The organism is Streptomyces camelliae (genome assembly GCF_027625935.1).
In the GTDB taxonomy this organism is placed as follows: Bacteria; Actinomycetota; Actinomycetes; order Streptomycetales; family Streptomycetaceae; genus Streptomyces; species Streptomyces camelliae.
Genome location: NZ_CP115300.1, coordinates 8,589,790 through 8,701,794, shown reverse-complemented (window position 1 = coordinate 8,701,794; position 112,005 = coordinate 8,589,790). Strand labels below are relative to the sequence as shown.

Here is a 112,005-nt window from a genome sequence, read left to right as displayed (position 1 = left end):
CGAAGTGCCTCCAGACTCGCTTCGCGCCGGTTAGGGCCCGTGCAACGGACGTACAGCACGGCCCCAGCAACCGTCCAAATCCGCGCTCGACGTCAGGATCCGGCGGCGGACACATGGCGGGCCAGCTCGGTGGCCAGCCGTTGCATGACCGTGCGGTTGGCGCGCCGCATCACGGACCGGACGACGGGTGCCAGCAGACGGTCGGCGAGGGGGGCGCGCACCCAGGTGTACGTGAACGACACACGGCTCCCACCGCTCGCCAGCGCTTCGACGGTGTAGGTGCCGTGCGCCAGGCGCCGGCCGGCCGCGCTGACGTTGCGTTCGACGATGCGCCGCGGCGCGTCGGCCTCGACCACCTCGATCGTGACGTCGGTCCTCGTGCCGCCCAGCGCGGCGGTGACCGTGGCGGACGATCCGATGCCGCGATCGGGCCCGTCGTATCGCCAGTTGCCGAGGTAGTGGTCGGTGAAGCGTTCGTGATGAGCCATGACATCCAGGAAGTCGTAGACCTGTTGGGGCGTCTGCGGTACGTCGATCGACACGGAGACAGGCTTCATGTACCACACGGTACATGCGGTGTGTACCCATGGGTACACTGCCGGCGTGGCGCGTGACGGGATCAACGACGGGGCGGACTCGGACGACTCGCACCCCGGGAGCGCCGCACATGGCACCACAGGGGACCGGCGTGCCCAGCTCGTGGCCGCCGCCGTCGACCACGTCACGGCACATGGCATCGCCGACCTGAGCCTGCGCCGCCTGGGCGCCGCGATCGGTGTCAGTCACCGCATGCTGATCCACTACTTCGGCTCCAAGGAACAGCTGCTCGTCGAGATCGTCCGGACGTCGGAGCGATGCCGGCGCGATCAGCTCTCCCGCCTGCGCACGGAGCCCGGCCTCTCCCCCGCCGATGTCGCACGACGCCTGTGGCGGCAGCTGACGGATCCCGCACTGGCCGGCCAAGAGCGGCTCTTCTTCGAGATCTGCGGGCACGCGCTGCGGGGGCGCCCCGAGGCCGTACCGGTCCTCGACGGACTCGTGACGGACTGGCTGGAGCCGCTCGTCGCCGCCGAGACGGCCGCGGGGGTGGACCCCGTCACGGCCCGAAGCCGCGCCAGGCTCGGACTCGCCACCGTCCGCGGCCTGTTGCTCGATCTGCTCGCCACCGGTGACCGCGCCGGCGTCGACGCAGCGATGGAGGAGTTCCTCCGGCTCTACTACGGCCCGAAGTGACGCCGTTCGCCGACCGGCACGGCTCCCGCCATTCCGTCAACAACCAAGTTCCGGCCACGCGTTCCCCTCGGGGCGCCCTGCTCTAGATAAATCTTCAACCAAAGGATCACCCGGTGCAGCAAAGGGGTCTACCCGCATAGATGAGCTGGTGATGTCATGCTCATGCTCGCCCGGAACGATGCCGGGCAACCACACCGGGAGACCCCCACATGTCCCGAATAGCGCGCCCCCTGGTGACCACGCTGTCCACCCTCGCCCTCGCCGCGGCGGGGCTCGCAGTGACCACCGGAACCGCGCACGCGCAGTCGTGCAGCCAGGCCTACCTCCCCCTCCCCGACCCCACCTGCCAGCCCGGCGACCTCAACCCGGACGTCACGCAGGACACCATCGACTCCACGATCTGTGTCTCCGGCTGGACCGCGACGGTGCGGCCCTCCAGTTCGTACACCACCGCGCTGAAGAAGAAGCAAATAGTGGAGTACGGCTACACGGACACCAGCACCGCCGACTACGAAGAGGACCACTTCGTCCCCCTCGAACTCGGCGGTAACCCGACGAGCGAGCAGAACCTCTGGCCCGAGCCCCGCTACGACACGGGCGGCTACACCTCCTCCGACAAGGACACCGTCGAGAACAAGCTCAAGAAGGCCGTCTGCGCGGGCACCGTCAGCCTCGCGGACGCCCAGAACGCGATCGAGACCGACTGGACGACAGCACTGTCGAGCCTCGGCCTCAGCTGAGCTCACACCCGCACCACAGGGGCCGGCGCCCCCCTCGGGGGCGGCCGGCCCCGCTTGCGCCGCCTGCCGCGTCCCGGCCCACCCGCGGCGGTCGTCGACGGCGCGGCGTGAAGTGCCTGGCGCGGCGGCCGTCGCGGGGCGGAGACTCGTGTCATGGCCGACATGGGGGCGTTCCGGGACGCGATCACCACGTGGGCGGGCGGCGGCCCCGGCGAGCCCGCGCGCGCGTTGGCCGCGCGGCTGTCCGTCCGGACGGCCGTCCTGCTCGAAGGGCCGAGCGACGTCGCCGCGGTCGGCGCGCTGGCGGCGCGGCGCGGCCGGGACCTCGCAGCCGAAGGGGTCTGCCTCCTGCCGATCGGCGGCGCCATGAGCGTCGGCCGTTACACCCGCCTTCTCGGGCCGACCGGCCTGGACCTCCGCCTCACCGGACTGTGCGACGAGCGGGAACGCCCCTATTACGCCCGCGGCTTCGAGCGCGCCGGTGCGGCACAGCGGGAGTTCTTCGTCTGCGCGGCGGATCTGGAGGACGAGCTCATCCGCGCGCTGGGCGTGACACACATGGCGGAGCTCATCGAGGCGGAGGGCGACCTGCGCGCCCTGCAGACCTTCCTGCGCCAGCCCGCACAGCAGCGCCGCACCGCCCAGCAGCAGTTGCGGCGCTTCCTCGGCACGAAGAAGGGGCGCAAGATCCACTACGGCCGCGTCCTCGTCGAGGCCCTCGACGCCGACCGCGTCCCGGCCCCACTCGACGCCCTGCTCGCCGGCGTCTGATCACCGGCCGTGACGCCTCACGGTCAGAGGGCGGACGGCCAGGGGACGGTGGTCCGGCTCGGGGCGCTGGAGTCGATCCCGGGCACGTCCCAGCACCTGGAAGACACCGCCCATCTTGTCGATGTCGTAAGGCAGGGGGTGCCCTCGGCACGGAGGGCCCGGGCGGCTCGTCGCCTGTGATCACGGGCATGTCTGCCCTCCACGAGCGTTCCGCCCTCAGTCAACTGGCCTCCGGTGAACGGCTCTTGGGGTACGGCAGCGTCGTTCCCGCCAACAGCGCCAAGGGCGTCAGCATCAATGTGGGCGGGGTCGTCGCGAACCAGCTGATGCACAACGTCGGCGCACAGTCCGGCGGAGCCGGCAGCATCGCCGCGGGGATGCCGGGCACCTCAGGGGCGCTGCTGCTGCGCGTGACCGACCAGCGGGTCGGCCTGGTCCGGTCTCTGGACGGCACCCCGGTGTGGGAGGTGCCGCGGGCCTGGGTGGCCCGGGTCGAACGCCGGCCCCGCACCCGGCTGATGGCCCGCTTCCGCCTGCACTACGCCGACGGTTCCTGGCTCGCGTTCCTCACGATGCGCCGCCGTACGATCGAGCAGTTCCGCTCGCTCATCGGCTGACCGCCCGCCAGCGTGGCGCCTCGTCGTCAGGGACGTCCGGGGAGCTGAAGTGGAAGGGCACGCCCAGGTGGTCGGCCAGGGCGCGACCGGCCTCGTCGGCGATCCTGCCCGGCGGCGGCCCTCCGGGACGGCGGTGGACGGTCGCCAGATGGCCTTCCCCTGACGGCTCCTCCAGGACGGCGACCAGGTCCACGAACCAGTCGTGGACGGTGTCACCGTCCCAGAGCGCCTCGACCACGACCACCCGACCCGGGTGGGCTGCGGCACGGGCGGCCAGCGAGGGGACGTCGAGCGGATCGGGTGCTTTGTGCCTCACCCGGTCGCCGAGAACCTCGTAGCGCGCGTGGACCACCTCTTCCGCCTCGCGCACACCCAGCCCCAGCGGCCGCAGCGCTTCCCACACGGCCTTCATCGCCGCAAGCGGGCGGTCGTCCAGCACCTGCGCGTCGACCTCCCGGCGGGTCCGGTCCTCCAGGTACGTCCACCACGTCATGGGCCGAACGTACCCCCGCGGCGCATCGAGCCGTATCGAGTTCCGGCCCTGGGGAACCCCGGCCGTTCAGCGGGACGTGAGGGCGACGAGCACGCCCAGGCCGATCAGTGCGGTGCCGCCCGCCGCGCCGATGGCCGACAGGCGACGGTCCGAGGCGGCGAACCAGGAGCGGGCGGCCGAGGCGCCCAGGCCCCACAAGGTGTCGCAGCACAGTCCTACGGCGGCGGGGACCAGGCCGAGGATCATCATCTGGGCCGGGATGCCGCCGGCGTCGTAGTGGACGAACTGCGGCAGGACCGCTGCGAAGAAGACCAGGCCCTTGGGGTTGGTGACGCCGACGAGGAGGCCGTCCAGGACGGTGCGCAGATCGCCCCGTTTCCGGCCCGCCGGGACCGCCATGTCCGCGCGCAGCCGGTCGCGGTGCCGGATCGCCTGGACGCCGAGGTGGCTGAGGTAGGCGGCGCCGGCGAGCTGTACGGCGGTGAGCACGTGGGCCGAGCCCTGGACCAGGGGGCCCAGCCCCAGGGCCACGATGACGACGAGCGCATAGCTGCCGAGGAGGTTGCCGAGCACGGTGGCGAGCGCCGCGCGGCGGCCGTGGGCGAGGGCGCGGCCGATGACGAACAGGACGCTCGGTCCCGGGATCGCGATCACCACGAAGCACATCGCCGCGAACGCCAGAAGGCTCGACGTGGACACCATGGGCCGGTCTTCTCCTCAGGGCTGGGGCGGTGCGTCGGTGCGCCGGGCTACTTGTCGGGCTACTTGTGCAGCAGGGCCACGTGCGCGCGCGGAAGCCGGGCGAGGACCGCGGGCCGCACCTCCAGGGTGCGGGCGGCCGATCCGGCACCGCAGAAGACCGGCCCGCGTGATGCGACGACGGCCGTGTCGATCCAGCAGGGCACGCCGGGCCGGGGGCTGATCGGCGGGATGCCTCCGGGGACCAGTCCCGCCGCGGTGAGCAGGTCGGTGTCGGCCGTACGCAGCTGTGCGCGGCCGATGCCGGCGGCGGCCGCGAGACGGGCGAAGTCGACCCGGTCGTCCGCGCGCAGGGCCACGAGCAGGAGCGGGAGCCGCGGGGTGGTGAAGGCGAGCGTCTTGACGGCCTGGGACCAGGGGAAGGGCAGTGCCTTGCGTTCGGCGACGCTGTGGGCGGCGGCGTGCTCGTGGACGGTGTACGCGCTGCCGTCCGTGTCGAGCAGGGCCTGCCAGGGTTCCTCATGGGTGCTCATGCGCGACCTGGGCTTTCGGCTGGTGGAGGCGATGGCTGCTCCGGTGAGCCTGGACGACGCGGCCGGATCCGATCAACTGATTGTGAAATCATGCAATCGTGATCACGATGCGCTTCAGCGAGACGGCCGAGGAGGATCTCGCCTTCTCCCTCTCCCCGCTGCTCGAAGCGGTCCATTCCTGGCACGCGCTCACCCGTCCCGGACACCACACCCTGCACGTGCCCTGGGTGCGGCGCTGCCGACGCCTGCCCGTCGCGCTGCGCCGGCACTTGCGCGAGCACAGCTTCGTGGTGGCGGACCACATTCCGGCCCTGTTCGAGAGCCTGGCGAACGATCACGAGGCGGACTTCGCCGAGCAGCTCGCGGCCGTGCGCGCCCTGCCGCCCGCGCAGGTGGCCGCGGAACTCTCCGAGACCCTCGTCGACACCACCCGCTACCGCGGAGCCGACCTCGTCGAGAACGCCGGCACCCGTGATGCCGCCCTCGCCGGGCTCCGGCGGAGCGACTCCGGCCGGGCCGCACGCCTGAGCGCCGTCCTCACCGATCCGCTCCCGGTCCTCGAAGGCGCGCTCACCGCGCTGGAGGACTACTGGAGTGCCGCCTTCGCGGCCGAGTGGGAACGCGTCGAGCCCGCCCTGCACCAGGCGATCGCCCAGGCCGGACAGCGGATCGCCCACCAGGGGGTCTTCCCCATGCTGCGCACCCTGGTGCCGCAGATCCGCATCGACCCGGGACAGCGCACGCTCCGCCTGGACCGTCCGCACGACCACGACATCGCGGTCACCCCGGCCCGCCCGGTGACCTTCACGCCCAGTCATTACGTCTGGCCCCACGTGCGCGTCACCTGCGACGCTCCCTGGCCGCTGCGGATCACCTATCCCGCCCTGCCCCTCGCGCCGGCCTCGGCCGCCCGCCCCACCAGCCAGGCGGAGACACTCACCGCGCTACGGGCCCTGGCCGCCGCCCCACGCCTGCAGATCATCTCCTGCCTCGCCGCGCAGAGCCGCAGCACCCAGGAACTCGCCACCCTCCTCGGCCTGTCCCCGTCCGTGATCTCCCGCCACCTCCAGCAGCTCAGCCAGGCGGGGCTCACCACCACCCGGCGCGAGGGCTACTACGTTCTCTACTCGCTCGACCACGCCCGCCTCGCCCAGATCGCCGCGGCCCTCACCGGCCTCGCCGCGCCCGGCGACTGACGCGGCGCTCGGGGCGACCGGCGATCATGTGTGTGTCAGCGGCAGGCGGGCCTCGTACTGTATCCGCGTGACCAGTCCCGTCCCCCGTCCCCAGTCCCTCCTGCTCAGCTTCCTCGGTGACGAGGTGCTGGGCCGCGGTGTGTGCGTGTACACGGGGAGTGTCATCGAGGTGTTCCGGCGCGCCGGCGTCGGGGAGCAGGCCACCCGGTCCACGCTCACCCGGATGGTCGGGCGCGGGCTGCTGAGCCGGCGGCGTGCGGGGCGGCGGACCTATGTCGGGCTCACCGGCCGTTCCGAGGCCATCCTGCGCGACGGTGAGCGGCGGATCTGGAAGACGGGCGCGGTCAACCGGGACTGGGACGGCACCTGGACGCTGCTCGGGTTCTCGCTGCCGGAGTCCTGGCAGCGCCAACGGCACGATCTGCGCTCGCAGTTGACCTGGGCGGGCTTCGGGGCGCTGTTCAGCGGGCTGTGGATCGCGCCGGGCGAGGTCGATGTCTCCGGGATCGTCGCCGAACTGGGTCTGACCACGCACGTGAAGGTCTTCCGTGCCCACGCGGACGCGGGCATGGACATCGCCGAGATGATCGACGACACCTGGGATCTGCCCGAACTCGCCGCCCTTTACCGGGACTTCGACGCGACCTGGCGGCCGTACGCGGCGGGCGGCGCGGGCCTCGCCGGCGAGGACGCCCTCGCGCTGCGCCTCCGGCTGACCGCCGAGTGGCTCCAGGTCATCCGCGCCGATCCCCGGCTGCCGGTGCAGCATCTGCCGGCGGACTGGCCGGCGGCCGGGGCGGAGCGGACGTTCCGCGCCGTGCACGCCCTGCTGGAGGCACCCGCCCGGGACGCGGCGCGCCGGCTGATCGAGACCCTTCCGGTGGCGTAGCACTCCGCCCGCGTCGGGACCTCCGCACGGACTCGCCCGCACCTAATGTTGTGCATCGCATTGACGGCCGTAAGAAATCAGCCCTACATTCCTCGCACCATCGTTCAGTGCACTGAGCATCTGCCCATGTCGTCGTCCCCGCTCCGCAGCCGCCCAGAAGGAGCCCACGTCATGCACGACAGCAGCCGTCCCGCTGCCCGTACCCGTCTGCGCATCGCCCTCGCCGCGCTGGCCACCCTCGCCTCCACGGCCCTCGCCACCTCCCCAGCGCCCGCGGCCGAGGCCGACGCGCCGGCCGCCTCCCACCTGACCGGCACCCTCTCCGACGGCGCCACCTGGATCGCGGACGTGCCCGCCCGCTGGAACGGCACCCTGCTGCTGTTCAGCCACGGCTTCGGGCCCACTGTCGCCAGGGACGCGCCCTCCGACGCCGTGCGCACCGAACTGCTCGCCGAGGGCTACGCGATGACCGGGTCGTCGTACGACCCCCATGGCTCGATGTGGGCCCTGAACAGCGCCGAACGCAACCAGTTCGCCACGCTCGGTGCCGTCACCGCCCGGATCGGCACTCCCCGGCGCACGCTGGCCGTCGGCCAGTCCATGGGCGGGCTCGTCAACGCGCAGATCGCCCGCGACGGCGCCGGTCGCGTCGACGGCGCGCTCGGGCTGTGCGGCCTGGTCGCGGGCGGCACCGACCTGGACAACTATCAGCTCGACGCCGAGTACACCCTCGCCCGGCTGCTGCTGCCGGGGCAGGACGTCGGCCTGGTCCGCTTCGGCTCCGCCGACGCCGCGGCCGCCACCGCGAAGCGGCTCACCGACGCCGTCACGGCCGCCCAGGCCACCCCGCAGGGCCGGGCCCGGATCGCGCTGGCCGCGGCCTTCCTCAACCTGCCCGCCTGGGCGCCCGGTGCGGACCGGCCCGGCCCGGCCGACTGGGCGGGCCAGGAGGAGCAGCAGTACGCGTGGTTCGCGCAGGGCATCCTGTCGTTCGTCGAGGGCGGCCGGTACGCCGTCGAGCAGTCCGCCGGTGGCAACAACTCCTGGAACCAGGGCGTCGACTATGCCCGTCTGCTCGCCGGATCCGTGCACGCCCCCCAGGTCCGCGCCCTGTATCAGGCGGCCGGGCTCGACCTGCGCGCCGACCTCGCGTCCCTGACCCGGGGCGCCTCGATCACCGCCGACCCCGCCGCGGTCCGTGCCGCGCAGCGCACGTCCTCCGCCGGTCAGGGGCTCGCCGTACCCCTCCTGGACGTGCACACAGTCGCCGACAACCTGGTCCCGGTCGAGCAGGAACGGCAGTTCGGCGACCGGGTGCGCGCGGCCGGGGACGGTGCGCTGCTGCGGCAGGCGTACGTCGAGCGGCAGGGCCACTGCACGTTCACCACCGCCGAGACCGTCGCCGCCCTGCACGCGCTCGAACACCGCGTCGCCGGCGGCCACTGGGACGACGCCGCGACCCCGGCCGCGCTCCAGAAGTCCGCCACCGCGCTCGGTCTGGACGGGGCGGCCTACGTCCCGTTCCGTCCGGCACGCCTGACGGTCGGCCGTGACCGCCCGGCGCACCCTGCCCACCACTGACGTTGGGACCCGCTCATGTCCGACGCATCCGCCGCCCCGCGCGGTTCGCTCCCCCTCGGCACGCTCGTCGCCGGGTGTCTCGCCGTCTGCCTCGCCCAGATCGGCCTCGCCATACCGGCCACCCTGAACGGCCTGTTCCAGGAGCACCTCCACCCGGTGGGCTCCCAACTCACCTGGATCTCCGACGCGTTCCTGCTGCCTGTCGCCGTCCTGGAACTCACCTTCGGCGTGCTGGGCGACCTCTTCGGCCGCAAGCGGCTCCTCGTCGGCGGCGCCGCGCTGCTGTGCGCGGGTGAGGTCGTCGCCGCGAGCGCCTCCGGCATCCATCAGCTGTGGGTGGGGCAGGCGCTGGCCGGTCTCGGTGCCGCAGCGCTCTTCCCGACCTCGCTCGCCATGATCGCGGCCGGCACGCACACCGGCGCCGAACGCGCCCGCGCCATCGCCGTATGGGCCTCCAGTCTGTCGGCGGGCGGCTTCCTCGCCCCGCTGCTCGGCGGGATCACCGGCACCTACGGCTCGTGGCGCTCGGCGTTCGTGGTGGTCGCCGTGCTGGCCGCGGTCAGCGCGCTGGTGAGCCTGTGGCTCGCCGGCAACTCCCGGGCGCCGGAAGGACGTTCGCTGGACCTGGGCGGCCAGATCACCATCGGCGTCGGCCTGTTCGCCCTGCTGTACGCCGTCATCCAGGGGCCGACGGACGGCTGGGGGTCGGCTCCGGTGGTCGTGGCGTTCGTGCTCGCCGCGGTGTTCGTGGGCCTGTTCGTGGCCGCCGAGCGCCGGGCCCGCTCCCCTCTGCTGCGCCTGGACCTCTTCCACAACCGTTCCTTCGCCATCGCGTCGGTGGTCGCCGTCGTGGGCATGTTCAGCTTCCTGGGCACGGCCTACGCGACGAGCATCCGGCTCGGCCCCATCCAGCACCAGAGCCCGATGCGCGCCGCCTTCGCGTTCCTGCTGCTCAACGGCATCACCCCGGTCCTCACCCCGCTGACCTCCCGGCTGCTGCACCGGCTGCCCGCGCGGGCGCTGCTCACCGCCGGTCTGGCGCTGATCGCCGCGGGTGACTTCCTGGCCGCCGGGCTCGACGTCGGTGACCGGAACCTGACCTCGCTGATCCTGCCGCTGGGGCTGGTCGGCATCGGCTTCGCCTTCACGGTGTCGTCGATCACCGCGACCGCCGTCAACACGGTGCCGCTGCCGCTCGCGGGCATGGCGAGCGCGGCGACCAACCTGCTGCGCGACTTCGGCTTCACGCTCGGCCCGGCGGTCATCGGCGCGGTCGCGCTGAGCCAGGCCGCGTCCCGGGTGACCTCCTCACTGGCCACCTCGTCGTCGCTGGACGCGGGGTCGAAGGCGGCGGCCCACGAGGTGCTGCGCGAGGGCGGCCCGCTCGCCCTGAACTCCGTACCCGCCGCCTCCCCGCCGGGCGCGGCCCGTGCGTACGCTCTCGACGCCCTCGGCCACGGCTACGCGATCGGCTTCGTGGTGTGCGGCTCGGCCGCGCTGTTCTCCGCGCTGCTGGTGGTGACGGCACTGCGCGGGCGGACGGCCGAGGAGGGCGCGTCGCGGGCGCAGGACGGTACGGAGCGGACCGCTCTCAGCATGGGATGAGACCGGGGCGGGGGGGGGGGGGGGGGGGGGGGGGCGGCGGGTGCCCCGGACTCGCCGGCCAGGATGCCCGCTGCGCGGAAGCGGGTCAGGGGCGGTCGAGCGATCCGGACTCCGGTACGGGAGCGTCAGGCCTGGGCGTCTCCCCGTGGCGCGTCAGCGGTGAAGGTGTCGCTCGCGCAGCGCGGCCGCGTACGCCTCCGCCGTCGCCGCCGCGGCCGTGTCCCAGCCGAAGCGCCGGGCGTGGCGGGCCGCGGCCGTGCCCATCTCCGCCGAGAGCGCGGGGACGTCGGCGAAGCGGCACAGTGCGCGGGCGTAGTCCACGGGGTCGTGCCCGGGGACGAGAACGCCGCTGACGCCGTCGCGTACGGCCACCGGCAGGCCGCCGACCTCGGCGGCGATCACCGGCGTCCCACAGGCCTGCGCCTCGACGGCCACCAGGCCGAAGGACTCGCTGTAGGAGGGCATGACGAGCACGGATGCCGCGCGGTACCAGTCGGCGAGCCGGTCCTGGGCGACCGGCGGCCGGAACAGCACGACGTCCGCGATGCCGAGCCGGGCCGCCAGCTTCTGCAGGCCCTCAGGCTCGGCCGGCCCGCTCCCGCTCGGCCCGCCCACGACCGGCACCAGGATCCGCTCACGCAGCCACGGCCGCTCGCGCAGCAGCCCGGCCACCGAGTGGAGCAGGACGTCCGGTGCCTTCAACGGCTGTATGCGGCCCGCGAACAGCACGACGAACGCGTCCTGCGGCAGCCCCAGACTCCTCCGGGCCACGGCACGCCCGGCCGGCACGCCCGACGGGTCGGGCCGGAAGCGCTCCAGGTCGACTCCGGGATGGACGACGGCGATCCGGCCGTCGTCGGCGTCGTAGTGGCGCAGGAGTTGGGCCGCTTCGGTGTCGGTGTTCGCGATCAACCGGTCGGCCGCCCGGACGACGTGCGTCTCGCCGCGCACGCGGAGCTCGGGCTCGGGGGTGTCGTCCCGGGCGAGGGAGGCGTTCTTGACCTTGGCCATGGTGTGCATGGTGTGCACCAGGGGGACGCCCCAGCGCTCGGCGGCGAGGCGGCCGACGTGGCCGGAGAGCCAGTAGTGGGAGTGGAGCAGGTCGTAGTGACCGGCGCGGTGACCGGCCCACGCCCGCGTCACGCCGTGGGTGAAAGCGCACAGCTGGGCGGGCAGGTCCTCCTTGGCCAGGCCCTCGTAGGGTCCGGCGGTCACGTGTCGGACCAGGACCCCGGGCGCGAGGGCGACGCTGGGCGGGAGACCGGCGGAGGTGGCCCGCGTGAAGATCTCCACCTCGATGCCGAGGGCGGCCAGGCGCTTGGCGAGCTCGACGATGTAGACGTTCATGCCGCCGGCGTCGCCGGTGCCCGGCTGGTGCAGCGGCGACGTGTGCACGCTGAGCATCGCGACCCGGCGGGGGCGGACCACTCCGGGCCTCAGGACATGCCAGCTCACCTCACGCGCCTCCTTCCGCCCACCCCACCCGCTTCCTCAGCACTCGATGACGTTGACGGCGAGTCCGCCGCGGGCGGTCTCCTTGTACTTGACCTTCATGTCGGCGCCGGTCTCCTTCATGGTCTTGATGACCTTGTCCAGGGAGACGTGGTGGCGGCCGTCGCCGCGCAGGGCCATCCGGGCGGCGGTCACGGCCTTGACCGCGGCCATGCCATTGCGCTCGATGCACGGGATCTGGACCAGGCCGCCGACCGGGTCGCAGGTCAGGCCGAGGTTGTGCTCCATGCCGATCTCGGCCGCGTTCTCCACCTGCTCCGGGCTGCCGCCCAGCACCTCGGCGAGGCCTCCGGCCGCCATCGAGCAGGCCGAGCCGACCTCGCCCTGGCAGCCGACCTCGGCGCCGGAGATCGACGCGTTCTCCTTGAAGAGCATGCCGATGGCGCCCGCCGCGAGCAGGAAGCGGACGACTCCGTCCTCGTCGGCGCCCGGCACGAAGTCGAGGTAGTAGTGCAGGACGGCGGGGATGATGCCGGCCGCGCCGTTGGTGGGGGCCGTCACCACGCGGCCGCCGGCCGCGTTCTCCTCGTTCACCGCCATCGCGTAGAGCGTCACCCACTCCATCGCGCGGCTCGCCGGGTCGCCCTCGCTGCGCAGCGCCCGGGCCGCCGCGGCGGCCCGCCGGCGGACCTTCAGGCCACCGGGGAGGATGCCTTCGCGGGACATGCCGCGCGAGACGCAGGCCCGCATCACCCGCCAGATCTTCAGCAGGCCCGCGCGGATCTCCTCCTCGGAGCGCCAGGCCTTCTCGTTCTCCAGCATCAGCGCGGAGATGGACAGGCCGGTCTCCTTCGTCAGACGCAGCAACTCGTCGCCCGTGCGGAAGGGATGGGCGAGCACCGTGTCGTCGGGCTTGATCCGGTCCTCGCCGACGGCGTCCTCGTCGACCACGAAGCCGCCGCCGACCGAGTAGTACGTCTTCTCCAGCAACGGCAGACCGTCGGCGTCATAGGCGAAGAGGGTCATGCCGTTGGCGTGGTACGGCAGCGATCGCCTGCGGTGCAGGACCAGTTGGGTCGAGACGTCGAAATCGATCTCGTGGGCCGGGCCGATCTCGGCGCCGAGCAGGCGGATGCGCCCGGTCGTGCGGATCCGCTCGACGTCCAGCTCGGCCTGGGCGATGTCGACCGTGTGCGGTTCGTTGCCCTCCAGGCCGAGCAGTACGGCCTTGGGGGTCCCGTGGCCGTGGCCGGTGGCGCCGAGGGAGCCGAACAGCTCGGCCCGCACCGCGGCGGTCTGGGCGAGCAGGCCGTCCTTCTTCAGCCGGGCGGTGAACATCCCGGCGGCGCGCATCGGGCCCACGGTGTGCGAACTGGACGGGCCGATGCCGATGGAGAACAGGTCGAAGACGCTGATTGCCACGCCACACTCCGTGGGGTCGGCGAAGCGTGCCGGGCAGGACCCGCGCACGCTCCTGCGGGAGGGTTGTGTCGGTCACCGGCCCGGACAGGGCGGGTGTTTCTCGGCCAGGGTCCGCTGGGGCGAGGTCATCGGCGGTCTCCCCGGGTGTCGCAATAGGCGGCGTACGCCTCGGCGGTCAGGGCGCCGGCGATGTTCTCGACCCGCAGCCGGAACAGCCAACCAGCCGTGTAGGGCGCGGAGTTGACGATGCCCGGATCGTCGGCCAGCGCGGGGTTGACCTCCAGGACCTCGCCCGAGGCGGGGGCGTACACGGCGCTGACGGCCGCCGCTGACCCGATCTCGCCGCAGGCCTCACCGGCCTCGACCCAGGCACCCGGCGCGGGCAGCCTCAGGTGGGCGACCTCGCCGAGGGCCTGTACGGCGAAAGCTGTCACGCCGACGGTGGCGTTGCCCCCGTCCACGATCAGCCACTCGTGGTCCCAGGTGTACCGCAGATGCCGCGGAACACTCAGGGCACCGGCGCGCGGGGAGGTCACGGGAGTCATGAGGTCAGGGCCACGGCGGCCGGGACGAGGGTGCGCCGCAGCCGGTTGAAGAGCTTCGGCTGGTTGAGGGAGAGCACGGCGACGGCGGAGCCCTCGCGCCGGTAGACGGCGGTGAAGGAGCGGCTGTCGAGGTCGCCGTCGACGATCTCGGGCTGGGCGCCGGGGGCGACGTGTCCGGCGAGCTGGATGCGCACCTGGTACTGGTCGGACCAGAAGTACGGGGCCGTGAGCGGGGCGGGGGCCGAGACCCCGGACAGCAGGGTGCGGGCGGCGGTGGTCGCCTGCTCGGTGGCGCTGGTCCAGTGCTCGACGCGGGCGTGCCGTCCGGTGAACGGGTGGGGGCAGCGGGCGACGTCACCGACGGCGACCACGCCCGGCACATTGGTCGAGCAGCCGGAGTCGCACACCACGCCGTCGTCCACCTGGACGCCGGAGCCGGCGAGCCAGTCGGTGGCGGGCCGCACGCCCACCCCGGTCACGACGACGTCGGCGGGCAGCACCCGCCCGTCCGCCAGCCGCACTCCGGTGACCCGCTCCTCGCCGGTGAATCCCGCCACGCCGATGCCGCAGATCAGGCCGACCCCGTGATCGCTGTGCAGCGAGGAGCACACCAGCCCCATCTCGCGGCCCAGTTGGCGCTCCAGCGGTACGTCGAGCGCCTCGACGACCGTGACGTGGAGGCCGAGCCGGTGGGCGGTGGAGGCCACCTCGGCGCCGATGAAGCCGGCGCCGATGACGACGACCCGGGGCAGGCCGCTGTGCAGATCGGCGCGCAGGGCCTGGGCGTCGTCGAGGGTACGCAGGGTGTGGATGCCGGCCAGGCCCTCCGTGCCCGGGAGCGTGCGGGGGCTCGCGCCGGTCGCGACGACGACGCCGTCGGTGCGCAGTTCCTGCCCTCCGGCCAGCGTCACGGAGCGCGCCGCGGTGTCCAGCCGGACCGCGCGTTCGCCGAGCAGCCATCGCGCCCCCAGCTCCTCGTACTCGTCCGCGTCGCCGAGCGCGAGCGCGTCGGTGTCGAGGTCGCCCTTGAGGAACTCCTTGGACAACGGGGGCCGGTCGTAGGGGGTGTGGCGCTCCTCGCCCACCACGACGATCTCGCCGTCATAGCCCTCCGCGCGCAGCGCGCGCACCGTGCTGAGACCGGCCAGTGACGCGCCGACGACGGTGATGCTCCTCATGCCGGTCCTCCGGGTGCCGAACACTGTGGCTCGCTGTCTCTAATAACACAACGCTCTTCGTTATACGCAACATGCTTTCCGCGGCGGCACGGGCTTGTCAAGGGAGATGCAGGCATTGGTTTGGCATGGTGCACCGAGATTCGCCATGCGCAACACTGCGGGGGTTACAGCGGGGGTACGTCCCCCAGCTCCAGCAGCAGGTCACCCAGATCACCGTCGGGCCCGGCGGCGGGGCCTTCCAGGGACTGCTCGCTCCAGATGACCTTGCCGCGGGCGATGTACCGCACGCCCCAGCGCCGGGCGAAGTGGGCGACCAGGAACAGCCCCCGGCCGCCCTCGTCGGTGGTGGCGGCGCGGCGCAGATGCGGTGAGGTGCTGCTGCCGTCGGCCACTTCGCAGATCAAGCTGTCCCCGTCGAGCAGCAGCCGGAGCCGGATGGGCTCGCCGCCGTAGCGGATGGCGTTGGTGACGAGCTCGCTGAGGATGAGTTCGGTCGTGAAGGAGATCTCGTCCAGGCCCCAGGCCGCCAGCCGGCGGGCGCACTCGGCGCGGAGGGGAGCGAGGGCGGCGGGGTCGGCGGGCACGTCCCAGTCGGCGACCCGGTCCGGGTCCGTGAGCCGGGTCCGGGCCACCAGCAGAGCGATGTCGTCACGGGGACGGTCGGGCAGCAGGGCGTCGAGGACCGCCCGGCAGGCTTGTTCGGGTGTCCGGTCGGGCTGTGCGAGGGCTCCTCGCAGGAGTTCGAGCCCGGTGTCCAGGTCGCGCTCGCGGTCTTCGACGAGCCCGTCCGTGTAGAGGGCGAGCAGGGAACCCTCGGCCGGCTCCAGTTCGGCGGTCTCGACGGGCAGACCGGCACCGAGGCCCAGCGGCGGCGCGACCGGAACATCAGGGAAGGTGACCGTGCCGTCGGGGCCGACGAGAGCCGGTCCCGGATGGCCGGCCCGGGCCACGGTGCACCGGCCGGAGACGGGATCGTAGATCGCGAACAGACAGCCGGCACCGGTGACGCCCGCGCCCTCACCCCGGGTGGCCTCACCGCCGTTCTCACCGCTGTCGTTGCTCTCGCTCTCGTCGATCCGGGCGACCAGCTCGTCCAGGTGGCTCAGCAGTTCGTCGGGGGACAGATCGAGGGCGCAGAAATTGTGGACCGCGGTGCGCAGCCGGCCCATGGTCGCGGCGGCGTGCAGTCCGTGGCCGACGACGTCGCCGACGACGAGGGCGACCCGGGCCCCGGGCAGCGGGATCACATCGAACCAGTCCCCGCTCACCCCGGCCTGGGCGGGCAGGTAGCGGTGGGCCACCTCCAGGGCCGACTGCTCGGGCAGGATGCGGGGCAGCAGGCTGCGCTGGAGGGTGACCGCCATGGCGTGCTCGCGGGTGTAGCGGCGGGCGTTGTCGATCGCGACCGCCGCACGGGCAGCCAGTTCCTCGGCGACCGCCAGGTCCTCCTCGGTGGAGGCGTCCTGCTCCGAGCGCCAGAAGTCGACCACCCCCAACGCCATGCCACGGGCCCGGAGCGGCACCGTGATCAGGGAACGCATCCCGAAGTCCAGGACGCGGCGCGCCCGTTCGGAATCCTGCGACCGCCAGCCGCGTGCCGCACGCAGATCGGACTCCAGCACGGCGCGGCCGCTGCGCAGCCCCTGTGCCTGGGGCGTCGTCGCCGGCCACGTGACCGCCTCGTCCACCGGGTTCAGCGGATGGTCGTCCCGGATGCCGTGCACGGCGGCCCGGTGCACGGTCGGGTTCGCCCCGTCCGGTTCCTCACCGCGCCGTACCGCGTCCAGCAGTTCGACGGTGGCGAAGTCCGCGAACCGGGGCACCGCGATCCGGGCCAGTTCCTCGGCCGTGCGGGCCACATCGAGGGTCGTGCCGATGCGCACCCCGGCGTCGTAGAGCAGTTGCAGCCGCTCCCGCGCGACCCGGGCACGGCCCGCGAGCGCGCGCAGCTCCGTGGTGTCCCGCAGGGTCGCCACGCTGCCGCCCGGCCCGCCGTGCGGGGCGGTGGGACGTACGTTGACCGCGAGCAGCCGCTCCCCCGCCAGGACCACCTCGTCGCTGACGGCCCGGCCCGAGGCCAGCAGCGCGGCGGCCGGCGAGGACAGGCCCAGTTCGGTGACGCGCCGGCCCGTCACGTCCCCGGGCAGGTCCAGCAGGCGGGCGGCCTCGTCGTTGGCCAGCAGCAGCCGTCCCTCGCCGTCGATGACGAGCACGCCCTCCCGGACCGAGTGCAGGACCGCGTCGTGGTGCTCGTACATCCGCGTCATCTCGGCCGGTTCCAGACCGTGCGTCTGCCGCCGCAGCCGCCGGCTCACCAGGGCCGAGCCGCCCGTGACCAGCGCCAGCCCGACGGCGGCGGAGCCGAACAGCAGCGGCATCTGTCCCATCACCCGCTGGTTCACGCTCTTGACGGTGATGCCCACGGACACCACGCCGACGACCTTGCCGGCTGGGTCCTTCACGGGGGCCATCGTGTCCACGGCGCGGCCGACGCCCGGTGTGTCGTACGTGTCCTGGTGCACCTTGCCGGCCAGCGAGTCCGCGTAGGTGCCGACGACGCGTTTGCCGATGAGGCGCGGGTCGGGGTGGGTCCAGCGGATGCCGGACGGGCTGAACGCGATGACGTAGGTGACCTTGGCCTGTTTCCGGGCCTGCTCCGCGCGCGGCTGGAGCAGGGCACTGGGGTCGGCCGATTTCATGGCGCTCAGGGTCCCTGGGGCGTTCGCGAACATCTCGGCGCCGACCAGCGAGCGCTCCCTGGCGTCCTGGAGGGTCGTGCTGCGGGCCTGGAGCACCAGGGCCACCACGGCGGCGACCACGAGCAACAGGACGACCCCCACCTGGAGGACGAGCACCTGACCGGCGACGCTGTGCACGCTCAGGAGAGAGCGCAGGCCTGCCCCTCGCCGCTGCGAGGCTCGCGGCCGGACCTCGGTCCCGGCCGGCCGCGCCGCACCCGGCGACCGGCCCGCACGCCGATGCATGGCCATACCTCCAGTATGGGTGGCCCCGGGCGGTGCGGGGCCGGGGCGTACGGCCGAATGGCCCGTCCACCCGCCGGAGGGGCCGTGCGGCAGGTGGACGGGCGGTACCGGGGCGGGCAGGGTCAGCCGAGGGGGCGTACGCCGAGCTTGTCCTGCAGCCAGGTGTGGAACTCGCCGATGTGGTGCTCGCTGGGCACCAGGACACCGCCCTTGGCGTAGAGCCGTGAGCTCATGCCCGGCTGGGTGCGCTCACAGGCGTCGAAGTCCTGCTGGTTGACGCGGTGGAAGAGTTCCACCGAGCGGTCCACGTCCTTGCCGCTCTCCACGACGTGCGGCAGGTACAGCCAGTCGCACTCCACGATGGTGTGGTCCGCCGCGAGGGGGTACATCCGGTGGAAGATCACGTGGTCGGGCACGAGGTTGATGAAGACCTGCGGCTTGACGGTGATGGCGTAGTAGCGGCGGTCCTGGTCCTCGGCGACCCCGGGAATGCGGTCCAGGCCCTCGGAGCCGTCCACGGTGAAGCCCTTGACCTCCTCACCGAACTCCGCGCCGTGGCCGACGTAGTACTGCGCCGCGTAGCCGTCGGCGAACTCCGGAAGGACCTCGGTGAGTTCGGGGTGGATCGTGGCGCAGTGGTAGCACTCCATGAAGTTCTCGATGATGAGCTTCCAGTTGGCCTTCACGTCGTAGGTGATCCGCCGGCCCACCGAGAGGTTCTCGATGCCGTAGCGCTCGATCGACTCGACGTCGCCGAGCCGCTCGACGACGGCCCCGATCACGTCCTCCTCGAAGGACGGCGGGTTGTCGGCCAGGCACACCCACACATAGCCCAGCCACTCCCGGACATGGACGTTGACCAGGCCGTACGCGGTGCGGTCGATGTCCGGCATCGAGGTCAGGTTGGGCGCGGCGACCAGCTTGCCGTCCAGGCCGTACGTCCAGGCGTGGTACGGGCACTGGAAGGCACGCTTGACCTCGCCGGACTCCTCGGTGCACAGCTTGGCGCCGCGGTGCCGGCAGATGTTCAGGAAGGCCTTGATCGAGCCGTCCCGGGAGCGGGAGACCAGCACGCTCTCACGGCCCACCTGGCAGGTGCGGAACTGGCCGGGCTCGGCCAGCTCCGAGGCACGGGCCACGCAGAACCACATGGTCTCGAAGACGCGCTCCTGCTCCAGGGCGAAGACGGCGGGGTCGGTGTAGTACTCGCCGGAGAGGGTGGCGATCAGGCTCGGGGGCAGATCGGTCGTGGTCATCGGTGTCACCTCGGAAGGGGGCGGACGCGCACGCGGCGCGGGTCGAAGAGGGCGATGGGGTGATCGGTGGTGCCGTCGATGGCCAGGTCGGCGATGATCTCGCCGATCACGGGCACGAACTTGAACCCGTGGCCGGAGAATCCGCAGGCCACCGTCACCTGCGGGTGCTCGGGGTGCCGGGCGAGGACGAAGTGCTCGTCCGGGGTGTTGCTGTACATGCAGGCCGCGGCCTTGAGGAAGCGGCCGGGCAGGGTGGGGATACGGGTGCGCAGATGCGCGGCCATGGCCTCGATCTCGTCCGGGTGGATCTGCCGGTCGAGGGTCTCGGGGTCGCTGGGGACGCCCTTGCGGAAGAAGGCGACCTTGGCGCCGCCGTCGGGGCCGTCGAGGGAGGGGAAGCCGTAGATCTGGGTGCCGTCGGGGTCCTCCCAGATGTAGACGGGGTGCCGGTCGGCGGCGAACGGGCCGGTGCCGCCCTCGGGCTGGAACCAGTACATGACCTGGCGTTCCACCGTCACCGTCACACCGAGGCCGGGCAGCAGCTTCGACGCCCAGGCCCCGGGGGCGAAGACGAGCCGGTCGGCGGTGTAGGCGCCGCGGTCGGTGACCACCCAGGCCTTGCCTCCCGGCCCGTCGGCCTCCCAGCCGAGGACCAGCTCGGCGAAGTGCAGTTCGGCGCCGTGGGCCCGGGCGAGATCCAGGTGCGCGGTGACCGTCGCCTCGGGCCGGGCGATGCCGGCCTTGCGCTCGTAGAAGGCGACGTCCTCGGCGGCCGGGTTGAAGGTGGGGAATCGGCGCCGGATGCCGGCGGCGTCGAGCACCTCGTGGTCCAGGCCCCACTGGCGGGCGCTGTTCAGGGTGCCGGCGAAGGCCGCGCTGTCCTCGCGGCCGATCATGAGACCGCCGGTCTCGGTGAAGACCTCGCGCCCGGAGTCGATGGCCAGCTTCTCCCACAGTTCGTGGGCGCGCAGCAGCAGGGGCACATAGGCCGGGTCCTCGAAGTAGGCCTGGCGGTAGATGCGGGAACCGCCGTGGCTGGAGCCGCGGTTGTGGGCCGGACCGAAGCGTTCCAGGCCGAGCACACGCAGGCCGCGGGCGGCGAGGTGACAGGCGGCCGCGCTGCCCATCCCGCCCAGGCCGACGACGATCACGTCGTACGAAGAGGCCATCTGTCCATCTCCTGGGAGTCGTGCCGGTGGTGGATCGGTGGGGGTGGTGGCCGTTTCAGCGCCGGATGCGCGTCATCTCGGGGTCGAACAGGGGCTCGGCCGCGGTGACGGCCGGCACCTTGGCGCCGAAGTACTCGATCTCCACCGGGGTTTCGGGGGCGGTGAGTTCGGCGGGGGCGTCGTCGTGGGCGGCGTCGACGGCCAGGACCTTCCGGTCGTCGCCGATCAGCCGGACGTTGTTGTCCGCCTGCCGGCTGCCGCCGTCCAGTTGGCAGGTGCCGGAGGTGACCAGGTGCTCGGTCCGTGCGGTCACAGGACCACCACCGAGCGCAGGACTTCACCGCGGTGCATCCGGTCGAACGCCGACTCCACCTCGTCCAGGGCGATGGTCTCGCTGACGAAGCCGTCGAGGTCGAAGCGGCCTTGCAGGTACAGGTCGATGAGGGCCGGGAAGTCGCGGGAGGGCAGGCAGTCGCCGTACCAGGACGACTTCAGCGCCCCGCCGCGGCCGAAGACGTCCAGCAGGGGCAGCTCGACGGTCAGCTCCGGAGTGGGCACGCCGACCAGGACGGCGGTGCCGGCGAGGTCCCGGGCGTAGAAGGCCTGCCGGTAGGTCTCGGGGCGGCCGACCGCGTCCACGACGACATCGGCGCCGAAGCCGCCTGTGAGGGAGCGGATGGCCTCGACGGCGTCGGTCCTGCCTGAGTGGACGGTGTCGGTGGCGCCGAACTCCTCGGCCCGCTTCAGCTTCCGCTCGTCGACGTCCACGGCGATGATCCGGCCGGCGCCGGCGACCTTGGCGCCCGCGATGGCGGCCATGCCGACGCCGCCGCAGCCGATGACCGCGATCGAGTCGCCGCGGCCGACGCCGCCGGTGTGGACCGCGGCGCCGAATCCGGCCATCACGCCGCAGCCGAGCAGCCCCGCCGCGGCGGCCGATGCGGTCGGGTCCACCTTGGTGCACTGGCCGGCCGCGACAAGGGTCTTCTCGGCGAAGGCTCCGATACCGAGGGCCGGGGTCAGCTCGCTGCCTCCCCCAGACTTCGTCCGGGAGGTGCCCCCAGTCAGGGTCATCGACTGGGTGGCGTTGTGCGTGGCGAAGCAGTACCACGGCTTGCCCTTGCGACAGGACCGGCAAGTGCCGCAGACGGCACGCCAGTTGAGGACGACGAAGTCGCCGGGCGCGACCTCGGTGACGCCCTCGCCGACCGACTCGACGACACCGGCCGCCTCATGGCCGAGCAGGAACGGGAACTCGTCGCCGATCCCGCCTTCGCGGTAGTGCAGATCGGTGTGGCAGACGCCGCAGGCCTGCACCTGCACCAGCGCCTCGCCCGGGCCGGGGTCCGGCACCAGGACTGTCTCCACCGACACCGGGGCGCCCTTCTTCCGGGCGACGACGGCGCGTACCTCGTGTGCCACGTGCTTCTCCTCGCTGAGGGGACTGCCGAAGGCGGCTTCGGCGCGATGTTCGGGACTGCGGGACGTCGATCGCTCCCCCGCAGTGATCGACGGAGGGAGAGGGTGGACTTCGCTGTGCGCGGCCGATCCGGCCAGTCGCTCGCTTGTTGCGCATTACGCACTGCGCATCGCTATAAGCAACGCTCAAACTGTCTGCTCCAGGGGCGACACCTGTCAAGAGGTCGGACACGCGGACTTCAGCGCCCCTGACCGGACGTCCCGGCACGACACGCGGCCGGCCGGCCCCCCGAGGGGCCGGCCGGCCGCGTGTGTCGTCAGGTTCGGTCGCGCGTGCCGTCAGCTGCGCTCGGCGCCGCTCTCCCGCAGGTCGTCGCGACGGTCCCCGCCGGCCGCCGCGGACCGGGACCGGCCGGGCATCGCACTGGCCTCGGCCAGCGTGAGCCCTCGCGTCTCCTCGGCCCATGCCACGGACACCAGCAACCCCACCAGGGTGATGCCGGCGCCGATCAGCATGGTCGGGCCGATGCCCAGCCTGTCCAGGGAGACCGGCAGCAGATAGGTGCCCGCCGCGGCCCCGATGCGGCTGATCGAGGTGGCCACACCACCCGCGGTGGCCCGGATACCGGTGGGGAACAGCTCGTTGGGATACGTCCACTCCAGCACCGTGGGACCGCCCGAGAAGAGGGCATAGGCGCAGAAGCACAGGATGACCACCGCCACGGGGAGGGCGTTGCCGCCACCGAGCACCGCGAGCGGAATCACCATCAGGGCGAACGACCACACCATGACGGGACGGCGTCCCACCCGGTCCACCATGCGCAGCGCGGGGATACAGCCCAGCACGAACACCACGCTGATCAGCGCCGAGCCCAGATTGCTGCCGTTGCCCTCACTGAGCCCGAAGGAGCCGAGGATGGTGGGGCCGAAGGTGTACAGGGCGAACATCGGCGTGATCTGACACATGTAGAACAGCCCGCAGAAGAGAGTCCGCCGCAGATAGACCCCCTGGAACAGATCGCGGAAGCGGCTCTGTTCCACCGCCTGCTCGGCCGCCGAGGCGGCGAGCAGGTCCTCGATCGACACCGTGCGTCCGATGGCCCGTTCGATCGCCTTCTGCGCGTCGGCGGTGCGGCCCTTGCTGACCAGCCACAGCGGCGACTCGGGCGTACCGATCCGCATCATCAGGATCAGAGCGCTCAGCACGGCGCCCGAGGCGAGCATCCACCGCCAGGTGCCATGGCCGCCGATCTCCGCCATCACGTAGCCGATCGTGTAGGCCGCGGCAGCGCCGACGTACCAGGCGAGGATGAGGATGCCGAGCAGTCGGCCCCGATGCCGGTTCGGCACCCATTCGGCCAGCAGGGACGTCGCGATCGGATAGTCGGCGCCGATGGCGATGCCGAGTACGAAGCGCAGCACGACCAGCTGCCAGGCCTCGGTGGCGAACACCGACAGCACCGATACGCCGACCAGGACCGCCAGGTCGATGGTGTACATCGCCTCGCGGCCGAGCTTGTCGGTGACGGCCCCGAAGAACAGGCCGCCCACGAAGATGCCGACCAGCGCGGCGGCACCGATGAGGCTCTCGTCCCCCGTGGTCAGGTGCAGCTCGCCGCTCATGCCGACCAGCGCGACGCCGATGATGCTGAGCAGATAGCCGTCCAGGAACGGGCCGCCCGCGCAGGCCCAGGTGAGTTTTCGATGGAACTTGTTCAGTGGCGCCTCGTCGACGGCACGAATGGACATCCGACCTCCCGGAGTGGGGGACTGTGGGGCCGTTTCAGCGGCTCACATCTCAACTCTCGGTTGCGCTTAGCAAAACGCATTTCTGCATACGCAACGGAACATCGATCGCGCGCCGCCGTCAAGGCACGGGACGGAAGTCCTTGACGACACTTCACGACATCCTCATCATGTTGCGTATTGTGAAACAAATTTCATATTGAGAGACGCAGGTTGCGTAATGAGCAACGAGAGCGACGGCCGCGGGCCGTCCGGGCACACGGACTCCTCCCACCGGCCGGAATCCCCGGTGCAGTCGGTCGACCGCGCCACGGCCATCCTTGAGTTACCGGGCCGCCAGGACGAGGCGGGCGTCACCGAGATCGCCGCCGAGCTGGGCGTGCACAAGTCGACGGCCTCCCGGCTCGCCACCGCACTGGAACTGCGCGGACTCATCGAACAGACGGAGGAGCGCGGCAAGTACCGCCTCGGCCTCGGTCTGATCCGCCTGGCCGGCGCCGCCACCGTACGGCTGGACCTCTCCCGGCAGAGCCGCCCGGTGCGCGAGCAGCTGGCGGCACAGGTCGCCGAGGCCATCAACATCGCCATCCTGCGGACACAGCCGAAGAGCGCCCGCACCGACGGCTGCGCCTACAGCGTCGGGGAACTCGAAACGGGCCTCAACGCCGTGGCCGCGCCGGTGTTCACCTTCACCGGGCAGGTGGTGGCCGCGCTCAGCGCCTCGGGACCGTCCTTCCGGCTGACCGAACAGAGACTGCCGGAGGTCGGCGCGACGGTACGGGCCGCGGCGGAGAAGATCTCCAGCCGGCTCGGCCACCTCGGCCGCCCTTGAGCCCACGAGCGAGTTGCAAATAACGCAACCTGATGCGCAATAAGAACGCCACCCTTGACCTGTCGGCCACCACACCCGACCATGTTGCGTATCACTCAAATAGTTGCGCAATGCGCACCCAGGGAGGATGTCATGTCCCCTCGACCGCAGCCCGGCCGCGAGTTCGTCCTCACCCTTTCCTGCCCTGACCGGGCCGGTCTCGTCCACGCCGTGAGCACCTATCTCGTCACGCACTCCGGCAACATCCTGGAGAGCCAGCAGTTCGACGACCGGCTTCAGGACCGCTTCTTCATGCGGGTGCATTTCGACGTCTCGGACCCCGGAGTGACCCTGGAGGATCTGCGCACCGGTTTCGGCCCGGTCGCCGAGGCGTACCGGATCACCTGGAAGCTGCACGACGCCTCGACCCCGACCCGCACGCTGATCATGGTGTCGAAGTTCGGCCACTGCCTGAACGACCTGCTCTTCCGCAAGTCCACGGGCGCGCTCAACATCGAGATCCCGGCGATCGTCTCCAACCACCGCGACTTCGAGGCGCTGGCGCAGAACTACGGCATCCCCTTCCACCACGTCCCGGTGACACCGCAGACCAAGGCGGAGGCAGAAGCCCGGCTGCTCCAGCTCGTCGACGAGCTGGACATCGACCTCGTGGTGCTCGCCCGGTACATGCAGATCCTCTCCGACGACCTGTGCAAGGAGCTCGACGGCAGGGCCATCAACATCCACCACTCCTTCCTGCCGAGCTTCAAGGGGGCGCGGCCGTACGTCCAGGCGCACCGGCGCGGCGTCAAGCTCGTCGGGGCCACGGCGCACTACGTCACACCCGACCTGGACGAGGGCCCGATCATCGAGCAGGACGTCGTCCGCGTGAACCACTCGCACGCCCCGGACGAGCTGGTCACCCTCGGCCGTGACGTCGAGGCACAGGTGCTCGCCCGCGCCGTGGAGTGGCACAGCGAGAACCGTGTGCTGGTCAACGGCAACTGCACGGTCGTCTTCCGCTGACGGGAGGGGCATGGCCGCGGTCCGGCCCCGAGCCTCCCGGCCCACGGTGACCCGCGACCGGGGTCTCCACGGGGGCGGCCACGCCGTGGTATACCGGCGTGACCGGGCCGCGGGACGGGGACGCCGCCCTGCCCCATCGCCTCCGCCGTATACCCGGGACACCGGGACCTCAGTGCGTATAGTTGCGCTATGAGCAACTACGTTGCAAATGGCGAAACAGCGGGTCCCGCTGTGAACGGGGTGCAGTCCGTCGACCGTGCGGTCAGCGTGCTGGAGATTCTCGCCCAGCGCGGCGAGGCGGGCGTCAGCGAGGTCGCCGCCGAGATCGACGTCCACAAGTCGACCGCGTTCCGTCTGCTCGGCGCGCTGGAGGCGCGCGGTCTGGTCGAGCAGGCGGCCGAGCGGGGAAAATACCGGCTGGGCTTCGGGATCGTGCGCCTCGCGGGCGCGGTCGCCGGCCGGCTCGACGTCACCCAGCAGGGCCGGGCGGTGTGCGAGCGGCTCATAGACGAGATCGGCGAGACCGTCAACATCGCGGTGCTCCAGGAGCACTACGCGGTCAACCTCTACCAGGTACGCGGGCCCGGCGCGGTCGGCACGCACAACTGGGTCGGACAGCTCACGCCGGTCCACGCCACGTCCAGCGGCAAGATCCTGCTGGCCCACCTGTCGGAGACGGCGCGCGCCCAGGTGCTGGCGGCCTCCGGGTTGCAGAAGCTGACGCCGCACACCCTGACCGCCAGGACGAAGCTGGAGAAGAACCTCGCCGAGGCGCGCGAGCGCGGCTACGCGGTGACGCTGGAGGAACTGGAGATCGGCCTGCACGCCATGGCGGCACCGATCCGCGCCCGCGACGGCGAGGTCATCGCGGCCCTCAGCGCGTCCGGGCCGGCCTACCGATTCACCGAGGAACGCCTCCACGAACTCGCCCCGGCGCTGCTCCATGGCGCGCGGGAGATCAGCCACCGGATGGGTTACCTGGGCTGAGTCACCCCTGACTCGCGAACCCGGGATGTGCAGGGCCTGCCGAGGAACAGCGAGGCGGGCCGGTGTCTTCACCGGCCCGCCTCGCTTCCTGCGTCGACCGGAACGGTCAGGCAGTTCCCTCGGTGTATTCCACGGCCGCGTCCAGCAGCCAGTCCGTCAGGTAACCCGCGAAGGACGAGCGCACCAGGATCCAGAACCCGGCCCTGGTCTCGTCGCGGGCGACGAGGACGACCTGGGTGCGGGCCAGGGTGGTCTGGGCGCAGCGGCCGGGGCCGAAGGCGCTCGGGTGGAGGTCCAGCGAGCAGCCGTGGGAGAGCAGGTCACGGGCGCGGGGGCCGGTGACCAGAAGGGTGGTGCGCTGCGCCGAGACGTCGGTCACCGAGACGTGCTCGTCGCCCGCCGCCGCACGGATGCGGCTCTCCAGCTCACGCTCCGCACCGGGCTGTCCCAGCACCAGCCATTCGTCCGGGCCCAGCCACACCACGGTCAGCTCGCCCGCACGGACGACGGCGTCGGGTTCCAGGGGCAGTTGGAGCCCCAGGGCGAGTCCCACGGCGTCCGCCGCCGGGCTCTTGGCGTCGAGGCGGACGTTCACCTGGGCCAGGAAGGGGACTTCGGCCAGCCGGACCGCGCCCCCGGAGGAGCGGGTCGCGGCGGCCAGGCGGTCGGCGGCATGCGCCAGCGGGCTGCGCTGCCGGGCGGTCAGGGCGGTGTCAGCCATCGCGGCGGGCTCCCTCGGGGTCGTAGAGGACGGGGCCGGCGACGGTCACCGGGAGCAACCGGTCGCCGACGGGTGCGTAGAGGCGGTCGCCGATGCGGTCCCGGCCGCCCTTGATCAGGGCGAGCGCGAAGGTCCGGCCGAGCGCCGCGCTGCGGTAGCTGGAGGTGACGTGGCCGAGCATCGGCACCGGCGGGGCCGGCAGTTCGCTGTCGGCGACCAGCTGGGTGCCCTCCGGGAGGAGGGCACCGGAGTCGTCCGGAAGCAGGGCGACCAGGTGCTTGCGGTCGGGGCGGACGGTGTCGGCGCGGGCGTAGGAGCGCTTGCCGATGAAGTCGGGCTTCTTCTTGGACACCGCCCAGCTCATGCCGAGATCCTGCGGGGTGACCGTGCCGTCGGTGTCCTGGCCGATGATCGGGTAGCCCTTCTCGGCGCGCAGGACGTGCATGGTCTCGGTGCCGTAGGGGGTGATGCCGTACGGGGCACCCGCCTCGTACACGGCTTCCCACAGGGCGAGGGCGTCCCACGGGGACACATTGATCTCATAGGCGAGTTCGCCGGAGAAGCTGATCCGGCAGACGCGCGCGTCGATGCCGGCGACGGTCGTCTCGCGCCAGGCCATGAACGGGAAGTCGTCGTTGGCGACGGCGAGTCGAGGCGCCAGTGCGCCGAGGACCGCGCGGGACTTCGGGCCGACCAGGGCGACGGTGGCCCACTGCTCGGTGACCGATGTGCAGTGCACCCGCAGATCGGGCCACTCGGTCTGCAGCCACTCCTCCATCCAGTCCAGGACGGCCGCCGCGTTGCCGGTCGTGGTGGTGACCAGGAAGCGGTCCTGGGCGAGCCGGATGACCGTGCCGTCGTCGAAGACCATCCCGTCCGGGCGGCACATCACGCCGTAGCGGATCATGCCGACCTTCAGGGTGCTCATCATGTTGGTGTAGAGCAGGTCGAGGAAGCGCCCGGCGTCCGCGCCCTGTACGTCGATCTTGCCGAGCGTGGAGGCGTCCATGAAGCCCACGCTGTCGCGGGCGGCACGGCACTCGCGCAGCACGGCGGTCTCCATGTCCTCGCCGGCCTGCGGGTAGTACCAGGGCCGCTTCCACTGCCCGACGTTCTCGAAGAGGGCGCCGTGCTCGACGTGCCAGCCGTGCAGGGCGGTCGTGCGGATCGGGTCGTGCAGCGCGCCGCGGTCCCGGCCCGCGAGGGCGGCGAAGGAGACGGGGGTGTACGGCGGCCGGAAGGTGGGCAGGCCGAGCGCCGAGATGTCCACGCCGAGGAGTTCGGCGACCACCCCGCTGGCCAGGACACCGCCCGTCTTGCCCTGGTCGTTGGCGGTACCGGCCGTGGTGTAGCGCTTGGTGTGCTCCACCGAGTGCAGACCCGCCCCGGTGGCCCGCGCCAGGTCGTCGACGGTGACGTCACGCTGGAGGTCGACGAACCGGGGGACGCCGGTGGCAGCCGGGACGGTGAAGACCTGCATGGGCGGGGTGTGCGGCTGGGCGGCCACGGCCGGAAGGGCGGGTGCCTCGGCGGTGTAGCCCTCCGCCTCGATCGCGCGGGCGCCGGCTGCCGCGCCCTGCGCGAGGACGGTGGCGAGGTCGAAGGCACCGTTCGCGCTGCCGGCGACCTCGACCGCCTGACGGCAGCTGTCGGGGACGAACGTGCCGAGGACGTCGTCGTGGCGGAGCTTGCCGCCCGCCTGGCTGAACAGGTGCGCGACCGGGTTCCAGCCGCCGGAGACCAGGAGCAGGTCGACGGCGAACTCCCGCTGTCCGGCGGACTCCCCGTACGGGGCGACCGTCACGGCGGTGAGGCGCTGCGCGCCTTGTGTTCCGGTGACCGCGTGGCCGGCCAGCACCTCGATCCCGGCGGACCGGGCGCGCTCGGCCCACTGACCCGGCTCGGGCCGGGCGTCGACGATCGCCGCGATGTCCACGCCGGCCGCCGCCAGGTCGAGCGCGGCGGCGTAGGCGCTGTCGTTGGTGGTGAACACCACCGCGTGCCGGCCCGGCACGACGGCGTGCCGGTGCAGGTACGTCCGCGCCGAGGCCGCCAGCATCACGCCGGGGCGGTCGTTGTCGCCGAACGCCAGCGACCGCTCGTGGGCACCGGTGGCGAGGACGACCCGCCGGGCACGGATGCGCCAGACCCGCTCACGGGAGACGTTCGCCGGGGCGTCGGCCCCGAGGTGGTTCGTACGGCGCTCGACGGCGAGGACGTGGTTGTCGTCGTAGTGGCCGAAGACGGTGGTGCGGCGCAGGACACGCACCTCGGGGGCGGCTTCGAGCCGGGCACGCGTCGCCGCCACCCAGTCCAGGTGTTCCCCGGCGCCGAGCAGGCTGCCGCCGGGTTCCGGCTGGTCGTCGGCGAGGATGACGCGGGCGCCGCTGTTCGCTGCCGCCGCCGCGGCCGCCAGGCCGGCCGGTCCGGCACCGACGACCAGCAGGTCGCAGTGCGCGTGTACGGCGTCGTAGCGGGCGGGGTCCGGTTCGGTGGCGAGGCGGCCCTGACCCGGGAGGCTGCTCGCGACCAGGCCGTCGTAGAGCTCGACGGTCGTGGCGGGGAGCATGGGCTCGGGGAAGGGGGCCTCGATCTGGACGACCGCGTTGGGTTCTTCGACGCCGGCGGAGAAGATCCCTCTGGGGCGGCCGAGTTTGATGCTGGTGCCGGCTTGGATGACGCCGTTGGCGAGGAGGGCGGAGGCGAGGGTGTCGCCTCGGTAGCCCTGGTATTCGGTGCCGTCGAAGGTGAAGGTGAGGGGGGTCTCGCGGTCGATCCTGCCGCCGGTGACGAGGCGGTGCGGTTGGCTCGCGAGCCGTGCCGGGGGCTCCGCCCCCTGGACCCGCGTCGGCCCCGCCGGTGGTGCCGGACTCGGCTCGGAGGTGACCGGATGCGGCTGAGACGTCACCGGACGCGGCTCCACCGTCTCCGGGCGCTCCTCCCCCGCCCGGTACACCGCCAGGATCTCGTTGGTCGAGGTGTCCCGCACCGCGTTGAACCACTTGCGGCAGCCCGCCGCGTGGCTCCAGCGTTCGGCGAAGGGACCCTTCGGGTTGTCGCGGAAGAAGAGATAGCGGGCCCACTCCTCGTCGGTGAGGGCGGCGGGGTCCTCCGGGTAGGGGACGTGGGCCTGGCCGCCGTAGTGGAACTCGGCCTCGTCGCGGGGCCCGCACCACGGGCAGGAGATCAGCAGCATGGTTCGGCTCCCTAGTGGGCCACCGCGGCCGCGCCGTGCTCGTCGACGAGCGCGCCGGTGGTGAAACGGTCGAGCGAGAAGGGGGCGTTGAGGGCATGCGGGGTGTCGTGCGCGATGGTGTGGGCGTACACCCAGCCGACGCCCGGCGTCGCCTTGAAACCGCCGGTTCCCCAGCCGCAGTTGAGGTAGAGGTTGTCGACCGGGGTGAGGCCGACGATGGGCGAGGCGTCGGGGCTGACGTCGACGATGCCGCCCCAGGTGCGCAGCACATGGGCGCGGGCGAACACCGGGAAGAGCTCCAGGGCGGCGGACATCTGCTCCTCGATGATGTGGAACGCGCCGCGCTGCGTGTACGAGTTGTACGCGTCGATGCCCGCGCCCATCACCAGCTCGCCCTTGTGCGCCTGGCTGACGTACACGTGGACGGCGTTCGACATGACCACCGTGGGGTGGACCGGCTCCAGCAGCTCGGAGACGAGGGCCTGCAACGGGTGGCTCTGGAGCGGGAGTTCGATGCCCGCCATGGCGGCGAGGACCGAGGTGTGGCCGGCCGAGCACAGGGCCACCTTGCCGGCGGCGATGGGACCGAGGCTCGTCTGTACGCCGACCACCCGGCCGTCGACCACGTCCAGCCCCGTGACCTCGCAGTTCTGGATGATGTCGATGCCGGCCGCGTCCGCGGAGCGGGCGAAGCCCCAGGCGACGTAGTCGTGCTTGGCGATGCCGGCGCGCGGCTGGTAGGTGCCGCCGAGGACCGGGTAGCGCACGTCGGGTGAGATGTTGACGATCGGGCAGACCTCTTTGACCGCTTGCGCGTCGAGCCACTCGGCGTCGACCCCGTTGAGCCGGTTGGCCTCGACCCGGCGCACGCTGTCGCGGACGTCCTGCAGGCTGTGGGCGAGGTTCAGCACACCGCGCTGGGAGAAGAGGATCGGGTAGTCGAGCTCCTCCTCCAGCCCCTCCCACAGCTTCAGCGCGTGCTCGTAGATGCCCGCGCTCTCGTCCCAGAGGTAGTTGGAGCGGATGATCGTGGTGTTGCGGGCCATGTTGCCGCCCGCGAGCCAGCCCTTCTCCAGGACGGCGACGTTGGTGATGCCGTGGTTCTTCGCCAGGTAGTGGGCGGTGGCCAGGCCGTGTCCGCCGCCGCCCACGATCACCACGTCGTACGACCGCTTCGGCTCGGGGGTGCGCCAGAGCCAGTCCGGGTGGTCGGGGAGGTCGGCGCCGGGGGTGCGGGGGCTCATCGGGCGTCTCCTGAGGTGCCGGAAAGGTGCGGATAGAGCGGGTGCTTCGCGGCCAGCGCCGCGGTGCGGGCGCGCAGCGCGGCCACGTCCGGCTCGGGCTGGAGGGCCAGCGCGATCACGTCGGCGACCTCGGCGAAGTCCGCCTCGGTGAAGCCCCGGGTGGCCAGCGCCGGCGTGCCGATGCGCAGGCCGGAGGTGACCATGGGCGGGCGCGGGTCGAAGGGGACGGCGTTGCGGTTGACGGTGATGCCGATCTCGTGCAGCAGGTCCTCGGCGTGCTTGCCGTCGAGTTCGGAGTCCCTCAGGTCCACGAGGACGAGGTGGACGTCCGTGCCGCCGGTCAGGACCTTCACGCCGGCCGCGGCCGCGTCGGGCCGGGTCAGGCGCTCGGCGAGGATGCGGGCGCCGGCGAGGGTCCGGGCCTGGCGCTCGGCGAACTCGGGCGATGCGGCGACCTTGAAGGAGACCGCCTTCGCGGCGATGACGTGCTCCAGCGGGCCGCCCTGCATCCCGGGGAACACCGCCGAGTTGATCTTCTTGGCGAGGTCGGCGTCGTTGGTGAGGATGACGCCGCCACGGGGACCGCCGAGGGTCTTGTGCGTGGTGGTGGTGACCACATGGGCGTGCGGGACGGGGCTGGGGTGCAGTCCGGCGGCGACCAGGCCCGCGAAGTGCGCCATGTCGACCATGAGGAGGGCGCCGACCTCGTCGGCGATCCGGCGGAAGGCCGCGAAGTCCAGCTGCCTCGGGTACGCCGACCAGCCCGCGATGATCATCTTGGGGCGGTGTTCCTTGGCGAGCCGCTCCACCTCGCCCATGTCGACGAGGTTGTCCGCCTCTGAGACGTGGTACGGCACGACATTGAGCATCTTGCCGCTGTAGTTGATGCGCATGCCGTGGGTGAGGTGACCGCCGTGCGCGAGGTCGAGCCCGAGGATGGTGTCGCCGGGCTTCAGCAGAGCGAAGAAGGCGGCGGTGTTGGCCTGGGCGCCCGAGTGCGGCTGGACGTTGGCGAAGCCCGCGCCGAACAGGGACTTGATGCGTTCGATCGCCAGCCGCTCGGTGACGTCGACGTGTTCGCAGCCGCCGTAGTAGCGGCGCCCGGGGTAGCCCTCGGCGTACTTGTTGGTCGCGACCGAGCCCTGCGCCTCCATCACGGCGGTGGGCGCGAAGTTCTCGGAGGCGATCATCTCCAGGGTGGACTGCTGGCGGTGCAGCTCGGCCCGGAGGGCTTCGTGGACCTCGGGGTCCAGCTCGGCAAGGGGCGTGTTCAGCGCGTTCATGCGGAGTTCGCGTTCCTCTCGGCGGCCTCGACGACGTTGGCGAGCAGCATCGCCCGGGTCATGGGTCCCACTCCCCCGGGCATCGGTGCGAGCCATCCGGCGACCTCGGCGGCCTCCGGGTGGATGTCGCCGACGAGTCCGTGCTCGGTGCGGGTGATGCCGACGTCCAGGACGGCCGCGCCGGGGCGCAGCATGTCCTTGGTGATCAGTGCGGGCGAGCCGGCCGCCGCGACGACGATGTCCGCCTCGCGTACGTGCCAGGCCAGGCCCTTGGTTCCGGTGTGGCAGAGGGTGACGGTGGCGTTCTCGGAGCGGCGGGTGAGCAGCAGTCCGATCGGCCGTCCGACGGTGATGCCCCGGCCGACGACGCACACGCGCGCTCCGGCGAGCGGCACGTCGTAGCGGCGCAGCAGTTCCACGATGCCGCGTGGGGTGCAGGGCAGCGGGGCGTCGACGCCGAGGACGAGCCGGCCCAGGTTGACCGGGTGCAGTCCGTCGGCGTCCTTGGCGGGGTCCATGCGGGCGAGGACGGCGTTGGTGTCCAGGTGGCGCGGGAGCGGGAGCTGGACGATGTAGCCGGTGCAGGCCGGGTCGGCGTTGAGTTCGTCGATGACGTCCTCGACCTGCTGCCGGCTTGCGTCGGCGGGCAGTTCGCGGCGCAGGGAGGCGATGCCCACCTGTGCGCAGTCGCGGTGCTTTCCGGCGACGTAGGCGCGGCTGCCGGGGTCGTCGCCGACCAGGACGGTGCCAAGGCCGGGCGGGCGGCCGGTGGTTGCGGTCAACTTGGCCACACGTTCGGCGAGTTCGCGCCGGATGTCGGCGGCAGTGGCCTTGCCGTCAAGCAGTTGTGCGGTCACCGGTGGTGTTCCTTCCCCTGGGCTAGCCACGGAGGCGGGACATGGTCGGGTCGAACAGCGGCTCCTCGGCCACGACCGCCTCGATGCGCTGGTCGAAGTAGCCGATGTGCACCGTGGTGCCGGGGGTGGCCAGCTCCGCCGGGAGCCAGGCGTAGGCGATGCCCTTGCCGACGGTGTAGCCGTAGGCGGCGCTGGTGACGTACCCGACGGCGCGGTCACCGTCGTACACCGGCTCCTTGCCCATGACGACGGCCTGCGGGTCGGCGATGGTGAGGCAGGACAGCCTGCGCCGTACGTCCGCCTTGCGGCGCTCCAGCGCGGCCTTGCCGACGAAGTCGCCCTTGTCGAGCTTGACGGCGAAGCCGACGCCGGCCTCGTAGGGGTCGTGCTCGTAGGTCATGTCGGTGCCGAAGGAGCGGTAGCCCTTCTCCAGGCGGAGGCTGTTGAAGGCGCCGCGGCCGGCGATGATGCCGCCGAGCGGCTGGGCGGCCGCCCAGAGGGTGTCCCACAGCTTCTGGCCCTGGTCGGCGGTGGTGTACAGCTCCCAGCCGAGCTCGCCGACGTACGACAGACGCATCGCCGTGACCGGGACGCTGCCGATGTAGGCGCGCTTGGCGCGGAAGTACTTCAGGCCGTCGCCCGAGAAGTCCTCGTCGGTCAGGGGCTGCAGCACCTCCCGGGCGAGCGGGCCCCACAGGCCGATGCAGCAGGTGCCGGCGGTGATGTCGCGGACCTGGACCGTGCCGTCGGCGGGCAGGTGGCGGGTGAACCAGTCGAGGTCGAGGTTGCCGTTGGCGCCGACCTGGAAGAGGTCGCGGGCGAGGCGGGCCACCGTGATGTCGCTGCGGATGCCGCCGTCCCGGTCCAGGAGCAGGGTGTACGTCACCGAGCCGACGGACTTGGCGACCTTGCCGGTGACCAGCCCTTCCAGGAAGTCGGCGGCACCGGGGCCGCTGACCTCCAGGCGCTTGAGGGCCGTCATGTCGTACATCGCGACCGTCTCGCGGGTGACCTGGGCCTCGGCGCCGACGATGGGCGACCAGTAGCGTGCGGCCCAGTCGTTGGGGGTGGGGATCGAACGGCCCTCGACCAGCCCGGCATTCGCCTCGTACCACTGCGGGCGCTCCCAGCCGTTCGCCTCCAGGAAGAACGCGCCGTGTTCCTGCTGGCGGGCGTAGAAGGGGCTGGTGCGGATCGGGCGGGGCTTCCCGGTCGGCTGGAGGGGGTGGAGGATGTCGTAGACCTCGACGAAGTTCTGGCAGTCGCGGGCCAGGACGTACTCCGGGGACAGCTGGTGCGGCTCGAAGCGGTTGACGTCGCACTCGTGCAGGTCGAAGGAGGAGCAGTGGCCGTCGACCAGCCACTCGGCGACGGCCCGGCCGACGCCCGCGGAGTGGGTGACCCACACGGCCTCGGCGACCCAGAAACCCTTGACGTCCGGGGACTCGCCGAGCAGCGGGTAGCCGTCGGTGGTGAAGGAGAACAGGCCGTTGATGCCCTCCTCGACCTTGGCCTCGCCTGTCGAAGGGAGCAGGGACTGCGTCTCGGTCCAGGCGTCCTCGAAGTCCTCCTCCGTGAACTTCAGGACGGAGGGCATCTGGTCGGCCTCGTCCACGGAGAGGATGTCGTCGGCGGAGACGGGCATGGGCCGGTGGCCGTAGTAGCCGATGCCGAGGCCGTCGTAGCGGTCGCGGTAGTAGAGGTCGGCGTCCTGGTGGCGCAGGATCGGGCGGACCGCCTCCTCGGTCTGGCCTGCGAGGGCGGGGACCGGCCCGGTCCAGGCGAGCTGGTGGGCGAGCGGGGTGAGGGGCAGGTTCATCCCGACCATACGGGCGATCTTCGGGCCCCAGATGCCGGCGCAGCACACGACGATGTCGGCGGGCAGCTCGCCCTGGTCGGTCACCACGCCGGTGACGCGGCCCTCGCTCTGCTGGATGCCGAGGACCTCGTGCCGGGCGAGGAAGCGCACACCGCGCTCGGTGGCCCGGCGGATCTGGGCCTCGACGGCGAGGACGGCCTTGGCGAGACCGTCGGTGGGGATGAACAGGCCGCCGAGGATCTTGTCCCGGTCGACCAACGGGTGCCGCTCCACGCATTCGTCGGGGCTCAGCAGCTGCGCCTCGATGCCCCAGGCGGTGATCCAGCCGTGCCGGCGGTGCAGCTCGGCGAGGCGCTCGGCGGTGGTCGCCACCTCCAGGCCGCCGACCTGCAGGAAACAGGGCTTGCCGTCGACGTCGAGGGAGCAGAACTTCTCGACGGTGTAGCGCGCCAGCTCCGTCATGGTCTTCGAGGGGTTCGTCTGGAAGACCAGGCCCGGAGCGTGCGAGCTGGATCCGCCCGTGGCCGGGAGGGGGCCCTGGTCGACCACGGTCACCTCGGTCCAGCCGCGTGCGGAGATCTCGTCCGCCAGGGCCGCTCCCACGACGCCCGCTCCGATGATCACCACTCGGGGTCCCGCCATCGCCCAACCTCCGAACTTGAAACCGGCCTAGTTGCTTTCTGCGCAACTCGATTCAGGTTGCGCAACTCAATGTGCCCGCCGCCAGGAGGGGTGTCAAGGGGGCGGTGACATCGGAGAACGGGCCGGAAGACGGCAACGCCCGGCAGGCGGTGCGCACAGGTGCACACCGCCTGCCGGGCGTCCTCAGCGGCCCTTTCCGACCTGTGCTACTTCAGCCAGGCATCGACCTTGTCGCGGTTCGCGTCGACCCACTTCTTGGCCGCCGCGTCGTCCGACATCTTGTCCACCGCGATGTACTTGGCGACGGTGTTCTGGTCGTCGTTGGTCCAGTGGAAGTTCTTCACCAGGTTGTATGCCGGACTGCCCGACTTGGCGAACTGCGCGCTGACGATCTTGTCCAGGTCGTACACGGGATAGTCGCAGGCCACCTTCGCCGCGTCGGCGTCGCAACCCGTCGTGTAGCTGGGCAGGTTGACCTTCACCAGGGGCACCTCGGACATGAACCACTGGGGCTCGTAGAAGTAGCCGATCACCCACTGCTTGTTCTTCTCGGCCGTCCGGTAGGCCTGGATGAGCGCGGTCTCGCTGCCCGCGTACACCACCTTGAAGTTCAGCTTCAGATTCTTGACCAGGGCCGCGTCATTGGTGACGTAGGAGGGGTCGCCGTCGAGCAGCTGGCCCTTGCCGCCCGACTCGGAGGTCTTGAAGTTGTCGGCGTACTTGTCGAGGTTCTTCCAGTCGGTGATGTCCGGGTGCGCCTTGGCCAGCCACGGCGGAACGAACCAGCCGATGACGCCCTTGTTGCCGGTCGAACCCGCCTCCACGGCCGTCTTCTGGCCGGTGATGTACTTCTTCTTCAGATCGTCGTGGCCCCAGTTCTCCAGGACGGCGTCGACCTCGCCGGTCCCGAAGCCCTGCCAGGCGATCTCCTCCTTCAGGTCCTTCTTCTGGACCGTACAGCCGAGGTCGTGCTGCGCCACGTACGCGACGACCGCCGCGTCCGCCTCGTAGCCCACCCACGGGTTGACGGCCAGGTTGAAGGTGCCGCACTTGCCGCCCGAGGACTTCGCGCCCGCGGAGGTGCTGTCGCCGACCTTCGCCCCCGAGCAGGCCGTGAGGGTGAGGCCGAGGACGGCCAGGCCGGCCGCGCCGGCTCGCCAGTGTTGTGCCATGGTGTCGTGCTCCTTATGCCCTGGTGCGTCGTGCCGCAGCCTGAGTGATCCGGTCGAACATGACTCCCAGCAGTACGATGGCGAGCCCCGCCGCCAGCCCCTTGCCGTACAGCTGTCCCTGCGAGAATCCGGCCACGACGTCGTAGCCGAGGGCGCCGGCCCCTACCAGGCCGCCCACCACAACCATCGACAGCACATAGATCAGGCCCTGGTTGGTCGCCAGTGTCAGGGCGCTGCGTGCCATCGGCAGCTGAACCTTGGTGATGATCTGCCAGGTGTTGCACCCGGCCGAGGTGGCCGCCTCCACGGTCGTCTCCGGCACGTTCCGCACCCCGTCCGCGATGATCTTGATGGCGACGGGCGCCGCGTAGACGACGGCCGCGACGATCGCGGTGAACCGGGTCGCGCCGAAGAGCGCGAGGAACGGCACGAGGTAGACGAACGGCGGCATGACCTGTGCGGCGTCCAGGGTGGGTCGTATCAGCCGGTCGACGAGCGCGCTGCGGCCCATCCACACGCCGAAGACGACACCGAACAGCATCACCAGCACCGTGGCCACGGCGGTCGAGGCGAGGGTCGTCATGCCGTCCGACCACACGCCCGTACCGACCAGCAGACCGACGCACACGGCGGCCGTCACCGCGGCCCAGCGGCCGCCGAGCACGGCGCCGAGCGCGACCAGGGTGACGCCGACGAGCCACCACGGGGAGTCGGTCAGCAGGGTCTGGAACGGGTTGAGCAGACCGTTGGTGATGGCGTCCCGCAGGGCGTTGGTCAGGCCCGAGAGGTGGTCCTGGAGCCAGGTGGTCGTGGTGTCGGCCGCGCTCGCGATGTGGCTGCCGGTGCTGCCGCTGCCGGGGAACTCGGCCGCCCAGACGTAGGTGTGGGACAGGTAGACCAGGACGGCGACCGCGATCCCGCCCGCCGCCAGCAGCGGCCGGCGCCACTTCAGCAGGCCGTCGCCGGTGCGCCGGGCCGCCTCGGTGCGCGCGGCCGCCGCCGTGGTGACCCGGTCGAGCACGATCGCCATGACGACGATGGCGAGACCGGCGTTGAAGGCGGTGCCGACGTCGAGGGACTGCAGGGCCTGTACGACGGTCTTGCCGAGGCCGGGCGCGTCGATCAGGGCGGCGATGGTCACCATGGCCAAGGCGGCCATGATGGTCTGGTTGACGCCCATGACGACCGTGCGCTTGGACATCGGCAGCAGCACCTTGAGCAGTTGCTGGGTGCGTGTCGTGCCGAGCGAGTCCGCCGCCTCGACGGTGGTCTCGGGCACCGAGCGGATGGCGTGCGCGGTGATGCGGATGGCGGGCGGTGCCGCGTAGATCACCGTGGTGATCACCGCCGAGGCCCCGCCGATCAGGAAGATCAGGGTGAGCGGGGCGAGGTAGACGAAGGTCGGCATCGTCTGCATGAAGTCCAGGAAGGGCGTCATGATCCGGTTGAACCGGTCGGACAGTCCGGCCCACACGCCGAGCGGGATGCCGATGAGCAGCGCCACGATGACGGCCGACAGGGTCAGCGCCAGGGTGTCCATGCTCTCCTGCCACAGGCCCTGGAGCCCGAAGAAGGTGAAGCCGGCGACGGCCAGCAGGGCGACCCGCCAGTTGCCCACGGCCCAGGAGACATAGCCCGTGATGCCGACGACGCCGAGCCAGCCGATCTGCGGGACGGGCCGGGTGCCGGTGGGCTGGGAGATCAGGGACTGGACGAAGGTCACCAGGTTGTCGATGACCAGCCGGATCTCGTTGAAGAAGTACAGGAAGATCGGGTTGGAGTTGCGGTTGGCCCCGATGCTGTCGTTGAGGTCGTTCAGCCAGCGGTGCAGACCGGTGAGGTCGGCCGCCGCGAGGGTCAGCGTCTGCCGGCCGCGCAGCAGGGCGAAGAGCACCAGCCAGGCGATCAGGATGCCCGCCACCACCATGGGGCGGCTGACCTTACGGCGCAGGGTCGCGACCGGCGCGGTCGCGTCGGCGGCGACAGCCATCACGCACCGCCTTCCTGACCTGCGACGACGGCGAGGATCTCCTCGTCACCGACGATGCCGAGCAGCTTGCCGCCCTCGACGACCTTGACCGGCTTCTCGGCGGCAAGGACGGCACGGGTGGCCTCGCGCACCACGACGTCCGGCCCCAGCTCGGGCCCGTCGAGGGCGTCTTCGGGCTGCGCGGGGCGCATGATCCAGCGCAGGGTGAGCACGTCGCCGCGCGGCACGTCCTTGACGAAGTCGCGTACGTAGTCGTCGGCGGGGGCGCCGACCAGTTCGTCGCCGGTGCCGCACTGGACCATCTTGCCGTCGCGCATGATCAGGATGCGGTCGCCCAGTTTGAGGGCCTCGGAGAGGTCGTGGGTGATGAACACCATGGTCTTGCCGACCTCGTGGTGCAGCCGGATGACCTCGCTCTGCATGTCGCGGCGGATCAGCGGGTCGAGCGCCGAGAAGGGCTCGTCGAAGAAGAGGACGTCGGGGTCGCCGGCGAGGGCGCGGGCGAGTCCGACGCGCTGCTGCATGCCGCCGGAGAGCTGGTCGGGGTAGGAGTTCTCGTAGCCGGCGAGGCCCACGAGTTCGACGGTCTCCAGGGCTCGCTTGACGCGTTCGGCCTTGCCCATCCCCCGGATCTCCAGGCCGAAGGCCACGTTGTCGACGACCTTGCGGTGCGGCAGCAGCCCGAAGTGCTGGAAGACCATGGAGAACTTGCTGCGCCGCAGTTCGCGCAGCCGCCGGGGGTCGGCGTCGCGGATGTCCTCGCCCTCGAAGACGATCTCACCGGCGGTGGGTTCGATCAGCCGGGTGAGACATCGCACCAGGGTGGACTTGCCGGAGCCGGACAGGCCCATGACGACGAAGACCTCGCCGGGCGAGACCTCGAAGTTCACGTCCCGTACGGCGGCGGTGCATCCGGTGCGGTCCATGAGCTCGCGGCGGGTCAGTCCGCACAGCTCCGCGGAGCCCGGCACCTGGTCGGCCTTCGGCCCGAACACCTTCCACAGCCGGCGCACGGAGATGACCGGCGTGCGGTCCTGGGGGTCCTGGGACGTGTCGCGCCGCTGCGACACCTCGGTCTGTGCTGGGGTCACGATCGGCCTCTTTTCGGCGTTCAGCCGCGGAACCAGTGCTGCGGCCGGGGTTGGATGTTCTGCCAGACATGCTTGGGCTCCCGGTATTCGTCGAGGCCCGTCGGCCCCAGCTCACGGCCCACACCGGAGTGCCCGAAACCACCCCACTCCGCCTGCGGCACATAGGGGTGGTAGTCGTTGATCCACACGGTGCCGTGGCGCAGCCCGCGGGCGACCCGCTGCGCCCTGCCCGCGTCCTGTGTCCACACGGCCCCCGCGAGGCCGTACTCCGTGTCGTTGGCGATGCGGAGGGCGTCGTCCTCGTCACGGAAGCGTTCGACGGTGAGCACGGGTCCGAAGGACTCCTCGTGCACCACACGCATGTCCTGCCGGCACTCGTCCAGGACGGTCGGCGGGTAGTAGAAGCCGCTCGCCAGCGCGGGCTCGGCGGGACGTGCGCCGCCGCAGCGCAGTACGGCGCCCTCGGCGAGGCCGGCCGCGACATACGCCTCGACCTTCTCCCGGTGCTGTGCGGAGATCAGCGGCCCGGTCTCGGCCTCGGGGTCGAAGGGACCGCCCAGCCGGATGAGCCGGGCCCGGCGTACGACCTCGTCGACGAAGGCGTCGTGCAGGGAGTCCTCCACGATCAGCCGGGCGCCGGCCGAGCAGACCTGCCCGGAGTGCAGGAAGACGGCGGTGAGCGCGAAGTCGACGGCGGTCTCGAAGTCGGCGTCGGCGAAGACGACGTTCGGATTCTTGCCGCCGAGTTCCAGCGCGACCTTCTTCACCGTCGCCGCGGCGGTCGCCATGATGTGCCGCCCGGTCTGCAGGCCTCCGGTGAAGGACACCATGTCCACGGCCGGGTCCTCGGCCAGCGGTGCGCCCGCCTCGGCTCCGGCGCCCAGGACGAGGTTGGCGGCGCCGGCGGGAAGGCCGGCCTCCTCCAGCGCCTTCATCAGCAGGATCGACGTGGAGGGCGTCAGTTCGCTGGGCTTGAGGACGACGGTGTTGCCCGCGAGGAGGGCCGGGGCGACCTTCCAGGAGGCCTGGAGCAGGGGGTAGTTCCAGGGGGTGATCAGTCCGCAGACGCCGACGGGTTCGTAGGTGACCCGGCTGAGGGCGTCGTCGCGGCCGGTGTCGACCACCCGGCCGGCGCTGGTGCCGGCGATGCCGCCGTAGTAGCGGAAGCAGGAGACGACGTCGGCGATGTCGTACTCGCTCTCGACCAGGCGTTTGCCGGTGTCGAGGGACTCGGCGCGGGCGAACTCCTTCGCGTCGCGTTCGAGGATGTCGGCGGTGCGCAGCAGCAGGGCGCCGCGCTCGCGCTCGGGGGTGTGCGGCCAGGGGCCGTCGTCGAAGGCCCGCCGGGCCGCGGCGATCGCCGCCTCGGTGTCGGGGCGGGTGCCCTCCGAGACCGTCGCGACGAGCGTGCCGTCCGCCGGACAGCGGATCTCCCGGTGACCGCCGGCCACCGGATCACGCCATTTTCCGGCCACATACAGATCTGCCACAGCCCGCGCCCTTCACATGAAGTCGTTGCGCATTGTGCACTGCATTGCTTGTGGTGGAACACCCTGGCCGAATGAGCCGACGCCGTCAAGGGGTCGGCAGCTGCCGGTTTCAGGTGTCCAGCCGGTCCAGCACCGCTCGCCGCCAGCGCTCCGTCTCGGCGATCTGGTTGAAGGTGAACAGGTGCAGACCGGCCACCCCCGCCGACGGCCTCGCGAACACCTCGGCGCCACGGTCGAGCAGGCGCTCCGGCACATATCCGCCGGGGGTCGCGAACCGCAGGAACCACGACGCGTGCTTGGTGAGAAAGCGCGTCGACTCCCCCACCCCGATCTTCGTCGCCATGGCCAGCAGCTTGGCCCGCTGCACCGGCCCCGCGACGCCGACGTACACGGGCAGGGTGATGTCACGGCGCCGGATCCGGGTGATCCAGTCGCCGAGCACGCGCGGGTCGAAGCACAGGTTGCTGACGATGTACGTGGCGTGCGCCCGCTTGTCCCACATCGACTGGATGGTGAGGTCGTCGTGGATGAGCGGATGGCTCTCCGGATAGCCGGTGATCCCCAGCTCCCCGAAGGGCCTGCCCAGCTCGCTCAGCCGGCGCAGCACGGGCAGGGCCGCGTCGTACGGCCCGGCCGGCGGGTCGGCATCGCCCGCCGGCACGAACACGTCGTCCACGCCCGCCGCCCGCAGCCGCTCGGCCACGTCCTTCAGGTGTGCGTCGTCCCGCAGTAAGCGTGCGGGCACATGCGGGGCGACCCGGTACCCGTGCGCCGCGAGCCGCTCGGTCAGGCCGAGTGTCGGCTCCAGCCCCTTGACCGGCGACGCCGTGACCGTGACCACGACGTCGCGGGGCACATGGGCGAGGACCTTCTCCTCCGTCGCCTTGGCCGGGAGCACCTCGTAGCGGACGCGGCCGAGCAGCGACCGCAGCGTCTCGGCGGCCATCGCCTACCCTGCCTGTTTCTGGGCGTCGCGGTGCCGGTAGTACGCGGCCTTCGAGGGCTCCAGCGGCTCCTTGCCGAGGATGAGGTCGGCCGCCTTCTCGGCGATCATCATCACCGGGGCGTAGATGTTGCCGTTGGTGACGTAGGGCATCACCGACGCGTCCACGACCCGCAGGCCCTCCACGCCGTGCACGCGCATGCTGGCCGGGTCGACGACGGACATCTCGTCGGTGCCCATCTTGCAGGTGCAGGACGGGTGCAGGGCGGTCTCGCCGTCCTTGGCGACCCAGGCGAGGATCTCCTCGTCCGTCTCCACGGACGGGCCGGGCGAGATCTCGCCGTCGTTGTAGGGGGCGAGCGCGGGCTGGTTGAGGAGCTTGCGCGCGACCCGGATGGCCTCGACCCACTCGCGGCGGTCCTGCTCGGTGGAGAGGTAGTTGAAGCGCAGGGCCGGGTGCTCGCGCGGGTCCTTGCTCTTGATCTTCACGGAGCCGATGGCGTCGGAGTACATGGGTCCGACGTGGACCTGATAGCCGTGGCCGCCGGCGGGCACGGAACCGTCGTAGCGGACCGCGATGGGCAGGAAGTGGAACATCAGGTTGGGGTAGTCCACGTCCTCGTTGCTGCGGCAGAAGCCGCCGGCCTCGAAGTGGTTGGTGGCGGCCGGCCCCTTCCTGAACAGCCACTGCAGGCCGATGAAGGGGGCCCGCCACTTCGCCAGGTACGGCTGCATGGAGACGGGCTGCTTGCAGGCGTACTGGATGTACACCTCCAGGTGGTCCTGCATGTTCTCGCCGACGCCGGGCAGGTCGTGGACGACGTCGATGCCGAGGGCGGACAGCTCGGCGGCGTTGCCGACGCCGGAGAGCTGGAGCAGCTGCGGCGAGTTGATCGCGCCGCCGCACAGGATGACCTCACCGGCGCGGACCTGCTGGGGTGCGCCCCGGCCGCGCCGGTACTCGACGCCGACCGCCCGCTTGCCCTCGAAGAGGACCCGGGTGACGAGGGCGCGGGTGGTCACGTCAAGGTTCGGCCGCTTCATGGCGGGCTTGAGATACGCCTTCGAGGCCGACAGCCGGCGCCCCCGGTGGACGTTGCGGTCGAACTTGGCGAATCCTTCCTGCCGGTAACCGTTGACGTCGTCCGTGGGGGCGTAGCCCGCCTGCTGGGTGGCCTTGAGGAAGGCGGTGAACAGCGGGTTGGTCGCCGGGCCGCGTTCCAGGACGAGGGGTCCGTCATGACCGCGGAACTCGTCGTCCGGGTCGGCCGCCAGGCAGTTCTCCATCCGGCGGAAGTACGGTAGGCAGTGCGCGTAGTCCCAGGTCTCCATGCCGGGGTCGGCCGCCCAGCGCTCGTAGTCCATGGGGTTGCCGCGCTGGAAGATCATGCCGTTGATGCTGCTGGAACCGCCGAGCACCTTGCCCCGGGCGTGGTAGATGCGCCGCCCGCCCATGTGCGGCTCGGGCTCGGACTCGTACTTCCAGTCGTAGAAGCGGCTGCCTATGGGGTAGGTGAGAGCCGCGGGCATGTGGATGAAGACGTCCCAGGGGTAGTCGGAGCGGCCCGCCTCCAGGACGAGCACCCGGTTTCCGGGGTCGGCCGAGAGCCGGTTCGCCAGCGCACTGCCGGCCGATCCGCCGCCGACGATGACGAAGTCGTAGTGAAGAGGAGCCATGTGTCGCCTCGTCTCGCTTGCGCCGTCGATATGCGCGGCATGCTAGTACGGTGCCGCAATGTGCACCAGGTTGCGAACAACGCAACTTGTAAGATCTTTGTTCACACCGCGTTACTTGCAGGCCCGTTGTTTACTGCGCGTATAGTTCCGCTATGAGCAACTACAGTCCGGATACCGAAACGAACGGGTCGCCGTCCGGCGGAGTGCAGTCCGTCGACCGGGCGATCAGCGTCCTGGAGATCCTCGCCCAGCGTGGCGAGGCGGGCGTGAGCGAGGTGGCCGCCGAGATCGATGTGCACAAGTCCACCGCGTTCCGTCTGCTCGGCGCCCTGGAGGCGCGCGGCCTGGTGGAGCAATCGGGCGAGCGGGGCAAATACGCGCTCGGCTTCGGCATCGTACGCCTGGCGGGCGCCGTCACGGGACGTATCGACATCACCCAGCAGGGCCGGCCGGTGTGCGAGCGGCTCGCCGAGGAGATCGGCGAGACGGTCAACATCGCCGTGATGCAGGAGCACTACGCGATCAACCTGTACCAGGTGCGCGGTACGGCCGCCGTCACCGCGCACAACTGGGTCGGCCAGCTCACCCCGCTGCACGCCACCTCCAGCGGCAAGATCATGCTGGCCCACCTGCCCGCCAAGGAGCGGGCCGCGCTGCTGGCGGAGGCCGGCCTGAAGAAGCTGACCCCGCACACGATCTCCTCGAAGGCGAAGCTGGAGAAGAACCTCGCCGAGGCCCGGGAGCGCGGTTACGCCTGGACCCTGGAGGAGCTGGAGATCGGGCTGCACGCCATGGCGGCACCGATCCGGGACCGGGAGGGCCAGGTCATCGCGTCGATCAGCGCCTCCGGGCCGTCGTACCGGTTCACCGAGGAGCGCATGCACGAACTGGCCCCCGCGCTCGTCAAGGGCGCGGAGGACATCAGTCACCGGATGGGATACCTGGGCTGAGCGCGCACGGCACGACCGCCGTACGGCCCGCGTTCGCCCCCCACGCGGGCCACGGGCGTCCCTCCTCCGGGTCACTCCGGCCGGGGCGTACCGAGCCGCTCGTTCACCCAGTCGTGGAAGGCACCGATGTGGTGCTCGCTGGGCACCAGGACACCGCCCTTGGCGTAGAGCCGTGAGCTCATGCCCGGCTGGGTGCGCTCACAGGCGTCGAAGTCCTGGCGGTTGACCCGGTCGAAGAGCTCCACGGACCGGCTGACGTCCTTGCCGCTCTCCACGACGTGCGGCAGGTAGAGCCAGTCGCACTCGACGATCGTCCGGTTTGCGGCCACCGGGTACATCCGGTGGAAGATCACATGGTCCGGCACCAGGTTGATGAACACCTGCGGCTTGACGGTGATCGCGTAGTAGCGGCGGTCCTGGTCCTCGGACACACCCGGAATGCGGTCCAGGCCCTCGGAGCCGTCCACCGTGAAGCCCTGGATGTCCGTGCCGAACTCGGCGCCGTGGCCGACGTAGTACTGGGCGGCGTAGCCGTCGGCGAACTCCGGAAGGACCTCGGTGAGTTCGGGGTGGATCGTGGCGCAGTGGTAGCACTCCATGAAGTTCTCGATGATGAGCTTCCAGTTGGCCTGCACGTCGTAGGTGATCCGCCGGCCCACCGAGAGGTTCTCGATGCCGTAGCGTTCGATCGACTCGACGTCGCCGAGCCGCTCGACGACGGCCCCGATCACGTCCTCCTCGAAGGAGGGCGGGTTCTCCGCGAGGCAGACCCAGACATAGCCGAGCCATTCCCGCACGGCAACGCTCACCAGGCCGTACTCGGTCCGGCCGACGTCGGGCATCTTGGTGAGGTTGGGCGCCGCGACGAGCTTGCCGTCGAGGTCGTACGTCCAGGCGTGGTACGGGCACTGGAAGGCGCGCTTGACCTCGCCGGTGTCCTCGGTGCAGAGCTTGGCGCCGCGGTGCCGGCAGACGTTGAAGTAGGCCCGGATCGACTTGTCCCGGGCGCGGGTGACGAGGATGCTCTCGCGGCCCACGTCGACGGTGCGGAAGGCGCCGGGCTTCGCCAGTTCCGACGAGCGCGCGACACAGAACCACATCGTCTCGAAGATGCGCTCCTGTTCCTGGGCGAAGATGCCGGGGTCCGTGTAGGCGGAGCCGGGGAGGGTGGCGATCAGGCTGTCCGGCAGGCTGGTCGAGGTCACGGTGCACTCCTCGGGAAACGTCGTGGATCGATGGGTCACGCGCCGGGAAGAGCGGCTTCGCAACGGCGTGGTGCAGGGAGCGGCACTGCGTTTCAGGCGCAGCGCAGCATGAGGTGCCGCATGAGGGGCGTCAAGAGGCTGTCGCCGCGGAGGTGAGCTGTTTGCGCCAGCGGGTGAACAGCCGCGGCTGATTCATCCCGAGCACGGCGACCGGCCGGCCCGCGCGCCGGTAGACGGCGAGGAAGCTGCGGTCGCCGGTGGAGCCTTCCTCCACCGTCACGTCGTCGGCCCCGGCGGCGTGGCCGGCGAACTGGATCCGCACGCCGTACTGGTCCGACCAGAAGTACGGCGGCCGGGGCACACCCGGCTCGACGGCACCGCCCGCGAGGAGCGTGGCGACGGCGGAGTCCGGCCGTTCCAGCGCGCCGGTCCAGTGCTCGACCCTGCGGTGGGCTCCGGTGTGCGGGTCGTACCAGTTGGCGCAGTCGCCGACGGCGACCACCCCGGCCAGCGTCGTACGGCCGTCGGCGCCGCACTTCACGCCGTTGTCGAGGGCGACGCCGGAGCCTTCGAGCCAGTCGACGCAGGGCCGCGCGCCCACGCCGACGACGACGATGTCGGCGGGCAGGGTGCGGCCGTCCTCCAGGAGTACGGCGTCCACGCGCCGCTCGCCGCCGAGCCCCTTGACCCCGACACCGCACAGCAGCCGTACGCCGTGATCCGTGTGGAGGGCGGAGACGATGCCGCCCATGGCCGGGCCGAGCGGTCCGGCCAGCGGGGTCGGCGCCGCCTCGACCACGGTGACGTCGAGGCCGAGGGCGTACGCCGTGGCGGCGACCTCGGCGCCGACGAAGCCGCCGCCGATCACCACCAGCCGCCCGCCCAGGGCGAGTCCGTCGCGCAGGGCGCGGGCGTCGTCCAGGGTGCGCAGCACATGGACGCCGGCGAGGCCCTCGGTGCCGGGCAGGGTGCGGGCGGCCGCGCCGGTGGCGATGACCACCCCGTCGGCGCGGATCTCCCGGCCGTCGGCGAGCCGGATCGCCCGCTCGGTGCGGTCGAGTCCGGTGGCGCGGGTGCCGAGCACCCACTCCGCCTGGAGGTCCTCGTCGTCCCGCTCCAGCGCCAGTTCGGCCTCGCCGATCGCACCGGCCAGGAACTCCTTGGACAGCGGCGGCCTGTCGTACGGGCGGTGCGGTTCCTCGCCGACGAGGACCAGGCGGCCGTCGTAGCCCCGCTTGCGCAGCGAGCGCGCGGCCGACAGGCCGGCCAGCGAGGCGCCTACGACGGCCACGGTCCTCACGCGGGGCCTCCGGCCAGGCGGGCCGAGATGCACGGCGGAAGGTTGGGGGCCTGCGCGGAGAGCCGCACATAGATCATGCCGTCCTCCACGACGACCTCGTGGGTGCGGACCGGCAGCTTGGCCGGGGGCGCGTCCACGGCCCCGGTTCTCAGGTCGAACTTGGAGGCGTGAAGAGGACACTCCACCTCACAGCCCTCCAGCCAGCCGTCGGCGAGCGACGCGTCCTGGTGGGTGCAGGTGTCGTCGATGGCGAAGAGCTCGCCGTCGTCGGTGTGGAACACCGACACGGGAGGCTCGATGTCGAGCCGGTGGGCCTCGCCTCGCGGCAGATCCGCGAGACGGCACGCGGGAATCATCATGACACCTCGGTGCGTATAGCGAAACGGATTGCGATTAGCGCAACGTCAGTCTGCTGGCGGCGCTGAAGGCTTGTCAAGGCGTCGGAAGGCCGGGTTGCGCGGGCTTCGCCGGCGGTGTTCCGGGCACGCCGAAGCGCCTGCGAAGGCGCAGGTCAACAAAGGGAACAGGCAGGGAGACAGGCATGCCCCACGGGACGCCGACGGCCCTGCCGGCGGTGCCGTCCACGCGGGTCCGTCACCGGGGCAGGGCCGCTCCTTCGCCGAGGCGGTCAGAAGCCGCGGTCGATCCACTCCTGCAGATGCGGTGCCTCGGCGCCGATGGTGGTGGTGTCGCCGTGACCGGTGTGCACGACGGTGTCGCCCGGCAGGGCGAGGAGGCGTTCGCCGATCGAGCGGATGATGGTCGGGAAGTCGCTGTACGACCGTCCCGTGGCACCCGGCCCGCCGGCGAACAGGGTGTCGCCGCTGAAGAGCGCGGAGAGCCGCGGCGCGTACAGGCACACGGCGCCGGGGGCGTGGCCCGGGGTGTGCAGCACGGTCAGCTCCGCTCCCGCGACCGTGAGGGGCTGCCCGTCGGTCAGCTCGGCGTCGGGCGCCCGGTCGGGGTGGGTCTGCTTCCACAGCTCCAGATCGTCGGGATGCAGCAGGATCGGAGCTCCGGTGCGGGCGGCGAGCTCGGGCGCGGCGTCGATGTGGTCGTTGTGCGCGTGGGTGCACACGATCGCCCGCAGGGCACGTTCGCCGAGGGCCTGGAGGATCGCGTCGGCGTCATGGGCGGCGTCGATGACGATCGCCTCGGTGTCGTCGCCCACGATCCACACATTGTTGTCGACGTCCCAGGTGCCGCCGTCCAGCGAGAACGTCCCCGAGGTGACGAGGCGTTCGATGCGAGCGCCCGGCATCAGAAGACCACCACCGAACGCAGCACGTCGCCGTGGTGCATCCGCTCGAAGGCCTTCTCCACGTCGTCGAGCGCGATGGTCTCGGTGACGAAGGCGTCCAGGTCGAGGCGGCCCTGGAGATAGAGGTCGATCAGCATCGGGAAGTCGCGGGAGGGCAGGCAGTCGCCGTACCAGGACGACTTCAGCGCCCCGCCCCGGCCGAAGACGTCCAGCAGGGGCAGCTCCAGTTTCATCTCCGGGGTCGGCACGCCGACCAGCACCACGGTTCCGGCGAGGTCACGGGCGTAGAAGGCCTGCCGGTACGTCTCCGGGCGGCCCACCGCGTCGATCACGACGTCGGCGCCGAACCCTCCGGTCAGCTCGCGCACCGCGTCGACCGCGTCGGCCTGCCTGGAGTTGACGGTGTGGGTCGCACCCAGCTTCGTCGCCGTGGCGAGTTTGCGGTCGTCGATGTCCACCGCGATGATCTTCGCCGCACCCGCGAGGCCGGCCCCGGCGATCGCCGCGGCACCCACGCCGCCGCAGCCGATCACGGCGACGGTGTCACCGCGGCCGACGTTGCCGGTGTTGATGGCCGCGCCGAGGCCCGCCATCACACCACAGCCCAGCAGCCCGGCGGCAGCGGCCGAGGCGGCCCGGTCGACCTTCGTGCACTGTCCCGCCGCGACGAGGGTCTTCTCGGCGAAGGCGCCGATACCGAGGGCCGGGGACAGCTCCGTGCCGTCGGTCAGGGTCATCTTCTGCTTGGCGTTGTGCGTGTTGAAGCAGTACCAGGGCCGCCCGCGCAGACAGGCCCGGCACTGGCCGCACACCGCACGCCAGTTGAGGATGACGAAGTCACCGGGGGCCACGTCCGTGACGCCCTCGCCCACCGCCTCCACCACTCCCGCCGCCTCATGGCCCAGCAGGAACGGGAAGTCGTCGCTGATGCCGCCCTCGCGATAATGCAGATCGGTGTGGCAGACACCGCAGGCCTCGATCTTGACCAGCGCCTCGCCCGGACCGGGGTCGGGCACGACGATCGTCTCCAGACTGACAGGGGCGCCCTTGCTCCGCGCGACGACAGCACGGACCTGCTGAGTCATGGCCACTCCTCGGCTGACAGAAGGTCGAGATGTTGCCTATTACGGCACGCATCTCGTGTTTCGCAACACAGCATCGCGGAGGTCGAAGCAGCGGTCAAGGATCCGTCGCGCGGTTGTCCGCCACCGCCGACGTGGACGAGCCCCGGGAGCGGCCGGCTCCCGGGGCTCGTCGCCTCGAAACCGGATCAGGGCTTCACCGCGTGCAGGATCCGCATGCCCCTGGAGTCGGCCGTCTCCCGGCGGACGTCCAGCCCCGCCGCCCGGCACTGTCCGGCCAGCCAGGGCGGTGCGATGCGGAGCTTGGGGTAGCTGCTCGCCCGCTGCCGCCAGGAGCCGTCGACCCGGGTGTGCAGCAGGTCGTGGACGATCACGGTGTCCTCGTCGCGGTATTCGAGGAAGCAGGTGAGCAGCCGGTCGTCGCTGCTGCGGACCGGGATGAAGCGGTCCGTGCCGTGCAGTTCCACCGTCAGATCGCGGTAGGTGAGCACGAGGTGACCGCCCGGAGCGAGCACGCGGCTGATGTCGCCGAGCAACGCGGGCACGTCCGACCTGGCGGGCAGATGGGGAAGCGTGTCCCCCATGCACACGACGGTCCTCACCGTGCCCGGCTCGCTCACCTCGGGCAGAGCGGTACGGATGTCGCCGTGCACCGGACGGACGGCACCGGAGTCCGGGACGTGCGCGAGGAGTTCGTCGAGCAGAGCGCGGCTGGTGTCCACCGCGATCACCGGGGAGAAGCCCAGCCGGAGCAGCGCCAGCGTCTGCGCGCCGGAACCGCAGCCCAGGTCGACGGCCGTGCCACCGCTCTCGGCACCGGTCAGCCCGAGGTCGGCGAGCAGCGCGGCCTGCCGGTCCGCGGCCGCCTGGATGTCACCGCCCAGCATCCAGGTGTAGTGCTCGGCCAGCAGCCGGTCGTAGTGGCCGACGGCGGTGCCCGTGTCGGTGCTCATAATCCTCCATGGTGTCTCGTCACCGACCCCTGTGCGGTGTGGGTTTCGGCCAGGCCCGGCGCACCTCCTGGCCGGATGCGTACTGTTCCTGGACTTACGGATGCCGGGCCTGGGCTCATGCGTGCTGTTCCTGGGCCGGCGGGCGCTGGGCCACGGGTCGGCCGGCCGGGCCGGACGCGGCGCCCAGCCGGCGCCGGGCCAGCTCGCCGGCCGCCTGGGCCGGGCTCTGGCCGCGGGACCGCGCGGTGTCCAGCAGGTCGTCGACGGTCCGCTCGATGGCGTCGACCCGTGCACGCGCCTCGTCGGCGGTGAGGCGGTGGAGTTCGACGCTGACGGCGTGGATGACTCCGCCCGCACTCGCGACGTAGTCCGGCACCCAGACGATGCCGCGCTCGTGCAGCAGTTCGGCGGCCTCGGGCGTGGCGAGCTGGTTGTTGGCCGGCCCGACCACGGCGCGGCAGCGCAGGTCCGCCACGGTCTGCCGGTCCAGGACGGAGCCGAGGGCGGCGGGGACCACGATGTCCACGTCCGCGCCGAGGATCTTCTCGGGTGCGGCCCAGACCGCCCCGAGTTCCTCGCCGATCGTCCGCTTGTCCGGGTCGATGTCGGTCACCGTCAGGGCGGCGCCCTCGGCCGCGAGCAGGCGGGCGAGCGCGGCGCCGACGCGGCCCAGCCCGGCCACGGCGACCGTACGGCCCGCCAGGCTCGGCGTGCCGTACAGCCGCCGGCTCACGGCGCGCAGAGCGGCGAACGCGCCCTGTGCGGTGTGCGGGGAGGAGTCGCCGCTGCCGCCCTGATGTGCCGGCCGGCAGAACACATGGGGGGTGATCTCCCCGATCACGGCCATGTCGTCGGGGCCGGTCCCGACGTCCGGGCCGGTGGCGTAGGCACCGCCCAGCGAGGCGATGACGTCGGCCACGTCGTGCAGCACATCGCGGTGCCGGGCGGCGTCGGGCTTCGTGCCCTGCGGCAGGGCCACGACGGTCTTGCCGCCTCCGCTGGGCAGCCCGGCCACGGCGAACTTCGACGTCATCGCCGATGACAGGCGAAGGGCGTCGTCGAGGCCGTCCCGCCAGTCGCGGTAGTGCCAGAGCCGCAGGCCGCCGGCCGCCGGACCGAGTGCCGTCGAATGCACCGCCACGATCACCGGCAGCCGGGAGCGCCGGCCGGTGCGGATCACGACCTGCTCGTGTTCGAGCATGAGCCTGCCGTCCTTTCGTTCGTCCGGTGTGACGACCTGATCCTGCATGAATGCCTGGATGGATGGGCTCTCCACCGAACGTTTGGCCGCGGATGCGCTACGGTCGTCGGCCATGGACGAACTTGATTCGGCGATTGTCCGGCTTCTCCAGACAGATGCGCGGCAGTCCAATCGTGAACTCGCCCGGCAGCTCGGCATCGCCCCCTCGACGTGTCTGGAGCGGGTGCGGGCGCTGACCCGCCGTGGCGTCATCCGCGGCTACCACGCCGACATCGACCCCGCCGCGCTCAACCGCGGTGTCCAGGCACTCGTGTCGGTTCAGGTGCGCCCGCTCAGCCGCGTCGTCATCGACGGCTTCAAGACCTTCGCCAGTGGTCTGCCGGAAGTCCTGCACGTCTTCGTGCTCTCCGGCGGGGACGACTTCCTCCTCCATGTCGCCGTGCAGGACCTCGACCACCTGCACGCCTTCCTCACCGACCGGCTCAGCAAGCGCGGGGAGATCACCGGTTTCCGTACCTCGCTCATCTTCCAGCAGGTGAGCGACACCGCCCCGGTACGGCTCCCCGCCCCCGACTGACCGTCAGGCGGCGCGTCCGTGCGGGACAAGCGACGCAAGCCCCCTCCCTGCACGGGAGGGGGCTTGCTCGTGGCCGGGCGGGGCGAAAGCGTCACGGGACGACCGTGCCGCCGTTCGTCTGCATCGGGGCCGGCTGGCGGTTCACCTCGACCCACGGATTACTGGTGGCAGTACCGCAGTCGAGGGTGGCGGGATGGGTGCGGTTGTTCTCGGTGCAGGTGGTTTCCCAGATCTGCCCCGTCGTGGTGATGACGTCGATCCTGATCGGCTGATTGCCCTGATTGTGGGCGTTGATCGACACTCCACAGGGCGTGCCCTGGACCGGCCCCGACGGATAGCCGGTGTGGGTGCTGAGGTCGGTCCACAGGAAGTTGTGGAGCTCGTTCATGCGCAGGTCGCGGACGCCCGCGTATGTGCGTCCGCCGCTCACCGCGGCCCGTAGTTCGAAGTCGCTGGAGTCCTGCTGGGCGTCGATGTCCGTGCAGGGACCCGTGGGGCCGGTGGGACCCGGCGCACCCGTCTCGCCGCGCGGACCGGTCGGGCCCGTCGGACCTGTCGCGCCGCGCGGACCGGTCGGGCCCGTCGGTCCCGTGGCACCCTTGCAGTTCTTCCCGTGGTCCCCGCCGGCGGCGGTCGCGGCCGTCTTGTGGTGGCTGGGCTTGCATTCGTCGTCGCCGCCGTACCGCTGCACGGAGGGAGCGCGGTCGCTCATGGCGCGCGCGGCCGCCGCGGCGGGGGTGAGGACACCGGCCGCGAGGACCACCGTGAGGGAGGCCAGCATCCCGGCCTTCTTGAACCTGTCTCGGGCCAGTGGCCCGAAGTGGGACGTCCTGGGGTCAGGACTCATCGACATGCTCCTTGACTCGAAGCGGTCCGGGCGCTGCCCCGGACTCCAGTGCGAGAGTGGCCTGAACGCCGGGGAAGGACCGGCGGACACAACGAGAGCGCGCCGACTTGTCATTGGATCGGACTAGAGGACGAGCCGGCCGATGGGACCGGGCCGGCCCGAACCGGCCGGGCCCGGCCCCATCGGCCCCGGCTCCCGCCGCCCTCGGCCGACCGCACGGCCCGCGCACGGCCGAACGGGGCACCACCGTCCCCGTCCCGCGTGTGGCGCGGCGCCGCGCGATCGGCCCGTGCCACATTGGCCGCCGTGAAGCCGCAGACCCTGTGCCTGTGCATGATCGTCAAGAACGAGGCGCGCGTGATCGAGCGTTGCCTGGAGTCGGTACGGCCGCTGGTCGACACCTGGGTGATCTCCGACACCGGGTCCACGGACGGCACCCAGGACCTGATCCGGGAGGTGCTGGACGGCATCCCCGGCGAACTGGTCGAGGAGGAGTGGGTCGACTTCGGGCACAACCGCACCGGCAACATCCGCCGGGCCCGAGGCCGGGCCGACTACCTCCTCACCCTCGACGCCGACCATGTCCTGCGCCAGGACGCACCGCTGCCGAGGCTCACCGCGACGTCGTACATGCTCCGTTACGACACCCCCGGCACCCAGCACCGTTTCAAGCACCTCATGCGCGGTGACCTGGCCTGGCGTTACGAGGGGGTCACCCACGAGTACCCCTGCACGGACGCGCCCGACCTCCAGGAGAACCTCGACGCGCTGGTCATCGAGGACCACGCCGACGGCGGCTGCCGCGCCGAGAAGTTCGAGCGTGACGCCCGGCTGCTGCGCCGGGAACTCGTCCGCGACCCCGGCGATCCGCGCACCGTCTTCTACCTGGCCAACACCGAACGCGACCTCGGGCACACGGAGGAGGCCATCCGTCTCTACGAGCGCCGTGCGGCGATGGGCGGCTGGCCCGAGGAGGTGTACTGCGCGCTGCTGGAGTCCGGAGTCCTGCGAGCCGAGCGCACCGACGACTGGCCCGGGGCCATGGACGCGCTCAGCAGGGCCTGGGAGGTACGGCCCCAACGGCTGGAGGCCTGCTACGAGTTGGCGTCCCGGCTGCGGGTGCAGGGCCGGTACCGCACCGCTCACGCCCTGCTCGCCCGGGCGGTCGGCCGGCCCGAGCCGGACGACCTGCTGTTCACCCGGTCGTGGGTGTACCGGTGGGGGCTGCTGTTCGAGTACTCCATCACCGCCCACTGGGTCGGCGAACACGCCGAGGCCGTACGCGCCTGCGACCGTCTGCTCGCTCTCCCGGACCTGCCCGACGGCATCCGCCAACAGGTCATCGCCAACCGGCGGTTCTCGGCACCGTACGTCACCGCCGTGCCCAGGCCGGCCCGTTCCAAGGCCCGCAAGAAGGGCTCCCGGCGCTGACGGGCTCGTACGCGGCCGGCGTCGATTCCTCCGCCCGCCGGTGGCTCAGCGCTCCCGGTCCTCGGCCGGCGACGACACCGACGGTCTCCCCTGCGTGCCGTTCCACCGCTGAATCACCCGAGGCGCGTCCGGCTCGGCATGCGCCGCACGATGCGGCCCCTCGGCGAGCGGCACCGCCCGCGGTTTCCCCTGCGCGGCGTCACAGGGCGGACGAGCCTCGACGCGGGAGCTTCCAGTTCGGCCGCGGGAAGTGGCAGGTGTAGCCGTCGGGGTAACGCTCCAGGTAGTCCTGGTGCTCGGGCTCCGCCTCCCAGAAGTCGCCCACGGGTTGCACCTCCGTGACGACCTTGCCCGGCCAGAGGCCGCTCGCCTCGACGTCCGCGATCGTGTCCAGGGCGACGCGGTGCTGCTCCTCGTCGGCGTAGAAGACGGCGGACCGGTAGCTGCGCCCGAGGTCGTTGCCCTGGCGGTCCTTCGTGGTCGGGTCGTGGATCTGGAAGAAGAACTCCAGGATGTCGCGGTAGCTCGTGACCGTGGGGTCGAAGAGGATCTCGATGGACTCGGCGTGGTCACCGTGGTCGCGATACGTGGCGTTCGGCGTGTCACCACCGCTGTAGCCGACGCGTGTGGAGACGACGCCCGGCTGCTTGCGGATCAGATCCTGCATGCCCCAGAAACAACCGCCCGCCAGCACGGCCCGCTCGGTTCCCACAGTCATCGGTCACTCCTGACACTCAGGCCCGGCACGGCAGTCGACGCACCGGCCATACGATCATCACATGGTGACCGCACGGAAATCAAACCGTTCTCACGCCGCATTCTTTCCGAACTCGAAAGGAATAAGTGCACATCAATTCGAATGGTTGAATCATGGTGTGGAATTCATCAATTTATCCCCATGGCACGGTCGTGAAATAATTGCATCGAGTTGGTGAACGCATAGGCTGGCAAAGGCTTCTGACAAGCCGTAATGGACTTCGCATCCGTAGGCACCGCACACCAGAGGCACCATTTTGTCTTCGCCCGCATTCGATGCGCCGCACCGGGCTCTCTTCCGCTCCGCGACGGCCTCGCCGCCGCGCACCCTGATCGACATCCTGCACGCCACCGCCGCCCGGCATCCGGACGCCCCCGCCCTGGACACGGGCGCCGAGACGCTGACCTACCGTGAGCTGGCGGCCGAGGTGCTCCGGCGCGCCCGGCGGCTCACCGGTGAGGGCATCGGTCCCGGCGACCGGGTGGGGATCCGCATCTCCTCGGGTGCCGCCGAGCTGTATCTGTCGATCCTCGCCGTGCTCCACAGCGGAGCGGCCTATGTGCCGGTGGACGCGGACGATCCCGAGGAGCGTGCCGCCACCGTCTTCCGCGAGGCCGGGGTGTGTCTCGTCCTCGGGCCTCATCCGCAGCCCGCCGAGCTGACGGCACCCTCGGGCGCGGTGGCCGGCCGCCGCGTGCCCGGTCCGGAGGACGACGCGTGGATCATCTTCACCTCCGGTTCCACCGGTGCCCCCAAGGGCGTCGCCGTCACCCACCGGTCCGCGGCCGCTTTCGTCGACGCCGAGGCACGGCTCTTCCTGCGCGACCGGCCGCTCGGCCCCGGTGACCGGGTCCTCGCGGGACTGTCCGTCGCCTTCGACGCCTCCTGCGAGGAGATGTGGCTCGCGTGGCGCTCGGGTGCCTGTCTGGTGCCGGCCGAGCGCTCGCTGGTCCGGGCCGGTCATGAACTCGGGCCCTGGCTGGACGCCCGCGGCATCACCGTCGTGTCGACCGTGCCGACGCTGCTGGCGATGTGGCCCGAACCGGCGCTGCGCCGGGTGCGGTTGCTGATCCTGGGCGGCGAGGCGTGCCCGCCGGGCCTGGTCGAGCGGTTCGCCGGCCCCGGGCGGGAGATGTGGAACACGTACGGCCCCACGGAGACCACGGTCGTGGCGTGCGCCGCCCGGCTGGAGCGCGGCAGTACGGTGCGCATCGGACTGCCGCTGGCCGGGTGGGACCTGGCCGTGGTCGACGAGGCCGGGGACCCGGTGGCGTACGGGGAGCAGGGCGAGCTGGTCATCGCGGGCGCCGGCACCGCACGCTATCTCGACCCCGCGAAGGACGCGGAACGCTATCGCCCGTGCCCCGCGCTCGACGCCATACGCGCCTACCACTCGGGGGATCTCGTGCGCGCCGACGCCGAGGGACTGGTGTTCCTGGGCCGCGCCGACGACCAGGTCAAACTCGGCGGCCGGCGGGTCGAGCTGGGTGAGATCGACGCGGCCCTGCTCGCGCTGCCGGGGGTGCGCGGCGCGGCCGCCGCCGTGCGGTCGACGGCCGTCGGCGCCTCGGTCCTGGTCGGGTACGTGATGGCCGAGCCGGCCGCCGACGGCGGGTCGGCGTTCGAGGCCGGCAAGGCCAGGGAACTGCTGTCCGAGCGGCTGCCCCCGCCCCTGGTGCCGCTGCTGGCCGAGGTGCCGGCGCTGCCCACGCGGGCCTCCGGGAAGGTCGACCGGGCGGCTCTGCCCTGGCCGGTGCCCCTGGCGGGCGACGAGAGCGGCGGCGGTGAGGCGACGCACCGGCTCGACGGGACGGCGGCCCGGCTGGCGGACCTCTGGGAGCAGCTGCTGGGTGTGCGGCCCGGCCCGGACAGCGATTTCGTCGCGCTCGGCGGCACCAGCCTGACCGCCGCCCGCATGGCCTCCATATTGCGCGAGGAATACCCGGGCCTGTCCGTCGCCGACCTGTACCGGCACTCGGTACTGCACCGCATGGCCGGCCATCTCGGATCCCTCGCCGGTACGACGCGTATGGTGCGCCCCGCCCGGCCGATTCCCCGGCGGGCCGCTGTCGTGCAGTTCCTCGTGCAGCTCGCCGGCTACGGGATCACGGGCCTGCGCGGACTGGTCGCCCTGGCGGCCGCGGACGATGTGCTGGGCGTGATCGCGCCGCACGACTGGGCTCCGCACACGTCCTGGTGGCTGGTCCTGGCCGGCTGGGCGGTGCTGTTCAGCGCACCGCTGCGCTGTCTGATCGGCGCGGCCCTGGCGCGCACGCTGGCCGGCTCGGTCACGCCGGGCGCCCATCCGCGCGGTGGCAGCGCGCATCTGCTGCTGTGGACCGCGGAACGGGCCGTCGCGTCGTTCGGCGTGCCCGCCCTGCTCGGCACCCCATGGGCGCCGGTGTACGCCCGCCTCCTCGGCTGCCGGACGGGGCGCGACGTACGCCTGCACGCGATGCCCCCGGTGACGGGCCTGGCCGAACTGGGCGAGGGGTGCAGCGTCGAGCCCGAGGCGGACCTCGCGGGCTGGTGGCTCGACGGTGACACGCTGCACGTCGGCCGGGTGTCCGTCGGCGCGGGTGCGCGGGTGGGGCACCGGGGCACGCTCCTGCCCGGCGCCGTCGTGGGGCGGAACGCCGAACTGACCGCCGGCGGCTGTCTGGACGGCCGGATCCCGGAGGGCGCCGTGTGGACCGGGTCGCCGGCCCGGCCGGCCGAGCCCGCCGAACGCCTCGCGGGTGCCGGCTGGCCCGCCCCGCCGCACGGCCGCCACCGGCGCTGGCACCTCGCCTACGCGCTGTCCCTGACCGGCCTGCCCCTGCTGTCCCTCCTGGCGGCGACCCCGGCGCTGTTCACCGTCTGGCTGCTGGTGCGCTCCACGCCGACTCTGTCCGGTGCGACGACACGTCTGCTGGCCGCCGCACCGCTGTTCGCCGTCCTCACCACGGTGTGCGGCTCGCTCGTCACCGCGCTCACCGTCCGCCTGCTGAACCGGTCGATCAAGCCCGGTACCCACCGCGCGGACGGCGGGGTGGCCTGGCGGGCATGGCTGGTGACCCGGCTGCTCGACGCCGCCCGGACCGGCTTCTTCCCGCTGTACGCGAGCCTGGCGACACCGCACTGGCTACGGCTGCTCGGTGCCCGCGTCGGGCGTGGCACCGAGATCTCCACGGTGCTGCCGCTGCCCTCCCTGCTCCGGGTGGACGACGGGGCGTTCCTCGCCGACGACACGCTCGTCGCGCCGTACGAACTGCGCGGTGGGTGGATGCGGTTGGGGGCCGTGCGCATCGGCCGCCGCGCGTTCGTCGGCAACTCGGGCATCGTCGGCCCCGGTCGCGAGGTGGCCGACCACGCCCTGGTCGGTGTGCTGTCCGACGCGCCGGCCCGGAGCGAACCCGGGACGTCCTGGATCGGACGCCCCGCGATGCCGTTGCCCCGGCTGCCGGAGACCGGCGACCCGGCACGGACGTTCGCCCCGCCGCGGCGGCTCGTCGTGGCCCGCGCGGCCGTGGAACTGTGCCGCGTCCTGCCTCTGGTCATCGGCACCCTGCTGGCAGAGGGACTGCTGCTCGGCGAGCAGGAGTTCCTGGACCTCGGCGGGCTGCCCCTGGCCGCCCTCGCCGGCGCCCCGCTGCTGATGGCCGCGTCCCTGGTGGCCTGCCTCGGCACGACCGGCGCCAAGTGGCTGCTCATGGGCCGCTTCCGGTCCGGGGAGCGCCCGCTCTGGTCGCCGTTCGTCTGGCGCAACGAGCTGTTCGACACGTTCGTCGAGGTGCTGGCCGTACCGTGGGGCGCGGGGGCGTTCGCGGGGACACCCGTACTGAACTGGTGGCTGCGCAGCCTCGGCGCACGCATCGGACGCGGCGTGTGGTGCGACACCCACTGGCTGCCGGAGACCGATCTGATCACCCTCGGCGACGGGGTCAGCGTCAACCGCGGCTGTGTGCTGCAGACCCACCTCTTCCACGACCGGATCATGCGGATGGACACCGTGGAGCTGGCAGCCGGCTCCTCCCTCGGCCCGCACAGCATCGTCCTGCCCGGCAGCACGATCGGTGCCGGGGCCTCCATCGCCGCCGCCTCGCTCGTGATGCGCGGCGAGACGGTGCCGGCGGGCACCCGCTGGGCCGGCAACCCCATCGCCGGCGCCGGCCGGGAGACGGCATGACCCGGTGCGGACGGTGCGCGCTGCGCCTGGCTCCACGGGGAGCGGCTGCCGGCCTCGCCGCGGACCGCGCACGGTCCTGGACGGTGCGCGCGTCGCGGCTTGGGTCAGTCCTCCGCGCCGTCCTCGGCCGGCTCACCGAGGTGCTCGGCCAGCTGGAACAGGGCGGGCAGCGCGTCCTTGATGGCCGCGCGGGCGCCGTCGTCGAGCGCGGCGAGGGCGGCGTCGATACGGCGTTCATGGGCGGTGGTCCAGGCGGCGAGTTTCTCGCGGCCGGCGTCGGTGAGGGCGACGACGGAGGCCCGGCGGTCGGCGGCGTCGACGTCCCGGGTGACCAGACCGGCGCCGATCATCTGGCCGATCAGTCCGCTGACCGTGCTCGGTGCCAGGCGGCGGCGGGCGGCGAGGTCGCTGACCCGCGCGGGAGAGTGCTCACCGAGCACCTGCAGCAGCTCGACCTGGGCCATGGGGAGGGTCTCCCACGGGTAGTCCGTGCGGATCGAGGAGCGCAGCGCGCGGCGCAGCCGGGTGACGGCCTCGGTGAGCTGGCGCGCCTGCGGTTCCTCACCGAGGGGGCCGGAGGAAGACGAGGAGACCTCGGTACGGGGCTGCGCGGGCATGGGGCAAGGGTAGCCGGGCCGTACCCCGGTGCGGCCCCGTCGTCCGCGGGTCGGACGCGGCCTCGTCCTGTGCCGTCCCTCGCCAGACGCTTCGGTGTCCGATGTATCGTCGGGTGAGTCCTCCCCGGCTCTCGCGGACCGGGCTCCCTGCACGCAAGAAACGGTCGAGCCTTGAATCTGGCGTACCTCCCCAGCCCCTCCCAAGGGGTGTGGCACCTCGGGCCGCTGCCGATCCGCGCGTACGCGCTGTGCATCCTGGCTGGCATCTTCACCGCCGTGTGGCTCACCGGCCGACGCTGGGAGGCCAGGGGCGGGCGCCGCGAGGACATCGCCGACATCGCCATCTGGGCCGTACCGTTCGGCATCCTCGGCGGGCGGCTCTACCACGTGCTCACCGACCCGGAGCTGTACTTCACCGCCGGCAAGCAGCCCATCCGCGCCCTCTACATCTGGGACGGCGGCCTGGGCATCCCCGGCGCGGTGGCGCTCGGCGCGTTCGGCGCCTGGCTCGGCTGCCGCCGCCGCGGCATCGGGCTGGCCGACTTCGCCGACGCGGTCGCGCCGGGGCTGGTGCTCGCGCAGGCGATCGGCCGCTGGGGCAACTACTTCAATCAGGAGCTGTACGGTCGCCCCACCCATCTGCCCTGGGCCCTCCGGATCGACCCCGCGCACCGCCCCGCCGACATGCCCATGGTCGGTCTCTACCACCCGACGTTCCTGTACGAGTCGCTGTGGGACCTCGGCGTCCTGGCGCTGCTGCTGTGGCTGGACCGCCGGTATCACGGGCGGCTGCGCCGGGCGCGGCTGTTCGCCTGCTACGTGCTCGCCTACACCGCCGGCCGGGCCTGGATCGAGGCCTTGCGCATCGACCACGCCAACCACTTCCTCGGCCTGCGCCTGAACGACTACGTCTCCCTCGTGCTGTTCACCGGCGCGCTGGTCCATCTCTTCGTGAGCCGCCGGCCTCGACCCGGCGACGACGCCCCGTACCCGCCCGGCGTCGCCGAGGGGAAGGAACCGTCGGTCGCGGCCGGCACGAAACGGGTGTGACGACCGTGCCCCTGGCGCCGCCGGGCGGACCGTCGTCGGGGGTGGCGTTCCTGGTCCGCCCCGGCGGCGAAACCCCCTGACGGTCGGCCGCCCCGCCCTCACAGGGCCGAGCGCGACGACTTCGGGTCCGTACGAGGGCTCAGCCAGGCCGACGCGATCGCGACGGCCGAGGCGGCCAGCAGGACGACGGCCGCCCAGCGCGCCCCCGTCTGTGCGGCCGCACTGCCTGCCAGGTGCAGGGCGAGGGTCACCAGGGCGACGCCGAGTGCCGTGCCCAGGCCGCGGGTCATGTTGACGAGACCACCGCCCGTGCCGGAGCAACCGGCGGGTATCGCACCCATGATCATGGCGTTGTTGGCCGGGGTGAACGTCCCGAGGCCCAGCCCGGTCAGCGCCAGCACGGGCACCAGCCAGGCGGCCGTGAGCGGAACGGCCAGCAGGGCGGCCGACCCGACCGTGCACACGGCGGCCCCGGCCAGGCAGCGCCCGCGGTCCGCGAGACCGCCCGGCAGCAGCCGGTCACCGCCGGTGGCGGCCAGCGCGAACCCGGCCGGCAGCGCCGTGAGGACCAGTCCGGCGGTCAGCTCGGAGGTGCCCCGCGCGGTGAGCACGACGGGTACCAGCACCAGCGGGCCGAACAGCACCAGGTAGCCGCTCAGCGCGCCCAGCAGCCCGGACGCCACCGCCCGCACCCTCAGCAGGGCAAGATCCAGCAACGGGGCGGCAGTCCGACGCTGGCGCCGGACGAACCCCCGGCTCGCCACAACCGCCACACCGAACAGCACGGCCACGCCCCACCCCGGCACGGGCAGCCCGGACGCCGCGGACACCGCCATCAGGGCGCTGGTGGTGGCCGTGGCCAGCAGGGCGAGCCCCCACCAGTCGAAGCGTGCGACGCGGGTCCGCGCCCTTGTGCGGGGCAGCAGATAGTGCCCGCCGACCAGCGCGACCAAGCCGACGGGGACGTTCACCCAGAACACCCACCGCCAGCCCAGCGTCGACACCAGGGCCCCGCCCACGGTCGGTCCCAGGGCCAGTCCCAGCGCCTGGGCGGCGGCCTGGACGCCCAGGGCGCTGCGCATCCGCTCGCGCGGCGCACTGGTGGTCACCAGCGCCACGCTGTTGGCCTGCATCATGGCCGCTCCGGCCGCCTGGACGACCCGGAACGCGACGAGCGCGAGCAGGGACGGGGCGAAACCGCAGGCGGCGGAGGCCAGGGTGAACACGGCGAACCCGTACAGGTACAGCAGTTTGCGGCCGTGCGCGTCCGCCAGTCGGCCGGCCGGCACCAGCAGCGCCACCAGGGTCAGCAGATAGGCCAGCGACACCCACTCCACCGCCGCCAGCGAGGCATGGAACTCCGTGCGCAGACTGCCGTACGTCAGCGTCACGATGCTGGCGTCCAGCTGTCCCATGAACGCGCCGAAGCACACCGCGCCCACGGCCAGCCACCAGCCGTTCGGCCGCGACCGTATCCCCTCCGGGCGGGGCCGTTCCACGGTGAGCACGGCAGGCCAGCGGCGCGTGGACGTGTGCGGGTTCATGTCGGTGGCCATGCCCCCAGTTTACATCGGTCACCGAACTATTCGACGACCGTTCTTTCCCTGCCGCTCCGCTGCGCCGGTTCAGGCGGCTACTCTCTCCGGACCGACAGCCGACGACCGGTCGTACCGTCGGTCAGGGTCCTGGCTCCCAGGGCCGCACGCAGGGTCGCGCGGACCGGGCCGAACCGGGCGACAGCCGGGCAGACGACGTCCGGTCCCGTCCGGCTGGTGATCCGTACGGTGAGGAGGACGCTCCTGGGTTGCTCGGAAACCCTGACCCGGGGGAGTTCGTCACACCCACCCGACTCCACCGTGACCGCGAGGCTGCGGCCGTCGCGGCTCACCGTGACCGGCCGAGTGATCGCCTCACTCCTCGTAACGGTCTGTGAACCGCCCGCTCCCGACGCCGAACACCCCGTCAGAACGACCAGGGCGACGACGACCACCGACGCGGCGACACGACCATCCGCTGCATGTGTCTTCACGGTAGATCGACGCCGACGGGGCCGGATTCGTTCGCTCGGAACGCGCGGGGGCGCCCGTCATGAACCCGCAGAGGACATCGAGGCGTTCCTGCCCCTGGATCTCCCGCAGATCGACGTCGAAGTCGATCTCCTGCACCGCGTGGAACCGGAAGATCGCCGGCATGTCCGGGACCGGCCGCACCTGCAGCTGAGGCTGCTCGGAGCCGGCCGGGCGGGACAGCACGGTCTCCGCCCGACGTGCCGGTACTCCGAAGGGGCGACGGTGCTGCTGCAGCCACGACCCGGCCACCTCACGTACGGCACATAGCTCTCCCGGAGGCTACCGAGGCGGAGGTCGGCCTCACTCGATCAGCGGCACGCCGGGGATCTGGGCAGGGCTGTGACGGTCGAGAGCCGCTTCGAGGGCGACCCGGATCTCCGGGGAGATCTCGCCCTGCCGCCCCCAGATGAGGATCATCTCCGCGACATTGCGCAGTTTGATGTTCGTGTGCTGGGACACGTCCTTCAGTACGTCCCACCCCTGGTCGGGCGTGACCCGGCCCAGCGCGACCATCATCCCGATGGCCTGGTCCACGACCGCGTGGGAACTGACGGCTCGCCTGAGCTGGTCGACCTCTTCTTCCAGCTCGTGGATGCGCTCTCCGTCGGCCCTGGCCGAGTCGCTGCCCGTGGTCATCAACCCCTCCGGAGTCCGACGCGCCGTGCGCCCCTCAGGTACTGGTCCGCCTCATCCATCCTGCTCTTCGCGGGGGACCCCTGCCACCCTGGCCGGCTGTCGATCGGTCCGGAGGGCGGTCACCGCCTCTCGGGTCCGGCCGGGTCCCGGGGCGTGCCGTCGCGCGGCCTGAACAGCAGAACGGCCGCGCTGATCAGGGTCAGCGCCCAGCTGATCGCGAACACCCAGGTCAGCGCCGTCGACGCGGTCCGCAGGGCGCCGATCAGCAGGGCCAGGGAGACCAGGCCGAGGGCCAGGACGACGCGTCCCCTGACCCTGTCCAGGGCGTCCTTCATCCGGGCCCGGCGGCTGCGGGTCATGGTGCTCAGCTCGTGATCGAGCTGCCGCGATTCCTGGCGCAGCCAGGTCTCGATCTCGACCAGCGCCCGGCGTTCGGCCTCCGTCAGCCTGCGCCCGTCCATCACCGGCACCTCCCGAGTCTCAGGCACATGGCAGCGCATTCATGGATCGTGGGTGTCGGGTCCATCGGTCGCACCGGTCGGTCAGGCCGCCTTCGCGGCGGCGAGCACCTCGTCGGCGAGCGGTCTGTCGAGCGCGGCGTGGACCAAGCCGTCCGCCAGCCGGGGCAGGTCACGGCCGGTGACGAGGCCGCCCAGTTTCTCCGGCGAGGCGGGCAGCCCGAGCCGCCGGGCTCCGTCGAGGACCTTGCGGTCGGCGTACGGGGCGAACTCCGGCCAGACCCCCTGCACGTCGCGCAGGAAGATGTCGGCCCCGGTGGGACCGATGCCGGGAATGTCCAGCAGCGCCTTCCTCGGGTCGGACTCCTCGCGCAGCCGGCGCAGATCACCGCCCCAGCGCTCCAGCAGCAGCTCGGCTCCCTCGCCGAGCATGGTGGAGGTCCGTTCGTCGTAACGGCGGTAGCCGCCCTTGCCGAGGGCGTCGACGCGCTGCTGCCAGGACGCCCGCGCCATCGCGCGCGGGTCGCGCATCCCGGCGTCGAACAGCGCGCGGGCCGCGGCCACCGCGGTGTCGGCCCGGATACGGGCGCTGAGGAGCGTCGCCAGCACCAGCATCTGGTAGAGCGGGGCCGGGGTGTCGCGCAGCCGGATGCCGGCCTGCGCCGCATAGGTCCGCTTCTGCCGGTCGAGCAGTGCGCGCACCACCGCCGTGTCCGTGGCGCCGGCCTTCTTCCGGCCGGGCTTCCCGTCGGTCTTCGCAGCCATCGCCCCGTCACCCGCCGTCAATCGCCGTGTCACCGGTCCGGCGTTCCACCGGGGTCAGCAGTGCGCCGTTCCGGAGCGTGCGGGTACCCCTCGGGGTCCGCTCCATGCGGCCGTTTGTCACCGTCCGTCCCGGGAACACGGGCGGCATGGCTGGTAAGAGCGGCACACCCCGCAGATCGGCATCCGGTCGCTCGCTGGAGACGTACCGCGGCAAACGCAGGGCCGGCCGGACGCCGGAACCCATGGGCGGTGCCTCGCCGAAGGGCGGCAGGCGCCGGTTCGTGATCCAGAAGCACTCCGCCACCTCGCTGCACTACGACTTCCGGCTGGAGGCGGGCGGTGTGCTGAAGTCGTGGGCCGTCCCCAAGGGCCCCTCCACCGATCCCAGGGACAAGCGGCTGGCGATGCGCACCGAGGACCATCCGGTGGACTACCTGGACTTCGAGGGCGTCATCCCGCCCGGCGAGTACGGCGCCGGCGAGGTCATCGTCTGGGACACCGGCACGTACCGGAATCTGGCCGAGGACGAGGGCAGGAAGGTGCCCGTGGCCAAAGGGGTGGGCGAAGGCCATGTCAAGGTGTGGCTGGAGGGCGAGAAGCTGCGCGGCGGCTATGCGATGACCCGCACCGGACAGGACGGCGAGCGCGAGCGCTGGATCATGATCAAGCTGTCCGACGAAGGGGCCGACGCCCGCCGGAACCCGGTGAGCACCGAGCCCGCCTCCGTACGCAGCGGCCGCACCCTGGACGAGCTCACCGAGGACGACGGGCACGGGAAACGGACCTGATCGCTTGCGCACGGGAAGGACGAGGCCCCCATGGCCGCCGAACACCCCGACAGTCTCTCGCCCGAGCGGCTGCGCGCCGCCGGGGCCGCCCTGCGGCGCCGGGTCGACGGCGAGGTCCGCTTCGACGCCGGCAGTCGCGGCGCGTACGCGACGGACGGCTCCAACTACCGCCAGATCCCCGTCGGCGTCGTGGTGCCCCGCACCGTGGAGGCGGGGGCGCAGGCCATCGCCGTGTGTGCCGAGTACGGCCTTCCGGTGCTGTCCCGGGGCGGTGGGACCTCGCTCGGCGGGCAGTGCACCAACCACGCCGTGATCGTCGACTGGACCAAGTACTGCCATCGTCTGCTCTCCGTGGACGAGGGCCGGCGCACCTGTGTCGTGGAACCAGGGATCGTGCTGGACGAACTCAACCGGCAACTCTCCCCGTACGGCCTGAAGTTCGGCCCCAAGCCGTCCACCCACGGCCAGTGCGCGCTCGGCGGCATGATCGGCAACAACGCGTGCGGCGCCACCGCGCAGGCGTACGGCAAGACCGCCGACAACGTGCGCCGGCTGGAGGTCCTCACCTACGACGGGCTGCGCTGCTGGACCGGCCCCACCACGCACGAGGAGTACGCGGAGATCCTCGCCGCCGGCGGCCGGCGGGCCGAGCTGTACCGCGGCATGCGGGAGCTCGCCGACCGGCATATGTCCGACATCCGCCAGGGCTTCCCGCACATCCCCCGCCGGGTCTCGGGCTACAACCTGGACGCGCTGCTGCCCGAGAACGGCTTCGACGTCGCCCGCGCGCTGACCGGCAGCGAGGGCACGCTCGTCGCCGTCACGCACGCCGAGCTCGACCTGGTCCCGGTCCCGGCCGCCGATGCGACCCTGGTGCTGGGCTACCCCGACATCTTCACGGCCGCCGACGACGTGCCCCGGCTGCTGGAGCACTGCTCCCCCACGATGCTGGAGGCGATCGACGGCCGGATGGCCCAGCTGATGCGGGAGGAGCACGCCTATCTGGACTCCCTCGATCGCTTCCCGGACGGCGACAGCTGGCTCCTGCTGCAGTTCAGCGGCGACTCCACCGAGCAGGCCGACGAGCAGGCGCACGCGTTGCTGCGCGCGACCGGCCGGAGCGTCGACGACGCCTCCGTCGCCCTCAGCGACGACCCGGCCCGCGAGGAGGAGATGCTCAAGGCGCGCGAGGCCGGGCTCGGCGTCACCGCCCGTCCGCCGGACGACCGCGAGACCTGGGAGGGCTGGGAGGACTCCGCGGTGGCGCCGGACCGGCTGGGCGCCTATCTGCGCGACCTGGAAGCCCTGTTCACCGAGTTCGGCTACGGACTGTCGTCCCTGTACGGGCACTTCGGCCAGGGCTGTGTCCACACCCGCATCCCCTTCGACCTGCGCTCCGCCGAGGGCGTCGCGGACTTCCGGCGGTTCCTGGAACGCGCCGCCGACCTGGTCGGCTCCTACGGCGGCTCGCTGTCGGGCGAACACGGCGACGGGCAGGCCCGCGGCGAGCTGCTGACGCGCATGTTCGGCGAGCGACTGGTGGACGCGTTCGGTGAGTTCAAGGCGCTCTTCGACCCCGGCGACCGGATGAACCCCGGCAAGGTCGTCCACCCCCGTCCGCTCGACGCCGACCTGCGGCTGGGCGCGCGGTGGCGGCCGGCCGACCCCGCCACCCACTTCCGGTACCCGGACGACGAGGGCAGCTTCGGCCGGGCCGTGCTGCGGTGCGTCGGCATCGGGCAGTGCCGCAGCCGCTCCGGAGGCGTGATGTGCCCCTCCTACCGCGGCACGCTCGAAGAGGAGCACTCGACCCGTGGCCGGGCCCGCCTGCTGTTCGAGATGCTGGGCGGCCACCCCGACTCACCGGTCCGCGGCGGCTGGCGCTCGCCCGAGGTGCGCGACGCGCTCGACCTGTGCCTGGCCTGCAAGGGGTGCAAGTCGGACTGCCCGGTCGGCGTCGACATGGCCACCTACAAGGCCGAGTTCCTCGCCCACCACTACGCCGGGCGACCACGGCCCGCCGCCCATTACGCGCTCGGCTGGCTGCCGCTGTGGGCCCTGCTGTCCCGGACGAGCCCGCGAGCCGTCAACGCGCTCCTGCACGCGCCGGTGCTGTCCGACGTCGGCAAACGGCTCGCCGGTGTGGCGGCGCAGCGGGACGCGCCGCTCTTCGCCGAGCAGTCCTTCGTCCAGTGGTGGCGCGAGCAGGGCGCGCCGGAGCCGCGGCCGGGCGATCCGGACGCCGTCGTCCTGTGGCCCGACACGTTCAGCAACGCCTTCCACCCGCATGTGGCCCAGGCCGCGGTACGCGTCCTGCGGGACACCGGACTGCGGGTCGCCGTACCGGCCGAGCCGCTGTGCTGCGGTCTGACCTGCATCTCCACGGGCCAGCTGAAGACCGCGCGGCGCGTGCTGCGCCGGACCCTGCGCGTTCTGCGGCCGTGGCTCGACGCCGGCACTCCGGTCGTGGTCCTGGAGCCTTCCTGCGCCGCCGTGTTCCGGGCCGACGCCCCCGAGATGATGCCCGACGACCGCGATGTACGGCGTCTGGCCGACCAGGCGATGACCCTGGCCGAGGTGGTGCTGAACCGGACTCCCGGCTGGCAGCCCCCGCACCTCGCCCGCCTCGCCACCGTGCAGCCGCACTGCCACCAGCACGCGGTCCTGGGCATGGACGCGGACACCGAACTGATGCGCCGCGCCGGGATCGTCGCCGACGTACTGGACGTGGGGTGCTGTGGTCTCGCCGGGAACTTCGGGTTCGAGCGCGGCCACTACGCGCTGTCGATGCGGATCGGCGAGCTGGGGCTGCTCCCGGCGGTCCGCGCGGCGGCCCCCTCCGCGCTGGTCGTCGCCGACGGCTACAGCTGCCGTACCCAGATCGAGCAGGGCGACACGGGCCGGCGGGCCATGCACCTGGCCGAGGCGCTCGCCCTGGGGCTCGACGGCGGCGCGCCGGCCGACCGTCCGGAGAAGCTCGGCGCCCCGCGCCAGGATCCACGGCCGGCCGACGCACGCCGGGCCGCGGCACTGACGGCCACCGGTGCCGCCCTCGCCGCCGCGGGCACCGTCACCGCCGTCCGCCACCGCGACCACGGCCGGCGCATCCGATGACCGGGTGATACAGGCCCGCGGGCGTGGGTACCCGCGGCGGAACGTGATGCTCCATCACGGTGATGCTCGGCCCGGCGGTTCGCCCTCCCCGGCGTGCGCGGGGCATGGCGCTCGCCGTGCACGGTACACGTTGCTGGTCCGTGACGGCGTACGTCGGTGAGGAGGGGCGATGCGGCAGACGACAGCGACTGTGGGCGAGGTGCTGGCGTGGTGGGCGGTGCTGGTCGTCGTCGACCTGATGTTCATCAGCTCCGTCTCGGCCCTCGAACTCGTCGTGGCCGCCGCGGGAGCGGTGATCGCCGCGGTCGCCGCCCGGGCCGTGCACACGGCGTCGGGGGCCGGACCGGGCGGCACCCGGAGGTGGGGGGCGGCGGCTCTCGCCTGGCCCGGCGCGGTCCTGAACGACGTGCTCCGGCTGAGTGCGCTCACCGCGCGTGCCCTCGGCGGCCGTTCGGCCGGCGGCAGGCTGAAGACGGTGACACTGGCGTCCGGTACGGGACCCGCGTGGGCCTGCGCTCTGCTGTCCTCCACCCCGGGCGCGTACGTCGTCGACGTCCCCGGGTGGCAGCGCGAGGGGAAGGACCGCCGGATCGTCGTCGCCCACTTCCTCACGGACGACCGAACGCGCCTGGAGGACGTGCTCACCGAGGGGCGGCGGCGATGAACGCGTGGCTGCTCGCGATCGCCGTCCTGCTGACCCTGGCGATGCCCTTGTGCATGGGGGCCACCGCCCGGGGAACGGCGGTCGAGCGGCTGGCGGGGCTCAACCTGGCGACCACCGTCGTGACCGCCGTCCTGCTGCTGACGGCCCAGGGATTCGGTCGCAGTTCCTTCGCCGACCTCGGCCTCGTCCTCGCCGTCCTCGGGCCCGCCGGCACGCTGGTCTTCGCACGTTTCCTCGGCGGCCGGTCGATCGAGACCCCCGACACCTCGACCCGGCGGGAGGCGTGAGGTGTCGGTCCGTCATGTGTGCGCGCTGGTCCTGCTCGTCGCCGGTACCGGCGTGCTGCTGCTGTCGGCCGTCGGCCTGGTCGCCCTGCCCCGGCCGTTCCAGCGACTGCACGCCCTCACCCCCGCCACCACCGTCGGCCTGCCGCTCGTCGCGCTCGCCCTGGCCGTCGCGACCGGCCCCGGGCGCGCCGCGGTCAAGCTGCTCCTCATCGCCGTGATCGTGGCGATCGGCGGTGCGGTCACCGCCATGGCGATCGGCAGGGCGACGGCCCAGCACGAACGTCTGCTGCGAAAGGACTCCCCGGAGTGAACACGGCCACCGCCCAGGAGTATCTGATCGCCGTCGCGCTGGTGCTGGTGGCGGCGAGCGCCACCGCGGCGGCGCTCGCCCGCGACCCGGTGCGCCAGGCCGTCCTGCTGGCCGTCCTCGGTCTGTGTCTCACCGTGCTGTTCACCCTCCTCCAGGCGCCGGACGTGGCACTGTCCCAGCTGGCCGTCGGCACTGCCGTCACCCCGCTGCTGATCCTGCTGACGGTACGGAAGGTGCGCCGCAGCACGGCTGCCCGCCGCGACCGGGACGGCCGCGAGGGATCCGATGAGTCGTAACGCGCGGATCCGGCTGTTCTGGGCCGCGGCCGTCGTCTTCGCCGTGGTGTACGCGCTCGCCTGCACCGGGCTGCCGCGCTTCGGGACGCGCGTGCACCCCTATGCCACCCGCGCGGTGGCCGCGTCCCTGCGGCAGCACACCGCCAACGTGGTCTCGTCCGTCAACTTCGACCAGCGTGCCCTGGACACCCTCGGGGAGGAGTCGATCCTGTTCGCGTCGGTGCTGGGGACCATCGTGCTGCTGCGCCACGCCCGTGACGAGCGGGTCGGCCGGCCGCGGGCGGGGCGGGTGCTGCCCAGCACCCGGCTGCTGGGCCTGGTGCTGGTGCCGGTCACGCTGCTGACCGGCGTGTACATCGTGGCGCACGGCCAGTTGTCGCCGGGCGGCGGTTTCCAGGGCGGCGTCATCCTCGCCACCGGGCTGCACATGGCGTACGTGGCGGCGGACTACCGCGTCCTGAAACGGATCCGCCCGCTGGCCGTGCTCGACGTGGCCGACGCGCTCGGCGCGGGCGCCTTCACGGCACTGGGGCTGGCCGGGCTGATCGCGGGCGGCGCCTATCTGCAGAACGTGCTGCCGCTCGGCACCTTCGGGCAGCTCTCCTCCGGCGGGCTGGTGCCCGTGCTGAACGCGGCGGTCGGCGTCGAGGTCGGCTCGGGCGTCATCGTCCTGCTCGCCTCCTTCCTCGACCAGGCCGTCGAAGTGAGATCGGCGAACAACCCGGGCCCGGGAGGCCGCACATGACGGTCCTGCCCTTCCTCACGGCCGGCTGGATCTTCCTGGCCGGTGTGTACGGCCTGGTCACCAGCCGCAACATCATCCAGGCCGTCGGCTGTCTCGCCGTGGCCCAGTCCTCGACGTACGTCCTGCTGCTCACCGTCGGATACCGGCGCGGCGGCATCGCACCGTACTTCACCGACACTCCCCTGCGCACGCGCACCGTCGACCCGGTCGTGCAGGCCCTCGCCCTGACCGACATCGTCGTGGGCGCCACCGTCACGGCGCTGCTGCTCGCGCTCGCCATGCAGATCCGCAAGCGGCACGGCACGGTCGACCCGGACGCCCTCACCGGGCTGAAGGGCTAGTGGGCCGGGCATGGTGCGTACCGCTGATCTGCTGCCGCTCGCCGTCGCCGTCCCGCTGCTGGGTGCCGTCGTCCTCGTGACCGTCGGGCGGTGGCTGCCGCGGATCGCCATCGACGCGCTGGTCACCGTCTGGGCGGTGCTGCAGGTGGCCTGTCTGTCCTGGCTGTGGCTGCGCACCGGCGACGGGCGCAGCGTCTCGTGGCTGGGCGGCTGGACCCCCGTGCACGGCGAGAGTGTCGGCATCGTGCTGGTCGGCGACCGGATCGGTATCGGTATCGCGCTGCTGACCGGCGCGCTCGTCCTCGCGGTCGTCGTCTACTCCTGGCGTTACTTCGACGAGCCGCCGGTGGAGCACGCCGGCACCTTCCCCGCCCTCATCCTGCTCTTCGAAGCGGGCATGTGCGGATTCGCGCTGACCGGCGACCTGTTCGACGCGTTCGTGTTCTTCGAGCTGATGGGGGCGGTCGCCTACGCGCTCACCGGCTATCGCATCGAGGACCCGCGGCCGGTGCAGGGCGCCCTGATCTTCGGCGTCGTCAACTCGCTGGGGGCGTACTGCTCCCTGCTCGGCATCGGCCTGGTGTACGCGCGTACCGGTGAGCTCGGTCTCGCGCAGATCGGGGTGAAGCTGGCCGGGCACCGTCCCGACGCGCTGCTGTCCGTCGCCTTCGTGCTGATCGTCACCGGGCTGCTGGTCAAGGCGGCGGTGGTGCCGCTGCACTTCTGGCTGCCCGACGCGCATTCCGTCGCGCCGACTCCGGTGTGCATGCTGCTCTCCGGGGTCATGGTGGAACTCGCCGTCTACGGCACCGCACGCGTCTACTGGGTCGTGTTCTCCGGGCCCCATGGCATCGCGCAGCCGCATCTGCGCGCCGTGTTCGTGGCCGCCGGGGTGCTGACGGCGCTGGTGGGCGGGGTGATGTGCTGGCAGCAGCGGCACCTCAAGCGGCTGCTCGCCTTCTCCACCGTCGCCCATGTCGGGCTCTTCCTCACCGGCGCGGCGCTGCTGACCCCCGCCGGGACGGCCGGTGTGGCCCTGTACGTCGCCGCTCACGCCGGGGTGAAGGCGGCCCTCTTCGCCACCACCGGCGTCCTGCTCGACCGGCATGGCTCCGTCGACGAGCACGGGCTGTACCGGCGCGGCCGTGATCTGCCGCTCACCGGCGCCTTGTTCACCCTCGGCGGTCTCGCGCTGGCCGGTCTGCCGCCGTTCGGCACGGCCCTCGGCAAGGCCGTCACCGAGCACGCCGGCGAGGGCCGGTTCCCCTGGCTGCCCGTGGTGTTCGTGCTGGTGTCGGCGCTCACGGGCGGGGCGGTGCTGCGCGCCGGTGCCCGGATCTTCGCCGGTGCCGGGCCCCGGCCGCGGGAGCGGTACGCCGGGCCGGAGACCACCGGTGGCGGTGAGGAACCGGAGATCCGCGATCCGCAGCGTCGCATCCCCGTGCCCATGCTCGCCGTGCCTGCCGTGCTGCTCGCCGGCGCGCTCGCCGTCGGGCTGCTGCCCGGCCTCGGGGTCGCGCTCGCCCGTGCGGCACGGCAGTTCACCGACCGTGCCGCCTACACCGCCGCGGTCCGCGGCCACCCGGTCGCGTGGGCCGGCCCGGTGCCCGACGTCGGGTGGAGCGCCGAGGGCGTGCTCCTCGCGCTCGCCTCGACCGCCCTGGCGGCACTCCTCGCGGCGGCCGCCGTATGGGGTCCCGCGCTGCGCTCGCCGTGGGCGGGCCGGGTCCGGGCGGCCTGCGAGAGCGTGGGGCGGCACGTCGTCGTGCCGCTGCGCCGGCTGCACTCGGGGCACCTCGGTGACTACGTCGCCTGGCTCGCCGTCGGTGTGGCGGTGCTGCTCGTCGCCATGACGGTGTAGCGCCCGGCACCGTACGGCGCGCCTGCATGGCATCCGGTCCGCCGGGCACTCGGAGAGGGCGACCAGCCGCTCCCCCGGTGGAAGGGGTGGATCCGGATGCCCGTCTCCGCGCCGGTGACGGACCTGTTCGACGCAGTGCCGGCCGAGGAGCGGGCGGCGCTGCGCCGGGCGGCCCGGCCCGGTGATGCCCGGCCGATGCTCGCCACGCTGACCGAGCGGTACTTCTCCGATCCGCAGTGGATCTTCGAGCGCAAGCTCGACGGGGAACGCTGTCTCGGCTCCCGCGACGGCGCCCGCGTCGAGCTGCTGTCCCGCAGTGGTCAGTCGCTCTCCGGCACCTATCCCGAGATCACCGACGCGCTGGGCCGCCAGGAGTGCGACGACTTCCTGGTGGACGGCGAGATCGTGGCCTTCGAGGGCACCCGGACCAGCTTCGCCCGGCTGCAGCAGCGCATCGGCATCCACGACCCGCGGCAGGCCCGCGCCAGCCGGGTGGCGGTGACGTACTACGTCTTCGACGTGCTCTATCTGGCCGGGCACGATCTGACCGCTCTGCCGCTGCGGACCCGCAAGGCCCTGCTGCGACGCGCCCTGCAGCTGTCCTCCCCGCTGCGTTTCACCCCGCACCGCAACGCCGAGGGGGAGGCGTATCTGCGCCAGGCGTGCGAGCGGGGCTGGGAGGGGGTCATCGCCAAACGCGCCGACAGCAGCTACGAGCAGCGCCGCTCCACCCAGTGGCTGAAGTTCAAGTGCGGGCGCCGGCAGGAGCTGGTGATCGGCGGCTTCACCGAGCCCCGGGGCAGCCGCACCGGCTTCGGTGCGCTGCTGGTCGGTTACTACAAGAGACAGCGGTTCGTCTACGCCGGCAAGGTCGGCACCGGCTACGACCGGACGACCCTGGAGGAGCTGCGCGCCCGCCTGGACCGCCTGGAGAGCGACCGCTGCCCGTTCGCGAGCCGGCCCCGTGAGCGCGGCGCGCACTGGACACGGCCGAGGCTCGTCGCGGAGATCGGGTTCACGGAGTGGACCGGCGACGGAAAGCTGCGCCATCCGCGGTTCGTCGGGCTGCGCACCGACAAGTCCGCGAAGGACGTGGTGCGGGAACGGCCCGGGGACGACACGAGGAAGACGTCATGAGTGCCAAGGCGAGGACCGAGGACGGGATCCGGATCGGCGACCGTACGGTGCCGGTGTCCAACCCCGACAAGGAGCTGTTCCCGGACGACGGCATCACCAAGGCGGAGCTGATCGACTACTACCGTGCCGTCGCCCGCCCGATGCTCACCCATCTCAAGGACCGGCCGCTGGTCATGGAGCGGTATCCGGACGGCTACCAGGGGAAGTCGTTCTACCACAAGGACGTCCCCGACTATTTCCCCGACTGGATCCGCACCGTGCGGGTGCCCAAGGAGGGCGGCAGCCTCACCATGGCCGTCTGCGACGACACGGCCACCCTCGTCTACCTCGCCAACCAGGCGTGCATCACCCCCCATCCGTGGCTGAGCCCCGCGGACTGCCTGGACTGCCCCGACCGTCTGGTCTTCGACCTCGACCCGCCCGAGGGCGCGAGCGACGGCTTCGACAACGTCCGGTGGGGCGCGCGCAAGCTGGGTGACCTGCTCACCGAACTGGGGCTGCGGCCCGCGCTGATGACGACGGGATCGCGCGGCCTGCATCTGCTGGTCCCGCTCGACCGGCACACGGACTTCGACACCGCGCGGCACTTCGCGCGCGGGGTCGCCGACGTGCTCGCCGCACGGCACAGCGACCGGCTGACGACCGAGGCACGCAAGAACAAGCGCCGGGGCCGCCTCTACCTGGACACCCAGCGCAACGCCTACGCCCAGACCTCGGTCGCCCCCTACGCCGTACGCGCCCGCCCGCACGCCCCGGTCGCCACCCCGCTGGAGTGGGACGAACTCGACGACCCGGAGCTGGGCCCGCGGCGGTGGACCCTGCGCACCCTGCCCGAGCGCCTGGCCGAGCACGGCAACCCGTGGAAGGACCTGAGTCGCTGCCGCCGTTCCCTGGACCGGGCCGCGCACCGGCTGGACGACCTGGCGTGAGGTGCCGCCGGACGGGAGGTTTTCCGGCGCGCCCGGGGGTTACTCCGAGAAGTGCATCCCGGTCGTGCTCGCCGCCGGCGGTCCGACGGCGACCGGCACTGTCGAGGAGGAGTCCATGAGCACCAAGGTGTCCGACCACATCCTGGCCCGCCTGCGCGAGTGGGGCGTGGACTGCGTCTTCGGATATCCCGGCGACGGCATCAACGGGCTGCTGGCCGCGTGGGGCCGCGCCGACAACGAGCCACGCTTCATCCAGTCCCGGCACGAGGAGATGTCGGCGTTCGAGGCGGTCGGGTACGCGAAGTTCAGCGGGCGCGTGGGAGTGTGCGCGGCGACGTCGGGGCCGGGCGCCATCCACCTGCTCAACGGGCTGTACGACGCCAAGCTCGACCATGTGCCGGTCGTGGCGGTCGTGGGGCAGACCAACCGCAGCGCCATGGGTGGTTCCTACCAGCAGGAGGTCGACCTCCACACGTTGTTCAAGGACGTGGCGTCGGAGTACGTCGAGACCGTCAACGTGCCCGAGCAGCTGCCGAACGTGCTCGACCGGGCCATCCGTACCGCCTGGACCCGCCGGTGCCCGACCGCTGTGATCGTCCCGGCCGACGTCCAGGAGCTCGACTACTCACCGCCCACCCACTCCTTCAAGATGGTCCCCTCCAGCCTCGGCTGCGAGCACTTCGCCCCGCAGCCCGACGAGGCCGCACTGCACCACGCCGCCGAGGTCCTCAACGCCGGCGAGAAGGTCGCGATGCTCGTCGGCCAGGGCGCGGCGGATGCCTCCGACGAGGTCGAGCGCGTCGCCGAGACGCTGGGCGCCGGAGTGGCGAAGGCACTGCTCGGCAAGGACGTACTGAGCGACGAACTGCCGTATGTCACCGGCGCGATCGGGCTGCTGGGGACGCGTCCGTCGTACGAGCTGATGCGGGACTGCGACACGCTCCTGACGATCGGTTCGAGCTTCCCGTACACCCAGTTCATGCCCGAGTTCGACCAGGCCAGGGGCGTGCAGATCGACATCGACCCGCACATGGTCGGGATGCGCTATCCGTACGAGGTCAATCTGATCGGTGACGCCCGTGCGACCCTGTCCCGGCTGCTGCCCCTGCTGCGGCGCAAGAAGAACCGTTCGTGGCAGAAGCAGATCATCGCGAACAACGAACGCTGGCGCGGGGTGATGACGCGGCGGGCCGAGCAGTCGGCCGACCCGATCAACCCGGAGTTCGTGGCGTGGTCGCTCGATCCGCTGCTGCCCGACGACGCGATCATCTCCTCGGACTCCGGCTCCGTGGCCAACTGGTACGCCCGCCATCTGCACCTGCGCGGTTCGATGCGGGCCTCGCTGTCGGGGACGCTGGCCACCATGGGCTGCGGTGTGCCGTACGCGATCGGGGCGAAGTTCGCGCATCCGGACCGTCCGGCGATCGCGCTGGTCGGTGACGGCGCGATGCAGATGAACGGGCTCGCCGAGCTGGTCACCGCGAGCAAGTACCGGGACGCGTGGAGCGATCCGCGTCTGGTGGTCGCGGTGTGGAACAACCAGGACCTGAACCAGGTCACCTGGGAGCTGCGGGCGATGGGCGGCTCCCCGCAGTTCGTGCCGTCCCAGTCGATCCCGGACGTCTCCTACGCGGAGTTCGCCGAGTCGCTCGGTCTGCTGGGCATCCGTGTGGAGAGGCCGGACGGCGTCCTGGACGCCTGGCAGAAGGCGCTGCGGGCGGACCGCCCGGCGGTGGTCGAGTTCCTCACCGACCCCTCCGTGCCGCCGATCCCGCCGCACGCGACGTGGGACCAGATGGAGTCCACCGCGAAGGCCGTCTTCAAGGGCGATGTCGAGCGCGAGGCGGTGGTCCGGCAGGGCTTCAAGGCCAAGGTCCAGGAGTTCCTGCCGGGCGCGCGCAAGCGGGCGCACGCCCACCGGGGACGTCCGCGCCGCCGCGAGAAGTCGCACCGGGCGGCGCACCGGTGACGCCGGCCCGGGTGACGTCGGCGAAGCGAAAGGCAGCGCTCATGTTCCGGCGGTCCGCTCGTACGTCGCGCAGCCCGCAGGTCGTCGTGGTCACGGGCGCCAGCGGAGGCGTCGGCCGGGCCACCGCCCGGGCGTTCGCCGCACGAGGAGACCGGGTGGCACTCGTGGCGCGCGGCCGGGCCGGGCTGGACGCGGTGGCCGAGGAGGTGCGCCGCGCGGGCGGTACGGCACTGCCCCTGGAGGCGGACGTGGCCGACCCCCGCGCGGTGGAGGAGGCGGCCACGCGGGCCGAACGCGAACTCGGTCCGATAGACATCTGGGTCAACGACGCCCTCACCACGGTGTTCGCCGAGTTCACCGACATCGGCGCGGACGAGTTCCGCCGGGTCACCGAGGTCTGCTACCTCGGGTACGTGTACGGCACACAGGCCGCGCTGCGCCGGATGCTGCCGCGCGGCCACGGTGCCGTCGTGCAGGTCGGCTCGGCGCTCGCCTACCGCGGCATCCCCCTGCAGTCCCCGTACTGCGGTGCCAAGCACGCGATCCAGGGCTGGAACGAGGCGCTGCGCTGCGAGCTCCTGCACCACCGCAGCGGGGTGTCGGTCACCATGGTCCAGCTGCCCGCGCTGAACACTCCCCAGTTCGAGTGGTCGTCGGCCCGGATGCCGCGCCGGCCGCAGCCCGTACCGCCGGTCTACCAGCCCGAGGTGGCCGCCCGGGCCGTGCTGTACGCGGCCGATCATCCGCGCCGGCGTGAGTACTGGGTCGGCGCGAGCACCGTGGGCACGCTGCTCGCCAACGCCGTGGCACCCGGGCTGCTCGACCGCTACCTCGCCCGTACCGGCTACGACTCCCAGATGACCGACGAGCCCATGCCGTCCGGCCTTCCCGACAACCTGTGGCAGCCGGTGGACGGCGGCGACGGGCGGGACTTCGGTGCGCACGGCCGCTTCGACGAGCGGGCCGCGCCGCGCGCGCCGCAGGCGTGGGCCTCACGCCATCACGACGCGCTCGCCCTCGCCGGGCTCGCCGCCACGGCGGGCGCCGTGGCTGTGGCCCGGCACCGGCTTCGGTGACTGCGGTGCTGCTAGCCGATGTCCTGCAGGACCTCGTCGCGCAGTTGGTGGCAGCAGCGGTTGATCAACCGGGAGACGTGCATCTGCGAGATGCCGAGCTGCTCAGCGATGTGGCTCTGGGTCATGTCCTTGAAGAACCTCATGTACAGGATGGTGCGTTCACGCTCGGGCAGGGCCTCCAGACGGGGCTTGACGGCCTCGCGGTCCACGACGGTGTCGAGGGCCGGGTCACAGGCGCCCAGTGCGTCGGCGAGCGAGTAGCCGTCGTCGCTGCCGGGGACCTCCGCGTCGAGGGACAGCGCGCTGAAGCTCTCCAGTGCCTCCAGCCCGACCTGGACGTCCTCCTCGCTCAGATCGGCCTCCTCGGCGATCTCGCGCACGCTGGGCAAGTGGTCCGAGGTGCTCCGGGACAGGTCCTGGCAGGCGGTGCGCACGCGGTTGCGCAGGTCCTGGACCCGGCGCGGCACATGCACGGTCCACATGTGGTCGCGGAAGTGCCGCTTGATCTCTCCGGTCACCGTCGGAACGGCGTAACTCTCGAAGGCGTGGCCGCGCTCGGGGTCGTAGCGGTCGACCGCCTTGACCAGTCCGAGGGCCGCGACCTGGCGCAGGTCCTCGAAGCTCTCGCCACGGCTGCGGAACCGCCCCGCGATCCGATCGGCCATGGGCAGCCAGGCCTCCACCAGCTCCTCACGGAGTACGTCGCGCTGGTGTCCCGGGGGCAGCGCGGCGAGCCGGCGGAAGGCCTGCTCGGTATCGGGGGCGTCGTCATGCGGATGGTGCTGCGCGCTTGTACGGGTTCGCATGGTGCGTCGCACCTCTCTTGCGAGGGATGAACGATCACCGTGGACTTGCGACCGTGTTTCGGACGGCCGCATCCGGGCGACGAAGTCGTCGCTCCCACGGATGTGCCTCCTGTCCGAAACACTCTGTTTGTCCTCTGCCCCTGGGCCTGGGCCGTAAACCCCTCGCGTCGGGGCAACGTACAGGTGCCCGGCCGTGACCCACCGTGGCTTCTGTCCGCGCGCATGGCGCGGACGCGGGCGGGCACTCGGTTCCGCATGACACGGGATGCCGGCCTCACCGCACCGCGTCCCGGCGGACGCGGACCCGTCGCGCTGCTGCTCGCGCAGGACCGGCGGCTGTTCGACACGGCCGCGGCCCTGCACTGGCCCGCCGCCGAACGCGTCCTGCCCCGGCTCAGCCGCGCCGCCGACCATGGCGTCCTGTGGTTCGCCACGGCCGCGGCCATCGCCGGGAGCGGCACTCCGCGTGCCCGGCGTGCCGCCGCGCGGGGCCTCGCCTCCCTGACGGTGGCCTCGCTGACCATCAACACGATCGGCAAACGCTCGGTACGCCGCCCGCGCCCCGCGCTGGACGTCGTCCCGCTCGTCCGGCAGCTGAAGCGCCGGCCGATCACCACCTCCTTCCCCTCGGGCCACTCGGCGTCCGCCGCCGCCTTCGCGGCCGGGGTCGCGCTGGAGTCGCCCCGCTGGGGTGCCGCCGTCGCCCCGGTCGCCTTCTCGGTCGCCCTGTCCCGCGTCTACACCGGCGTCCACTTCCCCGGTGACGTCCTCGCGGGCGCGGTGCTGGGGGCGGGCGCCGCCCTCGCCGTCCAGGCGGTCGTACCGGCGCGGGCCGCGGCCGGCCCGGCGGCCCGGAGCCGCGCCGAGGCGCCCGTGCTGCCCGACGGGGCGGGTCTGGTGGTCGTGGCCAACACCGCCGCCGGCCGTGCGGAGTCCGTCCGCGCTCTCCAGGCCGTCCTGCCGGAGGCGGAGGTCGTGCTCTGCGAACCGTCCCGACTGCGGGCCGAGTTGGACAGGGCGACGGCGCGCGCCCGGGTGCTCGGCGTATGCGGCGGCGACGGCACCGTGAACGCGGCGGCCGAGGTGGCCGTCCGCCGGGGCCTGCCGCTCGCCGTCCTGCCCGGGGGCACACTCAACCACTTCGCCCGGGACCTGGGCGTGGAAGGCGTACGAGATCTCGGCCGGGCTCTGGCGCGCGGCCATGCGGTGCGCGTGGACGTGGGACGGTTCACCTCCGGCGGCACGCGGGGTCTCTTCCTCAACAACTGCAGCCTGGGCGTGTATCCGGAGCTGGTGCGCGAGCGCGACCGCTGGTCGCACCGGATCGGCGGCTGGCCGGCCGGGGTGCTCGCGGCCCTGCACGTCCTGCGGGCCGGCCGGCACCCGCTGACGGCCGAACTCGACGGCTGTGTCCGCCCGTTGTGGCTGCTGTACGCCGGGAACGGCATCTACCGCCGCAGGGGTCTGGACCCGGGCCACCGGGACGATCTGGCGGACGGACGGCTCGATGTACGGGTGGTGCACGGGGGACGGCACCCGGCGCTGCGGCTGCTCGCCGCCGCTGTCGCGGGCCCGCTCAGCCGCTCCCGGAGCCACGCGGCGGTCCAGCGGGACCGGCTGACCGTGACGGGACTGCCGCCGGGCACGCTCCTCGCCCACGACGGCGAAGTCACCGGTGTGGACGGCACGGTGACGCTGGAGAAACTGCCCGAGGCCCTGACGGTGTACCGGCCGCCGCGCGCTCGCCGCCGGTCACGGGTGAGCCTCCGCCGTGATCATGCCTGATCGTGGCATTCGGGGAAACCCGTACTCAGGAGGTTCAGGTGAGGGGGATGGTTCTCCTCATGTGGCTCCTGGGATTCCTGGTGCGGAGCATGTGTGCTCCGGGAAGGAAGTGCCCCCGGAGCACGCTTTTGCTGTTTCCGCCCCCGCACGCCGGTTACCCGAAAGGGGACATGGCTTCGCTCCCGGTGGTGGAGGTGAATGCGTATGCCCGAATACGGATATTTCCTCTCGTGCGAGGAATTCGGTCCGGGCGACCTGATCGAACAGGCCAGGGCCGCCGAACAGGCCGGCTTCCGGTCACTGTGGATCTCCGACCACTATCACCCGTGGAACGACGCCCAGGGCCACAGCCCCTTCGTCTGGGCGTTGATCGGCGCGCTCTCCGAAGCGGTGTCACTGCCCGTGGAGACCGCCGTCACCTGTCCCTCCCTGCGGATCCATCCGGCGGTCGTGGCGCAGGCCGCAGCGACCTGCGCGACGATGACGGGCGGTCGCTTCCGGCTGGGTGTCGGCTCGGGTGAGGCGCTCAACGAGCATGTTCTCGGCGGGCCGTGGCCGCCCGCGAGTGTGCGGCTGGAGATGCTGGAGGAAGCGATCCAGGTGATGCGCCGGCTGTTCTCCGGCGAGGAGGTCAGCCACTACGGCCCCCACTACACGGTGGAGAACGCCCGCCTCTACACGGTCCCCGACGAACCGGTGCCCATCGACGTCTCCGGCTTCGGCCCCCGGTCGACCCGGCTCGCCGCACGCGTCGGCGACGGCTACATCACGATGATGCCCGACGAATCACTGGTGTCCCAGTTCCTGAAGGACGGTGGCGCCGGCAAGGTGATCAGCGGCGGCACCAAGGTCTGTTACGGCCCTGACCGGGACGAAGCGGTGCGCACGGCTCGCCGGCTGTGGTTCAACGAACTGCTGCCCGGCGAAATGGGCCAGATACTGCCCTCGCCTCGCCACTTCGAACAGCTGGAGCCGCTCGTCACGGAGAGGATGGTCCGCGAGAACGTGGTGTGCGGGGACGACGTCGACGCCCATCTTGCCGCACTGAACGCCTTCGCGGAGGCCGGATTCGACCGGGTCTACGTCACTCAGATCGGCCCCGACCAACGTGGATTCTTCGACTTCTACCGCACAAAGGTGCTGCCGCAGCTCGCTCGCGACTGACGTCAGTTCCGGTCAGGTACGCGATGAAACTCAGCCGACCCGCCGTGTCCGTGTACACGGTGCCGACCGACGCCCCCGAGGCGGACGGCACGCTGTCGTGGGACTCGACGACCATGGTGATCGCCGAGGTCACGGCCGGCGACGCCACCGGCACGGGCTGGACGTACGGCCCGGCCGCCGTCGGACTCATGCTCGGCGAGCACCTCGCTCCCCTGGTCGAGGGCCATGACGCGCTGGACATCCCGGCTCTGCACGACGCGATGTGCAGGTCGGTGCGGAACGCGGGCCGCCCCGGGATCACGGCGTGCGCGATCTCGGCGCTGGACATCGCCCTGTGGGACCTCAAGGCGCGGCTCCTGGGCCTGCCCCTCGTCAGTCTCCTGGGCGCGGCCCGCACACGGGTCGCGGTGTACGGCAGCGGCGGGTTCACGACCTATCACGACCGGCGGCTCGCCGAGCAGGTCGACGACTGGGTGCACCGCCAGCGCATTCCCCGCGTCAAGATCAAAATCGGCGGGGGCTGGGGCCACGAGACCCAGTGGGACCTCTCCCGGGTACGTACCGCCCGCCGGGCCATCGGTCCCGAGGCCGAGCTGTACGTCGACGCCAACGGCGCCTACTCCCGCAAACAGGCGCTGCGGATCGGGGACGGGCTCGCCGAGTACGACGTCCGCTGGTTCGAGGAGCCCGTCTCCTCGGACGACCTGGCCGGTCTGCGGCTGCTCCGCGACACCCTGCCGTGCGACGTGACCGCCGGTGAATACGGGTACGACCTGCCCTACTTCGCGCGCATGATCGCGGCACATGCCGTGGACTGTCTCCAGATCGACGCGACACGCTGCGGCGGCATCACCGAGTTCTTGCGGGCCGCCGCCCTGGCCCAGGCCCACGGGCTGGAGGTCTCCGCCCACTGCGCGCCGCACGCCCATGCCGCCGTGTCGGCCTCGATTCCCAACCTCCGGCACATCGAGTGGTTCCACGACCATGTGCGGATCGAGTCGATGTTCTTCGACGGCGCGCTGGACCCGACAGGAGGGACGGTCCAGCCGGAGCAGGGCCTCGGACACGGGCTGACCCTGCGGACGGGCGAGGCCGAGAAGTTCCGGGTCGCCTGACGGCGGCAGGTATCAGGTACCCGGTAGCCGGTACTCGTCTCAATGACAACTTCTTGAGGAGATGAATCGGATGCTGTTCCTCGGACTGCTCCTCATCGCCGGGACGGCCGCCTTCACGGCCCTGGCGATCAGCGACAACCTGTCGGGCGGCGCGGGCCAGACCGTGTCGGTGCTCGGCCACGACATCGCCACCCTCGGCCCGCTCGCCCTCTTCTGCTCGGGCCTCGCGCTGGCGCTCATCTTCTGTCTCGGCATGGCCATGGCGGCCGGCGGAGTGGCACACCACCGTCGTCCGCACCGGAAGCACCGCAGGACCGCCGCCGGGCCGACCGTCGGAACCCGGGCCTGATGCCCCTGGCCGGCCGGTCCTCGGCTCCAGTGGCCCACGCGGGCAGACGTGGCAGCATGGGCGACGGAGGCAGCCATGGCTGAGCAACCGACCGAGCCGAGCGGCACGCGCGCCTCGGGCCCCCGGAGGTCCAGCGTCGGCGTGCACGGCATCGCCGAATCCGCGCGCTACTCCCTCGCGGAGATGGGGCCGAGACGGAGTCTGCTGACGCTGCTGTCGGTGAACCACGTCGACGGATTCGACTGCCCGAGCTGCGCGTGGGGCGAGCCCGATCCGGAGCATCGCAAGGCCGCGGAGTTCTGCGAGAACGGTGTGAAGGCCATCGCCTGGGAGGCCACCCGCAAACGCGTCGACACCACCTTCTTCGCCGAGCACTCCGTGGCCGAGCTGCGGGAACGGGACGGTCACTGGCTGGAGTCCCAGGGCCGGCTCGCCCAGCCGATGCACCTCGCCCCCGGTGCCGCCCACTACACGCCCATCACCTGGGACGACGCGTTCGAACTCACCGCCGCCCGACTGCGTGACCTGAACGATCCGAACCGCGCCGTCTTCTACACCAGCGGCCGCACGAGCAACGAGGCGGCCTTCCTCTACCAGCTGCTCGCGCGCCGCTTCGGCACCAACAACCTGCCGGACTGCTCGAACATGTGCCACGAGTCGAGCGGCGCGGCCCTGACCGAGACGCTCGGCGCCGGAAAGGGCCTGATCTCGTACGACGACATCACCGAGCACGCCGACCTGATCATCATCGTGGGCCAGAACCCCGGCACCAGCCACCCCCGTATGCTCACCGCGCTGGAACAGGCGAAACGGCGCGGCGCCCGGATCATCGCCGCCAACCCGCTCCCCGAAGCCGGTTTCGGCCGCTTCCACAACCCACAGACCGCACGCGGACTGATCGGCCCGGGCACACGGCTCGCCGACCGCCACCTCCCGGTGCGCGTCAACGGCGACCTGGCCCTGTTCGCGGGCCTGAACCGGGCCCTGATCGACCGGGAGGACGCCCGGCCGGGCTCCGTCCTCGACCACGACTTCATCGACCGGTACTGCGACGGCTTCGAGGCCGCCGTGGCCGCCTGGCGCGCCCTGGCCTGGTCGCGGATCGAGACGCTGAGCGGTCTGTCCCGGCGCCGTATCGAGGCGGTCGCCGACGAGGTGATCGCCGCCGACCGGGTGGTCGTCTGCTGGGCGATGGGCCTCACCCAGCACCGCAACGCGGTCGCCACCCTCCGCGAGATCGTCGACTTCCTGCTGCTGCGCGGAAACATCGGACGCCCCGGCACCGGGCCCGCCCCGATCCGCGGACACAGCAACGTCCAGGGCGACCGCACCATGGGCATCTGGGAGCGGATGCCGGACGCGTTCCTCGACAGACTCCGCGACGAGTTCGGCTTCGACCCGCCCCGCGCCCACGGCCTGGACACCGTCGACTCGATCCGGGCCATGCGTGACGGCGAGGTCGACGTCTTCATCGGCCTCGGCGGCAACTTCGCCTCGGCCACCCCCGACACACAGGTCACCGAGGCCGCGCTGGCCAACTGCGCCCTCACCGTCCACATCGCGACCAAACTGAACCGGTCCCATCTCTGCCACGGCACCGAGGCCCTGCTGCTGCCCTGCCTCGGCCGCACGGAGCGCGACCGGCAGGCCTCCGGCGAGCAGTTCGTCACCGTCGAGGACACCATGGCGATGGTGCACGCCTCGCACGGACGGCTCGCTCCCGGGTCACCGCACCTGCGCAGCGAGGTCGCGATCGTCGCCGGCCTCGGCCGTGCGCTGTTCGGCGACGACCTCGGCTGGCGTGCCATGCGCGACGACTACGCGGTGATCCGCCGCCACATCGAGCACGTCGTCCCCGGATTCCACGCCTTCGAGGAGCGCGTCCGGCAGCCCGGCGGCTTCATGCTCCCCCGCGCCCCGCGCGACTCCCGTACCTTCCCCACCGACAGCGGCAAGGCGCACTTCACGGTCAACCCGCCGACCGCGGCCGAGGTACCCGAGGGACACCTGCTGCTGACGACCGTGCGCTCGCACGACCAGTTCAACACCACCGTCTACGGCTTCGACGACCGTTACCGCGGCATCAGCGGAGGGCGGCGGGTCGTCTTCCTCAACCAGGAAGACCTGCGCGAACTCCACCTCCACGACGGCGACCTGGTCGACCTCGTCAGCGTCAACCCCGACGGCGAACGCCGGGCGCCCGGCTTCCGCGCCGTCCGCTATCCCACGCCCCGCGGCTGCGCCGCCGCCTACTACCCGGAGGCGAACACGCTGGTCGCACTGGACGCGACGGCCGAGATCAGCAACACCCCTGCCACGAAGTCCATCGTCATCCGCGTCGAGCCCGCAGGCAGAAGCTGATGCCGGCGTGACGGGACCGCTGCCAGGGGTACCCGTGCATCCGGCAGAAAGGAGCTGTCATGCCTGCCGGATCGAGCGCGAAGCGTGAGCGTCAGTACGAGCACATCAAGAAGAGCGCGCAGGAGCGCGGTGAGTCCACGAAGCGGGCCAAGGAGATCGCGTCGCGGACCGTGAACAAGCAACGGGCCAGGTCGGGCGAGAGCGAGAGCGCCAGCAAGACCTCCATCCGCGACCCGAAGTCGGCGTACCAGCGCGGTGGCCAGCGCTCGCACAGCGGCGCGGAGGGCCCTACGAAGGACCAGTTGTACGAGGAGGCCAGGAAGCGTGACATCCACGGGCGCTCCTCGATGACCAAGCAGGAGCTGAAGAACGCGCTCGGCCGCTGAACCGGACCCCGTGAGCGGTCAGCCCTCCTCGCGCAGTCCCCAGGGCGAGCCGTACTCGGTGAGCAGGTCGAGGAAGGGGCGGGGCGGCAGGGCTTCCGGGCCGAGGACGCCCTTGCCGGACCAGGTGCCCGCGGCCAGGAGGTGTGGCACACCGCCTACGCCCGGCTGCCCGCCGAGTCGCACCCCGACATCGCCGCCACGGCCCACCTGCTGGCCCGCCGCATGCCGCACAGCGCCAATCCGGCGGCACTGGAGATGCTGCTGGAACACACCGCCGCACAGCTGCCGCCGTCCGGGACGTGAGTCTCAGTCCGCGCCCGGTCATGACGTCCGCCTTGTGCACGGGGCGTGCCGTTCCGGCTGCGACCGGTCAGGTGCGGCACGTCAACCGACCTGCGAGCGCTGCGAGTTCAGGATGTGGGGTGGACGGGGCCGGTCGCGCGGGCCAGGGGCGGGGCGATCGTCTGGGGGTCCGCTCCCTCGCCGGTCCACAGCCCGGCAGTCGCCTCCAGGAGACCGGTACGTTCGAGACCACCGCCTGCCACGGGTGCACAGCTCACATCCCGGAAGCTCGGCTGCCAGGTCGTCTCCGACGACGCGGGGCTCAAGAGCGTCAAGCCGGGCAAGCCGGTGCTCGCCCAGGTCCGCATCGCCGCCGAGGGCCCGCAGGCGTACCGCGTCCTCGGCATCGCCGACCGGACCGAACTGTCCACCACGGTCAGCGAGGCTCTGCGCCGGCGCTGAACCGGCCGGGCGACGATCTCCGCCCCCCGTCCCACACCTCCTTGAGAGCGTGCCGCCCACCCGGCGGCACGCTTTCTCGCCGTCCCGTGCGGCCGAGGGGAGAATGGACACATGACGGACAAGAACGCGGAGCCACTGTCACGCAAGACGTACGAAGCCGAACTCCAGCGCCTCCAGACCGAGTTGGCGAAGATGCAGGAGTGGGTCCGCGCCGAGGGCGCCCGGCTGGTGGTCGTCTTCGAGGGCCGGGACGCAGCCGGCAAGGGCGGCGCCATCCGGCGGGTCACCGAGCGCCTGAACCCGCGTATCGCCCGGATCGCGGCGCTGCCCAAGCCGACGGAGCGCGAGCGCACCCAGTGGTACTTCCAGCGGTACGTCGAGCATCTGCCGGCCGCCGGGGAGATCGTGCTCTTCGACCGGTCCTGGTACAACCGGGCCGGGGTCGAGCGTGTCATGGGTTTCTGCACCAAGGAGGAGCACCAGCTGTTCCTGCGCCAGTGCCCGATCTTCGAGCGGATGCTGGTCGAGGACGGGATCCTGCTGCGCAAGTACTGGTTCTCGGTGAGCGACACCGTCCAGCAGGAGCGGTTCCAGCGCCGTCTGGAGGATCCGCTGAGGCGCTGGAAGCTGTCGCCGATGGACCTGGAGTCGATCACCCGCTGGGAGGCGTACTCCCGGGCGAAGGACGAGATGATGGTGCACACCGACATCACCGAGGCGCCCTGGTACATCGTCGAGAGCGACGACAAGCAGCGTGCGCGGCTGAACATGATGGCCCACCTGCTGGAGTCCGTCCCCTATCACGAGGTGCCCCCACCGGTGCTGGAGCTCCCCGAGCGCCCGCCGTCGACCGGCTACGAGCGACCGCCGCGCGATCTGCAGACCTACGTCCCGGACCACACGGCGCAGCTGTGAACTCCGTCGGCTCCGAGGACCGTCGGGTGAGGGGTCGGTGAGAACGCTGGTGACCGCCCATGCGAGGTGGGGCATAAGAGCAAGCGGCACTTGCCGGGTTGCGCAATAATTCAATCCGGCGGGGCAACCTCGGCATCGGGGGAAGGAAGGGCGTTCATGCCGCGTGGGGACATGCAGCGAGTGCGCGATGCGAATCTGCGACTGGGCGCTGCCGTGGCCGAGATCGAGGGACTCTATTCGGCGTTATTGAGGGCGGGTTCCGCCGAACGACACCAACGGCTGCAGGCGGACCTGGCACGCGCCGCCCGCCGCCTCGCCGCCCTGGCAGCCGTCCCGCCGCAGACACGACCTCTGCCCTCCGCCCCACGCCGCTCCCGCTGGGGACGCAGACGCGCGCTGGCCGAGCGCGGCGCCGCGTGGATCACGGCACGCTTCGGAGAGGACATGCGCTGAACACCGGATCCGGGCAGCAAGCCCAGGCGCAAGGCGTACGTCCAACGGCCGATCCGCGCCCTCGTGGACCCGTGCCAGTATCGACCCATGTCTCACTCCTGGCCCAGCCATCTCGACGTAGGAGCGGTCCGTTTCGCCCGGCCGACCGCGAGGTACGACGACGTCCTCGTCTTCTACCGTGACGTCCTCGGTCTGCCGGTGCTCGCCCAGTGGCGTGATCACCAGGGCTACGACGGTGTCGTCCTCGGTCTGCCGGGCACCCCGGTGCACATGGAGCTCCTGCAGCACGGCGACCCGCCCCGCATTCCGGAGCCGCACCCGGAGAACCAGCTGGTGCTCTACCTCCGCGGCCCCGAAGCCGTCTCCGTCGCCGTCCGGCGGCTGACCGAGGCCGGGCACAGCCCGGTCCCCTCCGCGAACCCCTACTGGCCGGACCACGGCGCCGTCCTCTTCGAGGATCCGGACGGCTGGCACATCGTGCTGGCCCCCTGGGTCTTCGGCGAAGAGCCACCACCGGCGGGCTGACCAGGCACAGCGACACGTCCTCGCCCGTCCGCGGGAAACGCACCCCATGCGCCGACGAAGATCCCTGTGCTCCAGGTGTCGTGGCTGTCCCTGGAGCATGGGGTCGGCCGTTTCCGGTCCAGGAGTGCGGGATGGCTCGGGTATCGATCAACTCCGGTCTCTGTCTCGGTTCGGGGCCGTGTGCATCGACCGCTCCTGCCGTGTTCGACCAGGACGACGACGGCTACGGAGTGGTCCGCGCGGGCAGCGAGGACGGCCGAGGGGACCCGATGGTGTGGGAGGCCGTCCGCGCCTGTCCCGTCCAGGCCATCACGCTCTCGGACGACCAGGAGGCCCCGGTCCGAGGACGAGCCTGCCGGCGTGTCCGGCGGGCGCGCCGTCGGTGTGGCTGCGTACGACGGCTCGGTTCAGACGTGCGACCGGTGACGGGTCGGCGGCCGGCAACCTGTCGTGGAGCTCCGGAGGAGTCGGGGCCGGGCGGTCTCCCGCCGGCAGGGGGGCCGGGCGGGCCGGCGCCGCAAGGCTTCACGCCGGCCTCGCCGGCCATCTCCTCGGCCGTTTCCGTCTGTCTGCCGTGGCGACGGACGAGCCCGGCGTCGGCAGGACAGGTCCGTCCCGGCAGCGGCCGTCAGACGCCTCGGCCGCACCGTCCGGCTACCCCGGCGGCGCGGCGGTCGCTGACGGCGTCCGGCGGACCGCCGTCCGCGGTGGCCGTTCCCGCAGGGCACCGTAGGCGACGAAGTACGCGGGGATCCGGCGGATCCAGCGCGCCTCGGCCACCAGGTGCGCCATGTGCTCAGCCCGTTCCGCGCCGCCGAGCGGTGGCCGGCCCCGCAGGACGGGCGCGATGACGCGCGCGTGGGCCGCCCGCTGGAGGGCCTGGGTGACGACCGTGGCGGGACGGCGGCGGCGCTGCACACGGCGTACGTCGCGCAGGCCCACGCTCCCCCGGCGCAGCGGCTCGGTGAGGTACCGGGCGGTGGCCACGGCGTCCTGCACCGCGAGGTTGATGCCGATACCGAAGACCGGGGACATGGCGTGCGCGGCGTCGCCGATGCACAGCAGGCCGGGCCGGTGCCAGCGGCGCAGCCGGTCCAGGCGTACGTCGAGGAGCTTGACCTCGTCCCATGAGCGCAGGGCGTGCACGCGGTCGGCCATCCAGGGGGCGGCGGCGGTGAACTCGGCCAGGAACCGGTCGAGGCCGGCGGCGCGGCGCCGGCTGTCCGTGCCCTTGGGGATGAGTCCGGCGCACTGCCAGTAGTCGCCGCGGTCGATCATCGCGGTGAGGAAGCGGTCACCGGCGGCGCCGACCAGTCCCTGCGGGTCGCCTTCCCGGCGCGGCAGCCGGAACCACCAGGCGTCCATCGGGCAGGAGAAGCGGCGCAGCCGCAGTTCCGGCCGGGAGCGGGCCAGTGAGCCGCGGCCGTCGCAGGCGACGGTGAGCAGGGCGCGCAGCTCGCCGGTGCGGCCGTCGGAGGTGCGGTAGCGCACCCCCGTCACGCGTCCGGATTCGACCAGGAAGGAGGTCGCTTCCGTGTTCATCCGCAGGTGGAAGGACGGCTCGCGGCCGGCCTCGTCCGCGAGCAGGTCCAGCAGGTCCCACTGGGGCACCATCGCCACGTAGTTGTAGGGGCCCGGCAGCACGGACAGGTCCGCGACCGTGACCGTCGACCGGCCGGGCCCGACCGGCAGCCGCATGGTGCGGACCCGGCGTTGCGGCAGCCGGGCGAAGCGCTCGGCCAGGCCGAGTTCGTCCAGCAGCGCCAGGGTGGAGGGGTGGACGGTGTCGCCGCGGAAGTCGCGCAGGAAGTCACCGTGCTTCTCCAGCACCGTCACGTCGATACCGGACCGGGCCAGCAACAGGGCGAGCACCATGCCCGCAGGGCCGCCGCCCACGATGCAGCACGTGGTCTGTTCCATGACAGTCCCGCCCTTCGCGAGAGCAGTGATTCATCGGCGCTTCACCGTTCCTAATTCATCGGCCGATGAATATTCTACTCCTTCAGGCCACCGCCCGCCTCTCCCCTGCCCGGCCGTCGCGGTGGATCGGTGTCTTCGCCCCGGTCAGCGGCGCCCCCGTCCCGCCCCGCCGGAGGGCGACGATCTCCGCCGCGATCGACAGGGCGGTCTCCTCCGGCGTCCTGGCACCGAGGTCGAGGCCGATCGGCGAGCGCAGTCTGGCCAGTTCCGCTTCGGTCACGCCCTCCGAACGCAGCCGCCGGGCGCGGTCCTCGTGGGTGCGCCGCGAGCCCATCGCACCGATGAAGGCCGCCGGCATCCGCAGGGCCGCCGTCAGCAGGGGGACGTCGAACTTCGCGTCGTGGGTGAGCACGCACAGCACCGTGCGGGCGTCGGTCCCGGCGCGCCGCAGATAGCGGTGCGGCCAGTCGACGACCACCTCGTCCGCCTCGGGGAAGCGGCCCCGGGTGGCGAAGACCGGGCGGGCGTCGCAGACGGTCACGTGATAGCCGAGGAACTTACCGGCCCGCACCAGCGCCGCCGCGAAGTCGACGGCCCCGAAGACGATCATGCGCGGGGGCGGCACGTTCGACTCGACCAGCAGGGTGAGACCGCCGGGGCAGTGCGCGCCTCCCCCGGACTCCGCCCGGGAGGACCCCCATCCCGCCGCGCTCGCCGACAGGTCGACCGCGCCGGTGCGGCCCGCCTCCAGCAGGGCGCGAGCCTCGGCCGCCGCCACCCGGTCCAGGTCCGGGTGGCCGCCCAGACCGCCCTCGCCGGTGCCGTCGGGCCGGACCAGCAGGGCGCGTCCGAGGAGTTCGGCCGGGCCGCGGGCGACCCGGGCGAGGGCGAGCGGTTCGCGCCGGGCGGCGGCCGACAGGGCCGCCGCCGGCACCGTCCGTGCCCGGCCGGTCATCGGCACGATCAGCACCTCGATCGTCCCGCCGCAGGTCAGGCCCACGGCGAAGGCGTCCTCGTCGCTGTACCCGAACCGTTCGAGCACGCTCTGTCCGCTCCGCAGGGCCTCGCGGCACAGGTCGTACACCGCGCCCTCCACACAGCCACCGGAGACCGAGCCGATGACCGTGCCCTCACTGTCGACGGCGAGGGCGGCGCCGGGTCCGCGCGGCGCGCTGCCGCCGACGGCCACCACGGTCGCGACGGCGAACTCCCGGCCCTCCTCGATCCAGCCGGCCAGCTCCTCGGCCAGGTCAAGCATCCGGCGCCCCCGCGGCGGCCGGGCGGATCCCGTCCGTCGGCTTCTGCCTGGCGGCCGACAGCACCCGGTCCGGCCGGATGGGCAGGGCGCGGTGGCGTACGCCGGTCGCGTGCCAGACCGCGTTGGCGACGGCGGCCGCGGCGCCGACGATGCCGACCTCGCCGATGCCCTTGATGCCGACCGGGTCGTCGGGATCGGTGTCCTCGATCCAGTCCGCCTCGATGCGGGGCACGTCGGCGTGGGTGGCCACGTGGTAGCCGGCGAGGTCGGCGCCGACGTGGCCGCCCGAGGCGCGGTCCCGGACGGCCTCCTCGTGCAGGGCCATGGAGATGCCCCAGATCATGCCGCCCAGCAACTGCCCCCGTGCGGTGAGCGGGTTGACGATAGGGCCCGCCGCGAAGATGCCGAGCATGCGCCGCACCCGTACCTCGCCGGTGCTGACGTCCACCGCCACCTCGGCGAACTGCGCCCCGAAGGAGTGCCGTTCGGCGGCGGCGAGGGCCCCGACGGCCTCGGTGGTGTCCGAGCGGACCGTGATGCCCTGGGGCGGGATGCCGTCGCCCAGGGCCAGCCGCTCCAGCAGATCACCGGCCGCGACCCGGACGGCCCAGGACCAGGACCGGGTGCCCATGGAACCACCCGCGATCATCGCGGGGCCGAAGTCGCTGTCGCCGATGCGCACCCGGACGCGCTCGGGAGCGGTCCGCAGCGCGTCGGCGGCGACCAGGGTGAGTGCGGTACGAGCCCCGGTGCCGATGTCGGCCGCGGAGATCCGCACGGTGAAGGTGCCGTCCGGGTGCGCGGTGGCGGTCGCGGTGGACGGCTGGGCGCCGGCCGGGAAGGAGGCCGCCGCCGTGCCCGTACCGAGCAGCCAGCGGCCGTCCCGGCGCAGCCCGGGGCGCGGGTCCCGGTCCGCCCAGCCGAACCTGCGGGCGCCCTCCCGGAAGCAGGCGGCCAGATTGCGGCCGGCGAACGGCAGCCCGGAGACCGGGCCCTTGTCGGGTTCGTTGCGCAGGCGCAGCTCGATCGGGTCGAGCCCGCACTTCTCGGCGAGCTCGTCCAGCGCCGCCTCCAGCGCGAACGAACCCGGCGCCTCGCCCGGGGCGCGCATGTAGGTCGGGGTCGGCACGTCGAGCCGTACGACGCGGTTGGCGGTGTGGTGGGCGCCCGCGTCGTACATCACCCGGGCCACCCCCGCACTCGGCTCGACGAACTCGTACACGGTGGAGGTGAGGCTGACCGAGCGGTGCTCCAGCGCGCGCAGATGTCCGTCGGCGTCGGCACCGAGCCGGACGCGCTGGGCCGTGGGGCTGCGGTAGCCGGCCAGCGAGAACATCTGACGCCGGGTCAGCACCACTCGCACCGGCCGCCCGAGGACGGTCGCGGCCATCACGGCGGCCACCTGGTGGGCGCGCACGCCCTTGCTGCCGAAGCCGCCGCCGACGTGCTCGGAGCGTACGCGCACCGAGGCGGGGTCGAGCGAGAAGAGGTTCGCGAGTTCGCCGACGACCCAGGTGGCACCCTGATTGGAGTCGATCACCTCCAGCCTGCCGCCGTCCCAGTGGGCGGTCGCCGCATGGGGCTCCATGGGGTTGTGATGCTCTTCGGGGGTGGAGTACTCGGCGTCCACGACGACGGCCGAGGCGGCCAGTTCGGCGTCGAGGTCGCCCTTCTCCGTCACCGCGGGCATGTGCCCGGCCGCCGGGTAGGCGTCGGGGCGCTCGGCGCCGAACTCGATGTCGTGGGGCTCCTGTTCGTAGTGCACCACGAGCGCCTCGGCGGCCTCCCGGGCCTGCTCGGACGTCTCGGCCACGACCAGCGCCACCGGCCAGCCCAGGTACGGCACCCGGTCGTGCTGGAAGACGGCGCAGGTCAGGTCGGGCCTCATGCCCAGCAGAGAGGTGTAGTCGGTATGGAGGCGGGGGGCGTTGCGGTGGTCCAGGACGGCGAGGACACCGGGCATGGCGAGGACCGGGTCGGTGTCGAGGTCGCGGATGCGGCCGCGGGCGACCGTGGACAGCACCAGCCAGCCGTACGCGAGGTTCGCGAAGGGCACCTCTCCTGCGTAGCGGGCGGCTCCGGTGACCTTGTCGCGCCCCTCGATGCGGGTGTGTGCCGTGCCGACGGCGGGTGTATGCAGGGAGGTCGGGGTGGTGAGGGTGCTCATCGGGCGGCCTCCTCGGCGAGTTCGGTCAGGACGGCCACCACGAGATTGCGGATCAGGTCCACCTTGTAGCCGTTGTGCGGCAGCGGCCGTGCCGCCGCCAGCTCGGCGTCCGCCGCGGCCTCGTAGGTCGCGGCGCCGGCCGGCGCACCGGCCAGGACCCGCTCGGCCGCCACGGCCCGCCACGGCCGGGAGGCCACGGCACCGAGGGCCAGGCGCGCGTCGCGTACGACGCCGTCGCGGACGTCGAGCGCGGCGGCGAGGGAGCCGAGGGCGAACGCGTAGGAGGCACGCTCACGCACCTTGCGATAGCGGGAGTTGGCGGCGACCGGGGCGGGCGGCAGCGTGACGTGCGTGATCAGCGCGCCCGGCGGCAGCGCGGTCTCCAGGTGCGGGGTGTCACCGACGGGCAGATAGAAGTCGGTGAGCGGCAACTCCCCCGGTCCGTCCGGGGTTTCGAAGCGGACGACGGCATCGAAGGCGGTGAGGGCCACGGCCATGTCCGAGGGGTGTACAGCGACGCAGTGATCGGATGCGCCCAGGATCGCGTGGTTGTGGTGTTCGCCCTCGACGGCGGGGCAACCGCTGCCGGGGACGCGCTTGTTGCAGGGCTTGGTGACATCGGTGAAGTAGCCGCACCGGGTGCGCTGCAGCAGGTTCCCGCCGACCGTGGCCATGTTGCGCAGCTGGCCGGACGCACCCGCCAGCACCGCTTGCGCGAGCGCGGGGTAGCGGCGCCGGACCTCGGGGTGGGCGGCCAGGTCGCCGTTGGTGACGGTGGCACCGATGCGCAGGCCGCCCTCGGGCGTGGACTCGATGTCGTCGAGCGGGAGTTCACGGATGTCGACCAGCCGGGCGGGCCGCTCCACACCGCTCTTCATGAGGTCGACGAGGTTGGTGCCGCCGCCGAGGAAGCGGGTGTCCGGATCGGCGCCGAGCAGCGCGACGGCTCCGGCGACGTCGGACGCCCGCTGATAGCCGAACTCCCTCATGCCACGGCCTCCTCGACCTCGTCGGCACGGCCTCGGTCCGCTGGGACCCGGGCCGCGCGGCCCACCGCCTCCACGATCGACACATAGGCGCCGCAGCGGCACAGATTGCCGCTCATCCGCTCCCGGATCTCTTCAGCGGTAAGGGACGGCGGCCCCGCTTCGGGGCGGACGTCCTCGGTGGCGGCGCTCGGCCAGCCCGCCGCGTGTTCCTCGATCACTCCGATCGCCGAGCAGATCTGTCCTGGGGTGCAATAACCGCACTGGAAGCCGTCCAGGTCGAGGAACGCCTGCTGGACGGGGTGCAGCGTGTCTCCGTCGGCCACGCCCTCGATGGTGGTGATCTCGCGGTGCTCGGCCGCCACGGCCAGTTGCAGGCAGGCGACCGCCCGGCGTCCGTCCAGCAGGACGGTGCAGGCCCCGCACTGCCCCTGGTCGCAGCCCTTCTTGGTGCCGGTGAGGTCGAGGCGCTCACGGAGTGCGTCGAGCAGGGTGGTGCGGTGGTCGACGGGCAGTGTGTGGGTCGCGCCGTTGATCTTCAACGTGATGACACTGGACGTCGATGGGTCCATGAGTCGCTTCTTTCGTATGTACGGGACAGACGGAAGGGGTGAAGCAGACGTGCGGGATGCTGGGACCGGACAGGGGGACTGCCGGACTGCCGCAGGACCGTGTCCGCAGCTATGGTGGACACAACCGGACAGCTGTCCGCTACCTGGAAACGTAACGGACAGCTGTCCGCTTAGCAAGTGTGGGGTTTCGGCCACGGACCCCTGAGGAGGACGAGTGCCGCAGCAGAAGGACTCACCCCGGCGCTCGGACGCGCAGCGCAACCGCGAGCGCATCCTGGAAGTGGCGCTCGTCGAACTGTCCCGGTCCGCGGACGCCCCGCTGAGCGCGATCGCCAAGAAGGCGGGGGTCGGACAGGGCACGTTCTACCGGAACTTCCCCAACCGCGAATCACTCGTCCTGGAGATCTACCGCCACGAGACGCAAGCGGTCGCCGACACCGCGGTCCACCTGCTGCAGACCCGGGCACCGGATCAGGCCCTGCGCGCCTGGATGGACCGGCTCGCCGAGTTCGCCATGACCAAGGCCGGACTGGCCGACGCCATCCGGCAGGCCACGGGCGCCCCCGGCAGCCCGGCGAAGCCGCCCCACACACCGGTGAGCGCCGCGGCGGAACTCCTGCTCCGCGCCAACGAGGAAGCGGGCACGATCCGGCCGGGGGTCACCGCGGACGACTTCTTCCTCGCCATCGCCGGCCTCTGGCAACTGGGCCCGCACGACGACTGGCAGCCGCGCGCCGCCCGCCTTCTCGACCTGGTCATGGACGGCCTGCGCACGGGGGCCGGCGGACGAGCCTCACACTCCCCTTCGGCACCCTCGGCCTGAAAGAGGGCTCACCGGGGGCGGCCGCGCACATGGCGTGGCGGGCAAGCGAGTTGCGGTCGTGGCCGAGGCCAGGGCGGTCTGCTAGCCGTCCAGCAAAGCGCTCACCAGGCGTGTCATGGCGGGGCCGGGGTCGGGTGTGCCCGGCCGGCTGGTCATCAGCAGGTGGTGGGCGGTGCCGACGACCGCGAGGGCCACGGTGGCCGGGTCGACGGTCTCCGCCACCCGGCCCAGCCTCTGTTCGGCCCCGAGATAGCCCGTGACGGCCCGCTGGATCGCATCGAAGCCGGGCGCTCCGCCTTCCAAGGCCTCGCGGATCCGCAGCATGCTGCCGGGGCGGGCCATGGCGAGCCCCGATATCGCCAGGCCGCCGTAGTCGAACAGCGCGCGGGCGACGGCGTCGAGATTCCCCGCCACCGTGTTCCGCCCCGCCAGGTCCACGAGCGACTCCGCCTGCGCGGCGGTCCGCGCGAAGCGGTCGAGGCAGAGCTCGGCCACGAACTCGTCCATCCCCGCGAAGTGCGTGTGCAACAGCCCCTTGGCGCAGCCCGCCTCGGTGGTGACGGCCCGGCTGGTGAGGGCGCCGGGCCCGTGCCTGTCCACGACGCGCTCGGCGGCGGCGAACAACTGCTCGCGCACGTCCGGCGTCGCCACTCCGCGCGGTGACATGGGCCTCTCCTCCGTTCCGTGCCGCCGTCCGCATGACGCGCAACTGCGGTGATGGTAATGGACATTGCGGGTTTGGGCGTATGCCCATACAGTTTGGGCGTACGCCCATTCTCCGCCGTCCACCACAGGAGGCATCCGTGTCCGACGTCGCCAACACCGAGCAGGCACGCGCGTGGAACGGCCCCGAGGGCGCCCACTGGGCCCGGCACCAGGACCGCTGGAACGCCGTGAACGGGGGCTTCGACGCCCCGCTGCTCGACGCCGCGGCCATCACCGCGACCCACCGGATCCTGGACATCGGCTGCGGCTCCGGCCGGACCACACGTCTCGCCGCGCTCCGGGCACCCCGAGGACACGCGCTGGGCCTCGATCTGTCCGCCCCCATGCTGGACGAGGCACGGGCCCGCGCGGAGCGGGAGGGCATCGCCAACGTCTCCTTCACGCAAGGCGACGCACAGGTCCACCCCTTCGAGGCAGGCGGTTTCGACGCGGCGATCAGCCGCTTCGGCGTGATGTTCTTCGCCGACCCCGTGGCTGCCTTCGCCAACGTCGGCCGGGCACTGACGCCCGGCGGCCGCCTGGCCTTCGTTCTCCCGGCCGCACCCGAGCTCAACGGCTGGGTGGTGGCGGTGAACGCGCTGCGCGGCATCCTGCCGGTCGGCGATCTGGGCAGGCCGGGAGTGCCCGGCATGTTCTCGCTGGCCGACCCGGACCGCATCCGCGACGTCCTCACCATCTCCGGCTACACCGCCGTCGCCGTCGAGCAGGCACACGCGGACGGGGAATGGGGGCAGGGAGCCGAGGACGCGGCGGAGTTCCTGCTCGGCACCGGCCCCGGCCGCCACCTGATGGACCAGGCCGACAGCACGGCACAGGACCGCGCCCGCCACACCCTGACCGACCACCTGCGCGCCCACGAGACGGCCGACGGCACGGTCCTGCTCCGCAGCACCGCCTGGCTCGTCACGGCGGACCGCCCGGCCACCCCGTCGGACCGGTCCTGACCACGGTCCGCGGGCGGCGGCCGACTGCACGGCGCACCCCTGACACCGCCCGCCGGGTCGGGCGTGTCGTCGGCGGTGATCCGGCCTGACTGCCTCCGGGCCCATGGCGGAGGACGACAACACGCGCGTACGAGGCGGACTTCGGCCGGACCTTCGTCCTCGACATCGGTCCGGTCGAGCAGCGCCTGCGCGCCGACCTGCCCGAGGTCTTCGAGGCCGGCAAGCGGTTCTTCGCGAGCGACCCGGAACTCACGGGCACCGCACCGCACTCCGAGGTCGCCCGGCTCACCGCCGACGCGGGCCGGGAACCGGGCGGCCGGCACTCCGGGCACCGGTGTCACCGGATCCTGGAATCCATCTCGTCGACCGGAAGCGGGGCTTCGGCGGGGTCCCTGAGGAACTGCTCACGCTCTGAACCCGGAAGTACGTGCAGGGCGCGGCAGCTGGAGCATCTCGTCGCGCTCGCTTGCCCGGACGCGGGGTGGGCATGACACGCTTGTGCCGTGCTGAGAGAGCTGAGCCCTCGTAACCTGAGCTGGGACGAGGTGGATCCCGCCCGTCATCCCTTCGACAGCGTCGCGGCGGCGCGGGAGGTGCGCTCACTGGGTCCGGCCCGGCACGTTCCGGTCCGCCCGGACGTCCCCGTCACCGACCCGGCGATGAGTGCCTGGAGCTGGGACGTGGGCAAGCTCTGGGCCGATGCGATGTCGTACGCCTTGGCGGAGCGCTACGGCCGGTGGGTCCTGGGCTGGCGCTGGGCGCATGACGAAGGGGACTTCGACGGCGGCCCGGTCGGGAACTGGTGCTGCCCGCGACACTCGATGGTCACCCCGGAGGGGACGCTGGAGCGCGTGGTCGCGGCGCTCTGCGAGTGGCGGGCGTGGTTGGAGAGCCTCGCCGAGCGGTTCGAGGCGTATCCGCTGGAACTGGCCGGGATCGAGGATCAGCGGATCCTGTGGGAGCGCGCCGCGCGGAACCTGATCCTGCAGGTGGTGGACCGCACCGGCTGCGGCAGCGGGTGGTACGCGCACTGCCGTCAGGTGCTCACATGGTTCCTCAGCCGCTGGGGAGTTGCCCCCGCCGTCGCGGACGACCTGGTCGGGCAGGCGATCGGCGGGCGGTTCCTCAGCTGGATCGGCCCCGACACCGTGGTGGTCGACGACGTCGCGGAACAGCTCTCGCGGACGCTGCGGCCGGAGCACGGGGCAGGGTCCGCCGAGCCGCCGGTGCGCGACCACCTGGAGCGGTGGCTCGCCGTACGGGAGACCGTGGCCTGGCAGGACGCCCCGGACGGAGGCGGGGGCGCGCCGGTGACGCCGTCGCGCGACGGGGCGGCCGAGGACATCCGCGCCTTCGACGGCGCCGTGGACCCCGCCCGCGCGCAGGGCCTGCTCACCGCGCTCGAACGGCTCCGGGCCGACGCGGCGCAGGGCGCCCCGCTCGACGTCGAGCTGCTCAGCGGCTGGCAGCAGCACGTCCTGGGGACAGCACGGCCGCCCGCGTTCCGCACCCTGCCCGCCTTCGCCAAGGGCGGCCGGGAGCGGTACGGCATCTCCCCGGACACCCGTGCGCGCCTCGACGCATGTCTGGCCGAGAGCGCCGAGGGCGACGGTTCGCTCCCCTTGACCGCCCGCGCCGCGCGTGCCTACCTCGACGTCTGCTTCTTCCATCCCTTCGCCGACGGCAACGCCCGGTCCGCCTTCCTCGCCCTCGTCTTCGTCCTCGCCCGCGAAGGCGTCACGCTCGACAGCGTGGGCCTGCTCCGCCGTATCGCCTTCCGAGCCGACGACCCGAAGGACGGGCTGACACTCGCCCGTTACGTCGACCTCCACCTCAGGGGGACCCGCGACGCCTCCTCCGCCGGCTCCTAGTGCTGCCCCGCGGAAGTTCGTTGAGGGGGTTGATCAAGCTGTCCCCGCCGTGAGGTGCCGGCGCCCACGTGTTCACCGGATTCCGGAGTCGGGGTGTTCGGCGTCCCATGTCTGGCGTGCTTGCGCGATGGCGTCGCGGTGTTGGGCTGACCAGTCCGCGAGGGCCTTGACCAGATAGGTGAGGCTGTGGCCCATCGTGGTGAGCTCGTACTCGACCTGCGGGGGCACCGTGGGGTGCACGGTCCGGGTGACCAGGCCGTCGCGTTCCAGGCGGCGCACGGTGAGCGTCAGCATGCGCTGTGAGATGCCGGGGATGGCGCGCTGCAGCTGCCGGAAACGGCGGACTCCCTGGGCGAGTTCGACGACGACCAGGACCGACCATTTGTCGCCGATCCGGTCGAGCACCTCGCGGATCCCGCAGTCCTCGTGCTCGTCGCCGCAACTGACGACCGGGTCGGTGGTTACCCCGGTGTGCCCCACTGACATGGAAGTGCCTCCTTACGCTCCCCGACACAAAACCGCAGGATGATCCCGGTTACCGAAGAGAACCTACCGGAACGGGGAGACCCTGATGATCCTGGTCACCGGCGCCACCGGCGCGCTGGGCACGCTGATCGCCGAGCGGCTGGCCGACCGCGACGACACCATCCTCGGAACGCGCGACCCTCGGCAGCTCAAGGCCCCGCTGCCGGTCCGCCGCATCGACTTCGACCAGCCCGGCACCCTCGCCGGAGGCTTCGAGGGTGTGGATGTGCTGCTGCTGATCTCCGCCGGCTACGGCGAGGACGACACCGTCATCGCCCGGCACAGCGCCGCCATCGACGCCGCAGAGAAGGCCGGCGTGAGGCATGTCGTGTATACGAGCCTGACCGCTGACGGCGATCACCTTCCCTACGCCCTGCCGCACCGCTGGACCGAGCGCCGGCTCCAGGAGGGCACCATGGGCTGGACGATCCTGCGCAATGGCCTGTACGCGGAGTTGCTGGGCCGGCTCGCGGGGCCGTCGACCGACGGGCGGATCACTGCCCCGCTCGCAGAGGGCCAACTGGCCGCCGCTGCACGGGCGGATCTGGCCGAGGTCGCGGCACGCGTGACCGTGGACGCCCCCGCTCATGCGGGACGCATCCATGAACTCGTCGGCGAGCAGGCCGTCGGCGGCGCCGATCTGGCGCGCGCACACGGCCCGCACGTCACCTACGAGCCGGAGACCCTCGCCCAGGCCCGCACCCGCATGGCCGCTTCCGGTGCCGAGCCGTTCCAGGTGCCGATGCTGGTGGGCACCTACTCCGCCATCGCAGCCGGGTTCATGTCCCGCACCGGCGGTGACCTGCGCCAACTGCTGGGCCGTGCACCCCACTCCACACTCGCAGCGGCCCTCGCACAACCCCCACAGCAACGAGCCCACGCCGCCAGGAACATGCCATGACCCGCGCAACCACCCGGTTCCCACAACGTCATGGTGAGGCTTGCCGAGCCGGTGCGTGCACACCTGCACCGGCCGGCAGCCTCCGCCACCGCACAGGTGAGGCAGGTCCTCCAGGCGAAGATTGTGCTCGCAACGGCCGACGGACTGACCAACTCCGCAATCGCACGCGAACTGAAGATCAGCGTCAACACCGTGCGCACGTGGCGGGGCCGGTCCGCCTGGTCGCACCGAGCGTTCGCCGCGCAGGTGACGGGCACGGTCTTCGCTCCGGTCTCGCCGTCCCCCAACTGACCCGTCGAGTCCCGCGCAACAGCGACTTCCACAGCCGAGACGACCTCATCGACAAGACGGACACCTACGTGATCCAGCACAACAAGACCGCGAAACCGTACCGCTGGACCTACGACGGCACCCCACTCAAGACAACGTGATCGACGCCCTCCAACCTTCGGCCGGGCAGCACTAGGTGCCGTCCGGCAGGTCGGTACGGACCGCGTCGGCGTGGTCGGTGAGGTAATCCCGCACGATCGACAGGAAACTCGGGTCGGGGGCGAGGCCGAGTCGGGCGGCGCGCGTGTTGTCGAACGCGGCGGGCCAGGATGCCACGATGGCCTCGACGGCGGGGTCGGGCGTGACGGTCACCAGGTCGGCGACGGCGTCGCCCGCCGTCTGCCGCAGGGTGGCGAGCATGTCGGCGACCGAGACGGTGAGCGCGGGAAGGTTGACCGGCATCGGGCCGTCGAGCCGGCCCGGCCCGGCGCCACGCTCGGCCTGCGCGACGCGCAGCATCCCCTGGACCGTGCGTCGTGGTGAGGCCAGGGCCACGCGCAGGTCGGGGCGCACCGGGCAGATCGCGGGGAGGCCCGCGAGGGGTTCGCGAATGATGCCGGACAGGAAGCCGGAGGCGGCCGCGTTCGGTGGGCCGGGCCGTACCGAGACGGTCATCAGGCGGACGACGCGTCCGTCGAGGAAGCCGTGGCGGGTGTAGTCCGCGATCAGGTGTTCACAGATGAGTTTCTGGGTTCCGTAACTCGACCGCGGCACGGACGGTGTCGCTTCGCTGACCACCGGGGTCTGGGGCAGGCCCGGACCGGAGCCGTAGACGGCGAGGCTGCTGGAGAACACCACCCGCGCCACCGGCCCGCCGGTGGCCGACTGCGCCCGCGCGGCGTCGAGCAGGGCACGGGTGGCGTCCACGTTGACGCGCATGCCGAGGTCGACGTCGGCCTCGCACTCGGCCGACACCGCGGCGGCGAGATGGAACACCACGTCGACCGGCGCCGCGAACACGGCGTCCAGGCGGTCGGTCAGGTCGCCGTGCACGACGTCCACCAGCGGGTCAGCCGCCACGGGGGCGTCGGGCGGTACGGCGCGGTCGGCAAGCACCAGGCGCTCGATCGGTACGCCGTCGAACGTCCGGGTCTGCAGCAGGGCGGCGGCCAGCAGACGTCCCAGGAAGCCGAACGCACCGGTGATGACGACCCTCACGTGACCCCTCCCGTCGGCTCCTGCACAGACTCCAGCACTTCCTTGAGCCTGGCCAGATCGCCGGCGACGCAATCGGCGTCACGCCGAAAGTCGGCGTCACTCAGTACGGCTCCCGACACTCATGTACGGCTCCCGACGTGAACACCACTTCGCTTCCCGTGCCGTCGGCGATCACCCGTACCGGGTTGTAGAAGGTCTCCCCCGACGGGAGCGTGACATGGTGGTCGAGCACGCCCAGCTCGTTGCGCGGCACGAAGGCGACCACGACACGCCCCAGGGGAGAGGCGCCCGCGACACACTGGCCGTCGACCTGCTCGATGGAGTCTCCCAGGCCACGGGCCCAGGCCGGGAGGTCGGCCGGGTTCGACGCGTAGGCGTACACGACGTCGGCGGGTCGGTCGATCCGGACCGTACGGGGCGTTCTGCTGTCGGCCGAGACGGTCGCGCCTGCCCCGGCGCGGGCGACACCATCGGACAGTGCAGCCGGTCTTCGTTCTCGCCCACAGTCCGTCCGTCGGCACCTCGACCCGGTGTCCCGTCGCCGCACACCTGGCCGGCGGCGGGACACCGGGTACGGGTGCCGTCGTTGCTGCACATCGGCGCCGGCGAGCCGCGCTTCCGGCCCCCCGGTTCGTCGACGCGGTCTGCGACGATCTGCGGCAGGTCCCGGCCGACAGCACCGTCAGGCTGGTGGCGCACAGCAACGCGGGCTTGTTCGTCCCCGTCATCGGCGTGGGCCTCGGCCATCCGGTGTCCGGTTCGGTCTTCGTGGACGCCGCTCTGCCGGCCGGGGCCGGACCGACCCCCGTCGCCTCACCCGAACTGCTCCACTTCCTCCGCCCGTTGGCCGTGCACGGCAGGCTGCCGAGCTGGACCGACTGGTGGGAGAAGGCCGACGTCGCGCCGGCCGCGTGACGGTCAGTTCGGGTTGTCGCCGTCGGTGAGGGTCTCCCAGGCCACGAAGAGGTTGTCGGTGCCGGCCGGGCGGTTTCGCTCGGTCAGGGTCTGGGTGTTGGTCATGGCGATGCCCAGCCGGTTGTGCAGGGCGTTGTAGCCGACCTCGGTGACGGGACCGAGTCCGAGCTTGAGGGTGCCGCCGCACAGCCAGCTCGGCACGGCGGCGCCCAGCTCGTACCTGGACTGGAAGCCGAGCGCCTGCCGCAGCCGTTCGCCGACGTCGGTGCCGTAGAGGTCCTGACCCTGGATCCGGCTGGTCTCGGCCACATGCGAGATGGCGGAGATGCCGTACCCGGTGTGCGTGAAGTCGCGGCAGGTCTCCTGGGTCAGGCCGGTCACGAAGGTGGACTGGCCCTGCCAGTACGCGACGATCTTGTCCCGGGTGTTCAGGTTCTGGCTCGGCACGGTCTTCGGCACATCGCCGTCGGAGGAGAGATACACATAGGCGGCGGTACGGGTGCGGAAACGCGCCATGGCCGAGTCGTAGGAGACCTTGTCCTCCAGGAAGACGGAGATGCCGACGGCGGCCTCCATCATCGTCAGCTCCCAGTTGCCGTTGGAGTTGGAGCCGTTGACGACCTCGGGCAGGTAGACGTCGCGCAGCAAGCCGGCGAACCGGCCGGCTTCGGCCCAGGTTCCGGTGTAGGTGTACTTGATGATCTCGGCGGCCTTGGCCCAGGAGGCGCCCGCCCAGGCGGTCTGCAGGGGTGCGTTGCTGTCGGTGTGGTCCGTGAGCGTGGCGGACCAGGCGTCCATCAGCTCGATCGCCTTGTTCGCGTACCGTGCGTCCCGGGTGATGTACCAGGCGAGCGCGTCGGTGTACGCCGCGATGGCGTCCTCGCGCTCGTCCGTGCAGCCGTAGTTGGGGTTGGAATACGGGCCGCACTCCACGACGGCGCGGGGCTTGGGCGTACGGCTGAGGCTCGCGTACGGGCTCGCCATCATCTGGTCGTACGCGCTCTTCCAGGGCTCGGCGCCCGCGAGCACCTTGCCGCGGGCGAAGTCGAGTTGGGCAGCGGAGACGGTGACGCCGGGGTGGACGAAGGCGGCGGGAGCGGCCGCCGCCCGCTGGGTGCCGGGCCAGGCGAGAAGGCCGGTGGTCAGCAGGGCGGCGGCCGCGGTGAGGGCGAGAGCGGATCGCGGGGACTTGCGACGACGTAGAGCGGGCATCTCCTGCATGAGACACGTCCTCGTATGTGAACGACATGCGGCAGCTTGAACGTAACGCTGACCGACGACCATAGGTACGGACCAACAAGCCGTCAAGTAGCCGAGAAATGCCGGACGTTCACAGAACCAAGCCCCCTACCGCTGCCGCTCCTCCTCCACCGCCGCCTCGTAGGCCCGCAGGGTGTCGACGAAGAGGCGCCGTTGCGCCGGGGTCAGCGGGGTGAGTACGCGGCGCCAGGCCGCGGCACCGGGGGCGAGCCAGGCTGCGATGGCGTCGTGCCGGTCGGGGGCGATGGCCACGATCCGGCGGCGCCGGTCGGACGGGTCCTCGCGCCGGTCCAGGATGCCCTTCTCGCCGAGGTCCCCGACCATGAGGCTGACCGTGGTGGGCGCCACCTCCAGGCGCGCGGCCAGGTCGTTGACCGTCATGGGTCCGTCGAACAACAGACAGGCCAGCAAGGAGAGATGACGGGGTGCCAGCGCCTGCGACCGCAGGGCCTCGGGAACGGGAATGCGCTTCACCCGGCCGGCCATCCGCGGCATGAGCAACAGCAGTTCGCGGACCGCGGCGTCCACCTCTCCCGCCCCGGCCTCGCGCCGCACAGATCCGGCCATCACGCACCCCTCACCCTTTACCTTTGATGACAAAGATGTTTTGCTGGCAAAGACATCAGCACCCGAGCCGCCCGCCCCGGCGGGCGCGAACGGAGAGTCCAGCATGCCTCACTTCACCGTGCACATCAGCGAGGACGCCCTTGACGCGAAGACCGAAGAAGGCCTGATCCGAGGTCTCGCGGACGCGGTCGGATCCGTCTACGGCGAGGGGTTCGGCCGCTTGGTCGCCGTCGACCTCATCGGCATTCCCGCGCGCCGGCGCGGTGTCGGCGGGGTACCGACGAGCCAGGTCGCCCCGAACATCACCCTGAGTCTGCGCGAGGCGGCCTACCGGCACCCGGACGTACCGGACGCACCCGCACGCCTCATCTCCGCGATCACCGACGCGGCCACCGGCGTACTCGGCGAGCAGGTGCGTGAGCAGGTGTCGGTCGGCCTGCTGGCCGTCCCCGAAGGGCGTTCCGGCGTGGGCGGCCGAATCGGCTGAGGACGACGACGGTCTCCTCAGCGCCCTGCTCCCGGCCGGAACCGGGACGGGCGAGCTGCGCGGCGGTCAGTGGCACACACCGCTGCCCGCCCTCCCGGCGGACGTGCCCCCGCCAGGCGGCGACACCATGCCCTGCCCTGGTACGCCCGTCCGCTCCCCCGGTCCGGCCGGCGATGCGCACTGCGCGTCGCGAAGACCGGCCTGGTGCCCGCGCCGGTGGCGGACGCGGGGGCACGTCGCCAAGTGCCGCCGAGCAAGGGGGTCGTTCGGGCCGTCGATGTCGGGGACCGGAGGCTCGCGCCGAACCGCCGGTCCCCGGCATCGCCGTCTCGGCCGCGCACGAGTTCCGCCCCTGACCGGCTCGCGGCCGTAGCCTTGCTTCCACGGGATCCCCCCTCACATCCTGGAGGCCGTCATGCTGCTCGATCCGTCCCTCTGGTCCGGCAAGGCCCACATCGGCGGCTGGACGGTCCCGGCCGGCGGCAGCGCCCGCGTGGTCGAACCCGCCACCGGTGAGACCCTGGACGCGATCGGCGTGGCCACGCCCGACGACGTCACCGTCGCTGCCGAGCGCGCCGCCCGCGCACAACAGGCCTGGGCCCGCGCGCCGTACACCGAGCGCGCCGCCGTACTGCGCCGGGCGGGGGACCTGTTCACCCGGCACGCCGAGGAGATCCAGCGGTGGATCGTCCGTGAGGCCGGAAGCGTCCCGGGCAAGGCGGCGTTCGAGACGGTCACCGCCGCGCAGGAGTGCTACGAGGCCGCCGCCCTCGTCTCCCGGCCCCTCGGCGAGGTGCTGCCGTCGGCCGAACCCCGGCTGAGCCTGGCGCGCCGGGTGCCCGCCGGAGTGGTCGGCGTCATCGCCCCCTTCAATGTGCCGCTCGTCCTGGGCATCCGTTCCGTGGCGCCCGCCCTGGCCCTCGGCAACGCGGTGCTCCTCAAGCCCGACCTGCGCACCGCGGTGTCCGGCGGCGTGGCGATCATGCGGGTCTTCGAGGAGGCGGGGCTGCCCGCCGATGTCCTGCACCTCCTGCCGGGCGGCGCCGACACCGGGGCGGCGCTGGTGACGGCCCCGCACGTCCGGGTGATCTCCTTCACGGGCTCCACCGCCGCCGGCCGCAAGGTCGGCGCGGCCGCCGCCGAGCACCTCAAGCGGGCCCACCTCGAACTGGGCGGCAACTCCGCGCTGATCGTCCTGCCCGACGCCGACCTCGACCGTGCCGCCTCGACCGCCGCCTGGGGCTCCTTCTTCCACCAGGGTCAGGTCTGCATGACCACCGGACGGCATCTGGTGCACGCCTCGATCGCCGACGAGTACGTCGAACGCCTCGCGCACAAGGCCGAGCGGCTGCCCGTCGGCAACCCCGCCAAGGATGACGTCGCCCTCGGCCCGGTCATCGACGCCGGGCAGCGGGACAAGATCCACGCCCTGGTCACCGCCAGCGTCGACGGCGGGGCCCGGCTGGCGGCGGGCGGTACGTACGAGGAGCTGTTCTACCGGCCCACCGTCCTCACCGGCGTCACCGATGCCTCCCCCGCCTACGCCGAGGAGGTCTTCGGTCCCGTGGCGCCGGTCCGTGTCTTCTCCGACCTGGACGAAGCGATCGCGCTGGCCACCGCCACCCCGTACGGGCTGTCCCTGGGTATCCTCACCGCCGACGTCATGCGCGGCCTCGACCTCGCCGAGCGGATCCCCACGGGGCTGGTCCACATCAACGACCAGACCGTCAACGACGAGGCCGTGGCGCCCTTCGGTGGCGTCGCCGCCTCCGGTACCGGCGCACGCTTCGGCGGGGCCGCGAACATCGAGGCGTTCACCGAGACCCGCTGGATCACGGCCCGCTCGGCCCAGGCACCGTACCCGTTCTGAGGGCGGGCCGAGGGGCACGTCCGACGAGGGCGCCGTCAGTCACCGCGCCGTTCCGCCGCGCTGCGCTCCACGCACAGTTCGTTGCCCTCGGGGTCGTACAGCGTGACCCAGCCCGTTCCGTCGGGCCGGCGGTGGTCGGCCTGGAGCGTGGCACCGAGGGCGAGCAGGCGCTCCACCTCCTCGTCCCGGGTGCGGTCCTGGGGCTGGAGGTCGAGGTGGACACGGTTCTTCGCCGTCTTGCGGTCCGCGACCCGGATGAAGAGCAGGGCACCGGCCGCGGTCGTGACCGTGGCCTCCGGGTCTCCCGGGACGTCGTCGTCCGCGAGCGAACCGTCCAGGGCCCGGGCCCAGAAGGTCGCCAGTGCGTAGGGATCGGTGCAGTCGATGGTCACGTGGCGGATGAGAGAACTCATGCCGGCAACTCGATCACGGATCTTGCTCTGGCGTCCACAGCCCGCGGGCACGGGCGTTGAAGGAATCAGGTCAGGCGCAGGTCCGACGCGGGGAACCCGATGAGGCGCGGGCGCACCGCGGTCCGGGCCGTGCGCAGGGCGTGGGCGTTCCCGGGCGGGGAGTCGCCCGTGTTCCGGGCCCGGGCGCCGCAGTCGTCGGCAGAACGCTCCCGCCGAAAGCCGGGCCTGTGTCCAGCAGGGCCACGGGCAGACCGTCCGCGACCGCGGCGGCGGGCGCCAGGGCCGTGACGGCGTGGAGCGTCGCCGGCAGGTCGTACCCGGCGAAGACCGAGGGACCCGCCACCGGGCCGGGGCGTGCCGGAGTCCAGCCGGACCGTGTCCAGCACGACCGGCTCGCCGTCGCGCCGTGTGACCTCCAGGTCATGGAACAGCCCGCGGCAGGCGTGCCGTTCGCTGCGGGGCCGCTTCCGGCACAGCCTCGGTGAGCACGGCGGCGGCCTCGCCGTAGGTGAGGCCGGTGCCGCGGGCGCGGCGGCGCCGGGCCTGGTCGGCCACCACGTGGACGTGCGGTCTGTCGATTTCACGCGGTACGACGTTCATGGCGTCACGTCGCTTTCTCGGACGAGATGCCGGGCCGGTCCAGCGCTGGAGCGGCCGCCAGAAAGAGCCAGGTCGTCACGACGAACGGCCAGGTGAAGGCGGATCCGCCGTGGCTCCGGGCCAAGGCGGCCCAGGCGGCGGTGAAGGGGACCGAGGCGACGGCGGCGGCCACGGCGTAGCCGGCGGTCCAGGGGGTCAGCGGAAGGAAGGTCGCGCCCAGGGCGATCGCGACCAGCACCGCGTTGTAGCCGTAGAGCCCCACGCCGATCCGGTCGGCGGGCAGGCCGAGGACGCAGGCGGTGAGGATCGCGAGGCCACTGCCGCACACGGCGGCGACGGCGGCCTTCCGGGAGGCGACCAGCAGACCCGCGAGCAGGATCAGGCCCGCGTACCAGCGGTCGAGGAAGAAGACCTGGCCGATGTTGTCGCAGAAGGCCTGGCCGAGTTCGGCCGCCGTCAGGGTGGTGAACCCGTCGCGGAGAGCGGGGGCCGCGGGGGCGGGCGCGCCGGCCGGCAGCGCGATCACCAGCACGCCTGCGACCAGGCAGAAGGGGGCGGTCAGGGCGGGCAGTCCGAAGCGGCCGAGGAGGCGGCCGGCGGCGGCTCCCACCACGGAGCAGATCGCCGCGGCGCCGACGGCCAGCAGTACGGTCTGCCACGAGGCCCCGAGCCGGACGACCACGGCGATACCGGTGAGGCAACCGCAGTATCCCTCAAGGCCCTTGCCGAGGCCCTCCCGGTCGGCGCCCAGCACGGCAGCGGCCGCGGTGGACGCCGCCGCGCCGAGCAGTCCGTACACGCCGATGCGCCACTCCCCGGCGAACAGTGCGGCGGTGAACAGCAGTCCGGTCCATGGACTCGCGCTGAGCGCCACCTGAGCGATGCCGCGCAGCTGCATGTGCCCGACATCTGCCGCAGTCCAGCTCCTTTGCCGCACCGCCACCCCCTTCAACAATTTGTTGAAGATTATGCCCGACCTTCACACGCGCGGGACAACCGGTGTGCGACGACCTGCGCCCCTGGCTGCGGGACAGAAGGCGCTGAGGGGTGTATGTGCGCCATGCGTTCACCACCTGCGTAGCAGTGAGCCCTCCGCGCCTCCCCCATGGCGTTCGCGCCCGTGTACGTCGTGCAGGGAGACGGGTACGTGCAGCTTGCGTCCGCTCACTTTCTGATACGGAGCGTCATGGGACCCACTGCACGACCGTTGCCCCCGGTGCGGGGGCGGGAGGAACAGCCGGCGCAGATCAGCGCGAGTCTGCACACGGTGGGGAACACCCGGCGCAGCAAGGTGCTCCTGGTGGAGGCGAGGCCCGGCGCGGGCAAGACCCGGCTCCTCGTCGAAGCCGTCACCCTGGCCGGCGCGCACGGCTTCTCGGCCGAGGGCGGCGTCCTCTGTGGCTCCGGTGCCACCACCCGGGCGGCTCCGGTGCCCGCCGCCGCTCACCCGTCGGCACCCGATGCCGTCGAGGACCCGGACGCCGACTGGCGTCCCGGCAGCGAGCCCGGCCACCGCGCCGCGCACGCGTGGTGGGACGCCGGCACCTCCACCCTCGACCTGTTCGGCCACGGCTTCGCCCTGCTGCGCTTCGGCGAGCACGGTCAACTTACCGGTGTGGAACGGGCGTTCGCCGAGCGGGGCGTACCGCTGGCAGCGCTCCGAGGGGCGGACAGGGAGGTCGCCGAGCTCTACGAACGGTCCTTCGTGCTGGTCCGCCCGGACGGCCATGTGGCCTGGCGCGGCGACGAACTGCCCAGGGATCCGGGGGTGTTGACCGACACGGTACG

General features: G+C 72.0%; 103 protein-coding genes and 5 pseudogenes (1 of these 108 only partly in view). 50 read left to right on the top strand and 58 right to left on the bottom strand.

The window, feature by feature from the left end:
- Positions 1 to 92 precede the first annotated feature (92 nt).
- Complete coding sequence (locus O1G22_RS39965) at positions 93 to 557, bottom strand: SRPBCC family protein (protein ID WP_270085791.1); 465 nt, start codon at positions 555 to 557, stop codon at positions 93 to 95.
- Between the two features lie 46 nt (positions 558 to 603).
- On the opposite strand from O1G22_RS39965, the gene O1G22_RS39960 reads away from it, so the two are divergent.
- The 4 genes from O1G22_RS39960 (at position 604) to O1G22_RS39945 (ending at position 3,361) form a co-directional block, all read left to right on the top strand.
- Positions 604 to 1,233, top strand: a complete 630-nt coding sequence (locus O1G22_RS39960; protein WP_270085790.1) for a TetR/AcrR family transcriptional regulator — start codon at positions 604 to 606, stop codon at positions 1,231 to 1,233.
- 209 nt (positions 1,234 to 1,442) lie between these two features.
- On the top strand, positions 1,443 to 1,973 hold the full coding sequence (locus tag O1G22_RS39955; protein WP_270085789.1) for a hypothetical protein: 531 nt from the start codon (positions 1,443 to 1,445) through the stop codon (positions 1,971 to 1,973).
- Between the two features lie 153 nt (positions 1,974 to 2,126).
- Entirely contained in the window at positions 2,127 to 2,744 is a 618-nt protein-coding gene (locus O1G22_RS39950) for a TOPRIM nucleotidyl transferase/hydrolase domain-containing protein (RefSeq protein ID WP_270085788.1), read from the top strand.
- Positions 2,745 to 2,932: 188 nt separating this feature from the next.
- The gene (locus tag O1G22_RS39945) at positions 2,933 to 3,361 is read left to right on the top strand and encodes a hypothetical protein (protein ID WP_270085787.1); all 429 of its coding nucleotides are present in this window, start codon (positions 2,933 to 2,935) and stop codon (positions 3,359 to 3,361) included.
- Here O1G22_RS39945 and O1G22_RS39940 read toward each other — a convergent pair.
- The 3 genes from O1G22_RS39940 to O1G22_RS39930 form a co-directional block, all read right to left on the bottom strand.
- Positions 3,351 to 3,854, bottom strand: coding sequence for a hypothetical protein (locus O1G22_RS39940; protein WP_270085786.1), 504 nt, complete (start codon positions 3,852 to 3,854; stop codon positions 3,351 to 3,353). The two genes, O1G22_RS39945 and O1G22_RS39940, sit on opposite strands and share 11 nt — an antisense overlap.
- A gap of 66 nt (positions 3,855 to 3,920) precedes the next feature.
- Positions 3,921 to 4,556, bottom strand: a complete 636-nt coding sequence (locus tag O1G22_RS39935; protein WP_270085785.1) for a LysE family translocator — start codon at positions 4,554 to 4,556, stop codon at positions 3,921 to 3,923.
- Between the two features lie 59 nt (positions 4,557 to 4,615).
- Positions 4,616 to 5,086, bottom strand: coding sequence for an aminoacyl-tRNA deacylase (locus tag O1G22_RS39930; protein WP_270085784.1), 471 nt, complete (start codon positions 5,084 to 5,086; stop codon positions 4,616 to 4,618).
- A gap of 107 nt (positions 5,087 to 5,193) precedes the next feature.
- On the opposite strand from O1G22_RS39930, the gene O1G22_RS39925 reads away from it, so the two are divergent.
- The 4 genes from O1G22_RS39925 to O1G22_RS39910 all read left to right on the top strand — a co-directional run bounded on the left by O1G22_RS39925 (position 5,194) and on the right by O1G22_RS39910 (position 10,357).
- A complete protein-coding gene (locus O1G22_RS39925) occupies positions 5,194 to 6,282 on the top strand; it encodes an ArsR/SmtB family transcription factor (RefSeq protein WP_270086662.1) in 1,089 nt (362 codons plus the stop codon).
- Between the two features lie 61 nt (positions 6,283 to 6,343).
- On the top strand, positions 6,344 to 7,171 hold the full coding sequence (locus O1G22_RS39920; RefSeq protein ID WP_270086661.1) for a PaaX family transcriptional regulator: 828 nt from the start codon (positions 6,344 to 6,346) through the stop codon (positions 7,169 to 7,171).
- A gap of 171 nt (positions 7,172 to 7,342) precedes the next feature.
- Entirely contained in the window at positions 7,343 to 8,752 is a 1,410-nt protein-coding gene (locus O1G22_RS39915; protein ID WP_270085783.1) for an alpha/beta hydrolase, read from the top strand.
- A 15-nt stretch (positions 8,753 to 8,767) separates the two neighbouring features.
- The gene (locus O1G22_RS39910; protein ID WP_270085782.1) at positions 8,768 to 10,357 is read left to right on the top strand and encodes an MFS transporter; all 1,590 of its coding nucleotides are present in this window, start codon (positions 8,768 to 8,770) and stop codon (positions 10,355 to 10,357) included.
- Between the two features lie 153 nt (positions 10,358 to 10,510).
- Here the strand turns inward: O1G22_RS39910 and mshA are convergent, their stop codons facing one another.
- The 10 genes from mshA to O1G22_RS39860 all read right to left on the bottom strand — a co-directional run bounded on the left by mshA (position 10,511) and on the right by O1G22_RS39860 (position 23,531).
- Positions 10,511 to 11,761, bottom strand: a complete 1,251-nt coding sequence (gene mshA, locus O1G22_RS39905; RefSeq protein ID WP_270086660.1) for a D-inositol-3-phosphate glycosyltransferase — start codon at positions 11,759 to 11,761, stop codon at positions 10,511 to 10,513.
- Positions 11,762 to 11,848: 87 nt separating this feature from the next.
- Positions 11,849 to 13,231 (bottom strand): L-serine ammonia-lyase, encoded by a 1,383-nt coding sequence (locus tag O1G22_RS39900; RefSeq protein WP_270085781.1) that lies wholly within the window; start codon positions 13,229 to 13,231, stop codon positions 11,849 to 11,851.
- A 125-nt stretch (positions 13,232 to 13,356) separates the two neighbouring features.
- Complete coding sequence (locus O1G22_RS39895; RefSeq protein ID WP_270085780.1) at positions 13,357 to 13,776, bottom strand: glycine cleavage system protein H; 420 nt, start codon at positions 13,774 to 13,776, stop codon at positions 13,357 to 13,359.
- A complete protein-coding gene (locus O1G22_RS39890; protein ID WP_270085779.1) occupies positions 13,773 to 14,954 on the bottom strand; it encodes an NAD(P)/FAD-dependent oxidoreductase in 1,182 nt (393 codons plus the stop codon). The genes O1G22_RS39895 and O1G22_RS39890 overlap by 4 nt, the downstream gene beginning before the upstream one ends.
- Positions 14,955 to 15,118: 164 nt before the next feature.
- A complete protein-coding gene (locus O1G22_RS39885) occupies positions 15,119 to 17,938 on the bottom strand; it encodes a SpoIIE family protein phosphatase (protein ID WP_270086659.1) in 2,820 nt (939 codons plus the stop codon).
- Between the two features lie 122 nt (positions 17,939 to 18,060).
- Positions 18,061 to 19,194, bottom strand: coding sequence for an aromatic ring-hydroxylating oxygenase subunit alpha (locus tag O1G22_RS39880; RefSeq protein ID WP_270085778.1), 1,134 nt, complete (start codon positions 19,192 to 19,194; stop codon positions 18,061 to 18,063).
- Positions 19,195 to 19,199: 5 nt separating this feature from the next.
- The gene (gene solA / locus O1G22_RS39875; protein WP_270085777.1) at positions 19,200 to 20,363 is read right to left on the bottom strand and encodes an N-methyl-L-tryptophan oxidase; all 1,164 of its coding nucleotides are present in this window, start codon (positions 20,361 to 20,363) and stop codon (positions 19,200 to 19,202) included.
- A 55-nt stretch (positions 20,364 to 20,418) separates the two neighbouring features.
- Positions 20,419 to 20,676, bottom strand: coding sequence for a hypothetical protein (locus O1G22_RS45010; RefSeq protein ID WP_428986452.1), 258 nt, complete (start codon positions 20,674 to 20,676; stop codon positions 20,419 to 20,421).
- Complete coding sequence (locus O1G22_RS39865) at positions 20,673 to 21,785, bottom strand: S-(hydroxymethyl)mycothiol dehydrogenase (protein ID WP_270085776.1); 1,113 nt, start codon at positions 21,783 to 21,785, stop codon at positions 20,673 to 20,675. Before O1G22_RS39865 ends, O1G22_RS45010 begins: the two co-directional genes overlap by 4 nt.
- Before the next feature lie 336 nt (positions 21,786 to 22,121).
- The gene (locus tag O1G22_RS39860) at positions 22,122 to 23,531 is read right to left on the bottom strand and encodes an MFS transporter (protein WP_270085775.1); all 1,410 of its coding nucleotides are present in this window, start codon (positions 23,529 to 23,531) and stop codon (positions 22,122 to 22,124) included.
- Between the two features lie 217 nt (positions 23,532 to 23,748).
- Between O1G22_RS39860 and O1G22_RS39855 the strand changes: the two genes are divergently transcribed.
- From O1G22_RS39855 to O1G22_RS39845, 3 genes are all read left to right on the top strand, one after another.
- Positions 23,749 to 24,360 carry an IclR family transcriptional regulator gene (locus tag O1G22_RS39855; protein WP_270085774.1) on the top strand — a complete coding sequence of 204 codons (612 nt, stop codon included), beginning with the start codon at positions 23,749 to 23,751 and terminating at the stop codon, positions 24,358 to 24,360.
- Positions 24,361 to 24,492: 132 nt separating this feature from the next.
- On the top strand, positions 24,493 to 25,365 hold the full coding sequence (purU, locus tag O1G22_RS39850) for a formyltetrahydrofolate deformylase (RefSeq protein WP_270085773.1): 873 nt from the start codon (positions 24,493 to 24,495) through the stop codon (positions 25,363 to 25,365).
- 189 nt (positions 25,366 to 25,554) lie between these two features.
- The gene (locus tag O1G22_RS39845; RefSeq protein ID WP_270085772.1) at positions 25,555 to 26,352 is read left to right on the top strand and encodes an IclR family transcriptional regulator; all 798 of its coding nucleotides are present in this window, start codon (positions 25,555 to 25,557) and stop codon (positions 26,350 to 26,352) included.
- Between the two features lie 106 nt (positions 26,353 to 26,458).
- Here the strand turns inward: O1G22_RS39845 and O1G22_RS39840 are convergent, their stop codons facing one another.
- The 12 genes from O1G22_RS39840 to betA form a co-directional block, all read right to left on the bottom strand.
- Complete coding sequence (locus O1G22_RS39840) at positions 26,459 to 27,073, bottom strand: sarcosine oxidase subunit gamma (protein ID WP_270085771.1); 615 nt, start codon at positions 27,071 to 27,073, stop codon at positions 26,459 to 26,461.
- Complete coding sequence (locus tag O1G22_RS39835; RefSeq protein WP_270085770.1) at positions 27,066 to 30,269, bottom strand: sarcosine oxidase subunit delta family protein; 3,204 nt, start codon at positions 30,267 to 30,269, stop codon at positions 27,066 to 27,068. The genes O1G22_RS39840 and O1G22_RS39835 overlap by 8 nt, the downstream gene beginning before the upstream one ends.
- A gap of 11 nt (positions 30,270 to 30,280) precedes the next feature.
- Entirely contained in the window at positions 30,281 to 31,513 is a 1,233-nt protein-coding gene (locus O1G22_RS39830; RefSeq protein ID WP_225094650.1) for a sarcosine oxidase subunit beta family protein, read from the bottom strand.
- Positions 31,510 to 32,796, bottom strand: coding sequence for a serine hydroxymethyltransferase (glyA, locus tag O1G22_RS39825; protein WP_270085769.1), 1,287 nt, complete (start codon positions 32,794 to 32,796; stop codon positions 31,510 to 31,512). The genes O1G22_RS39830 and glyA overlap by 4 nt, the downstream gene beginning before the upstream one ends.
- A complete protein-coding gene (locus O1G22_RS39820) occupies positions 32,793 to 33,653 on the bottom strand; it encodes a bifunctional methylenetetrahydrofolate dehydrogenase/methenyltetrahydrofolate cyclohydrolase (protein WP_270085768.1) in 861 nt (286 codons plus the stop codon). The genes glyA and O1G22_RS39820 overlap by 4 nt, the downstream gene beginning before the upstream one ends.
- A 22-nt stretch (positions 33,654 to 33,675) precedes the next feature.
- Positions 33,676 to 36,114, bottom strand: coding sequence for a GcvT family protein (locus O1G22_RS39815; protein ID WP_270085767.1), 2,439 nt, complete (start codon positions 36,112 to 36,114; stop codon positions 33,676 to 33,678).
- Between the two features lie 206 nt (positions 36,115 to 36,320).
- Complete coding sequence (locus tag O1G22_RS39810) at positions 36,321 to 37,286, bottom strand: ABC transporter substrate-binding protein (RefSeq protein WP_270085766.1); 966 nt, start codon at positions 37,284 to 37,286, stop codon at positions 36,321 to 36,323.
- Positions 37,287 to 37,299: 13 nt separating this feature from the next.
- Entirely contained in the window at positions 37,300 to 39,276 is a 1,977-nt protein-coding gene (locus O1G22_RS39805; protein ID WP_270085765.1) for an ABC transporter permease, read from the bottom strand.
- Positions 39,276 to 40,367: a quaternary amine ABC transporter ATP-binding protein gene (locus tag O1G22_RS39800; protein WP_270085764.1), complete on the bottom strand. Its 1,092-nt coding sequence runs from the start codon at positions 40,365 to 40,367 to the stop codon at positions 39,276 to 39,278. The genes O1G22_RS39805 and O1G22_RS39800 overlap by 1 nt, the downstream gene beginning before the upstream one ends.
- Positions 40,368 to 40,387: 20 nt before the next feature.
- On the bottom strand, positions 40,388 to 41,857 hold the full coding sequence (locus O1G22_RS39795; RefSeq protein ID WP_270085763.1) for an aldehyde dehydrogenase family protein: 1,470 nt from the start codon (positions 41,855 to 41,857) through the stop codon (positions 40,388 to 40,390).
- 109 nt (positions 41,858 to 41,966) lie between these two features.
- Positions 41,967 to 42,803, bottom strand: coding sequence for a methylenetetrahydrofolate reductase (locus tag O1G22_RS39790; RefSeq protein WP_270085762.1), 837 nt, complete (start codon positions 42,801 to 42,803; stop codon positions 41,967 to 41,969).
- 3 nt (positions 42,804 to 42,806) lie between these two features.
- Positions 42,807 to 44,477 carry a choline dehydrogenase gene (gene betA / locus O1G22_RS39785; protein WP_270085761.1) on the bottom strand — a complete coding sequence of 557 codons (1,671 nt, stop codon included), beginning with the start codon at positions 44,475 to 44,477 and terminating at the stop codon, positions 42,807 to 42,809.
- Between the two features lie 152 nt (positions 44,478 to 44,629).
- Between betA and O1G22_RS39780 the strand changes: the two genes are divergently transcribed.
- Entirely contained in the window at positions 44,630 to 45,427 is a 798-nt protein-coding gene (locus tag O1G22_RS39780; RefSeq protein WP_270085760.1) for an IclR family transcriptional regulator, read from the top strand.
- A 71-nt stretch (positions 45,428 to 45,498) separates the two neighbouring features.
- Here O1G22_RS39780 and O1G22_RS39775 read toward each other — a convergent pair whose 3' ends face one another.
- From O1G22_RS39775 to O1G22_RS39745, 7 genes are all read right to left on the bottom strand, one after another.
- Positions 45,499 to 46,632 (bottom strand): aromatic ring-hydroxylating oxygenase subunit alpha, encoded by a 1,134-nt coding sequence (locus tag O1G22_RS39775; RefSeq protein ID WP_270085759.1) that lies wholly within the window; start codon positions 46,630 to 46,632, stop codon positions 45,499 to 45,501.
- Between the two features lie 130 nt (positions 46,633 to 46,762).
- Positions 46,763 to 47,932, bottom strand: coding sequence for an NAD(P)/FAD-dependent oxidoreductase (locus O1G22_RS39770; protein ID WP_270085758.1), 1,170 nt, complete (start codon positions 47,930 to 47,932; stop codon positions 46,763 to 46,765).
- Positions 47,929 to 48,291, bottom strand: a complete 363-nt coding sequence (locus O1G22_RS39765; protein ID WP_270085757.1) for a bifunctional 3-phenylpropionate/cinnamic acid dioxygenase ferredoxin subunit — start codon at positions 48,289 to 48,291, stop codon at positions 47,929 to 47,931. The genes O1G22_RS39770 and O1G22_RS39765 overlap by 4 nt, the downstream gene beginning before the upstream one ends.
- Positions 48,292 to 48,560: 269 nt before the next feature.
- Positions 48,561 to 49,193 (bottom strand): MBL fold metallo-hydrolase, encoded by a 633-nt coding sequence (locus tag O1G22_RS39760; protein WP_270085756.1) that lies wholly within the window; start codon positions 49,191 to 49,193, stop codon positions 48,561 to 48,563.
- A complete protein-coding gene (locus tag O1G22_RS39755) occupies positions 49,193 to 50,278 on the bottom strand; it encodes an S-(hydroxymethyl)mycothiol dehydrogenase (protein ID WP_270085755.1) in 1,086 nt (361 codons plus the stop codon). Before O1G22_RS39755 ends, O1G22_RS39760 begins: the two co-directional genes overlap by 1 nt.
- 185 nt (positions 50,279 to 50,463) lie before the next feature.
- The gene (locus O1G22_RS39750; protein WP_270085754.1) at positions 50,464 to 51,228 is read right to left on the bottom strand and encodes a class I SAM-dependent methyltransferase; all 765 of its coding nucleotides are present in this window, start codon (positions 51,226 to 51,228) and stop codon (positions 50,464 to 50,466) included.
- Between the two features lie 115 nt (positions 51,229 to 51,343).
- Positions 51,344 to 52,429, bottom strand: coding sequence for a Glu/Leu/Phe/Val dehydrogenase dimerization domain-containing protein (locus tag O1G22_RS39745; RefSeq protein WP_270085753.1), 1,086 nt, complete (start codon positions 52,427 to 52,429; stop codon positions 51,344 to 51,346).
- A 112-nt stretch (positions 52,430 to 52,541) separates the two neighbouring features.
- Here O1G22_RS39745 and O1G22_RS39740 point away from each other — a divergent pair, with 112 nt between their 5' ends.
- Positions 52,542 to 53,006, top strand: a complete 465-nt coding sequence (locus tag O1G22_RS39740; RefSeq protein WP_270085752.1) for an Lrp/AsnC family transcriptional regulator — start codon at positions 52,542 to 52,544, stop codon at positions 53,004 to 53,006.
- Positions 53,007 to 53,097: 91 nt separating this feature from the next.
- On the opposite strand, the gene O1G22_RS39735 is transcribed toward O1G22_RS39740, so the two are convergent.
- Positions 53,098 to 53,853 (bottom strand): dynein light intermediate chain family protein, encoded by a 756-nt coding sequence (locus O1G22_RS39735; protein ID WP_270085751.1) that lies wholly within the window; start codon positions 53,851 to 53,853, stop codon positions 53,098 to 53,100.
- A 306-nt stretch (positions 53,854 to 54,159) separates the two neighbouring features.
- Between O1G22_RS39735 and O1G22_RS39730 the strand changes: the two genes are divergently transcribed.
- Positions 54,160 to 55,284: a glycosyltransferase gene (locus O1G22_RS39730; protein WP_270085750.1), complete on the top strand. Its 1,125-nt coding sequence runs from the start codon at positions 54,160 to 54,162 to the stop codon at positions 55,282 to 55,284.
- A gap of 45 nt (positions 55,285 to 55,329) precedes the next feature.
- Here O1G22_RS39730 and O1G22_RS39725 read toward each other — a convergent pair.
- A pseudogene (locus O1G22_RS39725) lies at positions 55,330 to 55,470 on the bottom strand (DUF6087 family protein); the annotation flags it as partial.
- 13 nt (positions 55,471 to 55,483) lie between these two features.
- Positions 55,484 to 56,002 (bottom strand): peptide-methionine (S)-S-oxide reductase MsrA, encoded by a 519-nt coding sequence (msrA, locus tag O1G22_RS39720; RefSeq protein WP_270085748.1) that lies wholly within the window; start codon positions 56,000 to 56,002, stop codon positions 55,484 to 55,486.
- A gap of 295 nt (positions 56,003 to 56,297) precedes the next feature.
- Here msrA and O1G22_RS39715 point away from each other — a divergent pair, with 295 nt between their 5' ends.
- A complete protein-coding gene (locus O1G22_RS39715; RefSeq protein ID WP_270085747.1) occupies positions 56,298 to 60,209 on the top strand; it encodes a Pls/PosA family non-ribosomal peptide synthetase in 3,912 nt (1,303 codons plus the stop codon).
- 104 nt (positions 60,210 to 60,313) lie between these two features.
- On the opposite strand, the gene O1G22_RS39710 is transcribed toward O1G22_RS39715, so the two are convergent.
- Positions 60,314 to 60,826, bottom strand: coding sequence for a MarR family winged helix-turn-helix transcriptional regulator (locus O1G22_RS39710; protein ID WP_270085746.1), 513 nt, complete (start codon positions 60,824 to 60,826; stop codon positions 60,314 to 60,316).
- Between the two features lie 171 nt (positions 60,827 to 60,997).
- Here O1G22_RS39710 and lgt point away from each other — a divergent pair, with 171 nt between their 5' ends.
- Positions 60,998 to 61,876, top strand: coding sequence for a prolipoprotein diacylglyceryl transferase (gene lgt / locus O1G22_RS39705; RefSeq protein ID WP_270085745.1), 879 nt, complete (start codon positions 60,998 to 61,000; stop codon positions 61,874 to 61,876).
- Positions 61,877 to 61,974: 98 nt separating this feature from the next.
- Here lgt and O1G22_RS39700 read toward each other — a convergent pair whose 3' ends face one another.
- The 5 genes and pseudogenes from O1G22_RS39700 to O1G22_RS39680 all read right to left on the bottom strand — a co-directional run bounded on the left by O1G22_RS39700 (position 61,975) and on the right by O1G22_RS39680 (position 65,804).
- On the bottom strand, positions 61,975 to 63,432 hold the full coding sequence (locus tag O1G22_RS39700; protein ID WP_270085744.1) for an MFS transporter: 1,458 nt from the start codon (positions 63,430 to 63,432) through the stop codon (positions 61,975 to 61,977).
- 513 nt (positions 63,433 to 63,945) lie between these two features.
- A pseudogene (locus tag O1G22_RS45005) lies at positions 63,946 to 64,152 on the bottom strand (hypothetical protein); the annotation flags it as partial.
- Positions 64,153 to 64,245: 93 nt separating this feature from the next.
- The gene (locus tag O1G22_RS39690; RefSeq protein WP_270085743.1) at positions 64,246 to 64,581 is read right to left on the bottom strand and encodes an ANTAR domain-containing protein; all 336 of its coding nucleotides are present in this window, start codon (positions 64,579 to 64,581) and stop codon (positions 64,246 to 64,248) included.
- Positions 64,582 to 64,700: 119 nt separating this feature from the next.
- A complete protein-coding gene (locus O1G22_RS39685) occupies positions 64,701 to 65,042 on the bottom strand; it encodes a DUF3040 domain-containing protein (protein WP_270085742.1) in 342 nt (113 codons plus the stop codon).
- A gap of 81 nt (positions 65,043 to 65,123) precedes the next feature.
- Positions 65,124 to 65,804 (bottom strand): HhH-GDP family DNA glycosylase, encoded by a 681-nt coding sequence (locus tag O1G22_RS39680; protein WP_270085741.1) that lies wholly within the window; start codon positions 65,802 to 65,804, stop codon positions 65,124 to 65,126.
- A gap of 146 nt (positions 65,805 to 65,950) precedes the next feature.
- On the opposite strand from O1G22_RS39680, the gene O1G22_RS39675 reads away from it, so the two are divergent.
- From O1G22_RS39675 to O1G22_RS39615, 13 genes are all read left to right on the top strand, one after another.
- Positions 65,951 to 66,592, top strand: coding sequence for a DNA polymerase ligase N-terminal domain-containing protein (locus O1G22_RS39675; protein WP_225094678.1), 642 nt, complete (start codon positions 65,951 to 65,953; stop codon positions 66,590 to 66,592).
- Between the two features lie 30 nt (positions 66,593 to 66,622).
- Positions 66,623 to 69,706, top strand: coding sequence for an FAD-binding and (Fe-S)-binding domain-containing protein (locus O1G22_RS39670; RefSeq protein ID WP_270085740.1), 3,084 nt, complete (start codon positions 66,623 to 66,625; stop codon positions 69,704 to 69,706).
- Positions 69,707 to 69,875: 169 nt separating this feature from the next.
- Entirely contained in the window at positions 69,876 to 70,370 is a 495-nt protein-coding gene (locus tag O1G22_RS39665; RefSeq protein ID WP_270086711.1) for a hypothetical protein, read from the top strand.
- A complete protein-coding gene (locus tag O1G22_RS39660; protein ID WP_333492454.1) occupies positions 70,367 to 70,657 on the top strand; it encodes an MrpF/PhaF family protein in 291 nt (96 codons plus the stop codon). Before O1G22_RS39665 ends, O1G22_RS39660 begins: the two co-directional genes overlap by 4 nt.
- 1 nt (position 70,658) lies before the next feature.
- Positions 70,659 to 70,967 (top strand): cation:proton antiporter, encoded by a 309-nt coding sequence (locus O1G22_RS39655; RefSeq protein ID WP_270085739.1) that lies wholly within the window; start codon positions 70,659 to 70,661, stop codon positions 70,965 to 70,967.
- Complete coding sequence (locus O1G22_RS39650) at positions 70,964 to 71,263, top strand: Na(+)/H(+) antiporter subunit B (protein WP_270085738.1); 300 nt, start codon at positions 70,964 to 70,966, stop codon at positions 71,261 to 71,263. The genes O1G22_RS39655 and O1G22_RS39650 overlap by 4 nt, the downstream gene beginning before the upstream one ends.
- Positions 71,253 to 72,008: an MnhB domain-containing protein gene (locus tag O1G22_RS39645; protein ID WP_270085737.1), complete on the top strand. Its 756-nt coding sequence runs from the start codon at positions 71,253 to 71,255 to the stop codon at positions 72,006 to 72,008. The genes O1G22_RS39650 and O1G22_RS39645 overlap by 11 nt, the downstream gene beginning before the upstream one ends.
- Complete coding sequence (locus O1G22_RS39640; RefSeq protein WP_225094685.1) at positions 72,005 to 72,349, top strand: sodium:proton antiporter; 345 nt, start codon at positions 72,005 to 72,007, stop codon at positions 72,347 to 72,349. The genes O1G22_RS39645 and O1G22_RS39640 overlap by 4 nt, the downstream gene beginning before the upstream one ends.
- A gap of 10 nt (positions 72,350 to 72,359) precedes the next feature.
- Positions 72,360 to 74,210: a complex I subunit 5 family protein gene (locus O1G22_RS39635; protein WP_270085736.1), complete on the top strand. Its 1,851-nt coding sequence runs from the start codon at positions 72,360 to 72,362 to the stop codon at positions 74,208 to 74,210.
- Between the two features lie 96 nt (positions 74,211 to 74,306).
- The gene (gene ligD, locus O1G22_RS39630; protein WP_270085735.1) at positions 74,307 to 75,347 is read left to right on the top strand and encodes a non-homologous end-joining DNA ligase; all 1,041 of its coding nucleotides are present in this window, start codon (positions 74,307 to 74,309) and stop codon (positions 75,345 to 75,347) included.
- Entirely contained in the window at positions 75,344 to 76,276 is a 933-nt protein-coding gene (gene ligD / locus O1G22_RS39625) for a non-homologous end-joining DNA ligase (protein WP_270085734.1), read from the top strand. The genes ligD (O1G22_RS39630) and ligD (O1G22_RS39625) overlap by 4 nt, the downstream gene beginning before the upstream one ends.
- Positions 76,277 to 76,391: 115 nt before the next feature.
- Positions 76,392 to 78,245: a thiamine pyrophosphate-requiring protein gene (locus tag O1G22_RS39620; protein WP_270085733.1), complete on the top strand. Its 1,854-nt coding sequence runs from the start codon at positions 76,392 to 76,394 to the stop codon at positions 78,243 to 78,245.
- A gap of 41 nt (positions 78,246 to 78,286) precedes the next feature.
- Positions 78,287 to 79,321, top strand: coding sequence for an SDR family oxidoreductase (locus O1G22_RS39615; RefSeq protein ID WP_270085732.1), 1,035 nt, complete (start codon positions 78,287 to 78,289; stop codon positions 79,319 to 79,321).
- A gap of 11 nt (positions 79,322 to 79,332) precedes the next feature.
- Here the strand turns inward: O1G22_RS39615 and O1G22_RS39610 are convergent, their stop codons facing one another.
- Complete coding sequence (locus O1G22_RS39610; RefSeq protein ID WP_270085731.1) at positions 79,333 to 80,127, bottom strand: RNA polymerase sigma factor SigF; 795 nt, start codon at positions 80,125 to 80,127, stop codon at positions 79,333 to 79,335.
- A gap of 255 nt (positions 80,128 to 80,382) precedes the next feature.
- On the opposite strand from O1G22_RS39610, the gene O1G22_RS39605 reads away from it, so the two are divergent.
- The 6 genes from O1G22_RS39605 (at position 80,383) to O1G22_RS39580 (ending at position 87,287) form a co-directional block, all read left to right on the top strand.
- Entirely contained in the window at positions 80,383 to 81,912 is a 1,530-nt protein-coding gene (locus O1G22_RS39605) for a bifunctional phosphatase PAP2/diacylglycerol kinase family protein (protein ID WP_270085730.1), read from the top strand.
- Between the two features lie 204 nt (positions 81,913 to 82,116).
- A complete protein-coding gene (locus tag O1G22_RS39600) occupies positions 82,117 to 83,076 on the top strand; it encodes an LLM class F420-dependent oxidoreductase (protein WP_270085729.1) in 960 nt (319 codons plus the stop codon).
- 23 nt (positions 83,077 to 83,099) lie between these two features.
- Positions 83,100 to 84,191, top strand: coding sequence for an enolase C-terminal domain-like protein (locus tag O1G22_RS39595; protein WP_270085728.1), 1,092 nt, complete (start codon positions 83,100 to 83,102; stop codon positions 84,189 to 84,191).
- A gap of 70 nt (positions 84,192 to 84,261) precedes the next feature.
- Positions 84,262 to 84,540, top strand: coding sequence for a hypothetical protein (locus O1G22_RS39590; protein ID WP_270085727.1), 279 nt, complete (start codon positions 84,262 to 84,264; stop codon positions 84,538 to 84,540).
- Positions 84,541 to 84,615: 75 nt separating this feature from the next.
- The gene (locus O1G22_RS39585) at positions 84,616 to 86,901 is read left to right on the top strand and encodes an FdhF/YdeP family oxidoreductase (RefSeq protein ID WP_270085726.1); all 2,286 of its coding nucleotides are present in this window, start codon (positions 84,616 to 84,618) and stop codon (positions 86,899 to 86,901) included.
- A gap of 59 nt (positions 86,902 to 86,960) precedes the next feature.
- Positions 86,961 to 87,287 (top strand): plasmid stabilization protein, encoded by a 327-nt coding sequence (locus O1G22_RS39580; RefSeq protein ID WP_270085725.1) that lies wholly within the window; start codon positions 86,961 to 86,963, stop codon positions 87,285 to 87,287.
- 18 nt (positions 87,288 to 87,305) lie between these two features.
- On the opposite strand, the gene O1G22_RS39575 is transcribed toward O1G22_RS39580, so the two are convergent.
- Positions 87,306 to 87,437, bottom strand: coding sequence for a hypothetical protein (locus tag O1G22_RS39575; protein WP_270086710.1), 132 nt, complete (start codon positions 87,435 to 87,437; stop codon positions 87,306 to 87,308).
- On the opposite strand from O1G22_RS39575, the gene O1G22_RS39570 reads away from it, so the two are divergent.
- The 4 genes and pseudogenes from O1G22_RS39570 to O1G22_RS39550 all read left to right on the top strand — a co-directional run.
- Positions 87,429 to 87,590, top strand: a complete 162-nt coding sequence (locus O1G22_RS39570) for a hypothetical protein (RefSeq protein WP_270085724.1) — start codon at positions 87,429 to 87,431, stop codon at positions 87,588 to 87,590. The genes O1G22_RS39575 and O1G22_RS39570 overlap by 9 nt on opposite strands.
- Before the next feature lie 552 nt (positions 87,591 to 88,142).
- A complete protein-coding gene (gene ppk2, locus O1G22_RS39560) occupies positions 88,143 to 88,946 on the top strand; it encodes a polyphosphate kinase 2 (protein WP_270085723.1) in 804 nt (267 codons plus the stop codon).
- 540 nt (positions 88,947 to 89,486) lie between these two features.
- Positions 89,487 to 89,924 carry a VOC family protein gene (locus tag O1G22_RS39555; protein ID WP_270085722.1) on the top strand — a complete coding sequence of 146 codons (438 nt, stop codon included), beginning with the start codon at positions 89,487 to 89,489 and terminating at the stop codon, positions 89,922 to 89,924.
- Positions 89,925 to 90,055: 131 nt separating this feature from the next.
- Positions 90,056 to 90,226 (top strand): annotated as a pseudogene (locus O1G22_RS39550) (ferredoxin); the annotation flags it as partial.
- Between the two features lie 352 nt (positions 90,227 to 90,578).
- Here O1G22_RS39550 and O1G22_RS39545 read toward each other — a convergent pair.
- The 5 genes from O1G22_RS39545 to O1G22_RS39525 form a co-directional block, all read right to left on the bottom strand.
- Positions 90,579 to 91,844: an FAD-dependent oxidoreductase gene (locus O1G22_RS39545; protein WP_270085721.1), complete on the bottom strand. Its 1,266-nt coding sequence runs from the start codon at positions 91,842 to 91,844 to the stop codon at positions 90,579 to 90,581.
- An 82-nt stretch (positions 91,845 to 91,926) separates the two neighbouring features.
- Positions 91,927 to 93,102 carry an XdhC family protein gene (locus O1G22_RS39540; RefSeq protein WP_270085720.1) on the bottom strand — a complete coding sequence of 392 codons (1,176 nt, stop codon included), beginning with the start codon at positions 93,100 to 93,102 and terminating at the stop codon, positions 91,927 to 91,929.
- The gene (locus tag O1G22_RS39535; RefSeq protein WP_270085719.1) at positions 93,095 to 95,269 is read right to left on the bottom strand and encodes a xanthine dehydrogenase family protein molybdopterin-binding subunit; all 2,175 of its coding nucleotides are present in this window, start codon (positions 95,267 to 95,269) and stop codon (positions 93,095 to 93,097) included. Before O1G22_RS39535 ends, O1G22_RS39540 begins: the two co-directional genes overlap by 8 nt.
- Positions 95,266 to 96,258 carry an FAD binding domain-containing protein gene (locus O1G22_RS39530; protein ID WP_270085718.1) on the bottom strand — a complete coding sequence of 331 codons (993 nt, stop codon included), beginning with the start codon at positions 96,256 to 96,258 and terminating at the stop codon, positions 95,266 to 95,268. Before O1G22_RS39530 ends, O1G22_RS39535 begins: the two co-directional genes overlap by 4 nt.
- Complete coding sequence (locus O1G22_RS39525; RefSeq protein ID WP_270085717.1) at positions 96,255 to 96,827, bottom strand: (2Fe-2S)-binding protein; 573 nt, start codon at positions 96,825 to 96,827, stop codon at positions 96,255 to 96,257. The genes O1G22_RS39530 and O1G22_RS39525 overlap by 4 nt, the downstream gene beginning before the upstream one ends.
- Positions 96,828 to 97,041: 214 nt before the next feature.
- Here O1G22_RS39525 and O1G22_RS39520 point away from each other — a divergent pair, with 214 nt between their 5' ends.
- On the top strand, positions 97,042 to 97,650 hold the full coding sequence (locus tag O1G22_RS39520; protein ID WP_270085716.1) for a TetR/AcrR family transcriptional regulator: 609 nt from the start codon (positions 97,042 to 97,044) through the stop codon (positions 97,648 to 97,650).
- 81 nt (positions 97,651 to 97,731) lie between these two features.
- On the opposite strand, the gene O1G22_RS39515 is transcribed toward O1G22_RS39520, so the two are convergent.
- Entirely contained in the window at positions 97,732 to 98,316 is a 585-nt protein-coding gene (locus O1G22_RS39515) for a TetR/AcrR family transcriptional regulator (protein WP_270085715.1), read from the bottom strand.
- Positions 98,317 to 98,453: 137 nt separating this feature from the next.
- On the opposite strand from O1G22_RS39515, the gene O1G22_RS39510 reads away from it, so the two are divergent.
- From O1G22_RS39510 to O1G22_RS39505, 3 genes and pseudogenes are all read left to right on the top strand, one after another.
- Positions 98,454 to 99,320, top strand: coding sequence for a class I SAM-dependent methyltransferase (locus O1G22_RS39510; RefSeq protein WP_270085714.1), 867 nt, complete (start codon positions 98,454 to 98,456; stop codon positions 99,318 to 99,320).
- A 128-nt stretch (positions 99,321 to 99,448) separates the two neighbouring features.
- Positions 99,449 to 99,735: pseudogene (locus O1G22_RS44595) on the top strand (M24 family metallopeptidase); the annotation flags it as partial.
- Positions 99,736 to 99,823: 88 nt separating this feature from the next.
- Positions 99,824 to 101,191 carry a Fic family protein gene (locus O1G22_RS39505; RefSeq protein WP_270085713.1) on the top strand — a complete coding sequence of 456 codons (1,368 nt, stop codon included), beginning with the start codon at positions 99,824 to 99,826 and terminating at the stop codon, positions 101,189 to 101,191.
- 72 nt (positions 101,192 to 101,263) lie between these two features.
- On the opposite strand, the gene O1G22_RS39500 is transcribed toward O1G22_RS39505, so the two are convergent.
- Positions 101,264 to 101,677 (bottom strand): winged helix-turn-helix transcriptional regulator, encoded by a 414-nt coding sequence (locus tag O1G22_RS39500; RefSeq protein WP_270085712.1) that lies wholly within the window; start codon positions 101,675 to 101,677, stop codon positions 101,264 to 101,266.
- 85 nt (positions 101,678 to 101,762) lie between these two features.
- On the opposite strand from O1G22_RS39500, the gene O1G22_RS39495 reads away from it, so the two are divergent.
- Genes O1G22_RS39495 through O1G22_RS39490 form a run of 3 tightly spaced genes read left to right on the top strand, consistent with a single transcriptional unit; the run spans position 101,763 to position 103,048 of the window.
- Positions 101,763 to 102,617, top strand: coding sequence for an NAD(P)H-binding protein (locus O1G22_RS39495; RefSeq protein ID WP_270085711.1), 855 nt, complete (start codon positions 101,763 to 101,765; stop codon positions 102,615 to 102,617).
- A 30-nt stretch (positions 102,618 to 102,647) separates the two neighbouring features.
- On the top strand, positions 102,648 to 102,908 hold the full coding sequence (locus tag O1G22_RS45000) for a helix-turn-helix domain-containing protein (protein WP_428986451.1): 261 nt from the start codon (positions 102,648 to 102,650) through the stop codon (positions 102,906 to 102,908).
- Entirely contained in the window at positions 102,818 to 103,048 is a 231-nt protein-coding gene (locus O1G22_RS39490; RefSeq protein WP_270085710.1) for a hypothetical protein, read from the top strand. Before O1G22_RS45000 ends, O1G22_RS39490 begins: the two co-directional genes overlap by 91 nt.
- A gap of 31 nt (positions 103,049 to 103,079) precedes the next feature.
- Here O1G22_RS39490 and denD read toward each other — a convergent pair whose 3' ends face one another.
- Together denD and O1G22_RS39480 are read right to left on the bottom strand one after the other, a co-directional pair.
- A complete protein-coding gene (denD, locus tag O1G22_RS39485; protein ID WP_270085709.1) occupies positions 103,080 to 104,105 on the bottom strand; it encodes a D-erythronate dehydrogenase in 1,026 nt (341 codons plus the stop codon).
- Positions 104,102 to 104,508, bottom strand: a pseudogene (locus tag O1G22_RS39480) (SRPBCC family protein). Before O1G22_RS39480 ends, denD begins: the two are co-directional and overlap by 4 nt.
- Positions 104,509 to 104,582: 74 nt before the next feature.
- Between O1G22_RS39480 and O1G22_RS39475 the strand changes: the two are divergent.
- Positions 104,583 to 105,020: a hypothetical protein gene (locus O1G22_RS39475; protein WP_270086709.1), complete on the top strand. Its 438-nt coding sequence runs from the start codon at positions 104,583 to 104,585 to the stop codon at positions 105,018 to 105,020.
- A 3-nt stretch (positions 105,021 to 105,023) separates the two neighbouring features.
- Here the strand turns inward: O1G22_RS39475 and O1G22_RS39470 are convergent, their stop codons facing one another.
- Together O1G22_RS39470 and O1G22_RS39465 are read right to left on the bottom strand one after the other, a co-directional pair.
- A complete protein-coding gene (locus O1G22_RS39470; RefSeq protein WP_270085708.1) occupies positions 105,024 to 106,241 on the bottom strand; it encodes an alginate lyase family protein in 1,218 nt (405 codons plus the stop codon).
- A gap of 126 nt (positions 106,242 to 106,367) precedes the next feature.
- A complete protein-coding gene (locus O1G22_RS39465) occupies positions 106,368 to 106,847 on the bottom strand; it encodes a MarR family winged helix-turn-helix transcriptional regulator (RefSeq protein WP_270085707.1) in 480 nt (159 codons plus the stop codon).
- 103 nt (positions 106,848 to 106,950) lie between these two features.
- On the opposite strand from O1G22_RS39465, the gene O1G22_RS39460 reads away from it, so the two are divergent.
- Positions 106,951 to 107,334, top strand: coding sequence for a hypothetical protein (locus O1G22_RS39460; RefSeq protein WP_270085706.1), 384 nt, complete (start codon positions 106,951 to 106,953; stop codon positions 107,332 to 107,334).
- 415 nt (positions 107,335 to 107,749) lie between these two features.
- Positions 107,750 to 109,204 (top strand): benzaldehyde dehydrogenase, encoded by a 1,455-nt coding sequence (locus tag O1G22_RS39455; protein WP_270085705.1) that lies wholly within the window; start codon positions 107,750 to 107,752, stop codon positions 109,202 to 109,204.
- Between the two features lie 35 nt (positions 109,205 to 109,239).
- Here O1G22_RS39455 and O1G22_RS39450 read toward each other — a convergent pair whose 3' ends face one another.
- From O1G22_RS39450 to O1G22_RS39440, 3 genes are all read right to left on the bottom strand, one after another.
- Entirely contained in the window at positions 109,240 to 109,617 is a 378-nt protein-coding gene (locus O1G22_RS39450; RefSeq protein ID WP_270085704.1) for a VOC family protein, read from the bottom strand.
- Between the two features lie 420 nt (positions 109,618 to 110,037).
- A complete protein-coding gene (locus tag O1G22_RS39445; protein ID WP_270085703.1) occupies positions 110,038 to 110,217 on the bottom strand; it encodes an urease subunit gamma in 180 nt (59 codons plus the stop codon).
- 4 nt (positions 110,218 to 110,221) lie between these two features.
- The gene (locus tag O1G22_RS39440) at positions 110,222 to 111,115 is read right to left on the bottom strand and encodes an urea transporter (protein ID WP_270085702.1); all 894 of its coding nucleotides are present in this window, start codon (positions 111,113 to 111,115) and stop codon (positions 110,222 to 110,224) included.
- 288 nt (positions 111,116 to 111,403) lie between these two features.
- Between O1G22_RS39440 and O1G22_RS39435 the strand changes: the two genes are divergently transcribed.
- Positions 111,404 to 112,005, top strand: the 5' portion of a protein-coding gene (locus O1G22_RS39435) for an aromatic-ring hydroxylase C-terminal domain-containing protein (RefSeq protein WP_270085701.1). The gene runs 43 nt beyond the window's last position; 602 of the gene's 645 nt are visible here — the first part of the coding sequence; the start codon lies at positions 111,404 to 111,406; its stop codon lies off the right edge, out of view.

What these genes read in the sequence shown, in the direction of transcription:
- O1G22_RS39965 (WP_270085791.1), bottom strand. Translation starts at nt 557, where the DNA reads ATGAAGCCTGTCTCCGTGTCGATCGACGTACCGCAGACGCCCCAACAG.
- O1G22_RS39955 (WP_270085789.1), top strand. Translation starts at nt 1,443, where the DNA reads ATGTCCCGAATAGCGCGCCCCCTGGTGACCACGCTGTCCACCCTCGCC.
- O1G22_RS39950 (WP_270085788.1), top strand. Translation starts at nt 2,127, where the DNA reads ATGGCCGACATGGGGGCGTTCCGGGACGCGATCACCACGTGGGCGGGC.
- O1G22_RS39945 (WP_270085787.1), top strand. Translation starts at nt 2,933, where the DNA reads ATGTCTGCCCTCCACGAGCGTTCCGCCCTCAGTCAACTGGCCTCCGGT.
- O1G22_RS39940 (WP_270085786.1), bottom strand. Translation starts at nt 3,854, where the DNA reads ATGACGTGGTGGACGTACCTGGAGGACCGGACCCGCCGGGAGGTCGAC.
- O1G22_RS39935 (WP_270085785.1), bottom strand. Translation starts at nt 4,556, where the DNA reads ATGGTGTCCACGTCGAGCCTTCTGGCGTTCGCGGCGATGTGCTTCGTG.
- O1G22_RS39930 (WP_270085784.1), bottom strand. Translation starts at nt 5,086, where the DNA reads ATGAGCACCCATGAGGAACCCTGGCAGGCCCTGCTCGACACGGACGGC.
- O1G22_RS39925 (WP_270086662.1), top strand. Translation starts at nt 5,194, where the DNA reads ATGCGCTTCAGCGAGACGGCCGAGGAGGATCTCGCCTTCTCCCTCTCC.
- O1G22_RS39915 (WP_270085783.1), top strand. Translation starts at nt 7,343, where the DNA reads ATGCACGACAGCAGCCGTCCCGCTGCCCGTACCCGTCTGCGCATCGCC.
- O1G22_RS39910 (WP_270085782.1), top strand. Translation starts at nt 8,768, where the DNA reads ATGTCCGACGCATCCGCCGCCCCGCGCGGTTCGCTCCCCCTCGGCACG.
- mshA (WP_270086660.1), bottom strand. Translation starts at nt 11,761, where the DNA reads ATGCTCAGCGTGCACACGTCGCCGCTGCACCAGCCGGGCACCGGCGAC.
- O1G22_RS39895 (WP_270085780.1), bottom strand. Translation starts at nt 13,776, where the DNA reads ATGACTCCCGTGACCTCCCCGCGCGCCGGTGCCCTGAGTGTTCCGCGG.
- O1G22_RS39890 (WP_270085779.1), bottom strand. Translation starts at nt 14,954, where the DNA reads ATGAGGAGCATCACCGTCGTCGGCGCGTCACTGGCCGGTCTCAGCACG.
- O1G22_RS39885 (WP_270086659.1), bottom strand. Translation starts at nt 17,938, where the DNA reads ATGCATCGGCGTGCGGGCCGGTCGCCGGGTGCGGCGCGGCCGGCCGGG.
- O1G22_RS39880 (WP_270085778.1), bottom strand. Translation starts at nt 19,194, where the DNA reads ATGACCACGACCGATCTGCCCCCGAGCCTGATCGCCACCCTCTCCGGC.
- solA (WP_270085777.1), bottom strand. Translation starts at nt 20,363, where the DNA reads ATGGCCTCTTCGTACGACGTGATCGTCGTCGGCCTGGGCGGGATGGGC.
- O1G22_RS39860 (WP_270085775.1), bottom strand. Translation starts at nt 23,531, where the DNA reads ATGTCCATTCGTGCCGTCGACGAGGCGCCACTGAACAAGTTCCATCGA.
- O1G22_RS39855 (WP_270085774.1), top strand. Translation starts at nt 23,749, where the DNA reads ATGAGCAACGAGAGCGACGGCCGCGGGCCGTCCGGGCACACGGACTCC.
- purU (WP_270085773.1), top strand. Translation starts at nt 24,493, where the DNA reads ATGTCCCCTCGACCGCAGCCCGGCCGCGAGTTCGTCCTCACCCTTTCC.
- O1G22_RS39845 (WP_270085772.1), top strand. Translation starts at nt 25,555, where the DNA reads ATGAGCAACTACGTTGCAAATGGCGAAACAGCGGGTCCCGCTGTGAAC.
- O1G22_RS39840 (WP_270085771.1), bottom strand. Translation starts at nt 27,073, where the DNA reads ATGGCTGACACCGCCCTGACCGCCCGGCAGCGCAGCCCGCTGGCGCAT.
- O1G22_RS39835 (WP_270085770.1), bottom strand. Translation starts at nt 30,269, where the DNA reads ATGCTGCTGATCTCCTGCCCGTGGTGCGGGCCCCGCGACGAGGCCGAG.
- O1G22_RS39830 (WP_225094650.1), bottom strand. Translation starts at nt 31,513, where the DNA reads ATGAGCCCCCGCACCCCCGGCGCCGACCTCCCCGACCACCCGGACTGG.
- glyA (WP_270085769.1), bottom strand. Translation starts at nt 32,796, where the DNA reads ATGAACGCGCTGAACACGCCCCTTGCCGAGCTGGACCCCGAGGTCCAC.
- O1G22_RS39815 (WP_270085767.1), bottom strand. Translation starts at nt 36,114, where the DNA reads ATGGCGGGACCCCGAGTGGTGATCATCGGAGCGGGCGTCGTGGGAGCG.
- O1G22_RS39810 (WP_270085766.1), bottom strand. Translation starts at nt 37,286, where the DNA reads ATGGCACAACACTGGCGAGCCGGCGCGGCCGGCCTGGCCGTCCTCGGC.
- O1G22_RS39805 (WP_270085765.1), bottom strand. Translation starts at nt 39,276, where the DNA reads ATGGCTGTCGCCGCCGACGCGACCGCGCCGGTCGCGACCCTGCGCCGT.
- O1G22_RS39790 (WP_270085762.1), bottom strand. Translation starts at nt 42,803, where the DNA reads ATGGCCGCCGAGACGCTGCGGTCGCTGCTCGGCCGCGTCCGCTACGAG.
- betA (WP_270085761.1), bottom strand. Translation starts at nt 44,477, where the DNA reads ATGGCTCCTCTTCACTACGACTTCGTCATCGTCGGCGGCGGATCGGCC.
- O1G22_RS39780 (WP_270085760.1), top strand. Translation starts at nt 44,630, where the DNA reads ATGAGCAACTACAGTCCGGATACCGAAACGAACGGGTCGCCGTCCGGC.
- O1G22_RS39765 (WP_270085757.1), bottom strand. Translation starts at nt 48,291, where the DNA reads ATGATGATTCCCGCGTGCCGTCTCGCGGATCTGCCGCGAGGCGAGGCC.
- O1G22_RS39760 (WP_270085756.1), bottom strand. Translation starts at nt 49,193, where the DNA reads ATGCCGGGCGCTCGCATCGAACGCCTCGTCACCTCGGGGACGTTCTCG.
- O1G22_RS39755 (WP_270085755.1), bottom strand. Translation starts at nt 50,278, where the DNA reads ATGACTCAGCAGGTCCGTGCTGTCGTCGCGCGGAGCAAGGGCGCCCCT.
- O1G22_RS39750 (WP_270085754.1), bottom strand. Translation starts at nt 51,228, where the DNA reads ATGAGCACCGACACGGGCACCGCCGTCGGCCACTACGACCGGCTGCTG.
- O1G22_RS39745 (WP_270085753.1), bottom strand. Translation starts at nt 52,429, where the DNA reads ATGCTCGAACACGAGCAGGTCGTGATCCGCACCGGCCGGCGCTCCCGG.
- O1G22_RS39740 (WP_270085752.1), top strand. Translation starts at nt 52,542, where the DNA reads ATGGACGAACTTGATTCGGCGATTGTCCGGCTTCTCCAGACAGATGCG.
- O1G22_RS39735 (WP_270085751.1), bottom strand. Translation starts at nt 53,853, where the DNA reads ATGAGTCCTGACCCCAGGACGTCCCACTTCGGGCCACTGGCCCGAGAC.
- msrA (WP_270085748.1), bottom strand. Translation starts at nt 56,002, where the DNA reads ATGACTGTGGGAACCGAGCGGGCCGTGCTGGCGGGCGGTTGTTTCTGG.
- O1G22_RS39710 (WP_270085746.1), bottom strand. Translation starts at nt 60,826, where the DNA reads ATGCCCGCGCAGCCCCGTACCGAGGTCTCCTCGTCTTCCTCCGGCCCC.
- O1G22_RS39700 (WP_270085744.1), bottom strand. Translation starts at nt 63,432, where the DNA reads ATGGCCACCGACATGAACCCGCACACGTCCACGCGCCGCTGGCCTGCC.
- O1G22_RS39690 (WP_270085743.1), bottom strand. Translation starts at nt 64,581, where the DNA reads ATGACCACGGGCAGCGACTCGGCCAGGGCCGACGGAGAGCGCATCCAC.
- O1G22_RS39685 (WP_270085742.1), bottom strand. Translation starts at nt 65,042, where the DNA reads ATGGACGGGCGCAGGCTGACGGAGGCCGAACGCCGGGCGCTGGTCGAG.
- O1G22_RS39680 (WP_270085741.1), bottom strand. Translation starts at nt 65,804, where the DNA reads ATGGCTGCGAAGACCGACGGGAAGCCCGGCCGGAAGAAGGCCGGCGCC.
- O1G22_RS39675 (WP_225094678.1), top strand. Translation starts at nt 65,951, where the DNA reads ATGGCTGGTAAGAGCGGCACACCCCGCAGATCGGCATCCGGTCGCTCG.
- O1G22_RS39670 (WP_270085740.1), top strand. Translation starts at nt 66,623, where the DNA reads ATGGCCGCCGAACACCCCGACAGTCTCTCGCCCGAGCGGCTGCGCGCC.
- O1G22_RS39665 (WP_270086711.1), top strand. Translation starts at nt 69,876, where the DNA reads ATGCGGCAGACGACAGCGACTGTGGGCGAGGTGCTGGCGTGGTGGGCG.
- O1G22_RS39660 (WP_333492454.1), top strand. Translation starts at nt 70,367, where the DNA reads ATGAACGCGTGGCTGCTCGCGATCGCCGTCCTGCTGACCCTGGCGATG.
- O1G22_RS39645 (WP_270085737.1), top strand. Translation starts at nt 71,253, where the DNA reads ATGAGTCGTAACGCGCGGATCCGGCTGTTCTGGGCCGCGGCCGTCGTC.
- O1G22_RS39640 (WP_225094685.1), top strand. Translation starts at nt 72,005, where the DNA reads ATGACGGTCCTGCCCTTCCTCACGGCCGGCTGGATCTTCCTGGCCGGT.
- O1G22_RS39635 (WP_270085736.1), top strand. Translation starts at nt 72,360, where the DNA reads ATGGTGCGTACCGCTGATCTGCTGCCGCTCGCCGTCGCCGTCCCGCTG.
- ligD (WP_270085735.1), top strand. Translation starts at nt 74,307, where the DNA reads ATGCCCGTCTCCGCGCCGGTGACGGACCTGTTCGACGCAGTGCCGGCC.
- ligD (WP_270085734.1), top strand. Translation starts at nt 75,344, where the DNA reads ATGAGTGCCAAGGCGAGGACCGAGGACGGGATCCGGATCGGCGACCGT.
- O1G22_RS39620 (WP_270085733.1), top strand. Translation starts at nt 76,392, where the DNA reads ATGAGCACCAAGGTGTCCGACCACATCCTGGCCCGCCTGCGCGAGTGG.
- O1G22_RS39615 (WP_270085732.1), top strand. Translation starts at nt 78,287, where the DNA reads ATGTTCCGGCGGTCCGCTCGTACGTCGCGCAGCCCGCAGGTCGTCGTG.
- O1G22_RS39610 (WP_270085731.1), bottom strand. Translation starts at nt 80,127, where the DNA reads ATGCGAACCCGTACAAGCGCGCAGCACCATCCGCATGACGACGCCCCC.
- O1G22_RS39605 (WP_270085730.1), top strand. Translation starts at nt 80,383, where the DNA reads ATGACACGGGATGCCGGCCTCACCGCACCGCGTCCCGGCGGACGCGGA.
- O1G22_RS39600 (WP_270085729.1), top strand. Translation starts at nt 82,117, where the DNA reads ATGCCCGAATACGGATATTTCCTCTCGTGCGAGGAATTCGGTCCGGGC.
- O1G22_RS39595 (WP_270085728.1), top strand. Translation starts at nt 83,100, where the DNA reads ATGAAACTCAGCCGACCCGCCGTGTCCGTGTACACGGTGCCGACCGAC.
- O1G22_RS39590 (WP_270085727.1), top strand. Translation starts at nt 84,262, where the DNA reads ATGCTGTTCCTCGGACTGCTCCTCATCGCCGGGACGGCCGCCTTCACG.
- O1G22_RS39585 (WP_270085726.1), top strand. Translation starts at nt 84,616, where the DNA reads ATGGCTGAGCAACCGACCGAGCCGAGCGGCACGCGCGCCTCGGGCCCC.
- O1G22_RS39580 (WP_270085725.1), top strand. Translation starts at nt 86,961, where the DNA reads ATGCCTGCCGGATCGAGCGCGAAGCGTGAGCGTCAGTACGAGCACATC.
- ppk2 (WP_270085723.1), top strand. Translation starts at nt 88,143, where the DNA reads ATGACGGACAAGAACGCGGAGCCACTGTCACGCAAGACGTACGAAGCC.
- O1G22_RS39555 (WP_270085722.1), top strand. Translation starts at nt 89,487, where the DNA reads ATGTCTCACTCCTGGCCCAGCCATCTCGACGTAGGAGCGGTCCGTTTC.
- O1G22_RS39545 (WP_270085721.1), bottom strand. Translation starts at nt 91,844, where the DNA reads ATGGAACAGACCACGTGCTGCATCGTGGGCGGCGGCCCTGCGGGCATG.
- O1G22_RS39540 (WP_270085720.1), bottom strand. Translation starts at nt 93,102, where the DNA reads ATGCTTGACCTGGCCGAGGAGCTGGCCGGCTGGATCGAGGAGGGCCGG.
- O1G22_RS39535 (WP_270085719.1), bottom strand. Translation starts at nt 95,269, where the DNA reads ATGAGCACCCTCACCACCCCGACCTCCCTGCATACACCCGCCGTCGGC.
- O1G22_RS39530 (WP_270085718.1), bottom strand. Translation starts at nt 96,258, where the DNA reads ATGAGGGAGTTCGGCTATCAGCGGGCGTCCGACGTCGCCGGAGCCGTC.
- O1G22_RS39525 (WP_270085717.1), bottom strand. Translation starts at nt 96,827, where the DNA reads ATGGACCCATCGACGTCCAGTGTCATCACGTTGAAGATCAACGGCGCG.
- O1G22_RS39515 (WP_270085715.1), bottom strand. Translation starts at nt 98,316, where the DNA reads ATGTCACCGCGCGGAGTGGCGACGCCGGACGTGCGCGAGCAGTTGTTC.
- O1G22_RS39500 (WP_270085712.1), bottom strand. Translation starts at nt 101,677, where the DNA reads ATGTCAGTGGGGCACACCGGGGTAACCACCGACCCGGTCGTCAGTTGC.
- O1G22_RS39495 (WP_270085711.1), top strand. Translation starts at nt 101,763, where the DNA reads ATGATCCTGGTCACCGGCGCCACCGGCGCGCTGGGCACGCTGATCGCC.
- O1G22_RS45000 (WP_428986451.1), top strand. Translation starts at nt 102,648, where the DNA reads ATGGTGAGGCTTGCCGAGCCGGTGCGTGCACACCTGCACCGGCCGGCA.
- O1G22_RS39470 (WP_270085708.1), bottom strand. Translation starts at nt 106,241, where the DNA reads ATGCAGGAGATGCCCGCTCTACGTCGTCGCAAGTCCCCGCGATCCGCT.
- O1G22_RS39465 (WP_270085707.1), bottom strand. Translation starts at nt 106,847, where the DNA reads ATGGCCGGATCTGTGCGGCGCGAGGCCGGGGCGGGAGAGGTGGACGCC.
- O1G22_RS39460 (WP_270085706.1), top strand. Translation starts at nt 106,951, where the DNA reads ATGCCTCACTTCACCGTGCACATCAGCGAGGACGCCCTTGACGCGAAG.
- O1G22_RS39455 (WP_270085705.1), top strand. Translation starts at nt 107,750, where the DNA reads ATGCTGCTCGATCCGTCCCTCTGGTCCGGCAAGGCCCACATCGGCGGC.
- O1G22_RS39450 (WP_270085704.1), bottom strand. Translation starts at nt 109,617, where the DNA reads ATGAGTTCTCTCATCCGCCACGTGACCATCGACTGCACCGATCCCTAC.
- O1G22_RS39445 (WP_270085703.1), bottom strand. Translation starts at nt 110,217, where the DNA reads ATGAACGTCGTACCGCGTGAAATCGACAGACCGCACGTCCACGTGGTG.
- O1G22_RS39440 (WP_270085702.1), bottom strand. Translation starts at nt 111,115, where the DNA reads ATGCAGCTGCGCGGCATCGCTCAGGTGGCGCTCAGCGCGAGTCCATGG.